The sequence below is a fragment of the Rhodococcus sp. T7 genome, assembly GCF_009872365.1.
GTDB lineage: Bacteria > Actinomycetota > Actinomycetes > Mycobacteriales > Mycobacteriaceae > Rhodococcus_F.
In genome coordinates this window covers 1-82,411 of the sequence record NZ_WXYH01000276.1, presented here as the reverse complement: position 1 = coordinate 82,411, position 82,411 = coordinate 1, and the positions used below count along the sequence as shown (strand labels likewise).

Sequence of the window (82,411 nt, the reverse complement as noted above, 5' to 3'; positions counted from 1 at the left end):
TCGGTGACCACCGCCTGCACCGCACACCCCACCGATTTCAAGGATTCGACCGCGTCGATCCACTCGATCCCCAACCCCGCATCGCCACACGCCTCGACGCACCGCAACCGCGTCGTAAACGCCCGCAACTCCTCCAGATCCGGTGCCACCAAATCCCCCACGACCAGCCCTCCCCCGAGGTTGTTCGAAACTTTGTTCGACTCTAGCAGTCGGACACACGCTGAGCAACGGGCGCGCGTCGGCGTCGTGCTGTCAGCGGTGCCCGAGTCCGATGACGAGTGGGATGCCGGTGTCGAACCAATAGCATTGGAGCGCTGTGATCTTGGCTCGGAAGGGTAGGCAAACGAAGCATCCCGACGTACACCTTGCCGTGGCGCCGGATCGCAGATCCCCACCACCCGGTCGCTAGGAATTCGTGAGATCCCGCCGCCGGAACAGCGCCACTCCGGCAGCACCGACGACGACGGCGATCGCCGCGAGCCCGATCAGCGGGGCGGCCGTGACTTCCGCGGCGGGAAGTGCGGGGACGTGCGTGAACGGCGACAGGTCGCGGACCGTCTGCGGCAGTCCGAGCAGCGATCCGAGGAATCCGAAGATCAGGCAGAGCGCGAGCACGCCCCAGGACAGTCCGGCCGACCAGGTCGGGAAGCCGCCGAACGCCAGCACCGCCAATGCCGCGACCACCGCGATCGCCGGCACGAAGACGAGGGCGGCGCCCGTGAGGTTCACGACCTTTCCCGGCACGTCTCCGGACACGAGGCCGTACGCGAGGCCGGTCGCCGCGCCGGTCAGCGCCTGGAGGACGACGATGCCCACCGTGACGAGGCCGACGTGCGCCAGCATCCACCTCGGACGCGAGACCGCGGTCGCCAGAACGGGTTCGAGTCGCCCCGCCGACTCCTCACCGCGCATCCGGAGCAGTGCCTGCACGGCGTAGCCCGCCACCGCGATCGCCATGATCCCGAAGATGGCGGCGAAGTAGGCGTCGACCATGTCGGTCGTGCCGCCGCCGAGTTGTTCCATCATGTCGGCGACCTGCTCGCCCTCGCCGAGGAAGTCGTCGATCTGGTCTGCGATCGCGCCGTACACCAGGGCGAGGACGACGATCCCGAAAGCCCACCAGAACAGGATCATCCGTTGCATCCGCCACGCCGATCCGACCGCCGTCGGCAGTGAGCGGGACGCGCGGGCGGGACCCGGGCGGGTCGGGACGAGCCCCGAGCCGATGTCCCGGTGCTCCGTGAGAGCGAATCCGACGGACCCGACCGCGAGTGCGAACACGATGGGCAGCGCCAGCACCCACCAGGCATTGTCGTCGTAGGGACGAACCTGCTCGGCCCAGCCGATCGGCGACAGCCACGTCGCCCAGCCACTGACGACCCGGGTGCCGCCGTCCGTCACCGTTCCCGTCATGTCGCCGACGGCGCGCAACAGGAATGCGACGCCAAGGGCGGCCCCGGCGAGTCCGTTGGCGGTGCGGGCGCTGTCCGTCACCTGCGCGGTCACCGCGGCGATCGCGGCGAACGCGATGCCTGCACCCGCGACCGCCGCACCGAGCGCCACCGACCCGTCGAGTGGCAAACCCGCTGCCACCAGCAGGGCGACGTTGAGCAACGCCAGGACCAGGTTGGCTCCGACCGCGACCACCAGCGCGGCGGTGAGCAGCGCCTTCCGGCCGACCACGGCGGCCTCGACGAGTTCGGCGCGGCCGGTTTCCTCGTTCTGACGGGTATGCCGCACCACCAGCAGGGTGGTCATCAGGCACGCCGCCAGTGACATCGGCATGACGATCTGACAGGCAAGCACGGCACCGGCGCTGTACCCCGACACGAGACCGTTCGTGGCGAGCGCGACCGGCGACACCGCAGTGGCCATCGCGAAGCTGCGTAGGTCGGGCTCCGTGGGATACAGGCCGAGCACACTGGACGCCGAGAACGCCTGCAGCGCAGCGAGAGCAAGCAGCCACACCGGCAGCTGGATGCGGTCGCGGCGCAGGGCCAGGCGCACGAGCCGAGGGGTGCCCGCGTAGCGGCCGCGCCCGGTGGTCTCCGGCGCCGTCACCGTGCTCATCGTGCCTGCGTCCCGGACTCGGCCCGCCGGTGGTTCTCGCCTTCGCGGGCCAGTTCGTCGCCGTAGTGGCGCAGGAACAGCTCTTCCAATGTCGGGGGCGTCGACGTGAGCGACGCGATCCCGAAGGACAGCAGGTGGCGCAGCACGCCCTCGATCGCACTGGTGTCCACCTCGCATCGGGTGTGCAGGCCGTCGACCCGCACGTCGTACACGCCCTCGACGGCCTCCAGTCCGGTCACCGACTGCTGTGTCTCGGCGGTGATCGAGGTGCGCGTGAGGTGCCGCAGTTCCGCGAGTGTGCCGGTCTCCACCGTGCGGCCCTCGCGGATGATGCTCACCCGATCACACAGCGCCTCGACCTCGGCGAGGATGTGACTCGACAGCAGGACCGTCTTCCCCGCGTCGGACATCTCCTCGACGCAGTCCTGGAACACCGACTCCATCAACGGATCCAGCCCGGACGTGGGTTCGTCGAGGACGTACAGTTCGACGTCCGAGGAGAACGCGGCGACCAGCGCGACCTTCTGCCGGTTGCCCTTCGAGTACGTGCGCGCCTTCTTCGTCGGATCGAGTTCGAACCGTTCGAGCAGTTCCGCGCGCCGGGGCTCGTCCAGCCCGCCGCGCAACCCGGCGAGGAGGTCGATCGCCTCGCCGCCGGTGAGATTGGGCCACAGGTTCACGTCACCCGGTACGTAGGCGAGCCGACGGTGCAGCGACACCGAGTCGTGCCACGGGTCGCCGCCCAGGAGGGTGGCAGTGCCCGAATCGGCGCGCAGCAGGCCGAGCAGGACCCGGATGGTCGTCGACTTGCCGGACCCGTTGGGTCCGAGGAATCCGTGCACCTCCCCCGTCCCCACCTCGAGGTCGAGGCCGTCGAGTGCGCGGGTCGGACCGAACGTCTTGACGAGATTCTCCACCGAGATCGCAGCCATGATGGGGACGCTACGCCGGTTCGCGGGTGGTCACGACGGGTTTCTGCGGTCGCGGCCGCGGCGTGGCCGGATCAGATCAGGCCGAGCTTGCCCGCCTCGTAGACGGCCTCGGCGCGCCGTCCGACGTCGAGTTTGCGCATGATGTTGCTGACGTGGAATTTCACCGTCGTGGCGGAGATGAACAGCCGCTCCCCTATTTTCGCGTTCGACAACCCCTTGGCTAGGAGCTGCAGGACCTCGAGTTCGCGTTCGGTGAGCCCTTCGCGTGGTGTCGTCTGACCGTTGAGCGAGCGGATCACCGCGGACGCGCTGCGGGAGTCGAAGGCGCTCTCGCCGCGGGACACGGCGCGGATGGCGCGCACCAGTTCGGTGGTGTCGACGTCCTTGACCACGTATCCGCGGGCGCCGGCGTGGATGGCGCGGACGACGAGTTGCTCGTCCAGGAAGGTGGTCAGCACGAGCAACCCCATCTTGCCGTCCGCGGCGGACAGCTGCGCGCACAGTGCCAGCCCCTCGTAGTCGGAGGCCGCCGACAGTTTCAGGTCCATCAGCACGACGTCGGGCGCGACGTCACGGACGACGGCCAGCGCCTCCTGACTGGACGAGGCCTCGCCGACCACCTCGAGATCCGGTTCCCGCTCGAGGACGGAGCGCAGGCCCTGCCGGAGGATCGCGTGGTCGTCGACGAGCACGAGTTTCACCACCGACGTGGGGCGGGCGGACCCGGTCTGGTCACGCACCGAGGTTCGTATGGTCATCGGTCCACCTCACTGTCGGAATGTAACGGAATGCGGGCGGCCACCCGGACTCCGCCGATCCTGGCCCGCGCCACGTCGAGTGTGCCGCCCAGCTCCACTGCCCGGGCCTGCATGTTCGCCAACCCGCGGTGGTGCCCGTCGAGGTCGTTGTTCGCCGCCATCCGCAGCATCAGGCGCATCCGCTTGGGGTCGCCGTCGCCGTCGTCGGCCACGGAGAGCAGCACCGAATCCGCCGCGTACGTGAGCCGCAGGACGGCGCGGGTCGCGTTGGCGTGGACGGCCGCGTTGAACAGTGCCTCGCCGGCGATCCTCAGCAGCGCGTGCTCCCGTTCGCTGGACAGCTCGGCGGGGGTGCCGCCGACGCGGACGGTGACGGCGAGTTCGTCGGGCATGTGCACCACCCCGAGTTGTTCGAGCATCTCGGGCAGCGACGTCCGGTCGGAACCGCCGGAGTGGTTGAGCGCGTAGATGGCCGAACGCAACTGCTCCACCGCGCGACGCGTCAATTCCTTTGCAAGATCGAGCCTCTCGCTGCGTTCGTCGTCCGGAACACCGCTCCGGCACACCTCGATCTGCATGCCCGCCGACAGCACCGCCTGGGTGACGCTGTCGTGGAGTTCGCGGGCGATCCGGTGCCGTTCCTCGTCGAGCACCTGGTGCCGGTGGGCCGCGCCGAGTTGACGCTGGGTGGATTCGAGTTCGGCATTGCGCACCGCGAGGTCGGAGGCGGTTCGGCGGGCTTCCGAGTACGCGTGCTCGGCCCGTTCGAGCAGAAGTTGGCCACGCTGGTACAGCGCCGAATTCTGCAGTGCCACGGCGGTCTGACTCGCCAGGATGCTGAGGACCGCGCCGTCGGTGGTGTCGAGGGTGCGGTGCTCGGCCGTCCAGGCCGCGAACGCACCCACGACCCCGCCCTCGAGGACGATCGGCACGAAGGCGTGATGCGCGTCGATGACGGGAGCGCCGCCGGTGCGGGCGGACCGGATGTCGGCCAGGCACGTCACCACCTCGTCCGGCAGCGGTGGGCCCTCCACGTTGTCGACGAGGAACGGCGTCGCGTCCGGCCCCAGCACCAGCCGGCGCGGGCCTGCGTCGGGCAGCATGCCGTCGGCGAGGGCGAACGCGATCCACCGCGCGTCCAGATGGGCCCGCGCCGCCTCGGCGACGGCGCAGATGAGCGTCTCCGGACCTTCGACGGTGCGGACGAGGGCCCGTGAGATGAGTTCGAGTGCGTGGACGACGCGTTCGAGGCGTTCCGCGGCGCCACGGTACTGGGGGTAGAACGTCGGTTTGCCGGACCGCAGTCCGGTGAGCGTCGACAGGTCGGGGGCGTTCATCTGCTCACAGCGCCGTCCGGAACAGTGCCACCATCTGTTCCTGCGTCGCCGTCCGCGGGTTGGTGGACATGCACGCGTCGCGGAGCGCGAACTCGGCCAGCCGCGACAGGTCGGTCTCGCGAACCCCCAGCTGTCCCAGACCTTTCGGAACCCCGACCTCCCGGGCGAGACGTTCCACCCGGTCGGCCACGGCGAGGGCGGCCTCCTCGGGTGTTCCGCGGCGTTCCTCGAGACCGAGGGCGGCGGCGATGGCGACGAACGGTGTGGCGTCGTCGGTGGCGTTGAACCGGATCACGTGCGGGAGAAGGATGCCGTTGATGACTCCGTGCGGCAGGTCGAGCAGTCCCCCGACCTGATGGCTCATCGCGTGCGCGGCACCGAGGATGGCGTTGGTGAACGCGAGGCCGGCCTCCAGGCTCGCCTGCGCCATGACGGCCCGCGACTCCATCTCCATCGGCTCCTCGATGGTGCGGACGAGGGTGTCGGTGACGAGCCCGACCGCGCGGAGCGCGTGGTGGTCGGTGAGCGGGTTGTGGGCCAGCGACACGAACGCCTCGATGCCGTGGGTGAGGGCGTCGAGTCCGGTCGCGGCGTTGAGCCATTCCGGCATCGTGGTGAGCAGCCGGGGGTCGATCACGGTCACGTCCGGGACGAGCGCGCGGCCGATGATGGTGATCTTGGTGCCCCGCCTCGTGTCGGTGACGATGCAGAACTGCGACACGTCGGCGCCGGTGCCGGACGTCGACGGCACCATCACCAGCGGCGGGATCGGACTGGTCGCCTGGTCCACGCCCTCGTAGTCGAGGATGTTGCCCCCGTTCGCGGCGAGCACCGCGACGCCCTTCGTCGCGTCGATGACCGAGCCGCCGCCCAGCGCGATGAGAACGTCGCATTCGCCCTCGCGGTACGCGTCGTGGCCGGCCGCGATCTCGTGGTCCTTGGGGTTGGGTGTCAATGCACTCCACACGACCGGGGTGAGGCCCTGTTCACGGAGCTGATCCTCGAGTTCCGACGCCCAGCCCGCCTCGATCAGACCCGGATCAGTGACGAGCATCGGCCGTGCCCCACCGAGGCGGAGTACCGCGTGCGCGGCCTCGACCATCGACCCGATACCGAACACGATCTCGGGTGCGTGGAATTTCACCAGCCTGCCGGGGGCGGTGGTGCGGGTGGACGGATAGGACACGGACAAGTCGACACTCCTCCCGACACCTGCGTGCATGTGATCCAGATTACAAGACCTTGGCCTCGACCCTACGGCCCGGGAGAAGGCTTCACACCCACCGAAGGACAGGCACGGTACCTACCCGATCGGGTAGGTACTCACCGCAGCGCGTGCCCCAGCTCGGCAGCGCGGGACATCAGCTGGGCGGGATCGCGTGCGACGACGACGCGGTCGCAAATCTCCGCGTACTCCGGCATCGCGCACGACGCCTGGTTCCAGTACCGCTCGGGTTCCGGCGTGATCCACGCGAGCCGGTGCACCTTGCGTCGCAGTTCGGCGAACTCGTCGACGCCCGGCGGGAGGCCGTTGCACCGCCCGTCGCCGACGACGATCACCGACGTGCGGGTGTTCACGTCGGTGCCGAACTCGGTCAGCACGTCGGTGAACACCCGGCCGTAGTCGCTGCTCGCCTCCAGATCGATGCGGGGGTCGGCGAGCACCGAGGCGAGCGCGTCGTCGTCGGTGCCGGCGAGGAGGGTGTCCGTGACGTCGACGGGCCGGTCGACGAACGCCAGCACCTGACAGCGGCTCGCCCGGCGGTGCATGGCCTGCGCCAGCCGGAGCGTGAATGCGGTGACGGGGCGCACCGACAGCGACACGTCCGCGAGAATCAGCACCCGCACGCGGTCCGGGCGCGGCGCCTTCACCATGAGGTGGAACGGGACGCCCTCGGTCCGCAGGCTGGCGCGCACGGTGCGGCGCATGTCGAGGCGGCCCCGCGCCAGTTCGCGCGGACGGGGACGCGAAGGCCCGCGCATCCGCCGAAGCACCTCGTAGCACGCCTGATTCACCTCGGCGCGGGACGTCGCCGCCACCGGACCACTCGCGGTCCCGGCCGCTGCAGGTAGCGGTCCCGACGAGAGGTCGCGGGCGTCCGCCAGCGCGCCGACGAACGCCTCCACCGCCTCCGCGAGCCGGTTCAGCTGGGCCGCAGTGAGGGGCTCGGCCCCGCCGGAATCGGCGTAGACCTTGCTCGGGTCGTAGGCGTCGAGCCACGCGAGGATCGACTCCGGATCGTCCCAGGACAGCGATCCGACGACGGCTCCGCTCGTCGACGACGCCAGATCACCGACGGCGGTGCTCGCCGCCCGCTCGACCTCGACGGTGTACGTGACACCGCGTCGCCCGGACTCGGCTTCCGAATCGACGGACAGGTCGGCGTCGCTCGACGTCATGCTGACGTCGTCGTCGTCCTTGTGGGGGTTGAACCCCTTCTCCGCCTCGGGGGTGTCGAAGTGGTCGCCGACCTCGGCGGCGCGCTCGTTGTACTCCGCGTACCGTGCGGTCTCCGCGTTGTCCGCCACCTCCAGCGCGGACGGCAGGCCCTCCGCGAACTCGGCCCGGGACGGCGGCCGCGCGCCGGGAGCAGCGTCGGCGACCGCCCCGAAGAACACGTCGAAGGCGCGGTCGAAACCCTGCTGCTCGTACGTGTACTTCGCGCACACCGCGCGCAGCGACGCCCGCAGCGTGGCCGGATCCCGGCCCCCGACCAGCCCGAAGACCCGGCGAACCTCGATGACCTCGGCGGGAGACGCGGCGACGCCGTAGCGGCGCAACACCTTTCCGAACGACGCCGCGAGCACGTCGAGGAGTTGCGCGGGAAGGGACGGGGAGGGATCGGGCGCCGGGTGGAGCATCGTCAGCGCCCGCCCTGGCGGCCCGCGCCGATGCCGCCGCGGTCGCGACCACCGCGTCCGCGGAACACGGCGGTTGTCGTGTTGGCCGGCCGCGATGCGACCGTCACCCGCTCCGCGGGCCCCGCCGGAGCGGTATCCGCGTCGTCCGACGGCAGCGGCTGTTCGCCGGACAGCCGGGTGCGGGCCAGTTCGACGTCGCTGGTGTACTTGAGCAGGGCGGTGAGCAGGATGTCCCGGACCGCGGCCTGCGCGCTCACGGCCACCCCGGTCGACTTCAGGACCACCGCCGCACGGGCCGCGTCGATGACTTCCGCGATGGACGGACTCTTGCGGAGCGGCAACTCCCGCAGTGTGCGCGCCAGATCCACCACGTCCGCCGCGACGGCGTCCTCGACCTCGGGCGCCCTGGCCGTCACGATGTCCCGCTCACGCTGAGGCGTCGGATAGCCGAGGTGGTAGTGCAGGCAGCGACGCTTGAGTGCCGGCGACAGTTCGCGAGTGTCGTTGGACGTCAGGATCACCCACGGCGCCGAACGGGCGGTGAACGTCCCCACTTCGGGAATGGTGATCTGCCCCTCGGCGAGAACCTCGAGGAGCAACGCCTCCATCGACTCCTCGGTGCGGTCCACCTCGTCGACGAGCAGCACCACCGGTTCCGGCGACAGGATCGCCTCGAGCAGGGGGCGCACCGACAGGAAGTGCTCCGAGTACAGCCCGAAATCTTGGGCTGCCAGGAATTTCGACGCGTCGGCGATGTCGTCGAACGCGGCCAGCTTCTCCCCGATGCGGTCACGCAGCATCTGCACGTGCAGAAGCTGTTTCGCGTAGTCCCACTCGTACAGCGCCCGGTTGTCGTCGAGACCTTCGTAGCACTGCAGCCGGACGAGCTTGCGCCCCGACGCCTCGGCCAGCGACTTCGCCAGTTCCGTCTTGCCGACACCGGCTGGCCCCTCCAGCAGCAGCGGGCGTTCGAGCGCGGTCGCCAGGTGGACGACCACCGCGAACTCGTCGTCGGCGATGTAGTCGACTTCGCGCAACGCCTCCTTCAGTTCCGCGCCGTCGGCGAAGCGGACGTCCTCCGGTTCCGGGGCTGTGTGCGGTGCAGTCATGATCGGGGCATCCGTCCTTCGTCAGCAGGGTGGTGGGAACGCATCCGGGGCGGGGCCGGGCTGGGGTGAGGCGCCCGCCCCGGACGCGAGTCATCGGATCGGTCAGTACGCGCTGTTGATCGCGTGATCGACCACGGGGATCATCGACTCGACCGTCACCTCGCGCGGGTTGCCCGGCGTGCACCAGTCGCCCTGGATGTGCTCGGAGATGGCGCGCACGGTCTTCTCGTCACCGCGGATGGTGTCGCCGCGACCCTCGTACTTCTTCGTGTTCATCTGGTTCTTCTCGTACGAGTCGGTGCGCACCTGACCGAAGTTGTCGGGAATGCCGACGTCCTTCGCCAGGCGGATGGCGGCCTCGACCGCCGCGTCCGCGGCCTGCACCGTCGTGAGGTTGCGGGTGTCGACGCCGAGCGCGCCGGCCAGCTGGGCGTAGCGCTCGTACCGCGACGGCAGGTTGTACTCCCAGACGCGGGGCAGGGCGATCGCGTTGTTCAGTCCGTGGTGGCTGTCGAAGAACGCGCTGACCGCGTGCGAGATGGAGTGCACGATGCCGAGGCCGCCGGAGTTGAAGGCCTGCCCGGCGATGTACTGCGCGTTCATCATTCCCTCGCGGGCCTTGAGGTTGCGCGGCTCGAACACGGCCTCCCGCAGGTTCTTCGCGACGAGTTCCACCGAGTACAGGGCGTTCCCGAGCGAGGGCGCGAAGTCGAGGCGCGACACGTACGGCTCACTGCCGTGCGCGAGGACGTCGAATCCGCAGTACGCGGTGAAGTGCTGGGGGCAGGTGTAGTAGAGCAGCGGGTCGTCGATCGCGAGGGTCACGATGGTCGCCTCGTCGAAGCCCACCCACTTGTGCGGGTTGTTCATGTCCGACGTGTCGGTGATGACGTACGCCCACGAGGTCTCCGAACCCGTACCGGCCGTGGTGGATACGGCGATGTGGGGCGGGTTCTCCTTGTTGGTGGACTTCGCGAATCCCTCGAACTCGTTGATGTTGCGGCCGTCGTGCGCGACGACGACGCGGGCGCCCTTGGCGGCGTCGTGACTCGAGCCGCCGCCGACGGAGATGATCGAGTCGCACTTCTCCTTCTGGTAGAGCGCGGCCGCCTCCATGACGTTGTAGTCCTTGGGGTTCGACTCGACCTTGTCGTAGAGCACGACCTCGACGCCCTGGTACTCGATCTTGCCGACCAGTTCCTCGATGATGCCCGAGCCGCGCAGGCCGGTGGTCATGAGCAGGGTCCTCTTGAATCCGAGGTTCTTCGCCTCGACGCCGATGATGTCGTGGGCGCCCACTCCCATCAGGGCTCGCGGGAACGGGTGGAATTCCTTGATGGGGAAGTCCCAGATCTGGTTGAGCTCGATGGCCATGGCCGTCTCCTCGATTAGTCGATGTCGGATCTGAAGCGTTGGGGAAGGGGACGCAGTGGATGTGATCGGCGTCTCACCTGGAAACCACTGTGACCTAGTTCGGGCCCCGGTTACAGACCTGCGAGACCGAACCGTCCGACCGCGGCGGACAAACTGCCCGATCGGGCAGGTGCGGCCGGGCGGAGCCGGAGAGGTGGGTACTCGATAGGCTGTCCACTCCGCACGGAGTGGACAGCTAGGCAAAAACTAGAACCTGTTCTATTCTTGGGACAGGTAAGCGAGCGTTCCGGCGCTGCGAAGTACGGAAGGACTGCACACACGATGACGACTGTCGAGGTGCCGCACAGCTCACGATCGGTGGTGCTCACCGTCTCGGGTGTGGTCGAGGAAACCCCCGATTCCCGGTCACTGGTCTTCGACGTCCCGGCCGACCTCGCCGGCAAGTTCGCCTACAAGCCGGGCCAGTTCCTCACCCTGCGCATCCCCAGCGACCGCACGGGCTCGGTCGCCCGCTGCTACTCGCTGGCCAGCTCGCCGTTCACCGACGACGCCCCCAAGGTGACCGTCAAACGGACGGCCGACGGGTACGGGTCCAACTGGCTCTGCGACAACGTCGCCGTCGGCGACACCCTCGAGGTCCTCCCCCCGTCCGGAGTGTTCACCCCCAAGTCGCTCGACCACGACTTCCTGCTGTTCGCGGCGGGCAGCGGCATCACCCCGGTGATCTCGATCCTCAAGTCCGCCCTCACCGAGGGGTCCGGCAAGGTCGTCCTCTTCTACGCCAACCGCGACGAGAAGTCGGTCATCTTCGCGGAGGAACTGCGCACACTCGCGAGCCGGTACCCGTCACGACTCGTGTCCATCCACTGGCTCGAGACGGTCCAGGGACTGCCCGGCGTCGACCAGCTCGCGTCCGCCGTCGCCCCCTACCTCGGGCACGAGGCATTCATGTGCGGGCCTGCGCCGTTCATGGACACCATCCACAAGGCCCTCGCCGACGCCGGGATGCCCCGCACCCAGGTGCACGCCGAGGTGTTCAACTCGCTGGCCGGCGACCCGTTCCGGGACGCCGACACCGTGGAGGTCACCGAGGACGAGGCCGCCGACGCCGCCACCGTGGAGGTCGAACTCGACGGCGAGATCCACAACCTGAGCTGGCCCCGCAAGCAGACCCTCGTCGACATCATGCTGGCCGAGGGAATCGACGTGCCCTACTCCTGCCAGGAGGGCGAGTGCGGGTCATGCGCGTGCACCGTGCTCGAAGGCAAGGTCGAGATGGAGAACAGCGAGATCCTCGACCCCGAGGACATCGAGAGCGGCTACATCCTGGGCTGCCAGGCCCGGCCGGTAACCGACCACCTCAAGATCGAATTCTGAGCCCCTCAACCCAGTCGGCCGAAACCGACGACGGCGGAGTCGCTCGCCCAGTCCACCGTGTGCACGCGTATCCGGCCGAACTCGTTGCCGCCGACCGTCGTAGCGGTGTCACCGTCGACGGCGACGACGATGTTGGTGTGCTGGCCGACCCAGCTGTTGTTGTCGTAGAGCACCACGTCCCCGACGGCCGGGCGGTACCCGCCGCCGACCTCCTGGAACCGCGACTGCGACTCGTAGTACTCCTGCAACGTGTAGACACCGGGGATCCGCCAGTACCCGGAATTCGGATTCGACAGCGGCAGGCCCGCTTCCCGCATGATCCAGCTGACGAAGTCCGCGCACCAGGGCTCTTCGACCCCTTCGGAGTAGAACGTCCCCGGTCGCTGCGTGCCGTGTTCGGCCTCGAGCAGCCCGACGATCCGCGCCTGCTGCGGTGACAGTGCGGTCGTGTCGACGGCCGGGAATTCGGCGGTGTCCCAAGGCAGGTAGCGGTCCGGAGCCAGCCACAGCACCCCTCCCGCCACGACGGCGATCACCGCGACCACCGCGCTGAGGATCAGCCCCACACGTCGGCGACGGCGGGTGGGCGCGGAAGCAGTCATGCCACCGAATGTAGCGGGAATCCGGTCAGCGCATCGCGCGGTAGCCCGCGCGCTCCTCGGCCGTGAGGTGCTCACACGCGTACGTCAGGGCCGTGCGGCCCATCGCCGCGGCGTTCCGGTCGAGGAAACCGGTCAGCAGGGCGCGGTCGACCCGCTTGCCGACCTCCCGCAGCATCCATCCCGTCGCCTTCTGGGTGAGATCGCGGCGATCCCCGAGGACGGACTCCGCGACCTCGAGCGTCGTGGACGCGTCACCCCGCCGGATGAAGCCGAACGTGGTGAGCAGCGCGACGCGGCGCCGCCAGAGGTCGTCGTCCGCGGCCAACTCGTACACCAGATCCCGCGGGCGGGTGAACAACCACCCGCCCAGGATCCGCTCGGCGGACGCGTCCACCAGATCCCAGTTGTCGACCCGGCCCCGCATCACCAGGTCGAGGTAGAAGGACGCGATCTTCTCACCCAGGGCGTCATCGCCCGCCTTCGCCGACCTGTCGAACTGCGCGACGAGCACCAGCAGCCCCGCCAGGCGATGCTCGTGCACCGGGCTGTCGAGCAGCACCGTCACCTCCGGCAGGTCCAGATCGGCGTGCGCCCGGACCACGCTGCGCGTCCGGGGAACCCGCACGCCGATGAAGACGTCGCCCTCCCCGTACTCCCCCGGACCGGTCTTGAAGAACCGTGCCAGAGCGACGGCGTCGGCCTCGTCCGACACGTCGTCGAGAGCGCGCTTCACGTCGTCTGCGGTGGAAGTCACGAAGGCACTGTCCCACACGTCACCGACAGTGCGAGCGAAGATCACAAAACATGCTCCGACCTGTGGTTCGCGTTATCCGACTGCAACGGGTGAAGTATTGATCGGGCGGTCAATCAGGCGTGTACTCGAGGTGGACACAATCCATTTCGAGGAGGCCGGACATGAGATCGTGGAGTCGTATGCAAGATGTGGTGGCGATCGTGATCGGAGTCTTCGCGGCGCTCTCGCCGTTGTGGCTCGACACCAACAACGCCGCGATGTGGTCACTCATCGTCCTCGGTGTACTCGTGGCCCTCTCCGGTCTCGTCCATATGGCCCGCCCGGAGATGACTGCGGCCGAGTACGCGATGGCCGTCTTCGGAGTGCTGTTGTTCATCGCCCCGTGGGTGATGAACTTCGATGCCTTCACCGGCGCGTCGTGGACCGCATGGGTCGTCGGTGTCCTGGCAGTCGTCGTGGCTGTCACAGGGTTGCCGATGATGAGTTCCCGGATGCACGGACACGGAGGGCTGGCAACACATCACTGATCTGTGAACCACAGCACCGAGAACATCGATTCGGGCGGGGCGCAGGCTTACGGCATGCGCCCCGCCGTTCACGTCGGGAAAGGCCCATGCCAGTACCCCATCTCGGAAAGCCCGGTGGCCCCCAACCGCGGAAAGGCAGGCGGCGGCGCAGCGCGAAGATCGACGGCGATGCCCGGGAGTTGATTCTCGACGCCGCCGAATCCCTCATCGCCGTACACGGATTCGATGCCACGTCCACCGCATCGATCGCCTCTACCGCACACGTCCCGAAAGGACTGGTGTTCTACTACTTCCCCTCCAAGACCGACATCCTCCTGGCCCTGCTGTCCGAGCGACTCCCGACGGAACCCTTCGGCGACGTGGGACCCCTGGTGACTCCGGGCGACCCCGCCGCCAGCCTCGTCAACCTCGACGCCGCACTGAATCTGCGCGATCACCACTCGTCGGTGATGCGGGTGATCATCTGGCGCGAGGCCGAGACCCACCCGGACGTCCGCGCCCACCTGAGACGGTTCCGCGACTACCTCAGCGACATCACCGAGCGACTGCTGCAGGCCAGTTCGCCGTACCCCGTGCAACCCGGGACGCTGCGGGCCTGCGCGACGGCGTGGGTGGCCGCGATGTTCTCCGTCGCGGGCAACGATCGCCTGCACGACCTCGACGACCTGCCGCGACAGCACGGCGAGGAACTCGGCAACGTCGCACGGGTGGTGGCGGCCGGGATGGTTCAGCTCGGTTGAGATCTTCCCGCGGCCAGCAGCTGACCGGCGGGGAACGCCTCCGCGCTCGCGGGCAGCCGTCCGGGCCTGCCGCTGAGGAACACCTCGACGGTGCCCTCCCCCGTGCTCGGCCGGTTCAGCGCATCGATGCGGCGCAGCGTCTGCGCCGCCACCGCCTCGGCGCTGTCGAACAACCGCACCCCGGCAGGCAACTGCGCCGCGATCTCGTCGGCCATCAACGGATAGTGGGTGCAACCCAGCACCACCCCGCCGACGTCGCCGGGCGTCCGCTCCACGGCGGACGCGATGGCAGCGATCGCGGCCTCCCGCTCACCCCGGTCGATGGCCTCCGCGAGCCCGTGACACGCCACCCCCACCACCGCACTGCCGTTCCCGAATTTCTCGATCAGATCGGCCTGATACCGGCTCGCCGTCGTCGCCGCGGTCGCCCAGACCGCCACCGACGCAAACGCCGCAGCGGCCGGCTTGATCGCCGGAACCGTCCCGACGACCGGAACCTGCGATCCGACGAACTCCCGCACGTGGTCGAGTGCGGTGACGCTCGCCGTGTTGCACGGCAGCACGATCACCTCGGCGCCGCGGTCGAGGCTGCGCTGCGCGGTCGCGAGAACGCGGTCGATCACCCATTGCTCCGGCTTGGGACCCCACGGGGCCCCGTCCGGATCCAGCGCGAGGATCAGATCCAGTTCGGGTCGCAACTTGCGCAGCCACGCCGCCGTCGGCAGCATGCCGAGACCCGAGTCGATGAGCGCAACAATCACCCGGAGAATCTATCGCGCCCCCGCCCCGGCTCCTACGCCGACGCGGCCTCGAGGACCTCACCGATCGGAGTTCCCGCCGCGATCTTCGCGCGCATCTTCATGACACCGCCCGCCATCCCGCCGCCGACGACACCGGCCAGGATGCCGTCCCGCTCGTAGTAGGCGAGGAACTTGCGGCCGTCGTCCTTGATCACGTGCACCTCGTCGGTGGCCGCCACCGTGCCCAGGGCCTGGATCTTGATGTCGTACTGATCGCTCCAGAAATAGGGCACCTGAGCTGCGGCGTTCTCGTCACCGGTGCCGGTCAGCGCCCCGGCGAGGATCTTCGCCTGCTCCCCGGCGTTGCTCCAGTGCTCGACGCGCTTGCGGCCGCCCACCTGCAGCTGCCACGCGGCCACGTCGCCGACCGCCCACACGTGCGGGACCGCAGTGCGTCCGACGCCGTCGCACACCACCCCGTTGTCCAGTTCGACACCCGAGCCGTCCAGCCACGCGGTGACCGGGACCGAGCCGACCCCGATCGCCACGACGTCGACGTCCACCTCGCTTCCGTCACCGAGGACGGCCCCGGTGACGCGGTCGGTGCCCACCAGTGAGGTGAGCCCGACACCGACGCGCAGGTCGACTCCTTCGTTTGTGTGCAGCCGGGCGACGAGCCCCCCGATCTTCTCGCCGAGCACGGACGCGAGCGGCGTCGGCTGCGGCTCGACCAGCACCACGTCGAGCCCGCCGGCCCGCATGCTCGCCGCCAGCTCGCAGCCGATGAATCCCGCCCCGACGATCAGCGCCCGCCTGCCCTCCACGAGGTCCGCGCGCAACGCCAGGCTCTCGTCGATGGAACGGAGAACGTGGACGCCCGCGAGGTCCTGCAGTCCCGGGATCCGCCGCGGCACGAGACCGGTGGCGATCACGAGTTCGTCGTAGCCGAGTTCGCTGCCGTCGGCGAGTCTCAGGATGCGGGATTCGGTGTCCACCGAGGCGGCCTCGACCCCCAGCCGCAGGTCGATGTTCTTCTCGTCGAAGAACTCCCGCGGCTTGAGCGTGGTGTCGCTCTTCTCCCCGCGCATCACTTCCTTCGACAGCGGCGGGCGGTCGTAGGGAAGGTGCGGTTCACCTCCGAGAAGAATCAGGTCATCCCCGTATCCGGCCCGCCGGAGTTCCTCCGCGGTGCGCAGGCCCGACAGACCCGCCCCGACGATCACAATTTTCTGCACGCCAACACATTAGGCGCTGCGCGCCCCGTGAGTACTTGGTAACCGCGGGCGGTTACCAAGTACTCACGGGTCAGAGGTCGGCGATGGCCTCCAGCGGGCGGGTGCGGGCGGCGCGGCTCGCCGGCCACAGTGCCGCGAACACACCGACCACACCGGATCCGAGGAGCATCGCGACGACCTGCCCCCACGGCACCGTCACCTGGCCGAGCCCCTGGTCCTTCAGGGTGCTCACGAAGCCCCAGCCGAACGCGATGCCGAGCAGCACGCCGACGGCCGCACCGAACACCGCGATGAGCATCGACTCCAGGTAGATCGTGCGGCGCATCTGGGACCTCTGCATTCCGACCGCGCGGAGCATACCGATCTCCCGCCTGCGCTCGACCACCGACAGCGCGAGCGTGTTGATGATGCCGAGGATCGCGATCACGACGGCGAGTGCGAGCAGTCCGTAGAGGATCGCGAGGAGCGTGTCGATCTGCTGGCCCTGCGTTCCCTTGAACTGGTCGCGGTCCTGCACCTGCACCACGACGAACTGTTTGGTCGCGGATTCGAGGTCGGCGCGCAGCTGCGTCAGGTCCGCACCCGGCTTCGCGTCGATGAGCACAGCCAGATCGGGGATGGTCGCGGCCGGCATGACCTGCCGGTACACCTCGTCCGACACGAGCCAGTCGCCGACCAGCTGGTTGTCTTCGAAGACGCCGGTGACCTCGGCGTCGACGACCTTTCCGTCGGCGCTCGTCATCGGGACGGTGGTCCCCAGCGTCCAGCCCTTCTGCGCGGCCGTGGTCTGGGACACGACGAGGTGGTTGCCGGTCAGGTCGGCGCCGCCCTCGACGAGCTTGTAGTCGAGAACGCCGTCGAGGGGTCCGTCCAGCGACGCCCCCTGCTCCCGCTCGTCGTCGACCGTCACGGACACCGGGTGCAGGGCGGCGGCGCTCTGGACGTCGTCGAGGTTCCGCACGGCCCTCGCCGCGCCGCTGGGCACGCCGATCTGGTTGGGGCCGGTGAGCACGTAGTCGGCGGACACCCCCGAGTCGACGAGCTGGTTGACGCTGGCCTTCGCGGACGCGCCGAACACCCCGATGACGGATACGAGCATCAGTCCGAGTGTCAGCGCGAACGCGGTGGCGGCGGTGCGGCGGGGGTTGCGCACGGCGTTGGTGCGGGCCAGGCGCCCGACCGGGCCGAACGGCTTGGCCAGTACCGCTCCGAGCGCGCCGACGATCGGCCGGGACAATGCGGGGGCGGCGAACAGCACGGCCAGGATCAGACCGAGCGCGCCGGCACCGACGACGGCGGCCGCACCGCCACCCGTGCCCCGCGAACCGATCACGAGCCCCACCGCACCGAGGACACCGAGGACGGCACCGGCGATGGTGCGCACGTGCAGTGAGTCACCGGTGGACGCGAACTCCTCGCGCATCGCCGCGACGGGCGGCACCTTGGAGGCGCGCCGGGCGGGTGCATACGCGCTGACCGTCGTCACGAGAACGCCGACCACGAGGGCGATGAGGATCGTGCGCGGACCCACCTGCAGGGGCCCCTCGGGCAGTCCGACGTCGAACGCGTTCAGCAGGGCCCGCAGTCCGTAGGCCAGGCCGACACCGGCGGCGATTCCGATCGCGCTGCCGATGACACCGACCACGAGTGCCTCGAAGACGACGGACCGTCCCACCTGCTTGCGGCTCGCGCCGATCGCGCGGAGCAGCGCGAGTTCGCGCAGGCGCTGAGCGACGATCATCGAGAACGTGTTGTAGATGATGAACGTGCCGACGAGCAGCGCGATCGCCCCGAACGCGAGGAGGAAGTAGTTGATGAAGCTCAGCGCCTCCGTCACCTGCGCCTTGGTCTCCTCGCGCACCTCGTCGCCGGTCTGGACCTTCGCGTCGGGGAGCGCCGCGGCGATCTCGTCGCGCAGGTCGCCCTGCGACACACCCGTCCCGGCGACGTCGATGTACTCGACGTGCTTGCCGTCGGTGAACAGTTCCCGGGCCTGCGAGTCGACGAACGTCGCGCCGATGAAGCCACCGGTCTCGTTGCCGGTGTCGTAGATGCCGGAGACGGTGACGTCGATCATGCCGCGGGCGGGCACGAGGACCTTGGTGGTGTCGCCGACCGCGAGTTGCGCGCGTTCGGCGGCGCTGGCGTTGACGGCGATCTGGCCGGCCTGCGCGGGCGGGGTTCCCTGCACGTACTCGTCGGGTTCACCGAGCGCCTGACCCGGCGGCAGGTACGACTCCCCGACGCTCGGCGCACCGCCCGTCTGGACGGCGGCGCCGTCGGAGTCGATGAGGACGATCTGCCCGCTGACGGCCGGGGCCACCGCGCGCACCCCGCCCAGAGCGGAGATGGTGTCGAGATCTGCGAGGGGCACCCCGCTGGAGTTGCGCTCCTCGGGCGACACCCGCACATCGACGCCCTGCGCGGTGTTCTCGAAGATCGAATCGAACGTCTTCTGGAGAGTGTCGGTGAAAACGAAGGAACCGGCAACGAACGCGGTGCCGAGCACCACGGACAGCACCGTCAGTGCCAGCCGGACCTTGTGTGCCGCCAGGTTGCGCAGCGATACCTTGCGCATCGGCGCACCGGATGTGGACGCCATGCGGTCAGACCGCCGCGTCGGACGTGAGGGCGTGGGCGGGCTCGTCGAGTCGCTTCATCGTGTCGAGGACCGAATCGGCCGTCGGCTCACGCAATTCGTCGACGATCTTGCCGTCGGCGAGGAACACCACCCGGTCGGCGTAGGCGGCCGCGCGGGGGTCGTGGGTGACGATGACGACGGTCTGGTGGAATTCGTCCACCGCCGCGCGCAGGATCGACAGCACCTCGCCGGAGGACTTCGAGTCGAGGTTGCCGGTGGGCTCGTCGCCGAAGATGATCTCCGGCTGCCCGGCGAGGGCGCGGGCACACGCGACGCGCTGCTGCTGACCTCCGGACAACTCGCCGGGGCGGTGCTCGAGACGGTCTTTCAGGCCGAGTTTGGTCAGCACGCTCTCGAGCCACGCGGCGTCCGGCTTGCGGCCCGCGATGTCCAGCGGAAGGGTGATGTTCTCCAGCGCCGTCAGCGTCGGCACCAGGTTGAATGCCTGGAACACGAAGCCGATGCGGTCTCGTCGCAGCTGGGTCATCTGCTTGTCCGTCAGCGTCGTCAACTCGGTGTCGCCGATGAGGACGGAACCAGAACTGGCCGCGTCGAGCCCGGCCAGGCAGTGCATCAGCGTCGACTTGCCGGAACCGGACGGTCCCATGATCGCGGTGAACTCACCACGGGCGAACTCCGCGGATACCGCGCTGAGCGCGTGGACCTGGGTGTCGCCGGTGCCGTACGTCTTGGACAGCTCGACAGCACGGGCAGCGACAGCGGGGGCATGCGTGCTCATGATCGCCTTTCGTCATTCTCTTGTAGCGGTCCGGCCCCGTGGTGACGGGCCGGGACGGTGCACGCGCGGCGCACTCCTCCATCTTGTCGACACCCGCGGCGGCACGCCATCAGGGACCACCCTGATCTCGAGTCCGAGAGGACGTGATCCCGGACACGGCGACCCGGCCGGAAACGCCCACGACGGAAGTGCCGAACTGGGAGAATTCCGGTATCGCCGGTGCGAAGGAGAGCCCTCATGGCCATCGAACCCCCCAAACCCCGGGCAGGATCGCGTTTCGTCGACGCGTTCCTCCAATCACCGTTCGCCGGCCTGGCGCCGTGGATCGTGATGTCGCTGCTGTCCGGCCCCGGGCGGTTCGAGGAATCGGTCGCCACCGCTCTCGGGTTGTCGATCCTGTTCCTGTTCCTCAGCCACCGCCGCGGCGGAAGCCTCAAACCCATGGAAGTGTTCGACATCGTCTATTTCGGCTGCCTCGCCGCGATCGGCCTGTTCGCCTCCGACAGCCTGATCACGTGGCTGGAGAAGTGGTCGGGCGAGATGTCGAGTCTGGCGCTCGTCGCGTTCGCGTTCGGCTCGCTGTTGCTGCGCAATCCGTTCACCCTGCCGTACGCGAAAGAGACTACGCCCGAGGAATATTGGACCTCCCCTCTGTTCCTGAAAGTCAACCAGCTCATCACCCTGGTGTGGGCGCTGTCCTTCACGGTGTCGGCGGCATCCGGACTGTACGGCGACCTCGTCCTCGATCAGCCGGACAATTTCTGGACGGGCTGGATCATTCCGATCGGGGCATTGCTGTTCGCGCTGTCGTTCACCGAGTGGTACCCGGACGTGGCGAGCGCGCAGGCGCCGCGGGAACCCGGGGAGCCGGAAGAGGTGGCTCCGCCGCTCGTCAAACTGTTCGACTTCCTGCCGCCGTACCTGATCGGCGTGGGGATCGCGATGCTCGTCACCGACAACGATCCCGACTGGCTGGGCATCACCCTGATCGTGGTCGGCGCCCTCGGCAGTGCGGCGTTGCGGCGGGCGGGCACGCAGAGCCGAAGCAGTTCGACCGCATGAGGCAAAACGTCACTGATCGGAGCACCGGCCACTAGCCTGATGTGACTGACGTCACAGACGAGAGGTGGGCGCATGTCGGACGCCGAGAACGAGGTCATCTTCGACCGACTCGCGCACTGGGCGCAGGTTCGACCGGACGACGCCGCCGTGCAGTTCCAGGGGGCCGAGTACACGTGGTCCGGGTGGCACGACCGGATCCTGCACGTCGCGGGGGCGTTGGCGGAGGGCGGAATCGGGGCGGGCGACACGGTCGCGTTCGTCGACAAGAATCACCTGTCCTGCCTCGAGGTCACCTACGCCGCCTCCCTCCTCGGCGCGGCGGCCGCTGTGCCCAACTGGCGACTGGCCGGCGAGGAACTCGACTACGTGATCAACGACTGCAAGGCTCGAATCCTGTTCGTGGGCAACGAGTTTCTCCAGCAGGTCATGGCATTGCGGGACCGGCTGACCGGCATCGAGCAGATCATCACCGTCGGCGGGGAGCACGACGAGTTCGAGCCGTGGCTCGCCGAGGCGTCCGTCCTGTCGTCGAGGCCGGAGGTGGCCGCCGACGCCACCGCGCTGATCCTGTACAGCTCGGGAACCACCGGCAGGCCCAAGGGTGTTCAGCTGACGCACCGCAACCTGATCGCGCACAGCGTCGCGGTGCTCGACATCCTGCCTGCACGGCACGACGACTGTCTGCTCGTCGCCATGCCGCTGTTCCACGTCGGCGGGAGTTGCTACGCCATCATGGGGGTGCACGCCGGCGCCCGCTGCCATTTCACGAGGGAGGCCGACGCCCCGTCGCTGTTCGGCGCGCTCGCGGCCGGTGCGAACATCGCGTTCCTCGTACCCCCGGTGATCGCCGGAGTGCTCGCCGCGGGCGAGCAGGCCGTGGCCGCGTTCGGCGCGCTGCACCGCATCACGTACGGCGCGGCCCCGATGCCGCTGCCGTTGCTGCGCAGCGCACTCGCCGCCTGGCCGAACGCGGAATTCGTCCAGGTGTACGGAATGACCGAGTGCGCGGGGGTCGTCACCGCACTCCTGCCGGACGTGCATCGCGACGAGGCGCAGGAGGCGAGGATGGCGTCGGCGGGGCAGCCCATTCCCGGTGTGGAGATGCGCATCGTGGACCCGGCCACCGCCGAGGACGTCGCCACCGGTGAGACCGGGGAGTTGTGGTGGCGGTCGGACCAGCGCACGCCCGGCTATCTCGGCAAGCCCGAGGCGACGGCGGAGGCGATCACCGCGGACGGGTGGTTGCGCAGCGGCGACATGGGCCGCGCGGACGCCGACGGTTTCGTGTTCATCGAGGACCGGCTGAAGGACATGATCATCACCGGCGGCGAGAACGTGTACTCCCCGGAGATCGAGCGGGTCCTCGTCGAACACCCGGCGGTGGCGGAGGTGGCGGTGATCGGCGTGCCCGACGACCACTGGGGTGAGACTGTCAAGGCCGTCGTGGTGCCGGTGACCGGAAGCAGCATCGAACCGGACGAACTGATCCACTACACTCGTCAGCGCCTGGCGAAGTTCAAGTGCCCGACGACGGTCGACGTCGTCGACCTGCTGCCGCGCAACCCCACCGGCAAGATCCTGAAGCGGGAACTCCGGGCGCCGTACTGGAAGGACCGCACCCACAAGCTCGTGTGAGCTCGGTCCATACTGGGACCGTGACCGTTCGATGCCCCTGCCTGCTCGGTGAACCCTACGACGAGTGCTGCGGGAGGTATCACCGCGGCGAGGCGAAGGCGCCCACGGCCGAGCGCCTGATGCGATCCCGGTTCAGCGCATTCGCGGTCCTGGACGCCGACTATCTCATCGCGACGTGGCATCCGAGCACGCGGCCCGCGGATCTGGACCTCGATCCGGAGCAGCGCTGGACCCGCCTCGACATCCTGGGGACGACCGGCGGCGGTCTGCTCGACAGCACCGGCACCGTCGAGTTCCGTGCCCACTACGTACTGGACGGCCACCGCGAATCGCTGCACGAGAACAGCCGATTCGTCCGTGAGGACGGCGACTGGCTGTACCTGGACGCGATCGCGACGCCACGCCCGGGGCTCCCGCGTCTCTGATCGGCCCCGGCTTACGATCGGATCATGATCAACCACCGGATCGGTCCCTTCGCCGCGTTCGCCGCCTGCGCGCTGGCCCTGACGCTCACCGGATGCTCGGAGTCGAACTCCGCCAGCAGTGTGGCTGCGACGTCGCCTGCCGCCGCGGCCACCACCAGCAGCGCACTCGAATCCGAGTCGGCACCGATCCCGACCGACGCGGCGCCGAAGTCGTCCGCGGCGTCCGAGTCCGCGAAGCTCACCGTCACCGACGTCCGCGTCGGCGGGCACGAGGGATTCGACCGCGTGGTGTACGAACTCGGCGGCAAGGGCACCCCCGGCTGGCGGGTCGGATACGTGGACCAGGCCGTGCAGGACGGCAGCGGCAAGACGATCCCGGTGGCGGGCAACGGCATCCTGCAGGTGCAGATCGACGGCTCGGCGTACCCGTTCGACAGCGACGTGGAGGGCTACTCGGGCCCCAACCCGGTGCCCGGTGTTCCCGGCGGCACGGTGACCGAGGTCAACGGTGCGCTCGTGTTCGAAGGCGTCACCCAGTCGTTCATCGGCGTGACCGCACCCGGCCGTCCGTTCACGGTGTCCACCCTGTCCGATCCGACGCGGGTGGTCGTCGACGTCGCGAAGTGACGCTTCCCGCGCCCGCGACTTGACCTCGAGTAAAGTTGAGGTTCTACGGTCGTGTCATACCCCGGCTCTACCGTGGGGGGACAGCGACAGGAGGCCGCCGGCATGAGCATGGAAGTCACGGCGTGGAACGCCATGTACAACGCGATGCACGCCCAGGAGGATCGACGCCCCTTCTCCCGGACGACGTTGCGGCGGATCGCCCGTTTCGCCCGCCCGCACCGCCGCAACCTCGCGTGGTACCTGCTGCTCAGCGTCGTCACGGCCGCGCTGGCCGTGGCCACCCCGGTGCTGGCGGGCCGCGTCGTCAACGCCATCGTCGGCGGCGACGCGGTGTCCGTGATCGTGCGTCTCGCGGCGCTCATCGCGGTCATCGCCGTCCTCGAATCCGCACTCGCGCTGTGGACGCGGTGGTTGTCGGCGAGCATCGGCGAGGACCTGATCCTCGACCTGCGCACCGCCGTGTTCGACCACGTGCAGCGGATGCCGATCGCCTTCTTCACCCGCACCCGCACCGGCGCGCTGGTCAGCCGCCTCAACAACGACGTGATCGGTGCGCAGCGCGCGTTCAGCGACACCCTGTCGGGTGTGGTGTCCAACCTGGTCACGCTCGGCATCACGCTGATCGTGATGATCGGGATCTCCTGGCAGATCACGCTGTGCGCACTGCTGCTGCTGCCGATCTTCGTCCTGCCCGCCCGCACGATGGGCGCGCGGCTCGCACAACTCAATCGTGAGGCGGCCAACCACAACTCGGTGATGAGCACGCAGATGACGGAGCGGTTCTCGGCGCCGGGCGCCACCCTCGTCAAACTGTTCGGCCGCCCCTCCGAGGAGTCCGCCGAGTTCGCGGTCCGTGCGCGGCGAGTGCGGAACATCGGCGTCCGCACCGCCATGCTGCAGTCGGTGTTCGTCACCGCGCTCACCCTCGTCTCGGCGCTCGCGCTGGCCCTCGTCTACGGGCTCGGCGGGTTCTACGCACTGCGCGGACAACTCGACGCGGGAGCGGTCGTCGCGATGGCGATGCTGCTCACCCGCCTGTACTCGCCCCTCACCGCACTGGCCAGCGCACGCATGGACGTGATGAGCGCGCTGGTGAGCTTCGAGCGCGTCTTCGAGGTCCTCGACCTGAAGCCGCTGATCGCGGAGAAGCCCGACGCCGTCGCGGTGCCCGAGGGCCCGGTGTCGGTGGAGTTCGACTCCGTGGAGTTCGCGTATCCCTCGGCCGACAAGGTGTCGCTGGCGTCGCTCGAAGAGGTCGCGACCCTCGACACCCGTGGCGGCGTCGACGTGCTGCACCGACTGTCGTTCCGCGCCGAACCCGGGCAGATGGTCGCCCTGGTGGGATCGTCCGGGGCCGGCAAGTCCACCATCGCCCAACTGGTTCCCCGGCTCTACGACGCGGACGCGGGCTCGGTGAAACTCGGCGGGATCGACGTGCGAGACCTGACCGCCGACTCCGTGCGGGCCACCGTCGGAATGGTGACCCAGGACGGGCATCTTTTCCACGAGACCGTGCGGGCCAACCTCCTGCTCGCCCGCCCCGGCGCCACACCGGCAGAACTCGCCGAGGTCCTGGAACGCGCGCGGCTCACCGACCTCGTCGCCGCCCTTCCCGACGGCCTCGACACGGTGGTCGGTGAACGCGGCTACCGGTTGTCCGGCGGCGAACGCCAGCGGCTGACCATCGCCCGACTGCTGCTCGCGCATCCGAGGGTCGTCATCCTCGACGAAGCGACGGCGCACCTCGACTCCACGTCCGAGGCCGCCGTGCAGGAGGCGCTGGGCGAGGCCCTCACCGGCCGCACCGCGGTGGTGATCGCCCACCGGTTGTCGACCGTGCGCGCGGCCGATCTGATCCTCGTGGTCGAGGCCGGGCGCATCGTCGAACGCGGCACGCACTCCGAACTGCTCGCCGCCGGCGGCCGGTACGAAGAGCTGTACCGCACTCAGTTCGACACGGGCACGGTCTCGTCCCCGGCTCTCACCGAGGTGCTGCGGTGAGTCTGCGAATCGCGGAGAGGGGCAAGCCGATCCACTTCGGGCGGTTTCTCGCCTCGTACACCGTCTCGTACACCGCCTTGTCGAGTTCGTAGGCCCGGAGCAACGCCGCCGCCTCCCGCGGATCGGTGCCCGACACCGAGGCATAGCCCTCGCAGAACGCGTCGGCGTTGCGCTGGGCCCACTCCCTCGCCCGGAAGTCCCGCTGCGACGCCGCCCCCATCGCCCCCATCGGCACCGAATCGGCCAGCAGGTGGTGGGCGGCGTAGTCGAAGGACCGCAACATTCCCGCGACGTCCCGCAACGGACTGTCCCGTTCCCGGCGCTCGTCGAGCGTCTTGGCGGGCTCCCCCTCGAAGTCGATGAGCAGCCACCGCTCCGGTGTCCGCAGTACCTGACCGAGATGCAGGTCCCCGTGAATCCGCTGGACGGCGGTGGCACCCAGCGCTTCCGCCTCGGCGAACTTGTCCCGCACCGCGGCGGCCACCTCCCCCAGTTCCGGAACGATCGCGGTGGCGGCGTCCAGCCTCCGGGTCATCGCCTCCACCGTCGTCGACGCGACCTGCCGCTCCTCCGCACCCAGCGCACCCGCCAGCGTCGCGTGCACCTCGGCGACGGCGGCGCCCATGCGATGGGACTCACCGGCGAAGTCCGTCCCCAACTCCGCGGCGTGGAGATCCGCCTCGATCAGGAGGTCGCGGACGCTGCCGAGCGCCATGCTCCACCCGTCCGCCGAGTTGGCCTCGAAGTCCTGCACCATCGCGAGCGTGGTCAGAATCCCGGCCACGTCCGTCTCCATCCACGCCCGCAGCGTGGCCACGTATTCACTGCCCGCGCCGGCGAGCGCCAGATGGAGTTCCACATCGGGATTCACCCCCGGGGTGACCAGGCGGAAGATCTTCATCAGCAACTTCTCCCCCAGCACCACCGACGTGTTCGACTGCTCGGCGCCGAGCGTCCGCCCGCGCAGTCCCGGCTCGATCACCGTGCCCGGCACGGTCTTCAGCTGCACCGGCCCGGAACTCTGCGCCTCGGCCAGCAGGTCCGCGTACAGGGTGATGACCTCGGCGTCGTGCAGTCCGTCGTACGCGATCATGGCGTTGCCCTCGCGGTCGGGCAACGCCCACGGTTCGAGGTCCTCGGGCAGATGACTGCGGAACCCGAGCGGCACCTGGTACACCTGCGCCGGGCCCGCTTCGAACTCCACCGACACCAGCAGGTGCTCGGCGGAGAACCCGAAGACCGACGTCAGCTCGTGGCGGAGCAGGATCCGCACCGCCGAGATGGTGTTGCCCTTCGCGGCGAACCACCGCCGGTCCGGCAGCCACCGGACGAGTTGCCGCTCGAGGGTCTCGTCGGGAATGCGTCCACTGGTGGGTTCGTTCACTGCTGCACCGCCTGTTCCGCTTCACTGCTGACCGGATGTCCGCTCACCGCGCCGTCGGATTTGGGATCCGGTTGCAGCGCGAACCAGAAGAAACCGTGACCGGGCAGCGTGATCATGTACCCGTCGTCCCCGATCGTGGGAAAGGGAACGGAGCCGGTGAGCTCCACGGGGATTCGGCCGGAGAACTGGGTGAGGTCCAGTATCACCGCCTGCGGGAACCGGGACAGGTTGTTGACGCACAGGATGACGTCACTGTACGGGCGGTCCTCGCTCGGCGGGGTCTCCCGTACATATGACAGGACGGCCGGGTTCGCGCTGCCGAGTTCCGTGAACGAGGCCGTCCCGAACGCCGGGTGCTGTTTGCGGACCTGGATCAGCCTGCGGGTCCAGTGCAGCAACGAGTTGGTCGAGTTCATCTGCGCCTCGACGTTCACCGACTGATAGCCGTACGTGGGATCCATGATGACCGGCAGGTACATTCGCGCCGGGTCGGCGCGGGAGAATCCTGCGTTTCGGTCGGGCGTCCACTGCATCGGCGTCCGCACCGAGTCCCGGTCGCCGAGCCAGATGTTGTCGCCCATGCCGATCTCGTCACCGTAGTAGAGGACGGGCGAACCCGGCAGGCTCAGCAGCAACGCGGTGAACAGCTCCAGCTGGTTGCGGTCGTTCTCGAGCAGCGGCGCGAGGCGTCGCCGGATGCCGATGTTCGCCTTCATCCGCGGGTCCTGGGCGTACTCGGAATACATGTAGTCACGCTCCTCGTCCGACACCATTTCGAGCGTCAACTCGTCGTGGTTCCGGAGGAAGATTCCCCATTGGCACGAACTCGGAATCGGCGGGGTCTGCGCGAGGATCTCGGAGATCGGAAAACGGTTCTGCCGCCGCACCGCCATGAAGATGCGCGGCATCAGCGGGAAGTGGAACGCCATGTGGCATTCGTCCCCGATGTCCGGCTCCCCGAAGTACTCGACGACGTCCGACGGCCACTGGTTGGCTTCGGCGAGCAGCGCCCGCCCCGGGTACTCGGCGTCCATGACGGCCCTGCACCGCTTGAGGAAGGCGTGGGTCTCGGGCAGGTTCTCGCAGTTGGTGCCGTCCCGCTCGAACAGGTAGGGCACCGCGTCCAGCCGGAAACCGTCGATTCCGAGGTCCAGCCAGAACCGCAGCACGTCGATCATCGCGTCCTGGACGTCGGGATTGTCGTAGTTCAGATCCGGCTGATGGGAGAAGAAGCGGTGCCAGTAGTACTGCTTGCGCACCGGATCCCACGTCCAGTTGGATGTCTCCGTGTCGACGAAGATGATGCGCGCGTCCGGATACCCTTCGTCGCCGTCGGACCAGACGTAGAAGTCGCCGTACGGACCGTCGGGGTCGTTGCGCGACTCCTGGAACCAGGCATGAGTGTCGGAGGTGTGGTTCATGACCAGGTCGGTGATGACCCTGATCCCGCGGCGGTGCGCCTGGTCGAAGAGCTGGACGAAGTCCTCGACCGTCCCGAACTCCGGCAGCACGGCACGGAAGTCGCGGATGTCGTAGCCGCCGTCGCGGAGCGGTGAGTCATAGAACGGCGGCAGCCACAGACAGTCCACGCCGAGCCAGGACAGGTAGTCGAGTTTCGACGTCAGCCCCCGGAGATCGCCCGTTCCGTCGCCCGAGGAGTCGAAGAACGCGCGGACCAGAACCTCGTAGAACACCGCGGTCTTGAACCACTCGTTGTCGACCTGCAGTTCTCTGGCGTGGAAGAAGTCCTCGGACCGGGCCTCGATGATGTGGCCTTCCAGGTCGTGCTCCGGCGGGGCGGCACCCTCACGCGACGGGTCGGCGTGGGCGGACGACGAATCTTCCAGGGGCATAAGCACCTCGGCTTGCGACTCGATCACAGGAACAGGGACGTTCACGGACACTTGTGTCGATCGTAGGGCGGGTCCGCCCGCGCCGCTGGGAACGCGCCCAGCCGGACACCCGGCCCGCCGAAGATCCCGGCAACTCCCCGATCGAGGACAGTAGGTGTCCGCTATCCGCGCCACACTGAATGCATGAACGAGACACCCAGCACCCCGGCCCTCATTTCCGACGAGCGCGGACTCCTGCTCCTCATGCTGGACAACCAGCGCACCGCGTTCCGCAACGCGGTGTCCGGACTGACCGAGGAGCAGGTCCGCAGCGTGCCCAGCGCCAGCGAGATGAGTCTGGCGTCCGTCCTCAAACACGTCATCGACGGCGAAGAGGCGATGACCGCGCGCATCACCGGAACCCCGCGCGGCGGCGGCGACGATCCGGTGGCCGCGTGGATGGCGGCATGGAACGTCGCCGAGGACGAGACCGTCGACGTCCTCCTCGCCCGCTTCGACGCGGCCCAGCGCGCCACCGAGGCCGCGGTCGCCGCTGAAACCGACCTGGACCGCGACGTCGACCTGCCCGCCGACGTGGCGCAGTGGATGACGTCGGGCGTCGTGTTCACGGTCCGCTACATGCTGCTGCACCAGATCGAGGAACTCGCCCGGCACGCCGGTCACGCCGACGTGATCCGGCAGTCCCTCGACGGCGCGCGGGCCGATACGCTGGCCGGCGGCGGCAGCTGGTCCTGACTGTTTCCCCGCTGTCGGGTAAATTCTCCGCTCGGGCGGCGCTGCAGAGCTGCCCGGACGAGACAATGAGGAGTTCAGGTGGACGGTATGAGCGTGATGCGACGCACGATCGCGGTGGCAACGGTCGGTATCGCGGCTTTCGGCCTCGCGGGCACGGCAGCGGCAGACCCGGCCACCCCCGACGTCCCCGGACTCGCCGAACTCCGCACCCAGGCCGACAAGCCCGAGGAGAAGGCCGCGGTCGAGGCGCTGGCCACGTCGACCGTGCTGCGTGACGTCGCGGGCGAGAACACACCGTTCTTCTACACCGCACCGACCGTGGGATGCGGCACCGTCGCCCCGGTCACGCTGACGCTGGCGTCGGGCACCACCGGGCCGACCGCCGAGGTGAAGGCACACGAGATCAGCTTCCAGGCCCTCTCCGCCTATCCCGGTGTCGTGAGGTCGTCGGGACTGAACGTCGCGTGGATCAACACGAGCACCGGGGGCAGCGGCATCCTGCCCCTCGACGGGCTCACGGCAGACGGCTACCCCGCGCTGAACAAGGTCGTGGCGACGGGCGCGGGCACCGTCGTGGCATCGATCTTCGGCACCGTCGACTACACCAGCGCGACCTGCTATGTGCTGCCGACCGTCGGTTCGTTCTTCGTTCCCGAGGAGGGCCCGCTGCCTGCCGAGGCGGCACAGCCCGCCCCGGCTCCCGCTCCCCCGGCGTAACCGCCGGAGACCCCGGTCAGGGCCGCGCGAGGACTACTCGCGCGGCCTTTTCCTGTTGTCCCGGTCGCGCTGGAACTTTCCGCCGGCCCGGTCGTCGCGGCCACCACGGCCCGGACGACCCGACGGCGGCCCCGAGTCGGGCTGCAGCTGGATCAGCACCCCGGAGATCCGGGTACGGCGCAGTGCCTCGAGGGTTTCGCTGGACAGGTCTGCGGGCAATTCCACCAGGCTGTGGTCCGGGCGGATGCTGATGTGTCCGAAGTCGCTGCGCCGCAGCCCACCCTCGTTCGCGATGGCACCGACGATCGCACCCGGCACCACCCGGTGCCGCTTGCCGACCGCGATGCGGTACGTCGCGAGCTCCTGGCCTTCCGGCCCGCGCGAGCGGGTCGGGGGGCCGTCGTCGAAACGGCGCGGCGGGCGGGGTTCACGGGGTTCCCGTTCACGGCGGGGCGCGGGCGGCGGTTCGGGCGCCATGAGGAACGCCTCCCCGTCGCGCGACTGCACCGCGAGCGCCGCGGCGATGTCGGCGAGCGGAACGTCGTGCTCCTGCTCGTAGTCCTCGATCATCTTGCGGAACAACGCCAGGTTGTCGGACGTCAGGCTCTCGGTGATCGAGTCGCCGAACTTGGACACACGCTGCGCGTTGACGTCGTCGACGCTGGGCAGCTGCATCTCGGCGAGCGGCTGGCGGGTCGCCTTCTCGATGGCCTTGAGCAGGTGCCGTTCGCGCGGCGCCACGAACAGCAGCGCCTCGCCCGCACGCCCGGCACGACCGGTGCGGCCGATCCGGTGGACGTACGACTCCGTGTCGTGCGGGATGTCGTAGTTGACGACGTGGGAGATGCGTTCGACGTCCAGGCCACGCGCGGCCACGTCGGTGGCCACCAGGATGTCGAGGGCGCCGCTCTTGAGCTGGCCGATGGTCCGCTCACGCTGGGCCTGCACGATGTCGCCGTTGATGGCCGCCGCCGAGAACCCGCGCGAGCGCAGTCGTTCCGCGAGGTCCTCGGTGGCCTGCTTGGTGCGCACGAAGATGATCATGGCCTCGAAGTCCTCGACCTCGAGGACACGCGTGAGGGCGTCGAGCTTGCGCTGGTGCGCCACCTGCACGTACCGCTGCGAGATGTTGGAGGCCGTCGACGTCTTCGACTTCATCGTGATCTCGACGGGGTCGTGCATGTACTGCTTCGAGATCTTGCGGATGGCGCCCGGCATGGTGGCCGAGAACAGGGCGACCTGCTTGTATTCGGGGGTGTCGGCGAGGATGCGCTCGACGTCCTCCTGGAACCCCATCTTCAGCATCTCGTCGGCCTCGTCCAGGACGAGGTAGGAGAGCTTGGACAGGTCGAGGGTGCCCTTCTCCAGGTGGTCGATCACGCGACCGGGCGTGCCCACGACGACGTGCGCGCCGCGCCGCAGTCCCGACAGCTGGACTCCGTAGCTCTGACCGCCGTAGATCGGCAGGACGTGCAGGCCCGGAATGTGGGCGGAGTACTTGCCGAACGCCTCCGCGACCTGCAGGGCCAATTCCCGGGTCGGCGCGAGGACCAATGCCTGCGGCGACTTCTGCGCCAGGTCGATCTTCGAGAGGATCGGTACCGCGAACGCAGCGGTCTTGCCGGTGCCGGTCTGCGCCAGGCCGACGACGTCGTTGCCGGCGAGGAGGGGCGGAATGGTGGCGGCCTGGATCGGCGAGGGCGACTCGTAGCCCACATCGGACAGTGCCTTCAAGACCCGATCGTCGATGTCGAGGTCGGCAAAAGTGGGGGGTTCGGGGTCACGCTCGATATCACTCATTGACCAGCAGTTTAGTGCACGAGTCCACACTGCAACGCCACGCCGCGGAAATAGGCGGCGACCGGGACGGGAGAGACCCGCCGCGGCGTCGTCGCCTAGCGTGGACGGCATGGTCGATGTCGCTGTCATTCAGTTCGCTCCCGGTCAGGACAAGCAGGAGAACCTGCGCACGGTCCGCACGCTCGCCGCCGAGGCCGCGGGCCGCGGCGCGAAGGTGGTGGTGGCGCCGGAGTACGCGATGTTCACGGCGCCCAGAACGGACGAGCGGATCGTCGAATCGGCCGAGGCCCTCGACGGCGAGTTCGTCGGCGGGCTGGCCGCGACCGCGAAGGAACTCGACGTTCATCTGGTGGCGGGAGTCAACGAGGCGCTGCCCGGCGACGATCGCATCTCCAACACCCTCGTCGCGCTCGGGCCCCGCGGCGACATCGTCGCCACCTACCGCAAACTTCACCTGTACGACGCGTTCGGCTACAAGGAATCCGACGTCATCCGCGCCGGGGAGATCGGCGCACCGGAGACGTTCGCGGTCGACGGCCTCACGTTCGGCATGCAGACCTGCTACGACCTGAGGTTCCCCGAGGTCACCCGACGGATCGTCGATGCGGGCGCCGACGTACTGCTGCTGCCGGCGCAGTGGGTGCCCGGCCCGCTCAAGGAGGATCACTGGTCGACCCTGATCCGGGCGCGCGCCATCGAGAACACCGTGTACGTGGCGGCCGCCGATCAGAGCGCGCGCACCGGGGCCGGAAACAGCATGATCGTCGATCCGATGGGTGTGACCCTCGTTTCGCTCGGTGAGCGGGTGGGCACCGCGGTCGCGTCGGTCGATGCGGAGCGGATCACCGAGGTGCGGGAGAAGAATCCCGCCCTCGCCCTGCGCCGATTCACCGTCAGCGAGATCTGAGCGGCCACATCGGGAGTAGCGTCGGAGACGAACCGTTCTTCACGATCACGGAGCGTTCGATGTTCTACACCAGTCGCGCCGACGCCGGTCGCCGACTGGCCGCCGCACTGGACCACCTGCGCGGAACCGACCTGGTGGTGCTCGGCCTGCCGCGCGGCGGCGTCCCCGTCGCATTCGAGATCGCCGCGGCCCTGTCGGCACCCCTCGACGTCGTGCTCGTCCGCAAACTGGGTGTGCCGTGGCAGCCGGAACTCGCGATGGGCGCCATCGGCGAGGGTGAATCCCGGGTGATCAACGACGACGTTCTCCGCATCGCCCGGGTCAGCAAGACGTCGCTCGCCATGGTGGAGGCGAAGGAACGCCACGAACTCGAGCGGCGGGCACGGGTGCTGCGTGGCAACAGACCCCGGGCGTCGCTGAGGGGCCGCATCGCCGTCCTCGTCGACGACGGCATGGCCACGGGCGCGACCGCAGCGGTGGCCTGCCAGTCGGTGAAGAAGCTGGGCGCAGCCCGGGTGATCGTCGCGGTCCCGGTGGCCGCTCCCGAGGCCGTCGGCCGGCTGCGCGTGACGGCCGACGAGGTGGTCTGTCCCTACACCCCAGCCGATCTCGGCGGCGTCGGCAACGCGTACGCCGATTTCCATCAACTCTCGGACAGCGAGGTCACAGACCTGCTGACGCCCCGCTGACGGTCATTCTCGAGGAATCTTCAGCTTCAGTGCAACGTTCCCGGAGGCCCTGTCGATACACCGGAAAGAGCACAGAACAGACTGCCTTTGGAGGATCTCGTGACCGTCTCTGCCGATACCGTCGAAACCGTCGTCACCGCGTGCCGCGACCGATTGGGCGACCCGTCCGGTTGGGTCACCTCCGATGCCTACCGGCACAGCCTAGCTCTCTGCATCATCGAATCGGTGCAGTCGAGCGCCGGGCACAGCGAGGTCGCCGTCGTCGACCGTTACCTGGCTTACCGGCGGGCGCACCCCGATCAGCCCCTCACCGACGGCGCCCGCGACCTCCTCCGCACGTTCGAGGAGGCGGGCAGCTCGGATCAGTGGGCGGGCAAGGTCGGCTCGTACAAGCGGCGGTACACCGCCACCGGCGTGCCGATCGAGGCGCGTCACATCCAGCTGGCGGCGGAGCGACTACACCAGCTCCGCATCAACAGCATCGACGACCTTCTCGAGGCTGCCAGGGACGAAGCCGCCCTGGAGCAGATCCACGACGCGTGGATCGAGGTGTGCGGGGAGAGCAGCGACGTCACGTGGGCACACTTCCTGATGCTCGCCGGCATCCCCGGCGTCCGGCCGAATCGGGTGGCGGACGTCTTCATCAGCGGCGCGCTCGGCATCTCCGAAGCCACCGACGACGGCCTGGCCGAGGAGATTCTCGACGCGACCGCGACCGAACTCGGGGTCGATCCCGACCAGTTGAACTACGCGATCCGGCGCTGGCTGTCCGCGAACTCGCGCCGTCTGGAAGAGGCCGCCTGAGTTATCAGTTTACGCCGAGTTACACTAATCTCCGCTGGTCGGAACAGAAATACACATAACGGACATCGACCCTGGTGCGAAATCAGGACAAATGTGATCGAATGCACATCCGTCATGTCGTTTCAGTGGAGGGGTCATAGTGCGTGAATTCTCGGTACCGCAGTCGTTCTCAATTCCGGAGGACGCCTCCATGGCGGACACGGTCTTCCGTCACGCCGAGGAAGACCCGAAGTTCGTTCCGTTCAAGCGCCCGGGCAACGGTGGATGGGTAGACGTCACCGCCGCCGAGTTCGCGGAGCAGGTCTCCGCCGTCGCGAAGGGCCTCATCGCCTCGGGCATCGAACTCGGTGACCGCGTCGCGATCCTCTCCGCCACCCGCTACGAGTGGGTCGTCATCGATTACGCGATCTGGACAGCGGGCGGGTGCACCGTCGCCATCTACGAGACGTCCGCACCCGATCAGGCCAAGTGGATCCTCGAGGACTCCGGCACGTCGCTGCTGGTCGTCGAGAACGCGAAGCAGGCCGATGCACTGAAGGTCGTCACCGACGGCGCCCCGGACCTGCGCGAGGTCCTGCAGATCGAGGGTGCGGGCGCAGTCGAGGAACTGTCGAAGCGCGGCGAGAGCGTCACCGACGAGCAGCTGCACGAGCGTCGCCACCAGGTGCGCGCGTCGTCCCCCGCGACCCTCATCTACACGTCGGGCACCACGGGCCGCCCCAAGGGCGTGCAGTTGACGCACTCCAACTTCTACGCGGAGTCCGCGGCCGTGAAGCTGGCGCTCAGCGACGCGATGTACGCGGGCAGGCGCACCCTGATGTTCCTGCCCCTCGCGCACGTCTTCGCCCGCGCCATCTCGTTCGGGGCGTTCGACGCCAAGGTCACGGTCGCGCACACCGCCGACCTCACCACGCTGCTCGATCAGTTCGCCGCGTTCAAGCCGCACTTCATCCTGTCGGTGCCGCGCGTGTTCGAGAAGGTCTACAACTCCGCCAAGCAGAAGGCGTACGACGGCGGCAAGGGCAGCATCTTCGAGAAGGCGTCCGCCACGGCGATCGCGTACAGCGAGGCGCAGGACACCGGCGGCGCCGGGCTGGGCCTCAAGCTCAAGCACGCCCTGTTCGACAAGCTCGTCTACTCGAAGCTGCGCACCGCGCTCGGCGGCGAATGCGACCGCGCCGTCTCCGGTGGCGCCGCGCTCGGCGCCCGCCTCGGTCACTTCTTCCGTGGCATCGGCGTTCCGGTGTACGAGGGCTACGGTCTCACCGAGACCAGCGCCGCCATCTCCGTGAACACCACCCGCGCGCAGAAGGTCGGCACCGTCGGCAAGCCGATCGACGGCCACGCCGCGAAGATCGGTGAGGACGGCGAACTGCTCCTGAAGGGTCCCGTCGTGTTCGGCGGGTACTGGCACAACGATCAGGCCACCGCGGATTCGATCCGGGACGGCTGGTTCCACACCGGCGACCTCGGCTCGATCGACGAAGAGGGCTACATCTCGATCACCGGCCGCAAGAAGGAGATCATCGTCACCGCGGGCGGCAAGAACGTCGCGCCCGCGGTCCTCGAGGACGCCCTCCGCGCGCACCCGCTGATCAGCCAGTGCCTCGTGGTCGGTGACGGGAAGCCGTTCATCGGCGCGCTCATCACCCTCGACTCGGAGACCCTCCCCGGGTGGAAGGAACGCCACGGGCTGGCCGCCGACACCCCGGTGTCCGAACTGGTGAAGAACCCCGACCTGGTCGCCGAGATCGACGAGGCGGTGGCCGAAGGTAACAAGAAGGTGTCCAACCCGGAGCGGATCAAGAAGTACCGCATCCTCGAGGTCGACTTCACGCAGGAGACCGGTGAGCTCACTCCCACGCTGAAGCTCAAGCGGAACGTCATCCACAAGGAGCACGGCGCCGCCATCGAGGCCATCTACGCGTAAGCGGCTCCGCCGCCCGTGAGTGGTTGAGGAGTCCCTGCACTCTTCAACCACTCACGGGCGCGCAGCCTCCAGCACGAAATCGCGGACCACCGCGGTGACGGCGGCGTGGACCTTCTCGTGCAGCAGGTCGTGTCCGGCGTCGTCGAATTCCCGTAGTTCGAGGCCCGCGATCCCCGCCGCCCACTCCCGGACGGGGTCGATCGGGGCCATGCGGTCGTCCACGCCGTGCACCGCGAGCAACGGGATTTCCAGCGAACCCAGCGCGTCCGCCGTCTGCTGCACGGCGGCGGTCTTCGGGGTCCCGCACAGAATCGCGCGCCGGAATCCGGAGTCGCCGCGCATGAGGAGTTCCATCGAGACGGCGGCCCCGAGGGAATGCCCCATCAGCACGCGCGGGACGTCCGGTGCGTGCTGCTCCGCGAGGCGGGTGAGGAGCGCGGCGTCCTCCGCCAGTTCCGCCACGGACCCGGGGTGGTCGCCCTCGGACAGGCCGTGACCCGCCTGGTCGATTCCCCACACCCCGATTCCCGCCGGCGTCAGCCCGCGCGCGAACCGATGGTAATGCCCCGTGTGCTGCCCCATCCCGTGCAGAAACACCAGCTGGACGACGGGTCCCCCCACCGCGCTCCAGTGCCGGTAATGGACGCGTCCGGAGTGGCCGTCGAAGAAGGGCATGGCTGCCATTCTGGACGTGTCGCCCCCCGATGGCACAATTGGGCGGGTGAACTCACCGGCAGAACTGGGGACGTAGCTGTGTTCCTCCTCGACGACACCATCGTCTACAGCGCCAGCGACCTCTCCGCGGCCGCCACCTGCGAGTTCGCGTTGCTGCGCCGGTTGGATGCCACGCTCGGGCTCGGCGGCGCCGGCGCCGCGGCCACGTCCGTCGACGACGATCCGATGCTGCGACGGACGTCGAGCCTGGGCGACGCGCACGAGCATCGCCGGCTCGAGCAGTTCCGCGCCGAGTTCGGCGACGGGGTGGTCACGATGGACCGGCCCGAGTACACCACCGTGGGTCTGTTCGACGCGAACCTGGCCACCGTGGAGACGATCCGCGGCGGCGCCGACGTCGTGTACCAAGGCACGTTCTTCGACGGCCGCTTCCTGGGTTTCTGCGACTTCCTCGTCCGCGACGGCGACACGTACGCCGTCTACGACACCAAGCTGTCCCGGCACGCGAAGGTGTCGGCTCTCCTCCAGCTCGCCGCCTACGCGGAAGCGCTGGCCGGCAACGGAATTCCGACGTCCCCGGACGTGCACCTGCTCCTCGGCGACGACAGCGACTCGGCGCACCCGCTCGGCGACATCGTCCCGGTGTACTCCGCGCGGCGCGCCTCGCTCGAACGAATCCTCGACGAGCACCGCGACGAGCAGTCGGTCGCGGAGTGGGGCGACCCCCGGTACACGGCGTGCGGTCGCTGCGACACGTGCACCCCGGAGGTCGAGCAGCACCGCGACCTGCTGCTGGTGGCCGGAATGCGCTCGACGCAGCGGAGCCGGCTGATCGCGGCCGGGATCGGCACTCTCGACGCGCTCGCCGCGCATGCGGGCAGCGTCGAGGGGCTGCCCGAACGCACTCTCGAATCGTTGCGGGGCCAGGCCGCTCTGCAGTTGCGGCAGGAGTCCTCGGGCACCCCCGAGTTCCAGCTGTACGCCCCGCAGGCGCTGGGTGGACTGCCGGAACCGGACGACGGCGACATCTTCTTCGACTTCGAGGGAGACCCGCTGTGGGCCGAGAACGGTTCCACCGACTGGGGTCTCGAATACCTCTTCGGCGTGGTCGAGGGGCCCGCCGGCGCCGCCGTGTTCCGGCCGTTCTGGGCACACGACCGCGCGGAGGAGCGGCAGGCGCTCGTCGACTTCCTCGACTACGTGACGGCGCGACGTCAGCAGTACCCGAACATGCACATCTACCACTACGCCGCGTACGAGAAGTCGGCGCTGCTGCGGCTGGCGGGGCGGCACGGCGTCGGCGAGGAGACCGTCGACACCCTGCTGCGCGACAACGTCCTCGTCGACCTGTACCCGGTGGTGCGGGGATGCCTGCGGATCGGTGAACGGTCTTACAGCATCAAGAAACTCGAACCGCTGTACATGCCGGAGCAGCCGCGCGACGGCGACGTCACCAACGCCGCCGCGTCGGTGGTCGCGTACGCCGACTACTGCGATCACCGGGACAACGGCCGCGACGAGGAGGCCCGCGCGCTGCTGCAGGGGATCGCCGACTACAACCAGTACGACTGCGATTCCACGTTGCGGCTGCGCGACTGGCTGATCGGGCAGGCGCGGACGCACGACGTCCCGCTCCGGCCGCCGGGCGACGGGCCCACCCCGGTGACCGAGGAATGCACGCCCGCGGAGGCGACGTTGCGCGAATTCGCCGGGCACGGTCCGAGCGAGCACCGCGGCCACGACCAGCAGGCCGCCGCACTCATGGCGGCGGCGGTCGGCTATCACCGGCGTGAGCGGAAACCGTTCTGGTGGGCGCACTTCGATCGGCTCGTCGTGCCGCACGACGAACTGTCGGACATCCGGGACGTCCTGGTGGTGTCGTCCGCGGTCGTCGAGGAGAGCTGGCACAAGAGCAGCCCCCGGCAGCGCAAGCTGCGCCGGCGTCTCGAGCTCACCGGCCGGTTCGGGACCGGAAGCACGGTGGGGCCCAAGACCACGATGTACGCGCTGTACGACACTCCCGCGCCGGAGGCGGTCGCGGGCGACAATCCGCAGCAGCGAGGAACGTGCACGGTCAACGTCCTCGAAGTCGGTAAGGACGGCCGCCGCCGCGACGTGGTGATCGTCGAGGAACTCCTGAACGGCGAGGAGTACGGACAACTTCCGACGGCGATCACCCCCGGGCCACCGATCACCACCGACCGCATCGAATCGGCGATCGCGGTGGCCGCGGACGGCATGTGCTCACCGCTGCCGGAGCTTCCGCTGTGCGCGTCCGTGGACATCCTGCGGCGGTCCGATCCGCGCACCCGGAGCGGGAATCCGCTCCCACCCGTCGACGGCACGGACTACGCGGGCGCGATCACCGCCGCCCTGCTCGACCTCGAGGACTCGTACGTCGCGGTACAGGGTCCGCCCGGCACCGGCAAGACGTACACCGGGGCCCGGGTGATCAAGGCACTCGTCGAGCAGCACCACTGGCGGATCGGCGTGGTCGCGCAGTCCCATTCGGTGATCGAGAACATGCTCGGTGGCGTCGTGAAGGCCGGGCTCCCCGCCGAACTCGTCGCGAAGAAGGACGGGCGACATCGCGCCGCGACGTGGACCGACATCAGTTCCAACGATTACCCCGGCTTCATCGACCAGGCGGTGGGAACGGGCTGCGTGCTCGGCGGAACCGCTTGGGACTTCGCCAACACCGACCGCGTTCCGCCCGGCAGTCTCGACCTGCTGGTCATCGACGAGGCCGGGCAGTTCGCACTCGCCAACACCATCGCCGTGGGCGGTGCGGCCCGCAATCTCCTTCTGCTCGGCGATCCCCAGCAGCTCCCCCAGGTCAGCCAGGGCACCCATCCGGAACCGGTGGACGCGTCGGCTCTCGGGTGGCTCGCCGAGGGGCACGGGGCGCTGCCCGCGAGCCGGGGCTACTTCCTCGAACGCACGTGGCGGATGCACCCGCAGCTGTGTGCTCCCGTCTCGACGCTGTCGTACGACGGCAAGCTGCGTTCGCAGGAATCGGCCAGTGCTGCACGGCGGCTCGACGGTATGGCCGCCGGGGTGCACACCGTCTTCGTCGACCACCAGGGCAACGCGACCCAATCCCCCGAGGAATCGCGGGAAGTGGTCAACCGGATCACGAAACTGCTCGGATCCGGCTGGACCGACCCCAGCGAATTCGAGGGCACCCGCCCACTCGACGAGTCCGACATCCTGGTGGTGGCGCCGTACAACGCGCAGGTCGGGTTGATCGAACGCGATCTGGCCGCCGTCGGCCTCGACAAGATCGAGGTGGGCACGGTCGACAAGTTCCAGGGGCGGGAGGCGGCCGTCGCCATCGTGTCGATGACCGCGTCCGCAATCGAGGACGTGCCGCGCGGCATGTCGTTCCTGCTGTCGCGGAACCGGATGAACGTGGCCGTCTCCCGCGGCAAGTGGGCGGCGATCATCGTCCGGTCGGAATCCCTGACGCAGTACATGCCGAGCACCCCCGAAGGACTCACCGAACTGGGCGCCTTCATGCGGCTCCCCGATCAGCCGAAGCACTGACCTTCGCCGCGGTAGGTGGGCACGACGGTGCGGGATCCGTCCGACTCGACGAAGTGCACCTCGGTGAACCGCTCGCACAGCTCGCCGGCCTTCGCGTGCCGGAACCACACCCGGTCGCCGATCCCGAGATCGGCTGCCGCCCTTCCGGTCACCGGCGTCTGGACCTCGCCGGCGCCCTCGTTGCGCAGTAGCTTCAGGCCCGACGGCCACATCGGTGCAGGCACGCGGCTGCGCCCGGCGGGTCCGGAGGCGATGTAGCCGCCGCCGAACAGCGTCGCGATGCCGGGTGCCGGCCGCCGGACCGTCGAGAGGGCGAAGTACAGCGACGGGTGCGGGCGGAACGAGCGGTACCGGTCGAAGAGCGTGGGGACGTACAGACCGGACCCGGCGGTCACCTCCGTGACGACCGGGTCGGCGGAGCTCACCTCGAGCGAACCGGTGCCGCCGCTGTTGACGATCTCGAGTGCCCCGACCTCCGACTGCACGGCGTTCACCACGGCGCCGCGGCGGGTCGCGAGTTCCCTGGCGGACGCCCGTTTCATCCAGCCGATCGGTCGACTGGAGTCGGGTAGTCCCGCGATCTGCGCTTCGTAGAACATGACTCCGACGACGGCGAACCCCCGCCCGGCGGCACGTTTCGCGAACGCGGCGACGGCGGACGGTTCGCGGAGCGGGGAGCGGCGGACCCCGATGTGGACGGGTCCGAGCCGCAGCGACGCGTCCACGTCGATGCACAGCCGGGCCCGGAGGGACGTCGTGCCGGCGGCGGCGGACACGAAGTCGAGGTGGTCGTCGCTGTCGACCATCAGAGTGATCCGGTGCAGCAGTTCGGGTTCTGCCGCCAGTTCGGCGAGGGCCTCGCGGTCGGCCGTCGGGTAGCCCATGAGGATGTCCTGCGCGCCGTGCCGGGCAAGCCAGATCGCCTCGCGAAGGGAGTACGCCATGATCCCGCGAAAGCCGCCGGCCGCGGTGAGATTCTCACCGAGCGCGACCTGGAGTACCGCACGGCAGCGGACGGATTTACTGGCGACCCGGACCGGGGTACCGCCGGCCCGCCGGACCAGGTCGGCGGCGTTGGCGCGCAGCGTCGGCAGGTCGAGAGGGAGCAGCGGCACGCCGGACTCGGTGGTCGAGGCGATGAGACGGTCGAGCGTGGGCGTCACAGTTCGTCCAATCGTTGTGCGGCGATCTGCGACGCCAGTCAACCATCGAGTTGGACGATTGTCCAGATCGATCGGGCCCGATCAGGCCTGCTCGACCGCCTTCGCCGTGATCACCTGCACCATCTCGTCCAGCGCCGCGATCATCGCCTCGCTGTCCCGGTCGACGAGCCACCGCAGCACGAGCCCGTCCAGCATGGCCAGCCCGAACCGCGCGATCGCCTCGACCGGAGTGCCCCAGCCGACGCCGGCGATCCGGGCGCACTCGGCGAGGAATTCGATCGCCTCCTCGTCCATCGTCCGGTACTGCTGACCGGCGATATCGCCTGCGCGCTCACTCCCCGACGCCCGGTGCCGCAACGCCTGCGCGGTGATCTCGTACGTCAGCAACTGGCGGTCGGGGGTGGCCTCGATGATCGGCCACATCCCGCTGATCCCGATGTGGAGCAGTTCGCGCAGACCGTCGATCCCCCGCAGGTCCGGCGCGTGCCGCACCTGACCGAACGCCAGCCGCATCGACGCACTGAGCTGCAGAACCAGGCTCTCGCCCATCGCGGCGAGGAGCTCTTCCTTGCTCTCGAAGCAGTAGTGCACCACACCGAGAGAGACGCCGGCCTCCTCCGCCACGGCCCGCACCGTGACCGACGCGACGCCGCGCTGCTCCGCGATGGCCAGCGCCGACTCGACAAGTTGGGCACGACGTTCATCCGCAGGAAGCCTGTTCAGCATCCTCTGATCGTAGAACCTGAGGGGGCCTCCCCCGCGACCAACACGGACGCCCGACCAACCCGGCATTTGCCTGGACGAGCGTCCAGGTTCATGATGGGCGAATGGCAAAGGACACATGGCGCAACTGGGCGGGCACCGAGACGGCGAACCCGCTGCGCTTCGCGACCCCACGCTCGGTGGAGGACCTCTGCGCGCTCGTCGTCGGTGCCGCGCGGCAGGGACAGCGGGTCAAGGCCGTGGGGTCGGGCCACTCCTTCACCGGGGTCGCCGTCACCGACGGGATCCTGGTCAGCCTGGACGCCCTCACCGGCATCGAATCCGTCACCCTCGACGAACCGGCAGGCGCCCTCGTCACCGTCCTCGCCGGCACGCGACTACGTGATCTGAGCGAGCAACTCTGGCACCGCGGCCTGGCCATGATCAACCTGGGCGACATCGACGTACAGTCCGTGGCGGGTGCGCTGTCCACCGGAACGCACGGCACCGGAGCGCGTTTCGGAGGTCTCGCCACCCAGGTCCGCGCCCTGCAGGTGGTGCTGGCGGACGGCTCGGTGGCCGACTGCTCCCCCACCGAGAACCCCGGACTGTTCGAGGCCGCACGCCTGGGCCTCGGCGCGGTCGGCATCATCTCGAAGGTCACCATCCAGTGCGTGCCGAACTACGTGATGCACGCCGTCGAGAAACCGGAGTCGCTCGATGCCACCCTCGACCGCCTCGACCACGACCGCGCCACGGTCGACCACTTCGAGTTCTACTGGTTCCCGCACACCCGCCGCGTCCTGACGAAGCGCAACACCCGGTTACCCGGCGACACGCCGACGTCGCCCCTCCACCCGGTCCGCGCGTACGTCGACGACGAACTGCTCTCCAACGTCCTGTTCGAGGGCATCAACAGAGTGGCGGGCCTTGCGCCGTCGACGATTCCGAAGATCAACCGGATCTCCTCCCGCATGCTGAGCGCGCGCGAGTTCACGGACCGCAGCTACCGCGTCTTCGCATCGGAGCGCCGGGTCAAGTTCCGCGAGATGGAGTACGCGGTACCCACCGAGACGCTTCCGGACACGCTCGCGGCAATCGACTCGTGGGTGGAGAAGTCCGATTTCACGGTCGCGTTCCCCGTGGAGGTCCGCTTCGCCGCGGGTGACGACGTGTGGCTGTCGACGGCGAACGGGCGGGACACCGCGTACATCGCGGTGCACCAGTATCACCGCCGCGATCACGAACCGTACTTCTCCGCCGTCGAGGCGATCGCCCGGGAGGTGGCCGGGCGGCCGCACTGGGGCAAGATGCACGGCCGAAGCCCCGAGGACCTGCGGCCCGCATACCCGAACTTCGACGAGTTCGTCGCCGTGCGCGACAAGTACGATCCCGAGCGAATGTTCGACAACGCGTACCTCCGGACGGTCCTCGGTCGCTAACGTGGGATAGGTGGCCCCCAGTCGATCTTTCGACCGTCGCAACTTCCTCCGCGTCGCGGGTGCCTCCGGGGCGGCGGCGTTCGGTGCCGCGATGCTCGGTGCCTGCGGGGAACGCTTGCACGATCCGGAGGTTCCGCCGCTGCCCGACGGCCTGTCCGTTCCGAGTGGCGGAGGGGTGTCCGAGTTCGCGCCCGTCGACAAGGCGACATGGCGTGTGCAGGGCGATCCCCTGGTCGCCCCGACCGGCGACGGGTCCCTCGCCGGCATGCGACTGGCCGTGACCGACCTGTATGCCGTTGCGGGACAGCAGATCGGCGCGGGCAGCGGGCGAAGGCTCGCCGAGGCGCCCGTCGAAACCGGCACCGCCGCGGTGGTGGCGCGCCTGCTCGGGCAGGGCGCCCGCGTCGTCGGCCTGGCGCAGACCGACGACCTCGGTTACGGACATTCCGGCGTCAACCAGCAGTTCGGGACGCCACCCAACCCCCGCGCCGAGGACTGCCTGCCCGGCGGTGCGACGTCCGGCGCGGCGAGTGCGGTCGCGCAGGGCGCCGCCGACATCGGGCTGGGCGTCGACACCACCGGTTCCGTGCGCATCCCGGCGTCGTATCAGGGCCTGTACGGCTTCGCGCCGTCCCGGGGCGCCGTCTCCACCGACGGACTGTTCCCGCTGTCCCCCACGTTCGACACCCCGGCGTGGGTGTGCAGCGACGTCGACACGCTCGTCGCGGTGTCCGGCGCCCTTCTCCCGCTCACCGCGGAGACCCCGTTCCGCGGCGCCCTCACCTCGGACGGCATCAACGCCGTCGCCGAGGCCGGGGCGCTCGGCGCGGTGCGGCGCGCCCTCACCGTGTGGGAGAAGAGTTCCCTTCCGCGGCTGACGTGGACCGACACGGACATCGGCCGGCTGCCCGACTGGTACGACGCCGTCGTCGACGTGCAGGGCTACGAGGCGTGGCGGCTGCACGGCGAGTGGGTGAGCCAGGCGATGTCGTCGCTCGGCGACGAACCCGGCCGCAATTTCGCCGACGCCAGCCGCATCTGGGAGACGACGTACGGGCGGAAGCTGACCATGCTCGCCGAGGCGTCGCAGACGATCACCGCATACGTGGGCGACAGCCTGCTCCTGCTGCCCGCGACGTCGTCCGTCGCCCCCGAGCGGACGGGCGACCCCAGCGGCGGACGGTTCCGGAACACGATGCGCGCCACCGGCATGCTCACGTGCCTCGCGAGCATCTCGGGGCTGCCCAACGCGACCGTGCCGTTGCGCACCGACGACGGGGTTCCCGTGGGCCTGTGCCTGGTCGGGCCGTACGGCCGCGACCGCGACGTGCTGGCCGTCGTCGCGAGTCTCGGCGACACGGGGCTGACGGACTGACGACCGGGGTGATCAGCCGCGGAGCAGTTGCGCCTTGCGTGCGTCGCTCGCGAACGACGCCTTGATCGAGTTGCGGGCCAGGGTGTCCCGCTCGGCATCGGTGAGGCCGAGCTGGTCCCGCAGTTGCGCGAAGTTGTCGTCGACGTATCCGCCGAAGTACGCGGGGTCGTCGGAATTGACGGTGACGAGCAGACCCGCGTCGAGCATGGTCCGCAGCGGGTGCTCGGACAGCGAGTCGACCACGCACAGCCGCACGTTCGACAGCGGGCACACGGTCAGCGGCACTTCCTCGTCCACCAGGCGCGCCACGAGCGCCGGGTCCTCGAGCGCCCGCACCCCGTGGTCGATGCGCTCGGCGCCGAGGAGATCGAGTGCCTGCCAGATGTACTCGGGCGGCCCCTCCTCGCCCGCGTGCGCGACCACGTGCAGCCCCTCCGACCGGGCGCGCGCGAACACGTCCTCGAACAGCGACGGCGGGTTGCCCACCTCGGCCGAGTCCAGTCCGAGCCCGACGATCGGCGTCTGCAACCGGATGATCTCGGAGAACACTTCCTCCGCCTCGTGCACGGGACGGTCGCGCAGGATCGCGGCGATGGCGGCGCTGCTGAGGCCGAACTCCCGCTCGCTGGTGCTCACCGCGTCCATGATCCCGTCGAGTACGTCGTGCAGCGGGACACCACGATTGACATGGGCCTGCGGGTTGAAGAAGAACTCCACGTGCGCGACGCCGCCCGCCGACGCCCGCGCGAAGTAGGCGCGGGTGAGGTCCGCGAAGTCCTGGGCCGTCCGCAGCACCTGCATGTTCGCGAAGTACAGGTCGAGGAACGACTGCAGGTTGGTGAACTGGTACCGCGACCGGAGATCGTCGAGGTCCGCGTACGGCAGCTGCACGGAATTCCGTTCGGCCAGCGCGAAGATCAGCTCGGGTTCGAGGGAACCCTCGATGTGCATGTGCAGCTCGGCGACGGGAGAGCTCACGGGTGGATACCTGCCTTTCGCACCACCTAGGCAGCGGTGTCGCGGTCGACGATACGGACGAAGCCGTCGCCGTCGATATTCGCGGTGTCGCCGGTGTGAAACCAGCCACCGGTGAACGTCTTCGCGGTCACCTCGGGCCGGTTCCAGTAGCCGCGACTGACTCCCGGACCGCGACACAGCAATTCGCCGACACCGCGGCCGGCGTCCGGCCCGAGGAGCGCCACCTCCATCCCGCCGAACGCGACGCCGACACTGCCCGCGTGTGTCAGAGCGCACTCGTCGGGCAACGCCAGCCCGGCCCCGCACGTCTCGGTCATGCCCCACCCGAGGAAGTGTCTGGCCTCGGGGAACGTTCGCCGGAGGAGTTGCGACTGGTCGAGGGACAGACCCGAGCCGCTGTAGTCGATCCAGCGCACCGCGCGCCGGCCGAAACTCGTCACCCGCGAACTCTCGACGGCGCGCAGGAGCACTGCGGGCGCCGCGGTGAGCACGTCGGCTCCCGTACCGCGCCACGACGCCGCGTCGGTGCTCCCCGTCAGCAGGACCGTTCCGCCCACCACCAGCGTCGACAGCAGTTCGACGAGCGATCCGACGGTGTGCAGTTCGGGTTCGACGAGGAGATTCCGCAGTCCCTCGGAGCTGAACCCACGCGCGTGGAGCACGGATTCGATGGTCGAGAGCACGTTCTCGTTGCTCAGCTCCACCCCCTTCGGGGACTCCGACGGGCCCGGCGTGTACGACAGCAGCACCAGCTCGTCCGGGCTGGCGCCATCGTCGATGAACGAGATACCCTCCGGCAGTTCGCCGTCGAGGGTCAGTACCGACTGGCTGTCGGCGAGCACCTGACCGGTCCGCGCGTCGTCGAGCGCCGGGCTCACCCCGACCGGCACGCCGCCGGCGAGCAGCACCCCGAGGAACGCCTCCACCCAGCGGACGCCCACGGGCTGCCGGACCGCGACGCGGTCGCCGATCTCGACGCCCTTCGACTTCAGCCCGCCCGCCACCCGGGCCGCGGATGTCCACAGTTGCGAGAACGTGAGCGACCGGCCGCCGTCCTCCTCGACGGCGATCCGGCCCGCGTAGCGGTGCACGGAGATGTCGAGCAGTTCGGTGAGCGACGGGTTGAGGCCGCCGTACCGGAGCAGTCCGTCACGACCGCGGACCACGCGATCGTCGTGGAAGAACGGACCACTACTCCGGTACTCGACGAGGGACGACGGCATCTGCACCTCCGCTGACGACACTGCTGCGCGACCGGGACGTTTGCCACGACTATATGACGCCCGTCACAGTAGCGGGGAGCGGATCGCCGACGCCTACCGCCCGCGGTACGTCGCCTTGCCCGGTCCCACGTCGAGGAAGCTGCGGACCGCACCCCGGAGGTCCTCGGTCTCGAACAGCGCACCCGACACCTCGGGCGTGACCGAGTCGGCGTGCGCGACGCCACCCGATCGCCACGCGGAGATGATCTGCTTCGTGGCGTCGTGTGCACGCGTCGGACCATCCGCCAGGCGTGCGGTGAGCGCGCGGGCCTCGGTGTCGACGTCCTCGTGGACGGCGTTGACCACACCCCAGCCGTGCAGCGTCGCGGCGTCGTACAGATCGCCGGTCATCACCAGTTCCCGGGCGCGGCCGGATCCTGCCCGCTCGGCCAGCCGCTGCGGACCGCCCATCGACGGGGTCAGCCCCACGACCGTCTCGACCAGTCCGAACTTCGCCCTCGGTGCGGCGAGGATGATGTCGCAGGCGAGCGCGATCTCGAAGGCGGCGGTCAGCGTCAGCCCGTGCGCCGCGTACACGACGGGGCACGGCAGCGCCTCCAGCGGATGGCAGATCTCGGCGAACAACTCCTGCCACAGGTCCGCGCCCTGCTCCGCGGTGAGCCCGTCGAACACGTGGACGTCCACGCCCGCCGACACCACCTTGCCCTCGGCGCGCAGCAGCACCGCCCGCGGCGGATCCTCGGCGAGCGCCGCGACGTCGGCCTGCACGGCGTCGAACATCGTCTGATCGAAGAGGTTCAGGGGGCCGTGGGCGAACGTCAGGATCGCGATCTCGGCGCCGGCGTCGGTGCGGACACGCTCGAGTCGGGTGGGATGTGCGGCGGCAGGCTCAGTCATGCGGCCAGACTGCCACACGGGGTCCGCCTACGATCGGAGTGTGGACTCGCTGTGTGCGGCGCTGGCCGAGGTCGTCGGCGAACGGTTCGTCACCGTGGACGCGGACGTGCTCGCCGCCCGCGCGACGGACCACACGGGACGCTACCGCGGGCGGGCGAGCGCACTGGTCCGGCCCGCGGACGCCGCGGAAGTCTCGGCCGTGCTGGGCATCTGCCGCCGCACCGGAATGAAGGTCACGGTGCAGGGCGGCCGCACCGGACTCGAGGCGGGCACGGTTCCCGAGCACGACGACGTGCTGCTGTCGACGGAACGGCTGACCGCGGTCGGTGCCGTCGACCGCGAGAACCTGCGCGTCACTGTCGGCGCCGGCGTCACCCTCGCCGCGGTAGGCCGCGCCGCGTCCGGCGCCGGACTGCTGTTCGGCGTCGACCTCGCGTCCCGGGATTCCGCGACGATCGGCGGCATGGTGTCGACCAACGCCGGCGGGCTGCACACCGTGCGGTACGGCCACATGTCCGCGCAGGTGCTGGGCCTGGAAGTGGTGCTCCCCGACGGGGCGATCGTGCGGCGCAGCATGCGGGTGGGCGCCGAGAACTGCGGATACGACCTGCCCGCGCTGTGGGTGGGGAGCGAGGGCACCCTCGGTGTGGTCACGGCCGTCGATCTGGCGCTCCACCCGGTTCCGGACTTCCGTGTGACCGCCCTCGCCGGGTTCGCGCACCTGTCCGGGCTGATCGACGCGGCGCACGTCGTCCGGCGGCTCGACGGCGTCGACGCCGTGGAGATGCTCGACGGCCGCGGGCTCGACCTGGCCTCGTCGCGGCTCGGCTTCGCGGTTCCGACGGGACTGCCGTGGTACCTCCTTGTGGAACTGGCCGGGCACCGCGATCTCACCGTCGACCTCGCCGACGCGCTGGAGCGGTGCGATCCCGACGACGAACCCGCCGTCGGGATCGATCTCGCAGGCCGCGCCCGGGTGTGGGCGGCGCGCGACGCGTTCGCGGACGTGGTCGGGCTGTTCGGCCCGCCGCTGAAATTCGACGCCGCCGTCCCGTTGGACGCTCTCGCCGCGTTCGTCGCCGACGCCGTCGCGCTGGTGGCGAACCGGGCACCCGACGCGATCCCGATACTTTTCGGGCACGTCGCCGACGGCAACGTCCACCTCAACGTGCTGCGCTGCCCCGACGAGTCCGTGCTGTACCGGGCGGTGACGGAACTGATCCGCGACCACGGCGGCAACATCGCGTCCGAACACGGCGTCGGCGCACACAAGCGCAACTACCTGGACCTCGCCCTCAGCCGCGAGGACATCGCCGCGATGTGGACGATCAAGCGGGCGTTCGACCCCGACGACTACCTCAACCCCGCAGTGATGTTTCCCGACTGGCTGCGTCCTCCGCGCTGACCCCGGGCTCCTTCTCACGCGACGGTCGCGCAAAGCAGACGGAGGCGACGAAACCGATCAGCAGGATCGCGGCGGGCAGCCAGATCGACTGCGACATCGCCGTGGCGAACGGTTCCTTCACGAACTCGGGCATCTCGCCGACGCCGGCCTCCTGGCTGTCGGCGTTCAGCCCCTGCGCGGACAGGCGGGCCGTGATGAGCGCACCGATCGCGGCGCTACCGAGGACGGCGCCGACCTGGCGGGTCGTGTTGTAGACGCCTGCCCCGGCGCCCGCCTGATGGGGCGGCAGGTTGTGGGTGGCCGTGGCCGCGAGCGGCGACCAGATGCACGCGTTGGCGAGACCGATCAGCCCGATCGGCAGCAGCAATTCCCAGATCGCCACGTCGGGCGACATCACCATGGACAGCCAGCCGAGCGCGATCGAGAACAGCAGGAACCCGGCGCCCGCGATGTACCGCGGGTGGGTGCGGTCGACGAGTTTGCCGATGAACGGGGCGAACACACCGGTGAGGACGGCCATCGGCACGAGCAGCAGCGCCGACCGGGTGGGCGACAGACCGCGCACCGCCTGCGTGTAGAACATCAGCGGCAGGACCATCGCGGTGATCGCGAATCCCATCGACGTGATCGCGACGTTGGCGAGCGAGAAGTTACGGTCCTTGAACAGGCCCAGCGGCAGCAGCGGCTCGTTCTTGTTCCAGGACTGGTACCAGACGAAGACGCCGAGCAGGACGAGGCCTGCGGCGATCGACGCGAGCACCGTCGCCGACCAGTCGTAGGAACTGCCTTCCTGGATTCCGAACACGAGGAAGAACATGCCGAGCGCGCTGAGCACGACCCCGGGGATGTCGAACTTGTGCTCGTGGGTCTCCAGCGCAGGCACCAGCCGCCAGGCCAGCACGAACGCGATCACGCCGACGGGGACATTGACGATGAAGATCCACTCCCAGCCGAGGTTGTCGACGAGCACGCCGCCGGCGAGTGGTCCCACCAGCGTGGCGACACCCGCGACGGCGCCCCACAGACCCATCGCGGTGCCGCGGCGGTCCGGCGGGAACGTCCGGGTGATGACGGCCATCGTCTGCGGCGTCATCAGTGCGGCGCCGAGTCCCTGGAACACGCGCGCGACGATGAGCATGGTGATGGTGCCGGACAGTCCGCACCACAGCGACGCCCCGGTGAACAGGACGAGCCCGATCAGGTAGATGTTCTTGGGGCCGAAGCGGTCACCGAGGCGGCCGGTGACCAGCAGCGGCACCGCGTACGCCAGCAGGTAGGCGCTGGTGACCCAGACGACCTTGTTGATGTCGGTGTGCAGGTCGTTCATGATCGCCGGGTTGGCCACCGCGACGATGGTGCTGTCGACGAGGATCATGAAGAAGCCGATGACGAGGGCCCACAACGCGGGCCAGGGATTTCGGTGCTCGGGTGGTGCGGTGCGCTCGGTGTCCATCATCAATCCTTTGCTGAACCGGATGGGATCCGGCGTGAGTGTGTCAGTCGTTCGACGAGTTCCGGCGAGAGCCACGGCAGGGCGCCGGAGTCGATGTCGGCCACCAGGGCCCTGAGCCATTCGCGCTCCGCACGGGCGACGGTGACGAGGTATTCGTTGCCGAGGAGGAAGATCCTGGGGATCTCGGTGGAGCAGGCGAGCGCGGCGGCGGTGTCGAGTTCGTCGATCTCGCGGGCGAGGTGATCGAGCCGTTCCCGGAGCAGTTCCACCACCGTGTGCGCGTCGACGTTGTGCGCCTCGGCCAGTGCGAGCGGGAACTGCGGGTACTCGGGCACCGGGGTGGCGAGCATGTCGCTCACCCGGTGGACGAGGGCTTCCCGGCCCGCGTCGGTGACCTCGTACATGGTGCGTTCGGGCCGGTTTCCCGCCCGGTCGGTGCCGGTGGTGCGCACCAGTCCTTCACCTTCGAGCCTGCTCACGGTGTGGTACAGCGACCCCGGCCGGATCTTCACTACGCGTCCACGACGGGCGTCGGCGAGTTGATACATCTCGTACGGGTGCATCGTGCGCTCACACAGCAGGCCGAGGATGGTGACGCCGAGCGGCGTGAGTGCCATGGTCACCACCTTTCCACTACTCCGAGTCGAATACTCCACGTGGAATATACCGTCCGGGCTTTCGCGGAACAAGCGGCTACCGTGGGCCCCGTGGACTCCCATCACCTCGACATCATTCGACTCGCCTGGTCACGCGAACTGGGATTGCCCGACGACGCACTGGCCACCCGCCCGGACGCCGACGACCGCGCGGTCCGGGTGGACGACGAGACCGACACGATCCGATTCCTGCGTCTGGGCGAGACGTCCGCGCTCATCGGACCGCGGTGGGCGATCGAGCGCGCCGACGGGCACACGGCGGAGGAACTGACGGAATCCGCGACGCTGCTCGCCCTCACCCAGGACCGGTCCGGACGGTGCGCCGGCCCGGTGGTGCTCGCGTACGGCACCGACTACCAGGATCCGGTGACCGGCCCGCCACCCCTCGTCTCGCACGAACGTGACCACGTCCGGCAGGTCGAGGCGGCCTGTCCCCCGGACGACGTCGCCGAGGCCCGGGTGGCAGAGCGCGAACGGTGGTTCACGATTCTCGGCGACGCGCAGCAACCGGTCGGGTGCGCCGGTTACACCGAGTTCCAGGGATTCCTCGCCGACGTCGGGGTGCTCACGGCACCGGAGTTCCGGCGCCGGGGACTGGGCGCGACGGTCGCCGGGATCGCCACCGACGACGCACTCGACGCCGGCCTGATCGCCCAATGCCGTTCACCGCGCGACAATCCGGCCGCGCGCGCGCTCGCCGCCCGCGCCGGGTACCGGGAACTGGGAACGTACGCCGAGGTCACGATCTCGCGACGTACGCTCTGAGACGACAGCGAAAGACGGGGAACGAGTCGACCATGACAGATCGAACGGCAGAACCGCACGGCACGGAAGGCGCCTACGTCGAATCCGGCGCCGAGTTCACACGCGACACCCACTACATCCCCACCCGCATCACGGCCGACGGCCGCGACGGCTACCCCGTCGAACCCGGCCGCTACCGTCTCGTGGCCGCCCGCGCCTGCCCCTGGGCCAACCGCGCGATCATCGTCCGGCGACTGCTCGGGCTCGAGGACGTGTTGTCGATGGGGCTGTGCGGCCCCACCCACGACAAGCGCAGCTGGACCTTCGATCTCGACCCGGGCGGGCTCGACCCCGTGCTGAAGATCCCGCGCCTGCAGGACGCGTACTTCGCGCGCTTCCCCGACTATTCGCGGGGCATCACCGTGCCTGCGATCGTCGACGCCCCCACCGGGCAGGTGGTCACCAACGACTACCCCCGGATCACCCTCGACTTGTCCTCGGAATGGACGCGGTACCACCGCGACGGCGCGCCCGACCTCTATCCCGAACCGCTGCGCGACGAGATCGACGAGGTCGCCGATCTCGTGTTCCGCGACGTGAACAACGGTGTGTACCGGTGCGGTTTCGCCGGATCCCAGGACGCGTACGAGTCCGCCTACGACCGCCTGTTCGCCCGTCTCGACTGGCTCGAGGAGCGGCTGACCGACCGCAGGTACCTCGTCGGTGACACCATTACCGAGGCCGACGTGCGGCTGTTCACCACCCTGGCGCGGTTCGACGCCGTCTATCACGGGCACTTCAAGTGCAACCGGAACAAACTCGACGAGATGCCCGTCCTGTGGAGCTATGCGCGCGATCTCTTCCAGACGCCCGGGTTCGGCGACACCATCGACTTCATCCAGATCAAGCAGCACTACTACATCGTGCACACCGACATCAATCCCACGCAGATCGTGCCGAAGGGGCCCGACCTGTCCGGCTGGCTCACACCGCACGGCCGTGAAGGGCTGGGCGGCAAGCCGTTCGGGGACGGCACCCCGCCGCCTCCGCCGAAGCCCGGCGAGGCGATCCCGGCCGGGCACGGCGCGTGATCGGGCGGATCTAGGTGCCGGCGTATGTGCCGAAACTCCAGAACACGCCCTCAGGGTCGCGGCAGGTGAATCCGCGCGAGCCGTAGTCCTCGTCCTTCAGCCCGGCGACGATCGTGGCACCGGCGGCCACGGCGCGCTCGTGGAGCGCATCGGGGTCGTCGACGACGAGGTACACCGATCCCGTCCCCGGCGGCAGGTCGCTGATGACCGAGTCCTCGCGGGGTGAGCCGAGCATGATGCCGCCGCCCTTCGGCCAGCCGAGTTCGGCGTGATCGACCCGGTCCCCGTCCCCGTACACCGCCTTCTCGTCGAACCCGAAGGCCTCCACGAGGAAGCGGATCGCAGCCCGCGCGTCGCGGTAGACGAGCGTGGGCCACACACATGTGGTTTGCGTCGAAGTAGTCATGACATCACCGTGCTCCGTCTTCGGGGTCGGGGTCTTGGACGAATGAGAAGGGGTCGATCTCCCGCCACCGCGACGGCGGGACGCCCGCGAGGTCGCGCCAGTCCCGCGCCATGTGCGCCTGGTCGTAGTAGCCGCACACCGCGGACACGTCGGCGAGGGTCGCCCCGGCGGCGCCTTTGAGCATCCGGTGCGAACGATCGAAGCGGGACAACCGCACCACATCCTTCGGCGTCACGCCGTACTCCGCGACGAACCTGTTCACCAGATGCCTTCTGCTCCAGCCGACCTCGTGCGCGACGTCGGCGACCCGGACGCCGCCGCCGGCGACGAGCAGGTGCCAGGCACGGGTGAGATGCGGGTCGATCTCCGCAGGCTCGGCGCGGCGCGTGAGGATCTCGTCGAGGATCGCGAACCGCCCGTCCCAGCCGGGTTCGAGGGACAGCCGTTCCGTCAACTCCCCCGCATCGGGACCGAGCAGGTCCTCGAGACCGACGACCCATGCGCCGAGCGCGGCGGTGGGCACGCCCAGCAGCGCCCGGGCGCCGAGCGGGCTGAGGGCCAACTGGACGCCGTGCTGGTTGCCGTCGTGCCGAATCGTCACCGGTGCCGTCGCGATGCCGCCGGCCAGAGTGTCGTACCGGCCGGGCGCCTGGCCGGGAGCCGCCTGCACGGCGATGTCGAGGGGCTCGCCGATGGTCACGATCACCGTCAGGCAGGGCGAGGGCAGACCGAGGTGGATGCCGGGCTCGTACCCGGCCAGCCGGTAGCCGTCGTACCCCGTGACCAGCGCGCGCAGCGGCGCCGCCGGGCGCCGGAAGGCCCCGGACGACACCGCGGTATCGCTGCCGGCGACGCTCACGACACCAGCCTAGGCAACGGTGCCGACAACGGTCACGGCGTTCGCTCACCTACAGTCGGTGCCAGCACACTCGAAGCACTAGGCGAGACGGGAGGCCCGATGGCTGGCAATGGTGGACCGGTGGAGAAGGTACTGGTCTCGGTCCTCGACAACGGAAGCCGACTCCAGGCGCCCGCGGTGGCCAAGTACGTCGAATGGGTCCGGCGCTCGCACCCCGGTGAGTCGCCCGCGCAGATCGTCGAACGCATGGAGAAGATGTTCCTGCTGGGCGTGACGGGCAGCGGCAGCGCTGTCGGCGCCACTGCCGCCATTCCCGGTGTCGGAACCGTCGCCTCCATCGCGGCCGTGGGCGCCGAATCGGCGTTCTTCCTGGAGGCGGCGGCGCTGCTCACGCTCGCCGTCGCGTCGGTGCACGGCATCTCCGCCGCCGATCACCAGCAGCGGCGCGCACTGGTCCTCTCGGTGGCCCTCGGCGAATCGGGCATGGAAATCGTCCAGAAGGCGACGGGCGTGACGGCGAAGAACTGGGCGAGCGCCATCACCAGCCGCATCCCCGGCCCCACGATGAAGGGCATGAACAGCACGCTGGTGCGCAAGTTCATCACCAAGTACGCCGCCCGCCGGAGCGCGCTGATCCTCGGCAAACTGGTGCCCGCGGGCATCGGCGCCGCCATCGGCGGCGCCGGCAACCGGGCCATCGGCAAGGGCGTCATCAAGAACTCGCGCGAGGCGTTCGGTCCCGCCCCGGCCCGCTGGCCGGACGAGCTCCGCGCGGTCGAAGCGTGACCTAGTGCGCGAAGTGCTGTTCCGTCGAATGCCCGCCGCCCTTCTCGGCGAGTTCGGCGCACACTTCCTCGATTGCCTCGGCGACGAGGGTCCCCAGGTCGGCGCTGAAGCCCTCGCGCACGACGATGCGCAGAACCGCCACGTCCTCCGCGTCGGCGGGCATCGTGTACGCGGGCACCTGCCAGCCCCGCGCCCGCATCTCGTGTGACACGTCGAAGACCGTGAACCCGGGATCACCGACCAGTTCGAACGCCAGCACCGGTATATCGGTTCCGTCCGTGATGAGGGTGAAGTGTTCGAGATCGGCGATGCGTTTGCCGACGCGGACCGCGGTGTCGCGCAGCGTCTCCATGATCGACCGGTAGCCGGCCCGGCCGAGCCGCAGGAAGTTGTAGTACTGGCCCACCACCTGATTGCCGGGCCGCGAGAAGTTGAGGGTGAACGTCGGCATGTCGCCGCCCAGGTAGTTGACCCGGAACACCAATCCCTCGGGAAGGTACTCACGCTCACGCCACACCACGAACCCGATCCCCGGATACGTCAGCCCGTACTTGTGACCACTCACGTTGATCGAGGCGACGCGCGGAACCCGGAAGTCCCACAACAACTCCGGTTGCAGGAAGGGGACGACGAAGCCACCGCTCGCCGCGTCCACGTGGATCGGGACGTCCGGGCCGCCGGACGCGGCGAGCGCGTCGAGAGCTGCCGCGATCTCCGCCACCGGCTCGAGTTCCCCGGTGTAGGTGGTGCCCACGATCACGATCGCACCGATGGTGTTCTCGTCGACCGCGTCGCGCACCTGCTCCGGCGTGATGACGTAACGGCCCTTCTCCATCGGCAGGTACTTGGGCTCGACGTCGAAGTACCGGCAGAACTTCTCCCACACCACCTGAACGTTGCTGCCGAGCACCAGATTCGGCCGGGCCGTGTCCTTCCCGGCCGCCTCCTGCTTCGCCCGCCACCGCCACTTGAGCGCAAGACCACCGAGCATCACCGCCTCGCTGGAACCGATCGTCGAGACGCCGGTGGCGCTGGCCGGGTCGGTGGTCGACAGGTCGGGGGCGTGGAACAGATCGGCCACCATCGACACGCAGCGCGCCTCGATTGCCGCCGTCGCGGGGTACTCGTCCTTGTCGATCATGTTCTTGTCGAACGTCTCGGCCATCAATTTGTCGGCCTCGGGATCCATCCACGTGGTGACGAACGTGGCCAGGTTCAACCGGGAACTGCCGTCCAGCATCAACTCGTCGTGGATGAACCGGTACGCGGCCTCGGGATCGGTCTCGTCGTCCGGCAACCGCAACGCCGGGAACGGGTCGATCGACAGGCGCCCGGTGTACGCGGGAGAGATGACGTCGCGATGGTGATGATGATGGTGCTTGCTCATGTGCGTCCCCAATCGATTGGTGTCAGCAAGCGCCGTCACGACGCCTGTACGTCAGTTGGTGAATCTCGGCACGGCAGCCCAGTAGGGTCGAAACAGTTCCATTCGATTGTGGCAGGGGAGGACGGGTTGACCACAGCAATCCCGGGAAGTTTCGCGGCGCCGATCGAGGTGCGGGGGCTGTCCAAGCGCTTCAAGAACGTCGACGCGGTCACAGACCTCGCCTTCACCGTGCCGCAGGGATCGATCACCGGATTCCTCGGGCCCAACGGCTCGGGCAAGACCACGACGCTGCGGATGATCCTCGGTCTCGTGAAGCCGACGTCCGGCACCTCCACGGTCGCCGGGGTCCCGATCCGCTCCCTCGCGGATCCCGCTCGCACGGTCGGCGCCGTCCTCGACTCGCAGAGCCTGCACCCCAACCGGACGGCACTCGACCACCTGAAGGTGTACGCATCCGCGATCCGCGTTCCGGACGCCCGCACACGCCAGGTGCTCGCACTCGTCGGGCTCGAGGACGTCGCGGGGCGCAAGGCCGGCGGCTTCTCCCTCGGCATGCGGCAGCGGCTGTCGCTGGCGACGGCGCTGCTCGGTGATCCGCGGATCCTGATCCTCGACGAACCCGCCAACGGACTCGACCCCGAGGGCATCGCGTGGCTGCGCGAGTTCCTGAAGGGCTTCGCCGCATCCGGTCGCACGGTGCTGATCTCGAGCCACATCCTCCGCGAGGTGGAGCAGACCGTCGACAATCTGGTGATCGTCAGCCGCGGCTCCCTCGTCTATCAGGGGCGCATGGAGGAGTTGCGCAAGTCGCAGCAGAGCCGGCTGCTGGTCGCGTCGTCGAGCCCGGCCGCGCTGGCGACCGCCCTGGCCGCGAAGGGCATCGTCGACGCCCGCTCGCTGGCCGACGGGCGCCTCGCCGTCGTCGGTGCGTCCCTCGAACTCGTCGAGTCCGTCGCCGCGGGAGCCGGGGTGACGATCTTCGGGGCCGTCGGCGATCACATCGACCTCGAGCAGCTCTTCCTGTCGATGACCGCAGGCCAGTACGTGGCCGGGGCGAGCCCCGCCGCGCCCTCGGGGTACGGCACGCCGCCGACGTATGCTCCCCAGCCCGGGTACGCACCGCCGGGCTACGCCGCACAACCGGGATACGCCCCGCAACCCGGCTACGGCCCGCCGCCCGGCTACGCCGCACAACCGGGATACGCCCCGCAACCGGGCTACGGCCCACCACCCGCACACCCCCAGCAGGGTCCGATGTCCGGAGGTCCGCGATGACAACGCTGCTCACCGCAGAATTCCGCAAGGTCACCACGCTGCGCTTCTGGTGGATGCTCGGTCTGGCACCGCTGATCGTCGGAATGTTCTCGAGCGCGATCACCCTTCCCGTGATGCGCGCGTTCACCGACGCGTTCGAGGCCGATCCGAACGAGGCCAACCTCGCCGCCACCCTGTTCGGGCTGGCCGTCGCCGTCGCCCTCGTCGTCCTGTTCGCCGCACTCTTCGGGGCGGTCAACGTGGGCACCGAATTCCGGTACAAGACGCTCACCACCACGTTCCTCACCGCCCGCGGCCGGGACGGGGTGATCGGCGCCAAGCTCGCCGTCACCGCGGCGTTCGGCTTCTTCTACTGCCTCGTGGTGGAGGTGGTCAGCGTCGCCCTGCTGCTGACGTTCGGCGGTGACACGTTCGAACTGCGCGGATCGCTGTTCGCCATGCTCGGCGCCGCCCTGATCTGCGCGACGCTGTGGGCGCTCATCGGCGGCGGCGTCTCGATGCTCACCGGCTCGTCCGTCGGAAGCTGCATCACCCTCGTCGTCTGGTACACCCTCGGCGAGATGATCCTCCGCTCGATCCTCAGCGGAATCGGCATCGGCGCCGTCGGCAGCATCCTCCCCGTGTCCGCCACGCTCGGGACGGTCGCCAACGCGGCCGCAGGCAACGAGATCGACTGGCTGACGCTCTGGCCTACCGCGCCCCTCGCCCTGCTCGTGTGGACCGCGGTCCTCGTCGCGGGCGGCTGGGCGCTCACCCGGCAGCGCGACATCACCTGACGCCGCACCGATACCGGCCCTGTCGGTGCCCGGCGCTAACGTGGACCCAGTGGTAAGTGAGAGTGCGTCCGGTTCGGTGATCGAACGAGAACAGACGCTGGAGCGGGATCAGGCACGGCCGGGCTGGATTCGACGGCTGAGCGGTGAGTGCTGGGCACACCGCCGCGTCGCACTCGGCGCGCTGACCGTGACGGTGATCGCCGCCGGCATCGACATCTCGTTCCCCCTCCTCACCAAGTACGCGGTCGACGCCGCCGGCTCGGGTCGCGCCACCGAGGTGATCGGCACCGCGGCGATGCTCATCGCACTGCTCGCGTGCGTGCGGTTCGGCTGCCAGTTCGGCCGCCGGATGCTCGCGGGCAAGCTGTCCCTGGACGTCCAGCACGACCTGCGGCTGGGCCTGCTCGGCGCGCTGCAACGGCTCGACGGGCGGGGGCAGGATCAGATCCGCACCGGTCAGGTGGTGTCCCGGTCGATCACCGACCTCCAGTTGGTGCAGGGACTGCTCGCGATGGTCCCGCTGTCGGCGGGCGCACTGCTCCAGTTCGTCCTCGCCCTCGCGATCATGGCGTGGCTGTCGCCGCTGCTGACCGTCGTTGCGCTGGTGATCGTCCCCGCGGTCTGCCTCGTCGTCTACACGATGCGACCGAAGCTGTTCGCCGCCACCTGGTCCGCGCAGCAGCGGGCGGCCGACCTCGCGCAGCACGTCGAGGAAACCGTCACCGGTGTCCGCGTGGTCAAGGGCTTCGGCCAGGAACGCCGGGCCGTCGACCAACTCGAGGACCACAGCCGGTCGCTGTACGCGGAACGCCTGCGGGCCGCCCGGATCAACGCGCGCTTCGCCCCGACCATGGCGGCGCTGCCCCAACTCGGCCTCGTCGGCGTCATCGCGATCGGCGGCTACCTCGCCCTGCACGGGACCATCACGATCGGCACGTTCCTCGCCTTCGCGACATACGTTGCCACGATGACCGGCGTCACCCGCACCCTGTCGTCGGTGGTGATCATGGCCCAGCTGTCCCGGGCCGCCGTCGAGCGCGTGTACGAGGTGATCGACACCGAACCGGAGGTCGCGGACCCGCCGCACCCCATCGTGCTGCCCGGCGGACCGCTGGGTGTGGATCTGCGCTCGGTGACGTTCGGGTTCGAGTCGGAACGCCACGTCCACCGCGGACTCGACCTGCGGATCGCACCCGGCGAGACCGTCGCGGTGGTCGGCATGGCCGGCTCCGGCAAGACCGCGCTGTCACTGCTGCTCCCCCGTTTCTACGCGCCGTCGTCGGGTTCGGTGTCGCTCACGTCCGGCGACGAATCGTTCGACGTGTCGACCCTGAGCGCCGAGCAGTTACGGGAAGCCGTCGGCCTCGTGTTCGACGAACCGTTCCTCTTCTCCGACACCATCGCGGCCAACATCGCGCTCGGCAGGCCCGACGCCAGCGCCGAGGAGATCCGCGCCGCCGCCGCCATGGCCGCCGCCGACGAGTTCGTCTCCGCGTTGCCGGAGGGCTACGACACCGTCGTCGGCGAACGCGGACTCACCTTGTCGGGCGGACAGCGGCAGCGGATCGCGCTGGCACGCGCACTCCTCACCGACCCGCGAGTCTTGATCCTCGACGACGCCACGTCGGCCGTCGACGCCACCACCGAGGCGTCGATCTTCGAGTCCCTGCGCGCCAACCGCGGCCGGACGGCACTGATACTGGCGCACCGCCGCTCCACGCTGTCGCTCGCCGACCGCGTCGCCGTTCTCGACGGCGGACGGATCGTCGACTCCGGCACGGTCTCCGAACTCGACGAACGATGCCCGCTCTTCCGCGCGCTGTTCACCTCCGCCGACAACACAGACCCCGTCGACGTCAGCGTCCCCCCGCCGAGCGACCCCGTGCCGTATCACCGGGTGCCGTCCGAGTCCGAGTTGTGGCCGGAGGACGCGGAGGAATGGGACGGGCCCGTCGCGGCCACCTCGTCCGGCCGCACCCCGGCCCCCGGCGCGGGCCCCGGCGGCCGGGCAGGCGGCGGACCGATGGCGGGAGCGCTCGGCAACGTGGCCGCCACCCCCGAACTCCGGGACGCCGTGAATGCGCTGCCGCCCGCCGTCGAGAGCCCGGGCATCGAGACCCGGAACCTGCGTCTCCCCGAACCCGACTTCCGGCTGTCCCGGATCCTGCGGCCGGTCCGGGGCCTGCTCGTGGCCGTCGTCGTCTGCCTCGCGCTCGACGCGCTGGCGGGCATCGCGTTCCCGTCCATCGTCCGGTACGCGATCGACCACGGAGTCGTCCCGCAGGACGCCGCGACGCTCTGGACCGCCGCCGGGGTGGGGGTCACGCTGGTCGTCGCCGGCTGGCTCGTCGTCGCCCTGATGACGGTACTCACCGCGCGGGCGGGAGAACGGGTGCTGTTCGGGTTGCGGGTGCGCAGCTACGCCCACCTGCAGCGGCTCGGACTCGACTACTACGAGCGCGAACTGTCCGGCCGCATCATGACGCGGATGACCACCGACGTCGACGCGCTGTCCTCGTTCATCCAGACGGGAATGTCCACAGCAGTGGTGAGCGTGCTGACCGTCGTCGGCATCTCCATCGCCCTCGTCGCCACCGACGTCACGCTTGCGCTGGTGGCGCTCGCCGTCATCCCGCCGCTGCTCGTCGCGACGCTGGTCTTCCGCCGGATCTCCTCGGTGGCGTACACCGTCTCGCGGGAGCGGATCTCGCTCGTCAACGCCGACTTCCAGGAGAACGTCGCCGGGCTGCGCGCCGCCCAGGCCTACCGCCGCGAAGAATTCGCGGCCCGCCGGTTCGCGGAGCGGGCCGACAGCTACCGGCGCAGCCGCATGCGGTCGCAGCGGGCGATCTCGCTGTACTTCCCGTTCATCGCGTTCCTCTCGGACCTCGCCCTGGCCGCCGTGGTGTTCGTCGGTGCACACCAGGTCGCGGGCGGCGACACGACCACCGGCACGCTCGTCGCCTTCGTGCTGTACCTCGGGCTGCTGTTCGGGCCCATCCAGCAGCTGTCGCAGGTGTTCGACGGATATCAGCAGGCCAGTGTGGGCCTGCTCCGGATCGGGGACCTGCTCCGCACACCCAGTTCCATCGAGCGGGCGACCTCGCGTGACGATCTCCAGCCGATCGACGGGCATCTGCGCGGAGAGCTGTGCCTGAGCGACGTCGGGTTCCGCTATCAGGGCGCGGACAGCGACGCCCTCACCGACATCGACCTGCACATCCCGGCAGGCACCACCGTCGCACTCGTCGGCCGGACCGGTGCGGGCAAGTCGACCATCGTGAAACTGCTCGCCCGCTTCTACGACCCGACGTCGGGGGCGGTGCTCGTCGACGACGTGGACCTCCGCCGGTACCCACTCGGCGAGTACCGCGGACGGCTCGGCGTCGTCCCCCAGGAGGCCCACCTGTTCACCGGGACCGTCGCCACCAACATCGCGTACGGCCGCCCCGATGCGAGCCGCGCGGAGATCGAGGACGCGGCCCGCGCGGTCGGAGCACTGGGCACGATCGCCGAACTGCGGGGTGGGATGCATCACCCCATCGGCGAGCGTGGGCAGGGCCTGTCGGCGGGCCAACGCCAGCTGATCGCGCTCGCCCGGGCCGAGTTGGTCGACCCCGATCTGCTTCTGCTCGACGAAGCGACCGCGACGCTCGATCCGGCCACCGAGCAGGTAGTTCTCGAGGCGAGCAGCCGTGTGACACGCACCCGCACGTCGGTGGTGGTGGCCCACCGGCTGGCCACCGCGGCCCGCGCAGATGTGATCCTCGTCATCGACAAGGGGCGGGTGGTGGAGACGGGATCGCACGCCACCCTGCGCTATGCCGGTGGCCACTATTCGGGACTGTGGGATGCGGCGGAGACCGGGGCGGGGAATAATCGCGGGGCGAGAACCGTCATCGATGGTGACCCCATCGGTTAGCCGTGAGACAGCTCACACGTGCAGGCCTGGCGATCTACACGTCACACGCGAGGGCTAGTCTCATGTATATAGGCGCTCTGATCGGGTACCGAAATAGAAACGAGGCGAACACCTGCCGTGAGCAGCAGCTCTACATCCCAGTTCGGACAGAACCAGTGGCTGGTTGACGAAATGTACCAGCGCTTCCAGGACGATCCGTCGTCCGTGGACGCGAGTTGGCACGAATTCCTGACGGATTACTCTCCCGACGCAGCCGCCGCCAAGGCAGGCGCAGCCAACGGACACGGCACGAACGGCACCACCACCGCCGCACCTGCTGCCGCTCCCTCCGCCAAGGCTTCGACTCCCCCTGTTTCCGAGTCCGCGACCGCACCCAAGCCTCAGACCAAGCCGGCCAACGGTGCCGCAGCCAAGACTGCACCCAACGGTGCAGCTCCGAAGGCTGCCGCCCCGAAGACCGAGGCCCCCAAGAAGGCCGCACCCGCAAAGGACGCCCCGGCGAAGGACGCGAAGGCGTCTGCCCCCGCGCCGGCCGCCGACGAGTCGAAGGTTCTCCGCGGCGCAGCTGCTGCCGTCGCGAAGAACATGTCGGCCTCGCTGGCCATTCCGACCGCCACCAGTGTTCGCGCCATCCCTGCGAAGCTGATGTTCGACAACCGGATCGTCATCAACAACCACCTCGCCCGTACCCGCGGCGGCAAGATCTCGTTCACGCACCTGCTGGGGTACGCGATCGTGCAGGCGGTCAAGGCGTTCCCGAACATGAACCGGCACTTCGCCGAGATCGACGGCAAGCCCAACGCGGTCACCCCCGCACACACCAACCTCGGCCTGGCCATCGACCTGCCGGGCAAGGACGGCAACCGATCCCTCGTCGTCGCCGCGATCAAGAACACCGACACCCACAACTTCACGCAGTTCTACAGCGCCTACGAGGACATCGTCCGGCGCGCGCGTGACGGCAAGCTCACCGCCGAGGACTTCTCGGGTGTCACGATCTCGCTCACCAACCCCGGCGGCATCGGCACCGTGCACTCCGTGCCGCGCCTGATGAACGGCCAGGGCGCCATCATCGGTGCCGGCGCCATGGAATACCCGGCGGAGTTCCAGGGTTCCAGCGACGAGAAGATCGCCGAGATGGGCGTCGGCAAGCTCATGACGCTGACCTCGACGTACGACCACCGCATCATCCAGGGCGCGGAGTCCGGCGACTTCCTTCGGACCATCCACAAGCTGCTGATCAGCGACGAGTTCTACGACGAGATCTTCCACTCGCTGCACATTCCGTACGAGCCGGTCCGCTGGCGCCAGGACGTCTCCGAAGGCGCGGTCGACAAGAACACCCGCGTCCTCGAACTGATCGCGGCGTACCGCAACCGCGGCCACCTGATGGCCGACACGGACCCGTTGCAGTTCGTCAAGGACAAGTTCAAGAGCCACCCCGACCTGGACGTCACGACGCACGACCTGACGCTGTGGGACCTCGACCGCGAGTTCAAGGTCGGCGGATTCCACGCCCAGGAGAAGATGAAGCTGCGCGACGTGCTCAGCGTGCTGCGCGACGCGTACTGCCGCCACGTCGGTGTCGAGTACACGCACATCCTGGAGCCGGAGCAGCAGCAGTGGCTGCAGGACCGGGTCGAGGCGCACCACGTCAAGCCCACGGTCGCTCAGCAGAAGTACATCCTGAGCAAGCTCAACGCCGCCGAGGCCTTCGAGACGTTCCTGCAGACCAAGTACGTCGGCCAGAAGCGCTTCTCGCTCGAGGGCGCCGAGTCCGTCATCCCGATGATGGACGCCGTCATCGACCAGGCCGCCGAGCACCAGCTCGACGAGGTCGTCATCGGCATGCCGCACCGCGGTCGCCTCAACGTACTCGCGAACATCGTCGGCAAGCCGTACTCGAAGATCTTCACGGAGTTCGAGGGCAACATGAACCCGGCGGCCGCGCACGGCTCCGGCGACGTGAAGTACCACCTCGGTGCCGAGGGCACGTACATCCAGATGTTCGGTGACAACGACATCACCGTGTCGCTGACGGCCAACCCGTCGCACCTCGAGGCTGTCGACCCGGTCCTCGAGGGCTTGGTCCGCGCGAAGCAGGACATCCTCGACAAGGGTGAGGACGGCTTCACCGTCCTGCCGCTGATGCTGCACGGCGACGCCGCGTTCGCCGGTCAGGGTGTCGTGGCCGAGACGTTGAACCTGGCGCTGCTGCGCGGATACCGCACCGGCGGCACCGTGCACATCGTGGTCAACAACCAGGTCGGTTTCACCACCGCCCCGGAGCACTCCCGTTCGTCGGAGTACTGCACCGACGTCGCGAAGATGATCGGCGCGCCGATCTTCCACGTGAACGGCGACGACCCCGAGGCATGTGTCTGGGTCGCCCAGCTCGCTGTCGACTTCCGGGAGAAGTTCCAGAAGGACGTCGTCATCGACATGATCTGCTACCGCCGTCGCGGTCACAACGAGGGCGACGACCCGTCGATGACGCAGCCGGCGATGTACGACGTGATCGACACCAAGCGCAGCGTCCGCAAGAGCTACACCGAATCCCTGATCGGCCGCGGCGACATCTCGCTGAAGGAAGCCGAAGACGCCCTGCGCGACTACCAGGGTCAGCTGGAGCGGGTGTTCAACGAGGTTCGCGAACTCGAGAAGTACACGCCGGAGCCCAGTGAGTCGGTCGAGCTCGACCAGGTGCTGCCCACGAAGCTGAAGACGTCGGTCGACGAGTCGGTGCTCGAGCGGATCGGCGACGCGTTCGTCAATGTGCCCGAGGGCTTCACCGTGCACCCGCGCGTCAAGCCGGTCATCGACAAGCGCCGCGAGATGTCCCGTGAGGGCAAGATCGACTGGGCCTTCGCCGAGCTGCTCGCGTTCGGTTCGCTGGTCGACCAGGGCAAGATGGTTCGCCTGTCCGGCCAGGACTCGAAGCGCGGCACGTTCACGCAGCGTCACTCGGTCCTCATCGACCGCAAGACGGGCGCCGAGTACATCCCGCTGCAGAACCTCGGCAGCGAGAACCCCGGCAAGTTCCTGGTCTACGACTCCGCGCTCAGCGAGTTCGCCGCCGTCGGCTTCGAGTACGGCTACTCCGTGGGCAACCCGGACGCGCTCGTGCTGTGGGAGGCGCAGTTCGGTGACTTCGTCAACGGTGCGCAGTCGATCATCGACGAGTTCATCTCGTCCGGTGAGGCCAAGTGGGGCCAGCTGTCCGACGTCGTGCTGCTGCTGCCGCACGGCCACGAGGGTCAGGGTCCCGACCACACGTCCGGTCGTATCGAGCGCTTCCTGCAGTTGTGCGCCGAGGGTTCGATGACCGTGGCCGTGCCGTCCACCCCGGCCAGCTACTTCCACCTGCTGCGTCGTCACTCGCTCGACGGAATCCGCCGCCCGCTGGTCGTCTTCACGCCGAAGTCGATGCTGCGCAACAAGGCCGCGGTCTCCGATGTCGAGGACTTCACCACCGGCAAGTTCCGGTCGGTGTTCGAGGAGCCGACGTACGAGACGGGCGACGGCGAACGCGACAAGGTTCGCCGTGTCCTGCTCGTCAGCGGCAAGCTGTACTGGGAGTTGCTGGCGAAGAAGCAGAAGGACAACCGCGAGGACATCGCGATCGTCCGCATCGAGCAGCTGTACCCGGTTCCGAGCCGTCGTCTCCGCGAGACGCTGGACCGCTACCCGAACGCCACCGAGTTCCGGTGGGTTCAGGAGGAGCCGGCGAACCAGGGCGCGTGGCCGTTCTTCGGTCTCGCTCTGCCCGAGTTGCTGCCCGACAAGCTGTCCGGAATCAAGCGCATCTCGCGTCGTTCGATGTCGGCACCGTCCTCGGGTTCGAGCAAGGTGCACGCTGTGGAACAGCAAGAGATCATCGATGAAGCCTTCGGCTGAAGAGCGTGAAACGGCTGAAGCCTTCGGCTGAACAGCTGAGCGTTTGATTGACTGATCTGCCATTGAGCCGGGTCGAGTTCACTCCGCGGAGTGGATTCGACCCGGCTTCGTGGTTTCTGCCTCCGCCTCGGCGTCGGGGCACTAGGGGGTGTCAGGTCGTGGTGGCCGACACGAGCGCGGCGGCGATCTCGGGTGCGGCGGAGATGGCCAGCGCGGGCAGGGCCTGGACGTTGAGTTCGATCAGTTCTTCGCGGGTCAGGTGCGGGTCGCGCAGCCAGGTGATCGTGACTTCCTCGACGTAGGCGATCCAGCCCCGGACGGCGAGGTCGACCGCGCGGGTGGGCTCGATGCCGATCGCGGGCAGTTGTTCGAGGGTGCGTTCGGACATCACGGCGCGGGTCTGCTCGAAGACTGCCCGCATGTCCGGGTCCCCACTTGCCGTTCCCCGCAGGAGCGAGACGTACGTGCCCCGGTTCTCGGTGACGTAGTCGACGTACGACGCGAGCACCGAGCGCAGGATCTGCATCGGATCGCGCGCTTCCTCGACGTACGGGTCGGGGGCGGTGCGGGCGAGCATCTCGCTGCTGGTGTGCCGCACGATCTCGAGGTGGAAGTCGTGCTTCGACGCGAAGTAGTGGAACAGCAGGCCGCGGGAAACACCGGCCTGATCTGCGATGTCCTCGACGGAGATCTGCTCCAGGGGGCGCTGCGCCAGCATCTTGGCGCCGAGGTCGATCAGTTGCGCGCGCCGCTGTTCGGGGCTGAGACGGGTCCGCTTCACAACGTCCATGAGACAAGACTACTGAATGAAGGTCAATAGGCTATTGACTACCCCTCAATAGCGCCCTATGGTTTCTTACATGAGTCTCCCCGTCACAGATACTTACGCCCCCACCGCAGGTGTCCGCCACGTCGACACACTGATCATCGGCAGCGGGTTCGCCGGCCTCGGCGCGGCGATCAAGCTGACCCAGGCAGGCAAGACCGACTTCCTCGTGCTCGAACGCGGCAACGAGGTCGGTGGTACCTGGAGAGACAACACCTACCCGGGTGCGGCGTGCGACGTGCCCTCGCACCTGTACTCGTACTCGTTCGCGCTGAACCCGGAGTGGACCCGGTCGTTCTCGACGCAGCCCGAGATCCAGAAGTACATCGAGTCGGTGGCGGACAAGTACAAGGTGCGCGACAAGCACCTCTTCGGCTGTGACGTGCAGTCCGCCCACTGGAACGAGTCGACCACTCGCTGGGAGGTCACCACCACCAAGGGGAACTTCGTCGCGAAGGTGGTCGTCTCCGCGGTCGGCGCACTGTGCGAGCCGTCCCTCCCCGACATCAAGGGCATCGAAGACTTCGAGGGCGAGATCTTCCACTCCGCCCGCTGGAACCACGACGCCGACCTGACGGGCAAGCGCGTCGCCGTCATCGGCACCGGCGCCTCGGCCATCCAGATCGTGCCCGCCATCGGCAAGAAGGTGTCGCACCTCGACGTGTACCAGCGCACGGCGCCGTGGATCCTCCCCCGGGCGGACCGCGAGTACACGACACTCGAGCACACCGCGTTCAAATACCTCCCCGGCTTCCAGAAGCTGTGCCGCACCGGCATCTACTGGATGCGTGAGAGCCAGGTCGTCGGACTCGCGAAGGCCCCCGTCTTCATGAAGCCGCTGCAGTTCGCGGCCGAGCGTCACCTGCGCCGTCAGATCAAGGACAAGGCTCTGCGCAAGAAGGTGACGCCGAACTTCCAGATCGGCTGCAAGCGCATGCTCATCTCGAACAACTACTACCCCACCCTCGCGCAGGACAACGTCGACCTGGTCACCGACGGCATCGCCGAGGTCACGGCGAACTCGGTGATCTCGAAGGACGGCACCGTCCGCGAGGTCGACGCCATCGTCGTCGCCACCGGCTTCCACGTCACCGACTCCCCCACGTTCGAGGGCATCTTCGGCAAGGACGGCCGCTCGCTGGCCGCGGTCTTCGACGAGGGCGGACAGCAGGGCTACAAGGGCGCCGCGATTGCGAACTTTCCCAACATGTTCTTCCTGGTCGGCCCGAACACGGGCCTGGGCCACACCTCGATGGTCTTCATGATCGAGTCGCAGCTCAACTACCTCGTCGACGCCCTGCAGACGATCGACAAGTACGGCATCGGCAAGATCGAGGTCCGTCAGGACGCCCAGGACCGGTACAACGCAGACCTCCAGGAGAAGCTGTCGCACAGCGTCTGGAACAACGGCGGGTGCGCGAGCTGGTACCTCGACAAGCACGGCAACAACACCACCCTGTGGCCGGGCTTCACGTTCCAGTTCCGGAACGAGACCAGGCGCTTCGATCTCACCGCGTACGACAGCGTGGCCACCGCCGATCTGCCTGCGCCCGTGCACGTGAACGGCAAGACCCCCGGATCCGCCGCCATCCCGGCGCAGATCGACCTCGACGACGACAAGGTGACAGCACAGTGAGCGAGTTCGCAGGCAAGGTAGTCGTGATCACCGGAGCCGGCTCCGGCATCGGCAGGGCGCTCGCCCTCGACCTGGCGCGCCGCGGTGCCCGGCTGGCGATCTCCGACATGGACACGGTCGGACTCGCCGAGACCGCCCGCCAGGCGGAGGCACTGGGCGCCGAGGTCAAGTCCGATCACCTGGACGTCACCCAGCGCGAGGCGGTGCTCGCGTACGCCGACGAGGTGCGGGCTCACTTCGGCGAGATCAACCAGGTGTACAACAACGCCGGCATCGCCTACCACGGTGAGTTCGAGAAGTCCGAGTTCAAGGACATCGAGAAGATCATGGATGTGGACTTCTGGGGAGTCGTCAACGGCACCAAGGCATTCCTGCCGCATCTCATCGCGTCGGGCGACGGCCACGTCGTGAACGTCTCGAGCCTGTTCGGCCTGCTGTCCATGCCCGGCCAGAGCGCGTACAACTCGGCGAAGTTCGCGGTGCGCGGTTTCACCGAGTCGCTGCGCCAGGAGATGCTGATCGCCAAGCACCCTGTGAAGGTGACGTGCGTGCATCCCGGCGGCATCAAGACGGCCATCGCCCGCAACGCCACCGCGGGACCGGGCGAGGACCTCGACACGTTCGCGAAGTTCTTCGACCAGAAGCTGGCACGCACCACTCCGGAGGCGGCGGCCGAGACCATCGTGACCGGTGTCCGTAAGGGCAAGGCGCGCGTGCTGATCGGCGCCGACGCCAAGTTCCTCGACGCCTGGGTGCGGCTCGTCGGGCCGAGCTACCAGCGGGTGGTCGCGTTCGTCGCCGGACGCGTCCTCCCCAAGTCGAACTGAGGTACCGATGAGCTTCCACCTACCGCTTCCGGTCGTCGCGACGGCCCTCCGGCCGTTCTACCGCCTCAGCCTCAACGCACGACTTCCGCACTCGGTGCAGCGGACCCTTCTCGATGTGGGCGCTCCGTTGCAGCAGGTGCCCGCCGGTGCCGTCGTGCGCCCGACCGTCCTGGCCGGGCGGCCCGCGGAGCGGATCACGGTGGGAGCCACCGAACGCCGGACCGCCGTCCTCTACCTGCACGGCGGTGCGTACACGATCGGTTCGCTCGCCACCCACCGATCGCTGGCCGCTCACATCGCCCGCGAATCGGGCAGCGTCGTCTACACCCTCGACTACCGGCTGGCTCCGGAACATCCGTTCCCGGCCGGGCTCGAGGACGCGGTCGCCGCGTACATCGAGCTGAACACCGAACATGGTTACGAGACAGAACAACTCGCCATCGCGGGCGATTCGGCTGGCGGCGGCCTGACCGTTGCCACCGCACGCCGCCTGATCGACCGGCACGGCGTGACCCCTGCGGCGTTGGCGCTGATCTCCCCGTGGGTCGATCCCGGCAGGCGCGACACGTCCCGGGACCGGGATCTCGTCGTCAACACGGCGTGGTCGTTCGACGCCGCCGAGAAGTACCTGGGCAACGGCGACGCGCGGGACCCGGGTTACGCACCGTTGCAGGGAAATCTGGCGGGACTGCCGCCGACGTTGATCCACGTCGGGGTGGACGAGGTGCTCTACCCGCAGATCATGGAGTTCGTCGACAAGCTGAACGAGTCGAACGTGGACGTCACGCTCACCGAATACGCCCGGCTGTGGCATGTCGCCCACCTGCAGGCGTCCCTGGTCCGCGAGGCCGCGGACGCGGTCGCGGAACTCGGGGCGTTCCTGGGTTCACAGATGAGCGTCCAGCCACACCCGCGCCACGTCGGCTGAATCGGCACCACCGCGGACCTGGCCGATCATGTCGGCCAGGTCCGCGGTCGTCAGTTCACCCGCCACGACGTTCAGCGCCTTCAGCTGGGCTTCGCTCAGGGTCCCGATCCGGAACAGCGGCACCACGTTCTGCGCGGTGAACACGTGTTCGTCGTCGGACAGCAGCACCAGATCCGCGTCCGCGACGTCGGGCGACGCCGTCGTCACCCCGCCCACCACCGATCCGCCCGCCGGTGCCGGGACGGCGAGTTCACCGACCGCGGCGGCGTCGTCGGCCACCCTCCGCGTCTGCGCGAACGTGCAACCGGTGAGGCCTGCGAGAGCGTCGGCCTCGAAGGCCGGGGCGAGGACGGCGGTGCTCCTTCCGCACGAGGGAACGAGTTCGTCGAGGGTGGTGAGACCGAGCTGTTCGGATGCCTGCGGAGTCACCGCCAGCGCCGACCTGTCCTCGGCGGCGGCGAAGTCGGAGATCGAAAGTCCCTGTGGCAGAGCTCTGCTCAGCGCCTCGAATACGTCGTCCTGCTCGGTTTCCGTCGACTCGGGGTCGTAATAGCGCAGCAGCCGGCCGGTGAACTCCGGCACCAGCGTGACGCTGCCGGCATCGAGTTGCCCGAGATAGGCGGTCCGGTCACCGAGGCCGCCGTCGGTGGTGACCTGAGCGCCCGTCGAACGCAGGGCACCCGCATAGATTTCGGCCAGGATGCGGCTCTCCGCTCCGTCGCCGGCACCCACCACGATCTCGCCCGGCCCCTGCCCCGCGGAACCGTCGAGGGTTCTGTCGCCACCTGCGCATCCCGACGCCAGCCCCGCAGCGAGAACCAGCGCGGACGCGGCGGTCAGTGCGCGGGACCACGCCGCCGGGCGGTGCCTGCGGCGGGCCGATTGGTCTGTGCGTGTGTGTGCCACGTCGCGCCTTTCGTTCACCTCGAGCCGGCCGAAAACCGTGCTCTGTCCGCCCCTATCGTTACACTGGCCAACCGATGGCGCGGACACGCGTCCACCGGCTTTCGGTCGGCAGGTCCGGCGCCGGTGACAACGGGAAGGACGCTCATGCGCACCTCACGAATTCTGTCGGGCTTCACCCGCCGCTCCGTGGGCGGTCTCGCTCTCGCGACGGTCGCCGTCGTGTCGCTCGCGGCGTGCGGTGGCGGCGGATCCGACCCCCTGTCCGGTGGCGGCGAGGGCTCCGGTGACGACCCGAACGCGATCATCGTGGGATCGGCGAACTTCCCCGAATCGGAGACGGTCGCGAACATCTACACCGAGGTGCTCCGCGCCAACGGGTTCGACGTGACGACGAAGTTCAACATCGGCTCCCGCGAGGCGTACATTCCCGCGCTGAAGGACGGGTCGATCGACGTGATCCCCGATTACACGGGCAACCTCCTGCAGTATCTCGACCCGGCTTCCACCGCCACCAGCGCAGCCGACGTCGACGCGGCGCTGCCCGCCGCGCTGGGCTCGGAACTGACGATCACGACCCCGGCCCCCGCGGAGGACAAGGACGCCGTCGTCGTCACGAAGGAAACGGCGGAGCGCTGGAACCTCACCTCGATCGCGGATCTGGCGGCGCACTCGAACGAGGTGAAGTTCGGCGCACCGGCCGAATTCCAGGAACGCCCCGGTGGCCTGCCCGGCCTGAAGGCCAAGTACGGCCTCGACATCACGCCCGACAACTTCGTGCCGATCGCCGACGGCGGCGGTCCGGCCACGGTGGACGCTCTCGCGTCGGGACAGATCACGGCCGCCGACATCTTCACCACGTCTCCGGCGATCGCAGAGAACGGTTTCGTGGTGCTCGCGGACCCGCTGAACAACTTCGCGGCGCAGAATGTCGTCCCGGTGGTGCGCACCACCAAGTCCTCCGACAAGCTGACCCGCGCCCTCGACGCTCTGTCCGCGAAGCTGACCACCGAAGAGCTTGTCGCGCTCAACAATTCCGTCTCGGGTGATGCCAAGACCGAACCGACCGCGGCCGCGAAGCAGTGGGTGACGGACCAGGGGCTCGACAAGCCGGTCTCGTGAGGAGCCTGACGTGATCACGTTCTCGGGAGTCACCAAGCAGTACCCGGACGGCACGACGGCGGTGGACGGCCTCGACCTGCAGATCGAGGCCGAATCGTTCACGGTCTTCGTGGGGCCGTCCGGTTGTGGGAAGACCACGTCGATGCGGATGATCAACCGGATGATCACCCCGACCGCGGGCACGATCACGGTCGACGGCCGCAACATAGCCCGGACCGACGCGGTGAAGCTTCGCCTCGGCATCGGGTACGTCATCCAGAGCGCAGGGCTGCTGCCGCACCGCACGGTGGTCGACAACGTCGCGACCGTGCCGGTGCTGCGCGGCGACTCGAGGCGCAACGCCCGCAAGGCCGCGCTGGCGGTGCTCGAACGCGTCGGACTCGACCCGGCGCTGGCGTCCCGCTATCCCGGTCAGCTCTCCGGCGGCCAGCAACAGCGCGTCGGGGTCGCCCGAGCGCTGGCCGCCGATCCGCCGATCCTGCTGATGGACGAACCGTTCAGCGCCGTCGATCCCGTTGTCCGCGAAGATCTGCAGGCCGAGATGCAGCGGTTGCAGGCCGAGATGCGCAAGACGATCGTGTTCGTCACCCACGACATCGACGAGGCCGTCAAACTCGGCGACCGGGTGGCGGTCTTCGGTCCGGGCGGCCGGTTGCAGCAGTACGACGCACCCGACACGGTGCTGTCGGCGCCCGCCACCGATTTCGTCGCCTCGTTCGTGGGTCGCGACCGCGGGTACCGTGGGCTGTCGTTCCGGACGGCGGATCAGGTTCCGCTGCACACCCTGCGGACGGCGACCGAGGACGAATTGCCCGGGCTGCGCCTCGAACAGGGTGAATGGGTCCTCGTCGTCACCGACGCGGGCGTGCCGCGGGGGTGGATCGACGTCACCGGCGTCGAGGGCGCGCGGGCCGGCCGGCCCGTCTCCGAGTGCACTGCGGCGGGCGGATCGCTCTTCACTCCCGGCGCCGACCTGCGGCAGGCGCTGGACGCGGCGATCTCCTCGCCGTCCGGCATCGGGGTGGCCGTCGACGCGAACGGTGCGGTCTCGGGCGGCGTCCTCGGCTCCGAGGTGATCGCGAAGCTGGCCGAGCAGCGGGCAGCCGAGGACCGCGCGCGGGGTGAGCACTACTTCACTGCCCAGCAGGCGACCCCGGACGGGCCGTGATCCCGTGCGCTGGCTCATCGACAACTTCTCGGTCGTCGTCGACCTGACGAAGACCCATCTCTATCTCGCGCTGGTTCCGCTGCTGATCGGGCTGCTCATCGCGGTCCCGGTGGGGACGGCCATCCGGGGTGCATCCTGGCTGCGGAAGATCACGCTGATCGTGGCGGGCATCGCGTTCACGATCCCGTCGCTGGCGCTGTTCGTGACGATCCCCTCCGTCTTCGGACTGCAGATCCTGGACCCGCTCAATGTGGTGATCGCGCTGACGATCTACTCCACCGCACTGCTCATCCGCGCCGTGCCGGAGGCTCTCGACTCCGTTCCCGCGGATGTCGTCGACTCCGCCACCGCGATGGGTTTCACGCGCCTCCGCCGGGCCCTGACCGTCGAATTGCCACTCGCACTGCCCGTTCTCATCGCGAACGTCCGGGTGGTGGCGGTGACCAACATCTCGCTGGTGTCGGTGGGTTCGCTGATCGGGATCGGCGGCCTCGGCACCCTGTTCACGCAGGGCTACCAGCGGGACTACCCCGACCAGATCCTGGCGGGAATCATCTCGATCGTCGTGCTGGCCCTCGCATTCGACCTGCTGCTGTTCCTCGTCGGCCGGGCACTGACGCCGTGGACCCGGCAGCAGAAGGTCCGGCGCGCACCGCTGGTCGCGGGACAATCGACGGCCCCGGCGCCGGAGGAGGCTTCGTGAACATTTTCGGCGGCGCCTGGGAGTACATCGTCGACCCGGGCAACTGGTCGGGCAGCACCGGAATCGGCGCCCGCATCCTCGAACACCTCTGGTACAGCTTTCTGGCGGTCGCGCTGTCCGCGGTGGTGGCGGTGCCGATCGGCCTGATCATCGGGCATCTGCGCAAGGGTGACGTGGTCGTCGTCGGTCTCGTCAACGCGCTGCGGTCGCTGCCGACGCTGGGCCTGCTGACGTTCCTGGTGCTCCTGCTCGGGCTGGGTCTGATCCCACCGATCCTGGCCCTGGTGATTCTCGGGATCCCGCCGGTCCTCGCGGGCACGTATGCGGGTGTCGCGAACGTCGACCGGACGGTCGTGGACGCCGCCCGCGCGATGGGGATGACCGAATGGCAGGTCCTCACGCGGGTCGAGGCCCCGAATGCGCTGCCGCTCATGCTCGGCGGACTGCGCAATGCAACCCTGCAGATCATCGCCACCGCAACGGTCGCCGCGTACGTCAACCTCGGCGGCCTGGGCCGCTACATCTTCGACGGACTGGCGCTGCGCCAATACGACCGGGTGCTCGTCGGCGCGCTGCTGGTGACGATTCTGGCTCTCGTCGTGGACGGCTTGCTCGCGCTGGCGGTGTGGGCGTCCGTTCCGGGCACCGGCCGCCTGCGGCGGAACCCGAGCGCCGGGCAGATCGCGGAGCGCGCGTCGTAAAGAGTTCCCCCACAACGGCGAACACCCCGACACCGGAACCGTGGGTGCGGGTTCCGGATCGGGGTGTTCGGCGGATTCTCGCTAGTCGGTGACGCCTTCTGCGCGAGCAGCGGCGGCGACTGCCTCCGCGACAGCGGGGGCGACGCGAGGATCGAGCGGGCTGGGAACGATCTTGTCTACAGCCAGCTCGTCACCGACGACCGAGAGAATTGCCTCGGCGGCGGCGAGCTTCATGCCTTCGGTGATGCGGCGGGCGCCGGCGTCGAGCGCACCCTTGAACACACCGGGGAAGGCGAGCACATTGTTGATCTGGTTCGGGAAGTCCGAGCGCCCGGTGGCGACGATCGCCGCGTGCTTGCGGGCGACGTCGGGGTGGATCTCCGGGTCCGGGTTCGACAGCGCGAACACGATGGAGTTCTCCGCCATCGTCGCGATGAGCTCCTCCGGGACCGTGCCCGCGGACACGCCGAGGAACACGTCTGCACCGTCGAGTGCTTCGACGACACCGCCGCGGCGGGCGGCCGGGTTGGTGCGGGCGGCCAGGTCGACCTTGATCTCGTTGAGGTCGGTGCGGTCGGCCGAGACGATGCCCTTCGAGTCCAGCACCGTCACGTCCGCGATCCCCGCGGCGAGCAGGATGTTCGCGCAGGCGACGCCGGCGGCGCCGGCACCGGAGATGACGACCCGCAGGTCGTGGAGGTCGCGGTCCTGGACCTTGACCGCGCCCTTGAGGGCGGCGAGGACGACGATGGCGGTGCCGTGCTGGTCGTCGTGCATGACCGGGCAGTCGAGGGCCTCGATGACGCGCTTTTCGATCTCGAAGCAGCGGGGTGCGGAGATGTCTTCGAGGTTGACGGCTCCGAAGCTCGGGCGCAGCCGGATCAGGGTCTCGACGATCTCGTCGGGGTCCTTGGTGTCGAGGACCAGCGGGATCGAGTTCAGGCCGGCGAAGTTCTTGAACAGGGCCGACTTGCCTTCCATCACGGGGAGGGAGGCGCGGGGGCCGATGTCACCGAGGCCGAGGACCGCGGAGCCGTCGGAGACGACGACCACGAGGCGGTTGGTCCAGGTGTAGCGGTCGGCGAGGGTCTCGTCGGCGGCGATCGCGCGGGACACCTGCGCGACACCGGGCGTGTAGGCGATGGACAGGGCGCGCTGCGAATCGAGGGGAGCGGTGGTCTCGACCGAGAGCTTTCCCCCGATGTGGCCGGCGAAGATCTCCTCGTCGGTCAGTTCGACCTTCTGCGGTGTGGTGGGTTCGGACACGATGGACACGATGACACTCCTGATAAGTCCAGGCTCACTCGGGGCCGGGTTACTGGGAAGTAACCGTAGGGATCGGCGCTGATCCTCACAGTTACTCCACGAACGACAACTGGGGTGAAGCTTCCGGGGTGCGCGATCACGATGGCCGCAGAACGTCCGAAGCGTCATGGCACTGGGCGGGTGAGCCCCTGGCAACGCTGCCATAAAACCCCCGCCGAAGGGCGGTGGCGCCGACGTCGGAGTGGTGCTAAGTCTGGCACGAATATCGATGCACAATCAAATTGCCACGACAGTCAGATGTCTCACGTTTTCGGGCCTCTACCTGTGAGAACAAGTTACCGGCGGGTCACTGTGAGAGCCGGTTTCACCTATCGGGACGTTCGTTGCTCAACCCCACCACTGGGTGGCCAGCAGAAGTGCCGCCGCAGCGAGGACGGCCACGGACGCGACCACGGCGGCGAGTCCGTCGCGGCGGTCCGCAAACCGCTGCGCCACGATCACGAACACGGACGCGACCACGTGCGCGGTGATCGAGACCGCCCCGGGGCCCGGGAAGCCCCGGCCGCCGCCGACGTAGGCGGAGCCGATCACGACGAGGCAGAGGATCACCACACCGGCGGCGACGGCCCCGCTGAGGGCGCGCAGCGCGCGGACTGGAAGCGGACTGCGCCGCGGTTCGGTGGCCGCCACCGTCCTCGGGAGGGCGGGACCGTAGGGGCCGTATCGCTCGGACTCGTGCGTGTTCATGCCGAGACCACCTGCACCCCTGATGCTTTCGATACGAGGGTGTCGAACTCGTCGGCAGCCGTCGTGAACTCGCCGAGCCGGATGGCCTTGTTCGTCCCGTGGTAGTCGGAGGAGCCGGTGACGACCAAGCCGCGCTCGTCGGCGAGGGCCTGCAGCACCCGCGCGTCTTCCGGCGAATGGTCGGGGTGATGCACCTCGAGCCCGTGCAGACCGGCTCCCGCCAGGTCACGGACGTGATCGAGCGACAGCAGCCGCCCCCTCGTGCGGGCCCGTCCGTGGGCGAGGACGCTCACTCCCCCGGCCTCCGCCACCAGTTGCACGGCCTCGTCGAGCGGGGTGTCCGATTTGTCGACGAAGTACCGGCCGCGCGGGGCCAGCAGATCCACGAACGCCTCACCGACGCTGCCGACCACGCCTGCGCGCATGAGGGCCCTCGCCAGGTGCGGGCGCCCGGCCGCCGGTCCCGCTTCCGCGAGCACCTCGTCGGCGTCGATGGGGAGGCCGTCCTCCATCATCAGCTCCGCCATGGCGCGGATCCGGACGATGCGCTCGTTCCGGAGGCGTTCCCGTTCCCGTGCGAACGCCGCGTGCGCGGGATCGAACAGGTAGGCGAGAAGGTGCACGGCGACCGGGCGTCCGTCCTCCCCCCGCCCCTCGCAGGACATCTCGATGCCCCGCACCAGAGCGAGCCCCGCAGGCAGCGCCGCGACCGCTTCGGCCCACCCTGCGGTGGTGTCGTGATCGGTGATCGCCACGATGTCGAGTCCCGCCGCGCCCGCGGCGCGCACCAGTTCCGCCGGGCTGTCGGTTCCGTCGGAGGCCGTCGAATGGGTGTGGAGATCGATGAGCACCAGACCAGTCTGTCAGGTGTCGCCGCACCGGGTCCGAGCGTGCGGCCCGGAAGCCTGGCGTGTCGTGCGACGCCGCCCGGCCCGGACCCGGTGCTGACGTACGATTCACCGGCAGCGTTTCCGACTCGACGGTGAAGGAGGGCCCCCGTGCCGTCTGTGCCCTCGCTCCCCCGGCGCGGCAGCGACAAGGATCAGCGCGACGGCGACAAGGACCCGGGTTCGAGGATCCGCATCCCGACCGCGCGGGCCATCGTGGACTGCGGGGTGTACGTCGACGGCACGAGGCTTCCCGGCAAGTACACGCACCAGGCGGCGATGGCCGAGGTCCGCAAGCAGGGTCAGGGGTTCGTGTGGGTCGGGCTGCTGGCTCCCGACGAGGGGCAGATGGAGAGCGTGGCCGAGACGTTCGGGTTGCACGAGTTGATGGTCGAGGACGCCGTCCACGCCCACCAGCGGCCGAAGCTCGAACGCTACGACGACGTTCTGTTCCTGGTGCTGCGGACGGTCAACTACGTGCCGCACGAGTCGGTGGCCACTGCCAGCGAGATCGTCGAGACAGGCGAGATCATGGTGTTCGTGGGCGCGAACTTCGTCATCACCGTGCGGCACGGTGACCATTCCCCGCTGTCGAACGTCCGGCACGCGCTGGAGGCGAACCGGGAGCGGCTCGCCCTCGGCCCGTACGCGGTGCTGCACGCGGTCGCGGACCACGTGGTGGACACGTACCTCGAGGTCACCCAGGCCATCGAGGAGGACGTCGACAGCATGGAGGAGGCGGTGTTCAGTCCGCGCAGCAGCGTCGCGGTCGAACACATCTACCTGCTCAAGCGGGAGATCGTCGAACTCCGCAAGTCGGTGAACCCGCTGTCCAACCCGTTGCTCCGGCTGACGCGGTCACCGGGCAATCCGGTGCCGAAGGAGATCCGCCGCTACTTCCGCGACGTCCTCGACCACCACACCACCGTCGCCGAGCGGATCGCCGAATACGACGAGGTGCTCAGCTCACTCGTCGATGCCGCGCTTGCGAAGGTCGCCGTGCAGCAGAACACCGACATGCGCAAGATCTCGGCGTGGGTGGCCATCGCGGCCGTGCCGACGATGATCGCGGGCATCTACGGCATGAACTTCGACAACATGCCCGAACTCCACTGGCAGTACGGCTATCACGGCGTGGTGTTCGTGATCGCGTCGGTGGCGGTGGGCCTGTTCGTCACGTTCCGCCGGAACAACTGGCTCTAGAGCGACGCGGCGCCGCGGTGCGGATCGCGCACGTCGATGCCCGCCTCCGCCCACGCCTCACGCAGGGCGCCGGCGCCACGCAACCGGACCCACGCCGCCTCGGTGCCGGTGAGCGGCACGACCGAGAGGAACCGCACGGCCTCCGCGGGTTCGGGCAGCGGCAGGTCCGGGATCGTCGACTCACCGAGCAGCACTGCGGTGAACGGTGCGTCCTTCCACAGCGGCTCCCCCAGGTCGAGCAGCGCATCCTCGACGAGGACGACACCTTCCACCGACGGCGCCGCCGCCAGCACCGCGAGGGTGCGCGCGACTCCCGACGCCACCCCGGCGCCGCCGCGCAGGGTGAGGATCAGTTCGGCGCGGGGGCCGCGGAGGGCGTCGGCCACCAGTTCGCCGGGGTCGCTCATCGGGTGCCGCGAGCACCCCAGGGTCACGTAGCGGACCAGATCCTCGTCGTCGGGTGCGAACCGCAGCACGTCCAGCGGTTCGACGCCCAGGAACGTCACCGACGCCGCAGTCGGTTCCGGTCCCCCGATCTGCCCCAGCAGGTGCGCGCGAACGGAGGCCACAACGCTGTCAGTCACCCCGTCATCAAACCACCGAACCCGCTCACCCGTCCTCCGGCCTCCCGAGCCGGTAGCGTCGGAGCATGGTCTCGGTACTCGCAGTGTCCGACGAGACGATCGAGTCGTTGTGGAGTTCGCAGGTGCGCGCCATGGACGTCGACCTGATCCTCGGTGCGGGCGACCTCCCGTTCGACTACCTGGAATACCTGATCGACGCCCTCGACGCGCCGTGCGTCTTCGTGCCGGGCAACCACGACGCCGACCTGTCCGGCTACTCCGCGGGACGGGTCGGGTGGATGCGGGCGGGACTGCCCTCGGCGTGGCCGGGACCATGCGGCGCGGTCAACGCGGACGGCCGGATCGTACGGATCGCAGGCCTGCGCATCGCAGGACTCGGCGGTTCCATCCGCTACAACGACGGCCCCAATCAGTGGACCGAGCGGCAGCAGCGGCGGCGGGCGCGCAACCTGGCGCTGACCAGCGCGTGGCACGCGCGCCGCTCCGGAGTATCCGGCGTCGACGTGCTGCTCACGCACAGCCCGCCGCGGGGAGTCGGCGATCAGGAGGATCCGCCGCACCGGGGTTTCGAATGCTTCGAGAACCTGGCGGGCAGGTTGCAGGCCCGGGTCATGATCCACGGGCACGTGCACCCGTACGGCCGGGCGGCCGAGGACCGCACGCTCGGCGCGACGACCGTCATCAACACGGTGGGATTCACCCTGATGGAGTTGTCGCCCGGCGCCGAACCGAGCATCGTAAGGCGCCGGCATGGCACGTGACACCGGATTCCCCGCCGCCGACGCGGAGAACGACTTCACCCGCCAGCGTCGCCGCGCCGAATTGTCGCGGCTGGTCAGCTGGCTGCGCCGCGAACCGGACGACGTCAACGAGATCCTGCCGTTCGACGAGGTGGTCGCGGCCGTCGGCCGGGTCGGGGAACGGTCGCTCGGACTGCAGGTGATCCCCGTCAACTCCATCGTCGGCAGCGTCGACCGCACACGCGACTTCGACCGGTTCTTCCGGCCCACGTCCACCCGGGTGCGCGAGCGCTGGCAGCGGCTGGCCGCCGCGCAGCGCCGGGGCGAGTCGGTGCCCCCGATCCAGGTGTACCGGATCGGGTCGATGCACTTCGTCAGCGACGGACACCACCGCGTCTCCATCGCCTACGCGATGCACTGGAGCACGATCGACGCCTACGTCACCGAGATCCAGACGAAGATCTCCCCGGACGGGATCGCGCAGCGCGGCGACCTCGTGATCAAGGACCACCGCCGCCTGTTCCTCACGCGGGTCCCGTTGAGCGGGCCGCAGCGGGCGGCCGTGGTCGTCACCGATCCGTGGGAGTACGCCGAGATCAGCCAGAGCGTCGAGGCCTGGGGGTTCCGGCTCATGCAGGAGGTCGGCGAATTCCTCAGCCGGGAGACCGTAGCCCGGCGCTGGTTCGGTGAGGAGTACCTGCCGGTGGTCCGGATGCTGCGGGCGGCCGAGATGCTGCCCGATCACACCGACGCCGAGGCCTACCTGTGGGTGGCGCGCGAGAGGTATCGCCTTGTGCGACAGCATGTCTGGAACGACGAGATCATCGCCGAGCTCAGTCACCTCGCACCGCGAAGGCACAAACCCGCTAGCTCATCAACTACCCGGTCCTGAAGGACGCGGGTTTGCTGCTCACGTTCTCACTGGCTGTGAGAGGGGTGGCTGCCTTAGGCACGGTTGATTGGGCGGCCCGATAATTGCTGTGTCCGAGTGCGGCAATGTTGGCGGCGGCGTTATGGTCGGCGTGGCCGGCCCATCCGCAGCCGCGGCACCGGAACAGTGCTTGACTGTGCCTGTTCGCGGTGTCGCAGTGCCCGCAGAGGTGGCACGTCTTACTGGTATTGCGCGGGTTGATCACCTGCACCGGC

69 protein-coding genes and 2 pseudogenes are annotated in these 82,411 nt (G+C 68.9%); 35 read left to right on the top strand and 36 right to left on the bottom strand.

Annotation, left to right across the window (positions count from 1 at the left end; translation table 11 throughout):
• The 9 genes and pseudogenes from MLGJGCBP_RS51980 to mdo all read right to left on the bottom strand — a co-directional run.
• Window positions 1-161 (bottom strand): annotated as a pseudogene (locus MLGJGCBP_RS51980) (HNH endonuclease); the annotation flags it as partial.
• Between the two features lie 244 nt (window positions 162-405).
• A complete protein-coding gene (locus MLGJGCBP_RS23240) occupies window positions 406-2,070 on the bottom strand; it encodes an ABC transporter permease (RefSeq protein WP_160098338.1) in 1,665 nt (554 codons plus the stop codon).
• The gene (locus MLGJGCBP_RS23235) at window positions 2,067-3,002 is read right to left on the bottom strand and encodes an ABC transporter ATP-binding protein (protein WP_160098336.1); all 936 of its coding nucleotides are present in this window, start codon (window positions 3,000-3,002) and stop codon (window positions 2,067-2,069) included. The genes MLGJGCBP_RS23240 and MLGJGCBP_RS23235 overlap by 4 nt, the downstream gene beginning before the upstream one ends.
• A gap of 71 nt (window positions 3,003-3,073) precedes the next feature.
• Window positions 3,074-3,760, bottom strand: coding sequence for a MadR family response regulator transcription factor (locus MLGJGCBP_RS23230; RefSeq protein ID WP_160098334.1), 687 nt, complete (start codon window positions 3,758-3,760; stop codon window positions 3,074-3,076).
• A complete protein-coding gene (locus MLGJGCBP_RS23225; RefSeq protein ID WP_160098332.1) occupies window positions 3,757-5,097 on the bottom strand; it encodes a MadS family sensor histidine kinase in 1,341 nt (446 codons plus the stop codon). Before MLGJGCBP_RS23225 ends, MLGJGCBP_RS23230 begins: the two co-directional genes overlap by 4 nt.
• Window positions 5,098-5,101: 4 nt before the next feature.
• On the bottom strand, window positions 5,102-6,289 hold the full coding sequence (locus tag MLGJGCBP_RS23220; protein WP_328799585.1) for an iron-containing alcohol dehydrogenase: 1,188 nt from the start codon (window positions 6,287-6,289) through the stop codon (window positions 5,102-5,104).
• Window positions 6,290-6,420: 131 nt separating this feature from the next.
• Entirely contained in the window at window positions 6,421-7,959 is a 1,539-nt protein-coding gene (gene madC, locus MLGJGCBP_RS23215) for a MadC family VWA domain-containing protein (protein ID WP_160098328.1), read from the bottom strand.
• Window positions 7,960-7,961: 2 nt separating this feature from the next.
• A complete protein-coding gene (locus MLGJGCBP_RS23210; RefSeq protein WP_160098326.1) occupies window positions 7,962-9,068 on the bottom strand; it encodes a MadB family AAA-type ATPase in 1,107 nt (368 codons plus the stop codon).
• 102 nt (window positions 9,069-9,170) lie between these two features.
• The gene (gene mdo, locus MLGJGCBP_RS23205) at window positions 9,171-10,442 is read right to left on the bottom strand and encodes an NDMA-dependent methanol dehydrogenase (RefSeq protein WP_072948386.1); all 1,272 of its coding nucleotides are present in this window, start codon (window positions 10,440-10,442) and stop codon (window positions 9,171-9,173) included.
• Window positions 10,443-10,763: 321 nt separating this feature from the next.
• Between mdo and MLGJGCBP_RS23200 the strand changes: the two genes are divergently transcribed.
• The gene (locus MLGJGCBP_RS23200; RefSeq protein WP_160098324.1) at window positions 10,764-11,819 is read left to right on the top strand and encodes a ferredoxin--NADP reductase; all 1,056 of its coding nucleotides are present in this window, start codon (window positions 10,764-10,766) and stop codon (window positions 11,817-11,819) included.
• Between the two features lie 5 nt (window positions 11,820-11,824).
• On the opposite strand, the gene MLGJGCBP_RS23195 is transcribed toward MLGJGCBP_RS23200, so the two are convergent.
• Both MLGJGCBP_RS23195 and MLGJGCBP_RS23190 read right to left on the bottom strand, forming a co-directional pair.
• A complete protein-coding gene (locus MLGJGCBP_RS23195) occupies window positions 11,825-12,421 on the bottom strand; it encodes a CHAP domain-containing protein (RefSeq protein WP_160098322.1) in 597 nt (198 codons plus the stop codon).
• A 25-nt stretch (window positions 12,422-12,446) separates the two neighbouring features.
• Window positions 12,447-13,175, bottom strand: coding sequence for a DNA alkylation repair protein (locus tag MLGJGCBP_RS23190; RefSeq protein ID WP_373414167.1), 729 nt, complete (start codon window positions 13,173-13,175; stop codon window positions 12,447-12,449).
• A 161-nt stretch (window positions 13,176-13,336) separates the two neighbouring features.
• Between MLGJGCBP_RS23190 and MLGJGCBP_RS23185 the strand changes: the two genes are divergently transcribed.
• Window positions 13,337-13,702 carry an SPW repeat domain-containing protein gene (locus MLGJGCBP_RS23185; protein WP_201453167.1) on the top strand — a complete coding sequence of 122 codons (366 nt, stop codon included), beginning with the start codon at window positions 13,337-13,339 and terminating at the stop codon, window positions 13,700-13,702.
• Window positions 13,703-13,788: 86 nt separating this feature from the next.
• A complete protein-coding gene (locus MLGJGCBP_RS23180) occupies window positions 13,789-14,442 on the top strand; it encodes a TetR/AcrR family transcriptional regulator (protein ID WP_087558933.1) in 654 nt (217 codons plus the stop codon).
• Here the strand turns inward: MLGJGCBP_RS23180 and MLGJGCBP_RS23175 are convergent.
• From MLGJGCBP_RS23175 to MLGJGCBP_RS23160, 4 genes are all read right to left on the bottom strand, one after another.
• Window positions 14,430-15,203: a glutamate racemase gene (locus MLGJGCBP_RS23175; protein WP_160098320.1), complete on the bottom strand. Its 774-nt coding sequence runs from the start codon at window positions 15,201-15,203 to the stop codon at window positions 14,430-14,432. The genes MLGJGCBP_RS23180 and MLGJGCBP_RS23175 overlap by 13 nt on opposite strands.
• 32 nt (window positions 15,204-15,235) lie before the next feature.
• Window positions 15,236-16,417, bottom strand: a complete 1,182-nt coding sequence (locus MLGJGCBP_RS23170; protein WP_201453166.1) for an NAD(P)/FAD-dependent oxidoreductase — start codon at window positions 16,415-16,417, stop codon at window positions 15,236-15,238.
• 70 nt (window positions 16,418-16,487) lie between these two features.
• Window positions 16,488-19,019 carry an ABC transporter permease gene (locus MLGJGCBP_RS23165; protein ID WP_160098318.1) on the bottom strand — a complete coding sequence of 844 codons (2,532 nt, stop codon included), beginning with the start codon at window positions 19,017-19,019 and terminating at the stop codon, window positions 16,488-16,490.
• Between the two features lie 4 nt (window positions 19,020-19,023).
• On the bottom strand, window positions 19,024-19,797 hold the full coding sequence (locus tag MLGJGCBP_RS23160) for an ABC transporter ATP-binding protein (RefSeq protein ID WP_087558937.1): 774 nt from the start codon (window positions 19,795-19,797) through the stop codon (window positions 19,024-19,026).
• Between the two features lie 143 nt (window positions 19,798-19,940).
• On the opposite strand from MLGJGCBP_RS23160, the pseudogene MLGJGCBP_RS23155 reads away from it, so the two are divergent.
• The 5 genes and pseudogenes from MLGJGCBP_RS23155 (at window position 19,941) to MLGJGCBP_RS23135 (ending at window position 25,547) form a co-directional block, all read left to right on the top strand.
• A pseudogene (locus MLGJGCBP_RS23155) lies at window positions 19,941-20,859 on the top strand (hypothetical protein).
• 72 nt (window positions 20,860-20,931) lie between these two features.
• The gene (locus MLGJGCBP_RS23150; protein ID WP_160098316.1) at window positions 20,932-22,494 is read left to right on the top strand and encodes a long-chain-fatty-acid--CoA ligase; all 1,563 of its coding nucleotides are present in this window, start codon (window positions 20,932-20,934) and stop codon (window positions 22,492-22,494) included.
• Window positions 22,491-22,919 (top strand): YchJ family protein, encoded by a 429-nt coding sequence (locus MLGJGCBP_RS23145; protein WP_160098314.1) that lies wholly within the window; start codon window positions 22,491-22,493, stop codon window positions 22,917-22,919. The genes MLGJGCBP_RS23150 and MLGJGCBP_RS23145 overlap by 4 nt, the downstream gene beginning before the upstream one ends.
• A 24-nt stretch (window positions 22,920-22,943) precedes the next feature.
• On the top strand, window positions 22,944-23,546 hold the full coding sequence (locus tag MLGJGCBP_RS23140; protein ID WP_087558940.1) for an AMIN-like domain-containing (lipo)protein: 603 nt from the start codon (window positions 22,944-22,946) through the stop codon (window positions 23,544-23,546).
• A 102-nt stretch (window positions 23,547-23,648) separates the two neighbouring features.
• Entirely contained in the window at window positions 23,649-25,547 is a 1,899-nt protein-coding gene (locus MLGJGCBP_RS23135; protein ID WP_160098312.1) for an ABC transporter ATP-binding protein, read from the top strand.
• Here the strand turns inward: MLGJGCBP_RS23135 and MLGJGCBP_RS23130 are convergent.
• Together MLGJGCBP_RS23130 and treS are read right to left on the bottom strand one after the other, a co-directional pair.
• Window positions 25,528-26,931 carry a maltokinase N-terminal cap-like domain-containing protein gene (locus MLGJGCBP_RS23130; protein ID WP_160098310.1) on the bottom strand — a complete coding sequence of 468 codons (1,404 nt, stop codon included), beginning with the start codon at window positions 26,929-26,931 and terminating at the stop codon, window positions 25,528-25,530. The genes MLGJGCBP_RS23135 and MLGJGCBP_RS23130 overlap by 20 nt on opposite strands.
• Window positions 26,928-28,784: a maltose alpha-D-glucosyltransferase gene (gene treS, locus MLGJGCBP_RS23125; RefSeq protein WP_160098308.1), complete on the bottom strand. Its 1,857-nt coding sequence runs from the start codon at window positions 28,782-28,784 to the stop codon at window positions 26,928-26,930. Before treS ends, MLGJGCBP_RS23130 begins: the two co-directional genes overlap by 4 nt.
• A 183-nt stretch (window positions 28,785-28,967) precedes the next feature.
• Here treS and MLGJGCBP_RS23120 point away from each other — a divergent pair, with 183 nt between their 5' ends.
• Together MLGJGCBP_RS23120 and MLGJGCBP_RS23115 are read left to right on the top strand one after the other, a co-directional pair.
• Complete coding sequence (locus MLGJGCBP_RS23120; protein WP_160098306.1) at window positions 28,968-29,519, top strand: DinB family protein; 552 nt, start codon at window positions 28,968-28,970, stop codon at window positions 29,517-29,519.
• 87 nt (window positions 29,520-29,606) lie between these two features.
• Entirely contained in the window at window positions 29,607-30,236 is a 630-nt protein-coding gene (locus MLGJGCBP_RS23115) for a hypothetical protein (protein ID WP_160098304.1), read from the top strand.
• Between the two features lie 33 nt (window positions 30,237-30,269).
• Here MLGJGCBP_RS23115 and MLGJGCBP_RS23110 read toward each other — a convergent pair whose 3' ends face one another.
• Window positions 30,270-32,036 carry a DEAD/DEAH box helicase gene (locus tag MLGJGCBP_RS23110; protein ID WP_087558945.1) on the bottom strand — a complete coding sequence of 589 codons (1,767 nt, stop codon included), beginning with the start codon at window positions 32,034-32,036 and terminating at the stop codon, window positions 30,270-30,272.
• 109 nt (window positions 32,037-32,145) lie between these two features.
• On the opposite strand from MLGJGCBP_RS23110, the gene MLGJGCBP_RS23105 reads away from it, so the two are divergent.
• The 4 genes from MLGJGCBP_RS23105 to MLGJGCBP_RS23090 all read left to right on the top strand — a co-directional run bounded on the left by MLGJGCBP_RS23105 (window position 32,146) and on the right by MLGJGCBP_RS23090 (window position 36,366).
• A complete protein-coding gene (locus tag MLGJGCBP_RS23105) occupies window positions 32,146-32,943 on the top strand; it encodes a carbon-nitrogen hydrolase family protein (RefSeq protein WP_160098302.1) in 798 nt (265 codons plus the stop codon).
• A 59-nt stretch (window positions 32,944-33,002) separates the two neighbouring features.
• On the top strand, window positions 33,003-33,632 hold the full coding sequence (locus tag MLGJGCBP_RS23100; protein ID WP_087558947.1) for a phosphoribosyltransferase: 630 nt from the start codon (window positions 33,003-33,005) through the stop codon (window positions 33,630-33,632).
• A 99-nt stretch (window positions 33,633-33,731) separates the two neighbouring features.
• A complete protein-coding gene (locus MLGJGCBP_RS23095) occupies window positions 33,732-34,436 on the top strand; it encodes a heme peroxidase (RefSeq protein ID WP_160098300.1) in 705 nt (234 codons plus the stop codon).
• Between the two features lie 139 nt (window positions 34,437-34,575).
• Window positions 34,576-36,366 (top strand): AMP-dependent synthetase/ligase, encoded by a 1,791-nt coding sequence (locus MLGJGCBP_RS23090; protein ID WP_160098298.1) that lies wholly within the window; start codon window positions 34,576-34,578, stop codon window positions 36,364-36,366.
• A gap of 51 nt (window positions 36,367-36,417) precedes the next feature.
• Here the strand turns inward: MLGJGCBP_RS23090 and MLGJGCBP_RS23085 are convergent, their stop codons facing one another.
• On the bottom strand, window positions 36,418-37,041 hold the full coding sequence (locus MLGJGCBP_RS23085; protein ID WP_201453168.1) for an alpha/beta hydrolase: 624 nt from the start codon (window positions 37,039-37,041) through the stop codon (window positions 36,418-36,420).
• A gap of 78 nt (window positions 37,042-37,119) precedes the next feature.
• Here MLGJGCBP_RS23085 and MLGJGCBP_RS23080 point away from each other — a divergent pair, with 78 nt between their 5' ends.
• Window positions 37,120-40,587: a TM0106 family RecB-like putative nuclease gene (locus tag MLGJGCBP_RS23080; protein ID WP_160098294.1), complete on the top strand. Its 3,468-nt coding sequence runs from the start codon at window positions 37,120-37,122 to the stop codon at window positions 40,585-40,587.
• Here MLGJGCBP_RS23080 and MLGJGCBP_RS23075 read toward each other — a convergent pair.
• The gene (locus tag MLGJGCBP_RS23075) at window positions 40,572-41,750 is read right to left on the bottom strand and encodes an amino acid deaminase/aldolase (protein WP_160098292.1); all 1,179 of its coding nucleotides are present in this window, start codon (window positions 41,748-41,750) and stop codon (window positions 40,572-40,574) included. The two genes, MLGJGCBP_RS23080 and MLGJGCBP_RS23075, sit on opposite strands and share 16 nt — an antisense overlap.
• 81 nt (window positions 41,751-41,831) lie before the next feature.
• The gene (locus MLGJGCBP_RS23070) at window positions 41,832-42,476 is read right to left on the bottom strand and encodes a TetR/AcrR family transcriptional regulator (RefSeq protein ID WP_087558952.1); all 645 of its coding nucleotides are present in this window, start codon (window positions 42,474-42,476) and stop codon (window positions 41,832-41,834) included.
• Between the two features lie 101 nt (window positions 42,477-42,577).
• Between MLGJGCBP_RS23070 and MLGJGCBP_RS23065 the strand changes: the two genes are divergently transcribed.
• The gene (locus MLGJGCBP_RS23065) at window positions 42,578-43,894 is read left to right on the top strand and encodes a D-arabinono-1,4-lactone oxidase (RefSeq protein ID WP_160098290.1); all 1,317 of its coding nucleotides are present in this window, start codon (window positions 42,578-42,580) and stop codon (window positions 43,892-43,894) included.
• 10 nt (window positions 43,895-43,904) lie between these two features.
• Entirely contained in the window at window positions 43,905-45,269 is a 1,365-nt protein-coding gene (locus MLGJGCBP_RS23060) for an amidase family protein (protein ID WP_160098288.1), read from the top strand.
• Window positions 45,270-45,281: 12 nt separating this feature from the next.
• On the opposite strand, the gene MLGJGCBP_RS23055 is transcribed toward MLGJGCBP_RS23060, so the two are convergent.
• The 3 genes from MLGJGCBP_RS23055 to MLGJGCBP_RS23045 form a co-directional block, all read right to left on the bottom strand.
• On the bottom strand, window positions 45,282-46,247 hold the full coding sequence (locus MLGJGCBP_RS23055; RefSeq protein WP_160098286.1) for an adenosine deaminase: 966 nt from the start codon (window positions 46,245-46,247) through the stop codon (window positions 45,282-45,284).
• 26 nt (window positions 46,248-46,273) lie between these two features.
• Window positions 46,274-47,470, bottom strand: coding sequence for a class I adenylate-forming enzyme family protein (locus MLGJGCBP_RS23050; RefSeq protein WP_160098284.1), 1,197 nt, complete (start codon window positions 47,468-47,470; stop codon window positions 46,274-46,276).
• A 93-nt stretch (window positions 47,471-47,563) separates the two neighbouring features.
• The gene (locus MLGJGCBP_RS23045; RefSeq protein WP_160098282.1) at window positions 47,564-48,367 is read right to left on the bottom strand and encodes an enoyl-CoA hydratase/isomerase family protein; all 804 of its coding nucleotides are present in this window, start codon (window positions 48,365-48,367) and stop codon (window positions 47,564-47,566) included.
• 40 nt (window positions 48,368-48,407) lie between these two features.
• Between MLGJGCBP_RS23045 and MLGJGCBP_RS23040 the strand changes: the two genes are divergently transcribed.
• Window positions 48,408-49,772, top strand: coding sequence for an FAD-binding oxidoreductase (locus MLGJGCBP_RS23040; protein ID WP_160098280.1), 1,365 nt, complete (start codon window positions 48,408-48,410; stop codon window positions 49,770-49,772).
• Here MLGJGCBP_RS23040 and MLGJGCBP_RS23035 read toward each other — a convergent pair.
• Both MLGJGCBP_RS23035 and MLGJGCBP_RS23030 read right to left on the bottom strand, forming a co-directional pair.
• Entirely contained in the window at window positions 49,726-51,225 is a 1,500-nt protein-coding gene (locus tag MLGJGCBP_RS23035; protein ID WP_160098278.1) for an MFS transporter, read from the bottom strand. The genes MLGJGCBP_RS23040 and MLGJGCBP_RS23035 overlap by 47 nt on opposite strands.
• Window positions 51,226-51,227: 2 nt before the next feature.
• Window positions 51,228-51,842, bottom strand: coding sequence for a PadR family transcriptional regulator (locus MLGJGCBP_RS23030; protein WP_160098276.1), 615 nt, complete (start codon window positions 51,840-51,842; stop codon window positions 51,228-51,230).
• An 81-nt stretch (window positions 51,843-51,923) separates the two neighbouring features.
• On the opposite strand from MLGJGCBP_RS23030, the gene MLGJGCBP_RS23025 reads away from it, so the two are divergent.
• A complete protein-coding gene (locus MLGJGCBP_RS23025; RefSeq protein ID WP_160098274.1) occupies window positions 51,924-52,646 on the top strand; it encodes a GNAT family N-acetyltransferase in 723 nt (240 codons plus the stop codon).
• A gap of 32 nt (window positions 52,647-52,678) precedes the next feature.
• Window positions 52,679-53,716 carry a glutathione S-transferase family protein gene (locus tag MLGJGCBP_RS23020; RefSeq protein ID WP_160098272.1) on the top strand — a complete coding sequence of 346 codons (1,038 nt, stop codon included), beginning with the start codon at window positions 52,679-52,681 and terminating at the stop codon, window positions 53,714-53,716.
• Between the two features lie 10 nt (window positions 53,717-53,726).
• Here the strand turns inward: MLGJGCBP_RS23020 and MLGJGCBP_RS23015 are convergent, their stop codons facing one another.
• Both MLGJGCBP_RS23015 and MLGJGCBP_RS23010 read right to left on the bottom strand, forming a co-directional pair.
• Window positions 53,727-54,122 carry a VOC family protein gene (locus MLGJGCBP_RS23015; protein ID WP_160098270.1) on the bottom strand — a complete coding sequence of 132 codons (396 nt, stop codon included), beginning with the start codon at window positions 54,120-54,122 and terminating at the stop codon, window positions 53,727-53,729.
• A gap of 4 nt (window positions 54,123-54,126) precedes the next feature.
• Window positions 54,127-54,981, bottom strand: coding sequence for a helix-turn-helix domain-containing protein (locus MLGJGCBP_RS23010; RefSeq protein ID WP_160098268.1), 855 nt, complete (start codon window positions 54,979-54,981; stop codon window positions 54,127-54,129).
• 99 nt (window positions 54,982-55,080) lie between these two features.
• Here MLGJGCBP_RS23010 and MLGJGCBP_RS23005 point away from each other — a divergent pair, with 99 nt between their 5' ends.
• Window positions 55,081-55,767, top strand: a complete 687-nt coding sequence (locus tag MLGJGCBP_RS23005) for a hypothetical protein (protein WP_087558963.1) — start codon at window positions 55,081-55,083, stop codon at window positions 55,765-55,767.
• Window position 55,768: 1 nt separating this feature from the next.
• Here the strand turns inward: MLGJGCBP_RS23005 and MLGJGCBP_RS23000 are convergent, their stop codons facing one another.
• Window positions 55,769-57,154 carry a glutamate decarboxylase gene (locus MLGJGCBP_RS23000; protein WP_160098266.1) on the bottom strand — a complete coding sequence of 462 codons (1,386 nt, stop codon included), beginning with the start codon at window positions 57,152-57,154 and terminating at the stop codon, window positions 55,769-55,771.
• Between the two features lie 126 nt (window positions 57,155-57,280).
• Between MLGJGCBP_RS23000 and MLGJGCBP_RS22995 the strand changes: the two genes are divergently transcribed.
• The 4 genes from MLGJGCBP_RS22995 (at window position 57,281) to MLGJGCBP_RS22980 (ending at window position 67,024) form a co-directional block, all read left to right on the top strand.
• Window positions 57,281-58,429 (top strand): ABC transporter ATP-binding protein, encoded by a 1,149-nt coding sequence (locus MLGJGCBP_RS22995; protein ID WP_160098264.1) that lies wholly within the window; start codon window positions 57,281-57,283, stop codon window positions 58,427-58,429.
• A complete protein-coding gene (locus MLGJGCBP_RS22990) occupies window positions 58,426-59,205 on the top strand; it encodes an ABC transporter permease (RefSeq protein WP_160098262.1) in 780 nt (259 codons plus the stop codon). The genes MLGJGCBP_RS22995 and MLGJGCBP_RS22990 overlap by 4 nt, the downstream gene beginning before the upstream one ends.
• A gap of 49 nt (window positions 59,206-59,254) precedes the next feature.
• Window positions 59,255-63,127, top strand: coding sequence for an ABC transporter ATP-binding protein (locus tag MLGJGCBP_RS22985; protein WP_160098260.1), 3,873 nt, complete (start codon window positions 59,255-59,257; stop codon window positions 63,125-63,127).
• 117 nt (window positions 63,128-63,244) lie between these two features.
• Window positions 63,245-67,024: a multifunctional oxoglutarate decarboxylase/oxoglutarate dehydrogenase thiamine pyrophosphate-binding subunit/dihydrolipoyllysine-residue succinyltransferase subunit gene (locus MLGJGCBP_RS22980; RefSeq protein WP_087558967.1), complete on the top strand. Its 3,780-nt coding sequence runs from the start codon at window positions 63,245-63,247 to the stop codon at window positions 67,022-67,024.
• 151 nt (window positions 67,025-67,175) lie between these two features.
• On the opposite strand, the gene MLGJGCBP_RS22970 is transcribed toward MLGJGCBP_RS22980, so the two are convergent.
• Entirely contained in the window at window positions 67,176-67,814 is a 639-nt protein-coding gene (locus MLGJGCBP_RS22970; RefSeq protein ID WP_160098258.1) for a TetR/AcrR family transcriptional regulator, read from the bottom strand.
• A 70-nt stretch (window positions 67,815-67,884) separates the two neighbouring features.
• Here MLGJGCBP_RS22970 and MLGJGCBP_RS22965 point away from each other — a divergent pair, with 70 nt between their 5' ends.
• The 3 genes from MLGJGCBP_RS22965 to MLGJGCBP_RS22955 are packed head-to-tail and all read left to right on the top strand — an operon-like array spanning window position 67,885 to window position 71,241.
• Window positions 67,885-69,486, top strand: coding sequence for a flavin-containing monooxygenase (locus tag MLGJGCBP_RS22965; RefSeq protein WP_160098256.1), 1,602 nt, complete (start codon window positions 67,885-67,887; stop codon window positions 69,484-69,486).
• Entirely contained in the window at window positions 69,483-70,313 is an 831-nt protein-coding gene (locus MLGJGCBP_RS22960) for an SDR family NAD(P)-dependent oxidoreductase (protein WP_160098254.1), read from the top strand. The genes MLGJGCBP_RS22965 and MLGJGCBP_RS22960 overlap by 4 nt, the downstream gene beginning before the upstream one ends.
• Window positions 70,314-70,320: 7 nt before the next feature.
• Complete coding sequence (locus tag MLGJGCBP_RS22955; RefSeq protein ID WP_160098252.1) at window positions 70,321-71,241, top strand: alpha/beta hydrolase; 921 nt, start codon at window positions 70,321-70,323, stop codon at window positions 71,239-71,241.
• On the opposite strand, the gene MLGJGCBP_RS22950 is transcribed toward MLGJGCBP_RS22955, so the two are convergent.
• Complete coding sequence (locus MLGJGCBP_RS22950) at window positions 71,200-72,147, bottom strand: ABC transporter substrate-binding protein (protein WP_160098250.1); 948 nt, start codon at window positions 72,145-72,147, stop codon at window positions 71,200-71,202. The genes MLGJGCBP_RS22955 and MLGJGCBP_RS22950 overlap by 42 nt on opposite strands.
• Window positions 72,148-72,291: 144 nt before the next feature.
• Here MLGJGCBP_RS22950 and MLGJGCBP_RS22945 point away from each other — a divergent pair, with 144 nt between their 5' ends.
• From MLGJGCBP_RS22945 to MLGJGCBP_RS22930, 4 genes are read left to right on the top strand one after another with little or no spacing between them, the layout of a single operon-like run.
• Window positions 72,292-73,266, top strand: a complete 975-nt coding sequence (locus tag MLGJGCBP_RS22945) for an ABC transporter substrate-binding protein (RefSeq protein WP_160098248.1) — start codon at window positions 72,292-72,294, stop codon at window positions 73,264-73,266.
• 10 nt (window positions 73,267-73,276) lie between these two features.
• A complete protein-coding gene (locus MLGJGCBP_RS22940; protein ID WP_160098246.1) occupies window positions 73,277-74,434 on the top strand; it encodes an ABC transporter ATP-binding protein in 1,158 nt (385 codons plus the stop codon).
• Between the two features lie 4 nt (window positions 74,435-74,438).
• The gene (locus MLGJGCBP_RS22935) at window positions 74,439-75,137 is read left to right on the top strand and encodes an ABC transporter permease (protein WP_160098340.1); all 699 of its coding nucleotides are present in this window, start codon (window positions 74,439-74,441) and stop codon (window positions 75,135-75,137) included.
• Window positions 75,134-75,838, top strand: a complete 705-nt coding sequence (locus MLGJGCBP_RS22930) for an ABC transporter permease (protein ID WP_160098244.1) — start codon at window positions 75,134-75,136, stop codon at window positions 75,836-75,838. The genes MLGJGCBP_RS22935 and MLGJGCBP_RS22930 overlap by 4 nt, the downstream gene beginning before the upstream one ends.
• Window positions 75,839-75,919: 81 nt before the next feature.
• Here MLGJGCBP_RS22930 and MLGJGCBP_RS22925 read toward each other — a convergent pair whose 3' ends face one another.
• The 3 genes from MLGJGCBP_RS22925 to MLGJGCBP_RS22915 all read right to left on the bottom strand — a co-directional run bounded on the left by MLGJGCBP_RS22925 (window position 75,920) and on the right by MLGJGCBP_RS22915 (window position 78,702).
• Complete coding sequence (locus MLGJGCBP_RS22925; protein WP_160098242.1) at window positions 75,920-77,113, bottom strand: NAD(P)-dependent malic enzyme; 1,194 nt, start codon at window positions 77,111-77,113, stop codon at window positions 75,920-75,922.
• 378 nt (window positions 77,114-77,491) lie between these two features.
• Window positions 77,492-77,851, bottom strand: coding sequence for a hypothetical protein (locus MLGJGCBP_RS22920; RefSeq protein WP_160098240.1), 360 nt, complete (start codon window positions 77,849-77,851; stop codon window positions 77,492-77,494).
• Window positions 77,848-78,702 (bottom strand): PHP domain-containing protein, encoded by an 855-nt coding sequence (locus tag MLGJGCBP_RS22915; RefSeq protein WP_160098238.1) that lies wholly within the window; start codon window positions 78,700-78,702, stop codon window positions 77,848-77,850. Before MLGJGCBP_RS22915 ends, MLGJGCBP_RS22920 begins: the two co-directional genes overlap by 4 nt.
• Window positions 78,703-78,849: 147 nt before the next feature.
• Between MLGJGCBP_RS22915 and corA the strand changes: the two genes are divergently transcribed.
• Window positions 78,850-79,941 (top strand): magnesium/cobalt transporter CorA, encoded by a 1,092-nt coding sequence (gene corA, locus MLGJGCBP_RS22910; RefSeq protein ID WP_124392232.1) that lies wholly within the window; start codon window positions 78,850-78,852, stop codon window positions 79,939-79,941.
• On the opposite strand, the gene MLGJGCBP_RS22905 is transcribed toward corA, so the two are convergent.
• The gene (locus MLGJGCBP_RS22905) at window positions 79,938-80,525 is read right to left on the bottom strand and encodes a suppressor of fused domain protein (RefSeq protein WP_179220281.1); all 588 of its coding nucleotides are present in this window, start codon (window positions 80,523-80,525) and stop codon (window positions 79,938-79,940) included. The genes corA and MLGJGCBP_RS22905 overlap by 4 nt on opposite strands.
• Before the next feature lie 65 nt (window positions 80,526-80,590).
• Between MLGJGCBP_RS22905 and MLGJGCBP_RS22900 the strand changes: the two genes are divergently transcribed.
• Both MLGJGCBP_RS22900 and MLGJGCBP_RS22895 read left to right on the top strand, forming a co-directional pair.
• Window positions 80,591-81,286 carry a metallophosphoesterase family protein gene (locus tag MLGJGCBP_RS22900; protein WP_015889788.1) on the top strand — a complete coding sequence of 232 codons (696 nt, stop codon included), beginning with the start codon at window positions 80,591-80,593 and terminating at the stop codon, window positions 81,284-81,286.
• Window positions 81,276-82,157 carry a chromosome partitioning protein ParB gene (locus tag MLGJGCBP_RS22895; RefSeq protein WP_087558981.1) on the top strand — a complete coding sequence of 294 codons (882 nt, stop codon included), beginning with the start codon at window positions 81,276-81,278 and terminating at the stop codon, window positions 82,155-82,157. Before MLGJGCBP_RS22900 ends, MLGJGCBP_RS22895 begins: the two co-directional genes overlap by 11 nt.
• Here MLGJGCBP_RS22895 and MLGJGCBP_RS22890 read toward each other — a convergent pair.
• Window positions 82,144-82,411 (bottom strand): zinc ribbon domain-containing protein (locus MLGJGCBP_RS22890; RefSeq protein WP_160098236.1); only part of this gene is annotated, 268 nt, incomplete at its 5' end. The two genes, MLGJGCBP_RS22895 and MLGJGCBP_RS22890, sit on opposite strands and share 14 nt — an antisense overlap.

What these genes read in the sequence shown, in the direction of transcription:
- MLGJGCBP_RS23015 (WP_160098270.1), bottom strand. Translation starts at nt 54,122, where the DNA reads ATGACTACTTCGACGCAAACCACATGTGTGTGGCCCACGCTCGTCTAC.
- MLGJGCBP_RS23085 (WP_201453168.1), bottom strand. Translation starts at nt 37,041, where the DNA reads ATGCCCTTCTTCGACGGCCACTCCGGACGCGTCCATTACCGGCACTGG.
- MLGJGCBP_RS23050 (WP_160098284.1), bottom strand. Translation starts at nt 47,470, where the DNA reads ATGCCGTCGTCCCTCGTCGAGTACCGGAGTAGTGGTCCGTTCTTCCAC.
- MLGJGCBP_RS23045 (WP_160098282.1), bottom strand. Translation starts at nt 48,367, where the DNA reads ATGACTGAGCCTGCCGCCGCACATCCCACCCGACTCGAGCGTGTCCGC.
- MLGJGCBP_RS22895 (WP_087558981.1), top strand. Translation starts at nt 81,276, where the DNA reads ATGGCACGTGACACCGGATTCCCCGCCGCCGACGCGGAGAACGACTTC.
- MLGJGCBP_RS23005 (WP_087558963.1), top strand. Translation starts at nt 55,081, where the DNA reads ATGGCTGGCAATGGTGGACCGGTGGAGAAGGTACTGGTCTCGGTCCTC.
- MLGJGCBP_RS23210 (WP_160098326.1), bottom strand. Translation starts at nt 9,068, where the DNA reads ATGACTGCACCGCACACAGCCCCGGAACCGGAGGACGTCCGCTTCGCC.
- MLGJGCBP_RS23065 (WP_160098290.1), top strand. Translation starts at nt 42,578, where the DNA reads ATGGCAAAGGACACATGGCGCAACTGGGCGGGCACCGAGACGGCGAAC.
- MLGJGCBP_RS23185 (WP_201453167.1), top strand. Translation starts at nt 13,337, where the DNA reads ATGAGATCGTGGAGTCGTATGCAAGATGTGGTGGCGATCGTGATCGGA.
- MLGJGCBP_RS23180 (WP_087558933.1), top strand. Translation starts at nt 13,789, where the DNA reads ATGCCAGTACCCCATCTCGGAAAGCCCGGTGGCCCCCAACCGCGGAAA.
- MLGJGCBP_RS23120 (WP_160098306.1), top strand. Translation starts at nt 28,968, where the DNA reads ATGAACGAGACACCCAGCACCCCGGCCCTCATTTCCGACGAGCGCGGA.
- MLGJGCBP_RS23030 (WP_160098276.1), bottom strand. Translation starts at nt 51,842, where the DNA reads ATGGCACTCACGCCGCTCGGCGTCACCATCCTCGGCCTGCTGTGTGAG.
- madC (WP_160098328.1), bottom strand. Translation starts at nt 7,959, where the DNA reads ATGCTCCACCCGGCGCCCGATCCCTCCCCGTCCCTTCCCGCGCAACTC.
- MLGJGCBP_RS22970 (WP_160098258.1), bottom strand. Translation starts at nt 67,814, where the DNA reads ATGGACGTTGTGAAGCGGACCCGTCTCAGCCCCGAACAGCGGCGCGCG.
- MLGJGCBP_RS23035 (WP_160098278.1), bottom strand. Translation starts at nt 51,225, where the DNA reads ATGGACACCGAGCGCACCGCACCACCCGAGCACCGAAATCCCTGGCCC.
- MLGJGCBP_RS23225 (WP_160098332.1), bottom strand. Translation starts at nt 5,097, where the DNA reads ATGAACGCCCCCGACCTGTCGACGCTCACCGGACTGCGGTCCGGCAAA.
- MLGJGCBP_RS23100 (WP_087558947.1), top strand. Translation starts at nt 33,003, where the DNA reads ATGTTCTACACCAGTCGCGCCGACGCCGGTCGCCGACTGGCCGCCGCA.
- mdo (WP_072948386.1), bottom strand. Translation starts at nt 10,442, where the DNA reads ATGGCCATCGAGCTCAACCAGATCTGGGACTTCCCCATCAAGGAATTC.
- MLGJGCBP_RS23165 (WP_160098318.1), bottom strand. Translation starts at nt 19,019, where the DNA reads ATGGCGTCCACATCCGGTGCGCCGATGCGCAAGGTATCGCTGCGCAAC.
- MLGJGCBP_RS23195 (WP_160098322.1), bottom strand. Translation starts at nt 12,421, where the DNA reads ATGACTGCTTCCGCGCCCACCCGCCGTCGCCGACGTGTGGGGCTGATC.
- MLGJGCBP_RS22955 (WP_160098252.1), top strand. Translation starts at nt 70,321, where the DNA reads ATGAGCTTCCACCTACCGCTTCCGGTCGTCGCGACGGCCCTCCGGCCG.
- MLGJGCBP_RS22900 (WP_015889788.1), top strand. Translation starts at nt 80,591, where the DNA reads ATGGTCTCGGTACTCGCAGTGTCCGACGAGACGATCGAGTCGTTGTGG.
- MLGJGCBP_RS23230 (WP_160098334.1), bottom strand. Translation starts at nt 3,760, where the DNA reads ATGACCATACGAACCTCGGTGCGTGACCAGACCGGGTCCGCCCGCCCC.
- MLGJGCBP_RS22920 (WP_160098240.1), bottom strand. Translation starts at nt 77,851, where the DNA reads ATGAACACGCACGAGTCCGAGCGATACGGCCCCTACGGTCCCGCCCTC.
- treS (WP_160098308.1), bottom strand. Translation starts at nt 28,784, where the DNA reads ATGCCCCTGGAAGATTCGTCGTCCGCCCACGCCGACCCGTCGCGTGAG.
- MLGJGCBP_RS23020 (WP_160098272.1), top strand. Translation starts at nt 52,679, where the DNA reads ATGACAGATCGAACGGCAGAACCGCACGGCACGGAAGGCGCCTACGTC.
- MLGJGCBP_RS23000 (WP_160098266.1), bottom strand. Translation starts at nt 57,154, where the DNA reads ATGAGCAAGCACCATCATCATCACCATCGCGACGTCATCTCTCCCGCG.
- MLGJGCBP_RS23150 (WP_160098316.1), top strand. Translation starts at nt 20,932, where the DNA reads ATGTCGGACGCCGAGAACGAGGTCATCTTCGACCGACTCGCGCACTGG.
- MLGJGCBP_RS22965 (WP_160098256.1), top strand. Translation starts at nt 67,885, where the DNA reads ATGAGTCTCCCCGTCACAGATACTTACGCCCCCACCGCAGGTGTCCGC.
- MLGJGCBP_RS22945 (WP_160098248.1), top strand. Translation starts at nt 72,292, where the DNA reads ATGCGCACCTCACGAATTCTGTCGGGCTTCACCCGCCGCTCCGTGGGC.
- MLGJGCBP_RS23240 (WP_160098338.1), bottom strand. Translation starts at nt 2,070, where the DNA reads ATGAGCACGGTGACGGCGCCGGAGACCACCGGGCGCGGCCGCTACGCG.
- MLGJGCBP_RS23105 (WP_160098302.1), top strand. Translation starts at nt 32,146, where the DNA reads ATGGTCGATGTCGCTGTCATTCAGTTCGCTCCCGGTCAGGACAAGCAG.
- MLGJGCBP_RS23115 (WP_160098304.1), top strand. Translation starts at nt 29,607, where the DNA reads ATGAGCGTGATGCGACGCACGATCGCGGTGGCAACGGTCGGTATCGCG.
- MLGJGCBP_RS23140 (WP_087558940.1), top strand. Translation starts at nt 22,944, where the DNA reads ATGATCAACCACCGGATCGGTCCCTTCGCCGCGTTCGCCGCCTGCGCG.
- MLGJGCBP_RS23070 (WP_087558952.1), bottom strand. Translation starts at nt 42,476, where the DNA reads ATGCTGAACAGGCTTCCTGCGGATGAACGTCGTGCCCAACTTGTCGAG.
- MLGJGCBP_RS23235 (WP_160098336.1), bottom strand. Translation starts at nt 3,002, where the DNA reads ATGGCTGCGATCTCGGTGGAGAATCTCGTCAAGACGTTCGGTCCGACC.
- MLGJGCBP_RS23135 (WP_160098312.1), top strand. Translation starts at nt 23,649, where the DNA reads ATGAGCATGGAAGTCACGGCGTGGAACGCCATGTACAACGCGATGCAC.
- MLGJGCBP_RS23160 (WP_087558937.1), bottom strand. Translation starts at nt 19,797, where the DNA reads ATGAGCACGCATGCCCCCGCTGTCGCTGCCCGTGCTGTCGAGCTGTCC.
- MLGJGCBP_RS23200 (WP_160098324.1), top strand. Translation starts at nt 10,764, where the DNA reads ATGACGACTGTCGAGGTGCCGCACAGCTCACGATCGGTGGTGCTCACC.
- MLGJGCBP_RS22990 (WP_160098262.1), top strand. Translation starts at nt 58,426, where the DNA reads ATGACAACGCTGCTCACCGCAGAATTCCGCAAGGTCACCACGCTGCGC.
- MLGJGCBP_RS23110 (WP_087558945.1), bottom strand. Translation starts at nt 32,036, where the DNA reads ATGAGTGATATCGAGCGTGACCCCGAACCCCCCACTTTTGCCGACCTC.